General features: G+C 39.6%; 104 protein-coding genes and 2 pseudogenes (2 of these 106 cut by a window edge). 72 read left to right on the top strand and 34 right to left on the bottom strand.

Going from position 1 to position 115,343, the window contains the following annotated elements; translation table 11 throughout:
- The 4 genes in view from H7R46_RS08070 to H7R46_RS08085 are tightly spaced (at most 17 nt apart) and all read left to right on the top strand, a layout consistent with a single transcriptional unit that may run on beyond the window.
- Positions 1-927 carry the 3' portion of an acyl-CoA dehydrogenase family protein gene (locus H7R46_RS08070; RefSeq protein ID WP_005069089.1) on the top strand. It extends 315 nt beyond the left edge of the window, so the window shows 927 of its 1,242 coding nt (coding positions 316-1,242); the start codon falls outside the window, past its left edge; it ends in the stop codon at positions 925-927.
- A gap of 17 nt (positions 928-944) precedes the next feature.
- Positions 945-2,066: a phosphotransferase family protein gene (locus tag H7R46_RS08075; protein ID WP_005069091.1), complete on the top strand. Its 1,122-nt coding sequence runs from the start codon at positions 945-947 to the stop codon at positions 2,064-2,066.
- Entirely contained in the window at positions 2,063-2,761 is a 699-nt protein-coding gene (locus H7R46_RS08080) for a histidine phosphatase family protein (protein ID WP_005069093.1), read from the top strand. Before H7R46_RS08075 ends, H7R46_RS08080 begins: the two co-directional genes overlap by 4 nt.
- A gap of 15 nt (positions 2,762-2,776) precedes the next feature.
- On the top strand, positions 2,777-3,520 hold the full coding sequence (locus H7R46_RS08085; protein ID WP_182924252.1) for an SDR family oxidoreductase: 744 nt from the start codon (positions 2,777-2,779) through the stop codon (positions 3,518-3,520).
- 33 nt (positions 3,521-3,553) lie between these two features.
- Here H7R46_RS08085 and H7R46_RS08090 read toward each other — a convergent pair whose 3' ends face one another.
- The 3 genes from H7R46_RS08090 to H7R46_RS08100 form a co-directional block, all read right to left on the bottom strand.
- Positions 3,554-4,810: an OprD family outer membrane porin gene (locus tag H7R46_RS08090; protein ID WP_086260937.1), complete on the bottom strand. Its 1,257-nt coding sequence runs from the start codon at positions 4,808-4,810 to the stop codon at positions 3,554-3,556.
- Positions 4,811-4,919: 109 nt separating this feature from the next.
- Entirely contained in the window at positions 4,920-6,269 is a 1,350-nt protein-coding gene (locus H7R46_RS08095) for a spinster family MFS transporter (RefSeq protein WP_005069099.1), read from the bottom strand.
- Between the two features lie 399 nt (positions 6,270-6,668).
- The gene (locus tag H7R46_RS08100; protein ID WP_002121038.1) at positions 6,669-7,136 is read right to left on the bottom strand and encodes a MarR family winged helix-turn-helix transcriptional regulator; all 468 of its coding nucleotides are present in this window, start codon (positions 7,134-7,136) and stop codon (positions 6,669-6,671) included.
- Between the two features lie 149 nt (positions 7,137-7,285).
- Here H7R46_RS08100 and H7R46_RS08105 point away from each other — a divergent pair, with 149 nt between their 5' ends.
- The 10 genes and pseudogenes from H7R46_RS08105 to feaR form a co-directional block, all read left to right on the top strand.
- Entirely contained in the window at positions 7,286-8,395 is a 1,110-nt protein-coding gene (locus H7R46_RS08105; RefSeq protein ID WP_005069104.1) for an amidase, read from the top strand.
- A 36-nt stretch (positions 8,396-8,431) separates the two neighbouring features.
- Positions 8,432-9,580, top strand: coding sequence for an acyl-CoA dehydrogenase family protein (locus tag H7R46_RS08110; RefSeq protein WP_080631195.1), 1,149 nt, complete (start codon positions 8,432-8,434; stop codon positions 9,578-9,580).
- 28 nt (positions 9,581-9,608) lie between these two features.
- On the top strand, positions 9,609-9,968 hold the full coding sequence (locus tag H7R46_RS08115; RefSeq protein ID WP_000387554.1) for a hypothetical protein: 360 nt from the start codon (positions 9,609-9,611) through the stop codon (positions 9,966-9,968).
- 4 nt (positions 9,969-9,972) lie between these two features.
- A complete protein-coding gene (locus tag H7R46_RS08120) occupies positions 9,973-10,506 on the top strand; it encodes a nuclear transport factor 2 family protein (protein ID WP_080631087.1) in 534 nt (177 codons plus the stop codon).
- A gap of 29 nt (positions 10,507-10,535) precedes the next feature.
- Positions 10,536-11,813: an aromatic ring-hydroxylating oxygenase subunit alpha gene (locus H7R46_RS08125; protein ID WP_005069110.1), complete on the top strand. Its 1,278-nt coding sequence runs from the start codon at positions 10,536-10,538 to the stop codon at positions 11,811-11,813.
- Positions 11,814-11,823: 10 nt separating this feature from the next.
- Positions 11,824-12,309 (top strand): aromatic-ring-hydroxylating dioxygenase subunit beta, encoded by a 486-nt coding sequence (locus tag H7R46_RS08130; protein ID WP_001056940.1) that lies wholly within the window; start codon positions 11,824-11,826, stop codon positions 12,307-12,309.
- Between the two features lie 10 nt (positions 12,310-12,319).
- A complete protein-coding gene (locus H7R46_RS08135; RefSeq protein ID WP_005069114.1) occupies positions 12,320-13,057 on the top strand; it encodes an SDR family NAD(P)-dependent oxidoreductase in 738 nt (245 codons plus the stop codon).
- 34 nt (positions 13,058-13,091) lie between these two features.
- Entirely contained in the window at positions 13,092-14,045 is a 954-nt protein-coding gene (locus H7R46_RS08140; protein ID WP_005069117.1) for a PDR/VanB family oxidoreductase, read from the top strand.
- Between the two features lie 45 nt (positions 14,046-14,090).
- Positions 14,091-15,047, top strand: a complete 957-nt coding sequence (locus H7R46_RS08145; RefSeq protein WP_080631088.1) for a p-hydroxyphenylacetate 3-hydroxylase reductase component — start codon at positions 14,091-14,093, stop codon at positions 15,045-15,047.
- A gap of 198 nt (positions 15,048-15,245) precedes the next feature.
- Positions 15,246-16,088 (top strand): annotated as a pseudogene (feaR, locus tag H7R46_RS08150) (transcriptional regulator FeaR); the annotation flags it as partial.
- A gap of 63 nt (positions 16,089-16,151) precedes the next feature.
- Here feaR and H7R46_RS08155 read toward each other — a convergent pair.
- A protein-coding gene (locus H7R46_RS08155; RefSeq protein ID WP_085944219.1) for an IS3 family transposase occupies positions 16,152-17,296 on the bottom strand; the annotation gives its coding sequence in 2 pieces (ribosomal slippage) (positions 16,152-17,032 and positions 17,032-17,296; 1,146 coding nt in all).
- Between the two features lie 6 nt (positions 17,297-17,302).
- Here H7R46_RS08155 and H7R46_RS19300 point away from each other — a divergent pair.
- From H7R46_RS19300 to H7R46_RS08175, 4 genes are all read left to right on the top strand, one after another.
- A complete protein-coding gene (locus H7R46_RS19300; protein ID WP_227591716.1) occupies positions 17,303-17,446 on the top strand; it encodes an AraC family transcriptional regulator in 144 nt (47 codons plus the stop codon).
- Positions 17,447-17,654: 208 nt separating this feature from the next.
- The gene (tynA, locus tag H7R46_RS08165; protein ID WP_080631089.1) at positions 17,655-19,970 is read left to right on the top strand and encodes a primary-amine oxidase; all 2,316 of its coding nucleotides are present in this window, start codon (positions 17,655-17,657) and stop codon (positions 19,968-19,970) included.
- Positions 19,971-20,114: 144 nt separating this feature from the next.
- Positions 20,115-21,332, top strand: a complete 1,218-nt coding sequence (locus tag H7R46_RS08170) for a hypothetical protein (RefSeq protein WP_080631196.1) — start codon at positions 20,115-20,117, stop codon at positions 21,330-21,332.
- Between the two features lie 33 nt (positions 21,333-21,365).
- Positions 21,366-22,853: an NAD-dependent phenylacetaldehyde dehydrogenase gene (locus tag H7R46_RS08175; RefSeq protein WP_005069131.1), complete on the top strand. Its 1,488-nt coding sequence runs from the start codon at positions 21,366-21,368 to the stop codon at positions 22,851-22,853.
- A gap of 57 nt (positions 22,854-22,910) precedes the next feature.
- On the opposite strand, the gene pcaD is transcribed toward H7R46_RS08175, so the two are convergent.
- The 7 genes from pcaD to H7R46_RS08210 all read right to left on the bottom strand — a co-directional run bounded on the left by pcaD (position 22,911) and on the right by H7R46_RS08210 (position 29,365).
- The gene (pcaD, locus tag H7R46_RS08180) at positions 22,911-23,690 is read right to left on the bottom strand and encodes a 3-oxoadipate enol-lactonase (RefSeq protein ID WP_002120942.1); all 780 of its coding nucleotides are present in this window, start codon (positions 23,688-23,690) and stop codon (positions 22,911-22,913) included.
- 10 nt (positions 23,691-23,700) lie between these two features.
- Positions 23,701-24,915, bottom strand: a complete 1,215-nt coding sequence (pcaF, locus tag H7R46_RS08185) for a 3-oxoadipyl-CoA thiolase (RefSeq protein WP_086260938.1) — start codon at positions 24,913-24,915, stop codon at positions 23,701-23,703.
- 468 nt (positions 24,916-25,383) lie between these two features.
- A complete protein-coding gene (locus tag H7R46_RS08190) occupies positions 25,384-26,037 on the bottom strand; it encodes a 3-oxoacid CoA-transferase subunit B (RefSeq protein ID WP_000121798.1) in 654 nt (217 codons plus the stop codon).
- An 18-nt stretch (positions 26,038-26,055) separates the two neighbouring features.
- Positions 26,056-26,727: a 3-oxoacid CoA-transferase subunit A gene (locus tag H7R46_RS08195; RefSeq protein WP_005069134.1), complete on the bottom strand. Its 672-nt coding sequence runs from the start codon at positions 26,725-26,727 to the stop codon at positions 26,056-26,058.
- A 135-nt stretch (positions 26,728-26,862) separates the two neighbouring features.
- Positions 26,863-27,783, bottom strand: a complete 921-nt coding sequence (catA, locus tag H7R46_RS08200) for a catechol 1,2-dioxygenase (protein ID WP_005069135.1) — start codon at positions 27,781-27,783, stop codon at positions 26,863-26,865.
- A 161-nt stretch (positions 27,784-27,944) separates the two neighbouring features.
- Positions 27,945-28,235: a muconolactone Delta-isomerase gene (gene catC, locus H7R46_RS08205; protein ID WP_005069136.1), complete on the bottom strand. Its 291-nt coding sequence runs from the start codon at positions 28,233-28,235 to the stop codon at positions 27,945-27,947.
- A gap of 23 nt (positions 28,236-28,258) precedes the next feature.
- On the bottom strand, positions 28,259-29,365 hold the full coding sequence (locus H7R46_RS08210) for a muconate/chloromuconate family cycloisomerase (protein WP_005069137.1): 1,107 nt from the start codon (positions 29,363-29,365) through the stop codon (positions 28,259-28,261).
- A gap of 100 nt (positions 29,366-29,465) precedes the next feature.
- Here H7R46_RS08210 and H7R46_RS08215 point away from each other — a divergent pair, with 100 nt between their 5' ends.
- Both H7R46_RS08215 and H7R46_RS08220 read left to right on the top strand, forming a co-directional pair.
- Positions 29,466-30,380 (top strand): LysR family transcriptional regulator, encoded by a 915-nt coding sequence (locus H7R46_RS08215; protein WP_005069138.1) that lies wholly within the window; start codon positions 29,466-29,468, stop codon positions 30,378-30,380.
- An 80-nt stretch (positions 30,381-30,460) separates the two neighbouring features.
- A pseudogene (locus tag H7R46_RS08220) lies at positions 30,461-31,255 on the top strand (TorF family putative porin).
- 68 nt (positions 31,256-31,323) lie between these two features.
- Here the strand turns inward: H7R46_RS08220 and H7R46_RS08225 are convergent.
- Together H7R46_RS08225 and H7R46_RS08230 are read right to left on the bottom strand one after the other, a co-directional pair.
- A complete protein-coding gene (locus tag H7R46_RS08225) occupies positions 31,324-32,040 on the bottom strand; it encodes a FadR/GntR family transcriptional regulator (protein WP_005069141.1) in 717 nt (238 codons plus the stop codon).
- 83 nt (positions 32,041-32,123) lie between these two features.
- Positions 32,124-33,857: an IlvD/Edd family dehydratase gene (locus H7R46_RS08230; RefSeq protein ID WP_005069142.1), complete on the bottom strand. Its 1,734-nt coding sequence runs from the start codon at positions 33,855-33,857 to the stop codon at positions 32,124-32,126.
- A gap of 169 nt (positions 33,858-34,026) precedes the next feature.
- Here H7R46_RS08230 and abaQ point away from each other — a divergent pair, with 169 nt between their 5' ends.
- The 6 genes from abaQ (at position 34,027) to H7R46_RS08260 (ending at position 41,553) form a co-directional block, all read left to right on the top strand.
- A complete protein-coding gene (gene abaQ / locus H7R46_RS08235; RefSeq protein WP_005069144.1) occupies positions 34,027-35,331 on the top strand; it encodes a multidrug efflux MFS transporter AbaQ in 1,305 nt (434 codons plus the stop codon).
- 10 nt (positions 35,332-35,341) lie between these two features.
- Positions 35,342-36,340 carry an AraD1 family protein gene (araD1, locus tag H7R46_RS08240; protein ID WP_182924254.1) on the top strand — a complete coding sequence of 333 codons (999 nt, stop codon included), beginning with the start codon at positions 35,342-35,344 and terminating at the stop codon, positions 36,338-36,340.
- 11 nt (positions 36,341-36,351) lie between these two features.
- Complete coding sequence (locus H7R46_RS08245; protein ID WP_032012639.1) at positions 36,352-37,926, top strand: aldehyde dehydrogenase (NADP(+)); 1,575 nt, start codon at positions 36,352-36,354, stop codon at positions 37,924-37,926.
- 395 nt (positions 37,927-38,321) lie between these two features.
- Complete coding sequence (gene uraH / locus H7R46_RS08250; RefSeq protein WP_002113914.1) at positions 38,322-38,657, top strand: hydroxyisourate hydrolase; 336 nt, start codon at positions 38,322-38,324, stop codon at positions 38,655-38,657.
- A gap of 50 nt (positions 38,658-38,707) precedes the next feature.
- A complete protein-coding gene (locus tag H7R46_RS08255) occupies positions 38,708-40,081 on the top strand; it encodes a nucleobase:cation symporter-2 family protein (RefSeq protein ID WP_005069150.1) in 1,374 nt (457 codons plus the stop codon).
- Between the two features lie 176 nt (positions 40,082-40,257).
- Positions 40,258-41,553 carry a hypothetical protein gene (locus H7R46_RS08260; RefSeq protein WP_005069151.1) on the top strand — a complete coding sequence of 432 codons (1,296 nt, stop codon included), beginning with the start codon at positions 40,258-40,260 and terminating at the stop codon, positions 41,551-41,553.
- Between the two features lie 99 nt (positions 41,554-41,652).
- Here H7R46_RS08260 and hpxO read toward each other — a convergent pair whose 3' ends face one another.
- The 3 genes from hpxO to H7R46_RS08275 all read right to left on the bottom strand — a co-directional run bounded on the left by hpxO (position 41,653) and on the right by H7R46_RS08275 (position 44,968).
- A complete protein-coding gene (hpxO, locus tag H7R46_RS08265) occupies positions 41,653-42,810 on the bottom strand; it encodes an FAD-dependent urate hydroxylase HpxO (protein WP_005069152.1) in 1,158 nt (385 codons plus the stop codon).
- Positions 42,811-43,004: 194 nt separating this feature from the next.
- Positions 43,005-43,721: a FadR/GntR family transcriptional regulator gene (locus H7R46_RS08270; protein ID WP_002113694.1), complete on the bottom strand. Its 717-nt coding sequence runs from the start codon at positions 43,719-43,721 to the stop codon at positions 43,005-43,007.
- Between the two features lie 233 nt (positions 43,722-43,954).
- Complete coding sequence (locus H7R46_RS08275) at positions 43,955-44,968, bottom strand: isopenicillin N synthase family dioxygenase (protein WP_005069155.1); 1,014 nt, start codon at positions 44,966-44,968, stop codon at positions 43,955-43,957.
- Positions 44,969-45,627: 659 nt separating this feature from the next.
- On the opposite strand from H7R46_RS08275, the gene H7R46_RS08280 reads away from it, so the two are divergent.
- From H7R46_RS08280 to H7R46_RS08295, 4 genes are read left to right on the top strand one after another with little or no spacing between them, the layout of a single operon-like run.
- Positions 45,628-46,620: an ABC transporter substrate-binding protein gene (locus tag H7R46_RS08280; RefSeq protein WP_182924255.1), complete on the top strand. Its 993-nt coding sequence runs from the start codon at positions 45,628-45,630 to the stop codon at positions 46,618-46,620.
- Between the two features lie 50 nt (positions 46,621-46,670).
- Positions 46,671-47,492 (top strand): ABC transporter ATP-binding protein, encoded by an 822-nt coding sequence (locus tag H7R46_RS08285; RefSeq protein ID WP_005069158.1) that lies wholly within the window; start codon positions 46,671-46,673, stop codon positions 47,490-47,492.
- On the top strand, positions 47,485-48,279 hold the full coding sequence (locus tag H7R46_RS08290; RefSeq protein WP_005069159.1) for an ABC transporter permease: 795 nt from the start codon (positions 47,485-47,487) through the stop codon (positions 48,277-48,279). The genes H7R46_RS08285 and H7R46_RS08290 overlap by 8 nt, the downstream gene beginning before the upstream one ends.
- On the top strand, positions 48,276-49,745 hold the full coding sequence (locus H7R46_RS08295; protein WP_032012638.1) for an amidohydrolase family protein: 1,470 nt from the start codon (positions 48,276-48,278) through the stop codon (positions 49,743-49,745). Before H7R46_RS08290 ends, H7R46_RS08295 begins: the two co-directional genes overlap by 4 nt.
- Before the next feature lie 84 nt (positions 49,746-49,829).
- Here H7R46_RS08295 and H7R46_RS08300 read toward each other — a convergent pair whose 3' ends face one another.
- Complete coding sequence (locus H7R46_RS08300; protein WP_005069162.1) at positions 49,830-50,729, bottom strand: acetoacetate decarboxylase family protein; 900 nt, start codon at positions 50,727-50,729, stop codon at positions 49,830-49,832.
- Positions 50,730-51,057: 328 nt separating this feature from the next.
- On the opposite strand from H7R46_RS08300, the gene H7R46_RS08305 reads away from it, so the two are divergent.
- The 3 genes from H7R46_RS08305 to H7R46_RS08315 all read left to right on the top strand — a co-directional run bounded on the left by H7R46_RS08305 (position 51,058) and on the right by H7R46_RS08315 (position 54,370).
- Positions 51,058-51,888 carry an alpha/beta fold hydrolase gene (locus H7R46_RS08305; RefSeq protein ID WP_005069165.1) on the top strand — a complete coding sequence of 277 codons (831 nt, stop codon included), beginning with the start codon at positions 51,058-51,060 and terminating at the stop codon, positions 51,886-51,888.
- A 160-nt stretch (positions 51,889-52,048) separates the two neighbouring features.
- The gene (locus H7R46_RS08310) at positions 52,049-53,287 is read left to right on the top strand and encodes an NADH:flavin oxidoreductase/NADH oxidase family protein (protein WP_005069166.1); all 1,239 of its coding nucleotides are present in this window, start codon (positions 52,049-52,051) and stop codon (positions 53,285-53,287) included.
- Positions 53,288-53,302: 15 nt separating this feature from the next.
- Positions 53,303-54,370 carry a saccharopine dehydrogenase family protein gene (locus H7R46_RS08315; RefSeq protein WP_005069168.1) on the top strand — a complete coding sequence of 356 codons (1,068 nt, stop codon included), beginning with the start codon at positions 53,303-53,305 and terminating at the stop codon, positions 54,368-54,370.
- A 226-nt stretch (positions 54,371-54,596) separates the two neighbouring features.
- On the opposite strand, the gene H7R46_RS08320 is transcribed toward H7R46_RS08315, so the two are convergent.
- Positions 54,597-55,013 carry a MerR family transcriptional regulator gene (locus H7R46_RS08320; protein ID WP_005069170.1) on the bottom strand — a complete coding sequence of 139 codons (417 nt, stop codon included), beginning with the start codon at positions 55,011-55,013 and terminating at the stop codon, positions 54,597-54,599.
- Positions 55,014-55,169: 156 nt separating this feature from the next.
- Here H7R46_RS08320 and H7R46_RS08325 point away from each other — a divergent pair, with 156 nt between their 5' ends.
- The gene (locus tag H7R46_RS08325; RefSeq protein WP_005069171.1) at positions 55,170-55,862 is read left to right on the top strand and encodes a type 1 glutamine amidotransferase domain-containing protein; all 693 of its coding nucleotides are present in this window, start codon (positions 55,170-55,172) and stop codon (positions 55,860-55,862) included.
- 94 nt (positions 55,863-55,956) lie between these two features.
- On the opposite strand, the gene H7R46_RS08330 is transcribed toward H7R46_RS08325, so the two are convergent.
- On the bottom strand, positions 55,957-57,162 hold the full coding sequence (locus tag H7R46_RS08330) for an NAD(P)/FAD-dependent oxidoreductase (RefSeq protein WP_005069172.1): 1,206 nt from the start codon (positions 57,160-57,162) through the stop codon (positions 55,957-55,959).
- A gap of 158 nt (positions 57,163-57,320) precedes the next feature.
- Entirely contained in the window at positions 57,321-57,869 is a 549-nt protein-coding gene (locus H7R46_RS08335; RefSeq protein ID WP_005069174.1) for an RrF2 family transcriptional regulator, read from the bottom strand.
- Positions 57,870-58,275: 406 nt separating this feature from the next.
- Between H7R46_RS08335 and H7R46_RS08340 the strand changes: the two genes are divergently transcribed.
- Complete coding sequence (locus H7R46_RS08340) at positions 58,276-58,644, top strand: hypothetical protein (protein WP_005069175.1); 369 nt, start codon at positions 58,276-58,278, stop codon at positions 58,642-58,644.
- A gap of 57 nt (positions 58,645-58,701) precedes the next feature.
- Here the strand turns inward: H7R46_RS08340 and H7R46_RS08345 are convergent, their stop codons facing one another.
- The 3 genes from H7R46_RS08345 to H7R46_RS08355 form a co-directional block, all read right to left on the bottom strand.
- Positions 58,702-59,721 (bottom strand): MBL fold metallo-hydrolase, encoded by a 1,020-nt coding sequence (locus H7R46_RS08345; protein WP_032012636.1) that lies wholly within the window; start codon positions 59,719-59,721, stop codon positions 58,702-58,704.
- Between the two features lie 139 nt (positions 59,722-59,860).
- Complete coding sequence (locus H7R46_RS08350; RefSeq protein ID WP_000113716.1) at positions 59,861-60,430, bottom strand: TetR/AcrR family transcriptional regulator; 570 nt, start codon at positions 60,428-60,430, stop codon at positions 59,861-59,863.
- A gap of 93 nt (positions 60,431-60,523) precedes the next feature.
- Entirely contained in the window at positions 60,524-61,459 is a 936-nt protein-coding gene (locus H7R46_RS08355) for a LysR family transcriptional regulator (RefSeq protein WP_032012634.1), read from the bottom strand.
- A gap of 179 nt (positions 61,460-61,638) precedes the next feature.
- On the opposite strand from H7R46_RS08355, the gene H7R46_RS08360 reads away from it, so the two are divergent.
- From H7R46_RS08360 to H7R46_RS08410, 11 genes are all read left to right on the top strand, one after another.
- A complete protein-coding gene (locus H7R46_RS08360) occupies positions 61,639-62,403 on the top strand; it encodes an SDR family oxidoreductase (protein ID WP_042783361.1) in 765 nt (254 codons plus the stop codon).
- A gap of 12 nt (positions 62,404-62,415) precedes the next feature.
- Positions 62,416-63,171 (top strand): SDR family NAD(P)-dependent oxidoreductase, encoded by a 756-nt coding sequence (locus H7R46_RS08365; RefSeq protein ID WP_032012632.1) that lies wholly within the window; start codon positions 62,416-62,418, stop codon positions 63,169-63,171.
- 44 nt (positions 63,172-63,215) lie between these two features.
- The gene (locus H7R46_RS08370; protein ID WP_000154577.1) at positions 63,216-64,127 is read left to right on the top strand and encodes an SDR family NAD(P)-dependent oxidoreductase; all 912 of its coding nucleotides are present in this window, start codon (positions 63,216-63,218) and stop codon (positions 64,125-64,127) included.
- A gap of 2 nt (positions 64,128-64,129) precedes the next feature.
- Positions 64,130-64,591, top strand: a complete 462-nt coding sequence (locus H7R46_RS08375; RefSeq protein WP_032003720.1) for a MaoC family dehydratase — start codon at positions 64,130-64,132, stop codon at positions 64,589-64,591.
- Between the two features lie 9 nt (positions 64,592-64,600).
- Positions 64,601-66,424: an acyl-CoA dehydrogenase gene (locus H7R46_RS08380; protein ID WP_032012631.1), complete on the top strand. Its 1,824-nt coding sequence runs from the start codon at positions 64,601-64,603 to the stop codon at positions 66,422-66,424.
- Positions 66,425-66,581: 157 nt separating this feature from the next.
- Entirely contained in the window at positions 66,582-67,955 is a 1,374-nt protein-coding gene (locus H7R46_RS08385) for a long-chain fatty acid transporter (protein ID WP_032012630.1), read from the top strand.
- Between the two features lie 137 nt (positions 67,956-68,092).
- The gene (locus H7R46_RS08390; RefSeq protein ID WP_086260939.1) at positions 68,093-69,733 is read left to right on the top strand and encodes an AMP-binding protein; all 1,641 of its coding nucleotides are present in this window, start codon (positions 68,093-68,095) and stop codon (positions 69,731-69,733) included.
- Positions 69,734-69,806: 73 nt separating this feature from the next.
- Positions 69,807-70,709 (top strand): bile acid:sodium symporter family protein, encoded by a 903-nt coding sequence (locus H7R46_RS08395; protein ID WP_000534580.1) that lies wholly within the window; start codon positions 69,807-69,809, stop codon positions 70,707-70,709.
- Positions 70,710-71,477: 768 nt separating this feature from the next.
- On the top strand, positions 71,478-72,047 hold the full coding sequence (locus tag H7R46_RS08400) for a TetR/AcrR family transcriptional regulator (RefSeq protein ID WP_042783360.1): 570 nt from the start codon (positions 71,478-71,480) through the stop codon (positions 72,045-72,047).
- Positions 72,048-73,336: 1,289 nt separating this feature from the next.
- The gene (locus H7R46_RS08405; RefSeq protein ID WP_032013290.1) at positions 73,337-73,477 is read left to right on the top strand and encodes a hypothetical protein; all 141 of its coding nucleotides are present in this window, start codon (positions 73,337-73,339) and stop codon (positions 73,475-73,477) included.
- A 128-nt stretch (positions 73,478-73,605) separates the two neighbouring features.
- A complete protein-coding gene (locus tag H7R46_RS08410; protein ID WP_032013293.1) occupies positions 73,606-74,049 on the top strand; it encodes a hypothetical protein in 444 nt (147 codons plus the stop codon).
- A gap of 136 nt (positions 74,050-74,185) precedes the next feature.
- On the opposite strand, the gene H7R46_RS08415 is transcribed toward H7R46_RS08410, so the two are convergent.
- Positions 74,186-75,118, bottom strand: a complete 933-nt coding sequence (locus H7R46_RS08415) for a LysR family transcriptional regulator (protein ID WP_032012942.1) — start codon at positions 75,116-75,118, stop codon at positions 74,186-74,188.
- Between the two features lie 99 nt (positions 75,119-75,217).
- On the opposite strand from H7R46_RS08415, the gene H7R46_RS08420 reads away from it, so the two are divergent.
- From H7R46_RS08420 to H7R46_RS08430, 3 genes are all read left to right on the top strand, one after another.
- Positions 75,218-75,652, top strand: a complete 435-nt coding sequence (locus H7R46_RS08420) for a DMT family transporter (protein WP_017386104.1) — start codon at positions 75,218-75,220, stop codon at positions 75,650-75,652.
- Between the two features lie 9 nt (positions 75,653-75,661).
- Complete coding sequence (locus H7R46_RS08425) at positions 75,662-76,120, top strand: DMT family transporter (RefSeq protein ID WP_042783358.1); 459 nt, start codon at positions 75,662-75,664, stop codon at positions 76,118-76,120.
- Positions 76,121-76,323: 203 nt separating this feature from the next.
- Entirely contained in the window at positions 76,324-77,022 is a 699-nt protein-coding gene (locus tag H7R46_RS08430) for an IclR family transcriptional regulator (RefSeq protein ID WP_002113797.1), read from the top strand.
- Between the two features lie 61 nt (positions 77,023-77,083).
- Here the strand turns inward: H7R46_RS08430 and H7R46_RS08435 are convergent, their stop codons facing one another.
- Positions 77,084-78,403, bottom strand: coding sequence for an MFS transporter (locus tag H7R46_RS08435; RefSeq protein WP_014206856.1), 1,320 nt, complete (start codon positions 78,401-78,403; stop codon positions 77,084-77,086).
- Between the two features lie 75 nt (positions 78,404-78,478).
- Positions 78,479-79,456, bottom strand: a complete 978-nt coding sequence (locus tag H7R46_RS08440) for a hydroxyacid dehydrogenase (protein ID WP_032012940.1) — start codon at positions 79,454-79,456, stop codon at positions 78,479-78,481.
- Positions 79,457-79,667: 211 nt separating this feature from the next.
- On the opposite strand from H7R46_RS08440, the gene H7R46_RS08445 reads away from it, so the two are divergent.
- From H7R46_RS08445 to H7R46_RS08455, 3 genes are all read left to right on the top strand, one after another.
- Entirely contained in the window at positions 79,668-80,345 is a 678-nt protein-coding gene (locus tag H7R46_RS08445) for an RraA family protein (RefSeq protein WP_032012939.1), read from the top strand.
- 156 nt (positions 80,346-80,501) lie between these two features.
- Positions 80,502-81,770: a DcaP family trimeric outer membrane transporter gene (locus H7R46_RS08450; protein ID WP_032012937.1), complete on the top strand. Its 1,269-nt coding sequence runs from the start codon at positions 80,502-80,504 to the stop codon at positions 81,768-81,770.
- 28 nt (positions 81,771-81,798) lie between these two features.
- Positions 81,799-82,020 carry a type II toxin-antitoxin system Phd/YefM family antitoxin gene (locus tag H7R46_RS08455; RefSeq protein ID WP_032012936.1) on the top strand — a complete coding sequence of 74 codons (222 nt, stop codon included), beginning with the start codon at positions 81,799-81,801 and terminating at the stop codon, positions 82,018-82,020.
- Here H7R46_RS08455 and H7R46_RS08460 read toward each other — a convergent pair.
- A complete protein-coding gene (locus H7R46_RS08460; protein WP_032012934.1) occupies positions 82,017-82,934 on the bottom strand; it encodes a LysR family transcriptional regulator in 918 nt (305 codons plus the stop codon). The two genes, H7R46_RS08455 and H7R46_RS08460, sit on opposite strands and share 4 nt — an antisense overlap.
- Before the next feature lie 97 nt (positions 82,935-83,031).
- Here H7R46_RS08460 and H7R46_RS08465 point away from each other — a divergent pair, with 97 nt between their 5' ends.
- From H7R46_RS08465 to H7R46_RS08475, 3 genes are all read left to right on the top strand, one after another.
- On the top strand, positions 83,032-84,411 hold the full coding sequence (locus tag H7R46_RS08465) for an aspartate aminotransferase family protein (RefSeq protein ID WP_081405399.1): 1,380 nt from the start codon (positions 83,032-83,034) through the stop codon (positions 84,409-84,411).
- A 110-nt stretch (positions 84,412-84,521) separates the two neighbouring features.
- Positions 84,522-86,090 carry a CoA-acylating methylmalonate-semialdehyde dehydrogenase gene (locus H7R46_RS08470; RefSeq protein WP_042783357.1) on the top strand — a complete coding sequence of 523 codons (1,569 nt, stop codon included), beginning with the start codon at positions 84,522-84,524 and terminating at the stop codon, positions 86,088-86,090.
- Positions 86,091-86,194: 104 nt separating this feature from the next.
- Complete coding sequence (locus H7R46_RS08475; RefSeq protein WP_005075928.1) at positions 86,195-87,586, top strand: amino acid permease; 1,392 nt, start codon at positions 86,195-86,197, stop codon at positions 87,584-87,586.
- A gap of 58 nt (positions 87,587-87,644) precedes the next feature.
- On the opposite strand, the gene H7R46_RS08480 is transcribed toward H7R46_RS08475, so the two are convergent.
- Both H7R46_RS08480 and H7R46_RS08485 read right to left on the bottom strand, forming a co-directional pair.
- A complete protein-coding gene (locus tag H7R46_RS08480) occupies positions 87,645-88,730 on the bottom strand; it encodes an HlyD family secretion protein (RefSeq protein WP_032012930.1) in 1,086 nt (361 codons plus the stop codon).
- Positions 88,727-90,304 (bottom strand): MFS transporter, encoded by a 1,578-nt coding sequence (locus H7R46_RS08485; protein ID WP_032012929.1) that lies wholly within the window; start codon positions 90,302-90,304, stop codon positions 88,727-88,729. The genes H7R46_RS08480 and H7R46_RS08485 overlap by 4 nt, the downstream gene beginning before the upstream one ends.
- A 166-nt stretch (positions 90,305-90,470) precedes the next feature.
- Between H7R46_RS08485 and H7R46_RS08490 the strand changes: the two genes are divergently transcribed.
- On the top strand, positions 90,471-91,091 hold the full coding sequence (locus tag H7R46_RS08490) for a TetR/AcrR family transcriptional regulator (RefSeq protein ID WP_032012928.1): 621 nt from the start codon (positions 90,471-90,473) through the stop codon (positions 91,089-91,091).
- A gap of 81 nt (positions 91,092-91,172) precedes the next feature.
- On the opposite strand, the gene H7R46_RS08495 is transcribed toward H7R46_RS08490, so the two are convergent.
- The 3 genes from H7R46_RS08495 to H7R46_RS08505 all read right to left on the bottom strand — a co-directional run bounded on the left by H7R46_RS08495 (position 91,173) and on the right by H7R46_RS08505 (position 95,817).
- Positions 91,173-92,750, bottom strand: coding sequence for an aldehyde dehydrogenase (NADP(+)) (locus H7R46_RS08495; protein ID WP_042783356.1), 1,578 nt, complete (start codon positions 92,748-92,750; stop codon positions 91,173-91,175).
- A 16-nt stretch (positions 92,751-92,766) separates the two neighbouring features.
- Positions 92,767-94,554, bottom strand: coding sequence for an IlvD/Edd family dehydratase (locus H7R46_RS08500; RefSeq protein WP_032012923.1), 1,788 nt, complete (start codon positions 94,552-94,554; stop codon positions 92,767-92,769).
- Between the two features lie 87 nt (positions 94,555-94,641).
- Positions 94,642-95,817 (bottom strand): fumarylacetoacetate hydrolase family protein, encoded by a 1,176-nt coding sequence (locus H7R46_RS08505; RefSeq protein ID WP_032012922.1) that lies wholly within the window; start codon positions 95,815-95,817, stop codon positions 94,642-94,644.
- Positions 95,818-95,928: 111 nt separating this feature from the next.
- On the opposite strand from H7R46_RS08505, the gene H7R46_RS08510 reads away from it, so the two are divergent.
- The 4 genes from H7R46_RS08510 (at position 95,929) to H7R46_RS08525 (ending at position 100,331) form a co-directional block, all read left to right on the top strand.
- Positions 95,929-96,864, top strand: a complete 936-nt coding sequence (locus H7R46_RS08510) for a LysR family transcriptional regulator (RefSeq protein WP_017481093.1) — start codon at positions 95,929-95,931, stop codon at positions 96,862-96,864.
- A 213-nt stretch (positions 96,865-97,077) separates the two neighbouring features.
- A complete protein-coding gene (gene denD / locus H7R46_RS08515) occupies positions 97,078-98,049 on the top strand; it encodes a D-erythronate dehydrogenase (RefSeq protein WP_032012920.1) in 972 nt (323 codons plus the stop codon).
- Between the two features lie 33 nt (positions 98,050-98,082).
- The gene (locus H7R46_RS08520) at positions 98,083-99,459 is read left to right on the top strand and encodes an MFS transporter (protein ID WP_032012919.1); all 1,377 of its coding nucleotides are present in this window, start codon (positions 98,083-98,085) and stop codon (positions 99,457-99,459) included.
- Complete coding sequence (locus H7R46_RS08525) at positions 99,459-100,331, top strand: NAD(P)-dependent oxidoreductase (protein WP_032012918.1); 873 nt, start codon at positions 99,459-99,461, stop codon at positions 100,329-100,331. Before H7R46_RS08520 ends, H7R46_RS08525 begins: the two co-directional genes overlap by 1 nt.
- Positions 100,332-100,447: 116 nt before the next feature.
- On the opposite strand, the gene H7R46_RS08530 is transcribed toward H7R46_RS08525, so the two are convergent.
- Entirely contained in the window at positions 100,448-101,791 is a 1,344-nt protein-coding gene (locus H7R46_RS08530) for a PepSY-associated TM helix domain-containing protein (protein WP_042783355.1), read from the bottom strand.
- Positions 101,792-102,114: 323 nt separating this feature from the next.
- Here H7R46_RS08530 and H7R46_RS08535 point away from each other — a divergent pair, with 323 nt between their 5' ends.
- Genes H7R46_RS08535 through H7R46_RS08550 form a run of 4 tightly spaced genes read left to right on the top strand, consistent with a single transcriptional unit; the run spans position 102,115 to position 105,396 of the window.
- The gene (locus tag H7R46_RS08535; RefSeq protein WP_032012916.1) at positions 102,115-103,134 is read left to right on the top strand and encodes an ABC transporter substrate-binding protein; all 1,020 of its coding nucleotides are present in this window, start codon (positions 102,115-102,117) and stop codon (positions 103,132-103,134) included.
- A gap of 2 nt (positions 103,135-103,136) precedes the next feature.
- Complete coding sequence (locus tag H7R46_RS08540) at positions 103,137-104,147, top strand: FecCD family ABC transporter permease (protein ID WP_082247748.1); 1,011 nt, start codon at positions 103,137-103,139, stop codon at positions 104,145-104,147.
- Positions 104,144-104,908, top strand: a complete 765-nt coding sequence (locus tag H7R46_RS08545; RefSeq protein WP_017481100.1) for an ABC transporter ATP-binding protein — start codon at positions 104,144-104,146, stop codon at positions 104,906-104,908. The genes H7R46_RS08540 and H7R46_RS08545 overlap by 4 nt, the downstream gene beginning before the upstream one ends.
- Positions 104,905-105,396 carry a GNAT family N-acetyltransferase gene (locus H7R46_RS08550; protein WP_032012914.1) on the top strand — a complete coding sequence of 164 codons (492 nt, stop codon included), beginning with the start codon at positions 104,905-104,907 and terminating at the stop codon, positions 105,394-105,396. Before H7R46_RS08545 ends, H7R46_RS08550 begins: the two co-directional genes overlap by 4 nt.
- On the opposite strand, the gene H7R46_RS08555 is transcribed toward H7R46_RS08550, so the two are convergent.
- Complete coding sequence (locus tag H7R46_RS08555) at positions 105,391-106,179, bottom strand: AraC family transcriptional regulator (protein ID WP_032012913.1); 789 nt, start codon at positions 106,177-106,179, stop codon at positions 105,391-105,393. The two genes, H7R46_RS08550 and H7R46_RS08555, sit on opposite strands and share 6 nt — an antisense overlap.
- 98 nt (positions 106,180-106,277) lie before the next feature.
- Here H7R46_RS08555 and H7R46_RS08560 point away from each other — a divergent pair, with 98 nt between their 5' ends.
- From H7R46_RS08560 to H7R46_RS08590, 8 genes are all read left to right on the top strand, one after another.
- Positions 106,278-107,087: a sulfite exporter TauE/SafE family protein gene (locus tag H7R46_RS08560; RefSeq protein ID WP_032012912.1), complete on the top strand. Its 810-nt coding sequence runs from the start codon at positions 106,278-106,280 to the stop codon at positions 107,085-107,087.
- A 182-nt stretch (positions 107,088-107,269) separates the two neighbouring features.
- Positions 107,270-108,154 (top strand): phosphoribosyltransferase family protein, encoded by an 885-nt coding sequence (locus H7R46_RS08565; RefSeq protein WP_032012911.1) that lies wholly within the window; start codon positions 107,270-107,272, stop codon positions 108,152-108,154.
- Between the two features lie 11 nt (positions 108,155-108,165).
- Positions 108,166-109,659 (top strand): nicotinate phosphoribosyltransferase, encoded by a 1,494-nt coding sequence (locus tag H7R46_RS08570; RefSeq protein WP_032012910.1) that lies wholly within the window; start codon positions 108,166-108,168, stop codon positions 109,657-109,659.
- A 60-nt stretch (positions 109,660-109,719) separates the two neighbouring features.
- Positions 109,720-110,487 carry an NUDIX domain-containing protein gene (locus H7R46_RS08575; protein ID WP_032012909.1) on the top strand — a complete coding sequence of 256 codons (768 nt, stop codon included), beginning with the start codon at positions 109,720-109,722 and terminating at the stop codon, positions 110,485-110,487.
- 73 nt (positions 110,488-110,560) lie between these two features.
- Complete coding sequence (locus H7R46_RS08580) at positions 110,561-111,955, top strand: methylenetetrahydrofolate reductase C-terminal domain-containing protein (RefSeq protein WP_032012908.1); 1,395 nt, start codon at positions 110,561-110,563, stop codon at positions 111,953-111,955.
- A 168-nt stretch (positions 111,956-112,123) separates the two neighbouring features.
- Complete coding sequence (locus tag H7R46_RS19410; RefSeq protein WP_000737387.1) at positions 112,124-112,246, top strand: hypothetical protein; 123 nt, start codon at positions 112,124-112,126, stop codon at positions 112,244-112,246.
- 730 nt (positions 112,247-112,976) lie between these two features.
- Complete coding sequence (locus tag H7R46_RS08585) at positions 112,977-114,038, top strand: HlyD family secretion protein (RefSeq protein ID WP_032013131.1); 1,062 nt, start codon at positions 112,977-112,979, stop codon at positions 114,036-114,038.
- A gap of 24 nt (positions 114,039-114,062) precedes the next feature.
- A protein-coding gene (locus tag H7R46_RS08590) for a DHA2 family efflux MFS transporter permease subunit (protein WP_032013130.1) crosses the window boundary here: on the top strand, positions 114,063-115,343 show its 5' portion. The gene runs 267 nt beyond the window's last position; 1,281 of the gene's 1,548 nt are visible here — the first part of the coding sequence; the start codon lies at positions 114,063-114,065; the stop codon falls past the right edge of the window.

Below are 115,343 nucleotides of genomic sequence, written 5' to 3' on the forward strand. Positions count from 1 at the left end.
GATACAGGAAATATGGAATTGTTATGGCGCTATGGCAGTGAGCAGCAAAAACAGCAATGGTTAGAGCCTTTATTGGACGGAAAAATTCGCTCTGTTTTTTGTATGACTGAACCAGATGTTGCGTCAAGTGATGCAACCAATATGCAAGCGACTGCACTCATCGACGGTAATGAAATTGTTTTAAATGGCAAAAAATGGTGGTCGTCTGGTTTAGGTGACCCAAATGCTAAAGTCATTATTTTTATGGCACATACTCCAGATGAAACAAAAGACCGCCATCATCAACACTCTATGGTTTTAGTACCGATTGACACGGCTGGTGTTGAAATTCAACGGATGTTACCTGTGTTTGGTGACTACGATGCACCACATGGACATGGTGAGGTTCACTTTAATAATGTTCGAGTACCTATTGAAAACTTTATTGGTGGAGCGGGTCAAGGTTTTGAAATTGCACAAGGTCGTTTAGGTCCAGGGCGTATTCACCATTGCATGCGCTGTATTGGGGCTGCTGAAAAAGCTTTAGAGCTTATGATTGATAGAGGTATGTCTAGAACGGCGTTTGGTAAAGAAATTTTAAAACTCGGTGGAAACCTTGAACGTGTAGCCGATGCGCGAGTCGCCATAGATCAAGCCAGACTTTTAACCTTGTATGCTGCTTATAAAATGGATACTTTAGGAAATATGGCCGCTTTAACAGAAATATCTGCAATTAAAGTGGTCGCTCCGAGTGTTTTAGAAAAAGTAGTCGATATGGCGATTCAGCTACATGGCGGTGCGGGCGTTTCAAGAGATACACCATTAACGGGTTTCTTTGCCCAAGCACGCAGTTTACGTTTAGCTGATGGTCCAGATGAAGTACATAAAGGCATGATTGCCAAATTAGAGTTGGCCAAACGTGGTTATGGTCGTCATAAGAAAGTATAAGTTTAAAGGAAGTGAATATGTCGGTAATTGATGTAGGCGGTGAAGTACGTGAAGGTGAAGAACTTGATATTGGGGCAGTTGAAAACTGGTTAAAGAACCAAGGGGTTGAGCTGGTTGGCCCAGCAGTTGTTACTCAATATACGGGCGGGGCGTCGAACTGGACTTATCGTTTAAAGTATGAAAATACCGATTTAATTTTGCGTCGTCCTCCAAAAGGAACTAAAGCGAAGTCGGCCCACGATATGGCCCGTGAATATATGGTGCAGAAAAATCTTTCGCCTTATTATCCAGTGCTTCCTAAAATGGTTGCACTTTGTCAGGATGAATCGGTCATTGGCTGTGATTTTTATGTCATGGAACGCATTGAAGGTATTATTCCTCGTGCAAAATTACCGCCTGAGCTTGGCTTTAATGAAGAAGATGTTCATGAGCTTTGTGTAAATGTTATTGATAAGCTGATTGAGCTACATCAAGTACCTTATGAGAACACGCTTTTAGCTGAATTAGGCAAAGGTGCGGGATATTGTCGTAGACAAGTTGAAGGTTGGGATAAACGCTATGAAAAAGTCCGCACAATCAACGTTCCTTCATTTAAATATGTCCGAAAATGGCTAAACGATAATATCCCTCAAGACTCGACGACTTGTATTATTCACAATGATTGGCGTTTTGATAATGTGATTTTAGATCCAGAGCATCCAACAGATGTGATTGGGGTGTTGGATTGGGAAATGGCGACCTTGGGTGATCCATTAATGGATTTAGGTAGCGCTTTGGCTTATTGGGTTGAGCCAACGGATAATATGATTTTTAGATCAACACGTCGTCAGCCTACTCACTTAAAGGGAATGTTCTCTCGCAAAGAAGTTGTTGACTATTATTTGCAAAAAACTGGTCTGGAGCCTCAAAACTGGACTTTTTATGAAGTCTTCGGTGTATTCCGTTTAGCAGTAATCGCCCAGCAAATCTATTACCGTTATTACCATAAACAAACCCGAAACCCTGCTTTTAAAGATTTCTGGATAGTGATCCATGCACTACATATCAGAGCTTTAAAACTTATCGCCCAGCAAAAACTGCAAGAATCTGAATTTGCTCAGCAATCTCTACAGAAAATACAGGGTATTTTAAGAAAATGACCACAATTTATCTGGTAAGACATGGGCAGGCATCATTTGGTAAAAGTAACTATGATGAGTTGTCTGAAAATGGTGAAGCTCAAGCGACTTTATTAGGCCAATATTTTAAGCAAATATTGAAAGAAAAACCTTATGTGGTTGCAGGAACTATGCAGCGCCACGAGCAAACTGCAAAGCTCGCACTCAATGAATGCTTTCCAGATGCGATGATTCATCATAATAATTTATGGAATGAGTTTAATCATCAGCAGGTTTTTGCCCGCTATGAACCGCGTTTTGAACAACCTGAACTTTTAAAAGCTGATGTTGCACAAGAACAAAACCCGCGTACTTATCTTGCCAAAATATTTGAAGGCGCAATTGGACGATGGACAGATGGCGATTTTCATCATGAGTATGATGAGTCTTGGCCACACTTTAAAGAAAGAGTCGAAACAGCATTGCAGCAACTTTGTGATGAGTTAGCAAAAACCAAACCTCGCTATGCAGTCGTTTTTACCTCTGGTGGTGTGATTTCTGTAGCAATTGGAAAATTGCTTGAACTGAGCCCTAATCGAACTTTTGCCTTGAATTGGGCAATCGCGAATACAAGTCTCACGACTTTGCGTTTGGTTGGAAATGAAGCTCAGGTTTTAAGTTTAAATGAACATCATTTTATAAAAGCTGAACGTCCAGATTTACTGACATGGATTTAAAATAAGGATAAAAGCATGGCAAAGACAATTTTAATTACAGGTGCAAGTTCTGGATTGGGCGCGGGTATGGCGCATGAATTTGCAACCAAAGGCTATAACTTGGCGATTTGTGCACGCCGTTTAGACCGATTAGAGACTTTAAAAACCGAACTTGAAAATGAGTACGGTATTAAAGTCATTGTAAAAAGTCTGGACGTAACTAATTACGATCAGGTTTTTGAAGTATTTCGCGCCTTTAAAAAAGAGTTTGGCTATTTAGACCGAATTATTGTAAATGCGGGAGTCGGCAATGGCCGCCGTATTGGTAAAGGTAATTTTGAAATTAACAGAGCCACAGCTGAAACAAACTTTATTTCTGCTTTAGCGCAGTGTGAAGCAGCAGTTGAAATTTTTAGAGAGCAAAACGCCGGTCATTTGGTGGTGATGTCATCCATGAGTGCGATGCGCGGATTGCCAAAACATTTATCGACTTATGCAGCGAGTAAAGCTGCGGTCGCTCACTTGGCAGAAGGTATTCGTGCTGAATTACTGGATACACCGATTAAAATCTCAACCATTTTCCCAGGCTATATTCGCACTGAAATGAATGAAGGTGCTAAACATTTACCTTTTGAAGTAGATGCAAAAACAGGATGTAAAGCTTTGGTCAAAGCGATTGAAAAACAACCTGTAAAAGCTTATGTGCCACAGTGGCCGTGGTTACCCATGAGTATTGCTATGAAGGTTTTACCATTAAAGTTGGTCAATAAATTAGGATAAAAAATACCCCCAATTTTAGGGGGTATTTTTTATTTAGAATTTTTTAGTGTAATTGACAAACAAGCGATCTTCACCAAAGTCATTACCGTGCTTAACATTGTAATCAATACGAATATATTGCAGGGCCACGCCTTTTAGGAACGGTTGCTGAAATGCGTAGTTTAAAATCACATTTGACTCGGTTTCGTGGTTTTTTTCACCATTGGCTGCTTTAAAGTCATGTCCGTAAACATATTTCACCATCGCATTTAGGCCCGGTACATAATCTTTAAAATCGTAGCCATACATGACGTGGTAAGACTTTTCATCCTCTTTAAAAAAGCCTGTAGCGTTCCAGTTAATGAAATACGTCTCTGGTAAAAAACCATCTGGTAATGGGTAAGCCGATTCACCAATAATCTGTTGGTAACCTAAACCAAAGGTATGGTTTTTTACTTTAACCGTTTCAAGTAATCCAATGTTCTGCGCATCAATATCAAAGGTGTTGCCATCATCTTTTGCATTGAAGTATTTAAACTTAGAGGTCAGAGCAAAACTTGGCTGTTTCCACGTATGTTCAAGTCCTATATAGTGTTTGTTATACAGATCTTCTAAATTACCGAAGTAATATTCACCCTTTAAAGACGGCGTGAATTGATAGCGCAGGTCAATGTAGTTCAAACCATCAGATTCTTTAGTAATTCCATTTGATGTGAAAGAAAACTTTTTAAAGTCTTCTTCATTTCGTGGAGATACTTTTTCAACCCGACCAATTTCTGCGTAGAGTTGGTCTGAAAGTTGTGACTTTAAATTGGTTCCCCAATATGAAGTGAGTAACTGACGACTAGCATCTACAGCCGTTACAGGTAAATCTAGCCAGAGTTCACCGACACTCAAAAGAGTTTTGTCATAACCCAGTTTTAAAGTTGCACCATATTTTAAATAATCTGAAGCTTGAGATTGCGTTTCTTTATTAAAATGCAAAACTGTATCCGCAACATGTTTGTCTGAACTTAAGCGCACGGCGTATTGAACGGAAGCATCAGCCCCAATCGTAATTGGTTTGTTTGCTATGACTAATGGAGTGTCATGCATTTTCGATTTATAAAATAAAGATGCTGCCTGAGACCAACTGCCAGTATCTTTAAGTGCATCATTATCAAAATCACGGTTGATATAGGCATTTTTTAAAGTGAATTTCCATTCATCTTCAGTTTGTTGATTTGGATTTGCAGCCCATGAGTTGCTGCACATCAGTAATAAAGTGGCAACAGCTAAAGTGTGTGGTTGAAAGCGGTGAAATAATTCCATAATCCATTTCCCAAGTGTAAGCCAGTCCTCGGCACTACGTAATTTTGAATATTTCGGTACTCTCTAAGCGTTTAGTTAGAGAGTACATTTTTGCAATTGGTGAGACCTATTAATTTAATTTTTCAAGCTTCATGCTTTCACTAAAGAATTTGCAGCCTTTAAAAAGTAGAATTAAAGCCAGTACACAAGACAAACCACCCACAATAGATAAAGAAGAACCAACCATTAATGGGCTACCAAAAACTTTATCTGTAATAATGGCTACCAGTGTTGTGCCAATACCGAGTCCAATTAAGTTACTCACCAAAAGGAAGAGGGCAGAAAGGCGTGCTCTAAACTGGTTTGGGGCTAACATTTGCAAAGCAGTTGCTGAAATCACTAGAGGGAAAGATGCAAAGAACATTGCAGGAATCAGTAAGCTAACTGAAAGCCAAAGCTGATCTGTTTGGGTAAAAAATGCAATTGGAATAATCAGGCCAACAATACCAATTACACCCGTGAACATCGGCGCATCTTGACGGCCTTTTTTGATAAACCAGTCATTTAGCCAGCCTGCACAAAATACGCCTAAGGTATTTGCAATTAACAGAATTGTGCCGAGCATGTAACCTGTGTCAGTCGGCGCGAGTTGAAACTTACGAATATAAAATGCAGGTGTCCAGCTAGTTAGGCTATAGAGTGCCATTGCATAAAAGGTAAAACCTAAATAATGACAAGCAAATGTTTTCGAATGTTTTTTAATAAACTGAAGACATTGTGTGAATTTAACTTGGTCAACTTGTCCATTTTGGTTGAGTTGTTGGCCTTTACGTGCAGGATCTTTAACGGTCAAAATAAACAGCAAACCAATAATGATGCCGGGTAAACCCACCACTAAAAAGGCAATTTGCCATGCTTTAAGCGCCCCTAATAATGGAACTTCAATGAGTGTCACACCTTTAAGCAGGTTAATCACATAACCGCCAACTAAGAAGGCAATACCTCCACCTAAAAAAGCGCCAATTGAATAGATCCCGACAGCACGCCCTAGTTTGTCTTTACTAAACATGTCGCTAAACATTGAATAAGCCGCTGGAGATAAAGCCGCTTCACCGACACCTACTGCCATACGGCTTAAGAACAGTTGAATAAAGTTTTTACTTAAACCGCAAGTTGCTGTTGCCAGACTCCAAACAATAATCCCGATTGAAATTAGTTTTGGTCGTGAAAAATGATCGGCAATATAGGCTAAGGGTAAACCCATAACCGCATAAAACAGTGAGAAGGCGAGGCCATGTAATAAGCTAAATTGTGTATCTGAAAGTTGGAGATCTGCTTTGATGGGTTCAATCATCAGCGCCAGAATTTGGCGGTCAATAAATGAAAATATATATGCCAACATACAAAGTATGACCACATACCATGCATATGCATTGCTTTTCTTCTGTGTCCTTTCAACAGCGATATTACTTTGGTTCATACACTTAATCCTTATGTATAAAACGCTTAAAGAAATTGATATCTAACTTTTATTATTCCTCTAAAGTTTTAAATATTTCCCCCTTTTAGATAAGAATAATAAATAGGCTAGAAATGAGTAATTTGGTCTCGTACAGACCGGAAGAGTGCGTCTAAACCCAATTAGGAGTTAATGGGATTTTAAGATCATGGAATTATTATTTTCTTTTTATATGTAAAATTCCATTACTTATTGAGTATGTTAGAATACCTAAAAAGTATGTTAAGTAATTATATATAGATAAATTTATGATATAAGAATTTGATTTTATTAATTTTTATTGTTTTAACGAAAGAGCAGCTAAAGAAAAGGAAATTTTTAACTGCTCTAAGAGAGCTAATTTATCATAATGAGAAATATTTAGCTGGATGGCATCAGGTCAAATAATTTCTTTAACTGGGTATTTAAATTATGTAGCTCGTCTTCTGAAAAAGCATTCAGGATGCCTGCCAAGGTGACCACACTAATTTGATTAATCTGTTCAACCAGTTCAATACCTTTGGCCGTTAATTTCACCATCGAGATCCGTTCATCAGAAGTAGAAGAGTAGACCTCGACAATTCCATCTTCTACCAAGCGATATACAGCTTTTGTTGCCGTCGTTAACTTTAAAGTAGAAAGATTGGCAATGTCGGTAATACTGGCTTCCCCAAGGGCATTAGTGCTTAAAATAATTTTACGGCGTGTATTATCAATACCTAGCTTTTTTATTGATTTTTCAATCAGTTGTGAATACTTTCCATTCACTTGGGAAACCCAAAAAAAAGGAAAATTTTGAATACTCGACGGTTCTTTATTAGGAAGAAATTGTTCTAAATGATCAAGCATAGCTAAGCAATAACTTAGTGAAAAAAGGGTAATCCTATTATAAATAAAATTTTGCATATTTCCTTAAGAACAAATTATAAAAAATACTTGACAATTCCAGTAAATTTTCCGATATTTTAATTAATCAATAAAAATACATGGAAAAGTGAATGAATATTGTTAGCCAAAGCGTGCACAAAGGAAGTGGCAAGCTCAAGGTCATGGTCAAGGACACAATTGATATTCAAGGCCTAAAAACCATTGCTGGCAGTCGAGCTTTATTAAATGTTGAACCTGCTCAAGATGATGCTGAAGTAGTTAAAAACATTCTAAAAGCAGATTGTGAAATTATTGCGAAAACAAATTTGCACGAATTGGCTTTTGGTATTACAGGCATTAATCACACTTTTGGTACACCCATCAATCCTAAATATCCTGAACTTATTCCAGGTGGATCTTCGAGTGGCTCAGCCGCAGCCGTCGCTGCAAAACAAGCTGATTTTACTTTAGGCACAGACACTGGCGGCTCTATTCGTATGCCCGCTGCGTGCTGCGGAGTTTTTGGTTTAAAACCGACTTTTGGCCGTGTTAGCAGAAAAGGCGTATATCCGCCGTCAAGTTCTCTGGATTGCGTTGGTCCTTTTGCAAATTCAGTCGAGATGATTGAAAAGGCCATGCAAATTATTGATCCAACTTTTAAACCTACTGAATTTACTAGTGCACCAAAAATTGCTGTTCTCGATGTAAGCGCAGATGAGGTTGTCTGGAACTGTATTTATCAAGCACTTCAAAAAGCGAATTTACAGACCGTTTTAGAAAAAGTTGAGCATTTTGAAGCGGCTTTTGATGCAGGCATGCAAATTATTAATTATGAAAATTGGCAAGCTTTTGGTGAGTTAACTCAAACTGGCTTAATTGGTTCTGATGTAAATGGTCGTTTATTAAAAGCTGCCGCAACAACTCTAGAGCAAGTGAAACAAGCAGAAGTTGTGAGAGCACAGCTGACCCAAGAACTCGATGCTTTATTAGAAAAATATGATGCATTGGTTCTACCGACACTTCCACAAATTCCACCAAAAGTTTCTGAAGCTGAAAACACGGTCGCTTTTTTGAATCTTACAGCTTTAGTTCGACCATTTAATTTATCAGGACATCCTGTCATTTCAGTGCCACTTGAAACCAGTGAAGGTTTACCTGTGGGCTTACAGATCGTATCGAAGCATCAAAAAGATGAGCAATTATGCGCTATAGCTAAATTTTGTATTGATGCAATGCAATAAATTACAAGGAGTTAGATGATGAATAAGTTGTCTAAAATGGAGTTTGTTTCTCAAGACAAAGCAGTTGACTTAGACGCTTTGTGTCAAGAAATTCGTGAGCGTGCCTGTACAGGTGAATTTGATAATCAAGCGTATGTGAGCCAAGACATTATCGAAAAGCTTAAGCAAATCGGTGTTTACCGTGCATTGGTTCCGAAACGTTTTGGCGGTGACGAATGCTCACCACGACAGTTTTGTGAGTTGATCGAAACATTATCTAAAGCTGATGGTTCAGTTGGTTGGGTGGCAAGTTTCGGTATGAGTCCTGCGTATTTAGGAAGTTTGCCTGAAGATACACTGAAAGAATTATACCAAAACGGACCAGATGTCGTATTTGCCGGAGGTATTTTTCCACCGCAACCAGCTGAAATTACCGATGAAGGTGTAGTGGTTCGTGGGCGGTGGAAATTCTCAAGCGGTTGTATGGGAGCGGACATTGTTGGCGTGGGGATTTCACCGCTTAAAAACAATGAAATGCAAGGCTTACCACGCATGGCAGTGATGCCTGCCAAAAAAGCCAAAATTGAAATGACTTGGGACACCGTTGGCCTAAAAGGTACAGGAAGCCATGACTTAGTCGTCGAAGATGTATTGGTCGAAAAGAAATGGACCTTTGTACGTGGTGAACCTTCGAAACTCAGCGAGCCATTTTTTAAATATCCATCACTGTCTTTAGCGACCCAAGTCTTAACCGTTGTGGGTATTGGGGTTGCAGCTGCCGCATTAGAAGAATTTGAAAAACTGGCGCCGGGTAAAGCATCCATTACAGGCGGTTCAGAAATTGCCAACCGACCAGTGACTCAATATGAGTTTGCTCAGGCTGATGCAGAGTTTCAGGCTGCAAAATCTTGGTTTTATCAAACCATGGATATTGTCTGGAATGAAATTATTGCTGGTCGTGAAGCAACTGCTGAACAAATTAGCGATATGCGTCTGGCATGTACCCATGCAGCGCGAGTTTGTGCCAAAGTCACCCGAAAAATGCAAATGCTTGCGGGCATGACAGCGATTTATACCAACAATCCATTTAGCCGTTTTGTGAATGACACCAACGTGGTGACTCAGCATGCCTTTATGGGTGATGCAACTTTACAAAATGCAGGCTCAATCAGTTTCGGGTTAAAACCAACCCCAGGTTATTTATAAGTTTTAATTTTTTAAAAAGGATATTGAAATGGAAGCTAAAAAATCATTACGCGTTTTGTTCTGCATGGGTATTAACCAAAACTTTTTTGATGCAGAACCTGCTGAAGCAAAAGCAGTTTGGGCAGCGTTTGGTGAAATGTGGAATGGCATTCATGACTTACCGGGCGTGCATGTTTTTGGAAATCTTGATGATGACCAAAGCATGGTTGGCCCAAGTGCAGGTTGGCCTTGGACAACTTATTTGCTTGCTGATGTTCCGGATATTGAAACCGTACATGCCGCTTGTAACTTGTTTAGAACGACCGTGGTGGGTGAAGGGCCATACAAACTTTGGAAATATTGCAAAGTTGAAGCTCGTGTTGGGCGTGAATTGATTATCCAACGTTAAGGCGATGGCAATGAATGACAAAGTGAATATGGCAGAAATCATAGAGCGGCTAGAACAGTTAGAAGCGCACAATGCAATTCGTAACTGCCTGAATCGCTATATGGAAATCTGCGACGAGCTTAATGCAAATACAGACCTTGATGAGCTAATGAATCTTTTTGATCAGGACTGTATTTGGGAAGGTATTGGCGAGAAATATGCCAAATCTTTTGGCCGTTATGATTCTTGGCAGTCGATTTACGACATGTTTAAAAGCTATACCCAAAAAGAATCTCACTTTGTTATGAATGCACACTTTGTAAATTCAGAACAAATTTATGTAAATCAAAATGATGCAAATGCTTCATGGCTCATGTTGCAAACTTCAACCTTTAAAGATGGCCGTAGTCATCTGAATACAGCAAAGCTCAATGTGAAGTTTCAAAAGCAAGCAGATGGAACATGGAAAATTAAACATTTCCAAACACAGAATATTTTCAGTCGTCCGGTATCGCATTGGCACAGTGAAGCTGAATTGCCGGTACCTTCCCAGGAATGACCCAGGACATATTTAAAAGGACTATTGATATGAACAGTATTATCCCAACGCATAACATTGGCATTGATTACGATGCTTTGGTTCAAAGTGACCGTGCCCATACTTCTCTTTATAAAGATGAACGCATTTTTGATGAAGAGATGGAAAAAATCTTTTATAGCACTTGGGTGTGGGTTGCGCATGCCAGCGAAATTCCGGAAGGCGGAAGCTATAAAACCATTAATATCGGTAAACAGCCTGTGGTTGTGGTACGTGACCGTAAAAAGAAAGTCCATGTACTTTTAAACCGTTGTCGTCACCGTGCAGCAACCGTATGTGAACATAAAAAAGGAAAAACCAATAGTTTTGTATGTCCGTACCACGGTTGGAGTTATGCACTTGATGGCAGTTTACGTGGTGTGCCATCTCCGGAAAGTTACGGCGATTGTTTAGATAAGTCAGAATTACCGCTGGTGAGTCTACGGGTAGAAGAATATAACGGCATGATCTTCGCTTCATTTAAAGAAGACATTCAACCGCTTGAAGAGTTCCTTGGGCCTGCAAAAAAATGGATTGACCTGTTTATGAAACAAGGTGCGGGTTATCCAATTAAAGTGTTGGGTGAACACCGTTTCCGTTTTCCGGGTAACTGGAAAATCCAGCTTGAAAATACCACCGATGCATATCACTTTCCATTAGTGCACAAGTCATTCTTAAGTTCTGTTGATGAAAAAACAGAAGAACTCTTTAACTTCGAAAATCAGCCGGGCTTTGTTGAAGACTTAGGTAATGGTCACAGTGTTATGGTGATGATTCCTGAACTGGTTGATCTAGACGAAGAGCTTATGGAGCGACCAATTCAAGAGCGCTTTGAAGACTTGGCTCAAGCTTTGCGCGACGAAGGTCATGAAGAATTAGAAGTACGCCGTATTGTTCGCGCAGTTGGTGGTTCTGGCTTTAACTTAAATTTATTTCCGAATATTGCATGTTCAATGGCGTTCTTCCGTGTGTTACAGCCAATTTCAGTTGCTGAAACAGAAATTCATCACTCGGTGATTACGATGGATGGTGGCCCGCAAATTGCCAACCAATATCGCTTACGTTTGCATGAACATTTCCAAGGCCCATTTGGTTTTGGTACGCCAGATGACTCAGAAGCTTGGGAGCGCGTACAGCACGGCGCCAATGCTGGCAATGATTTATGGATCATGCTCAACCGTGGCTTACCGGGCGAAGTCAAAACCGAAGATGGCTTAAAAAGTGATGTCAGTGCTGAAACAGGTATGCGTGCAGCCTATCAGCAGTGGAAAAAGATGATGACAGCTTAAGGAGAGAGCAATGAATATGAATCTGCAATTATTAAATGAAGTCACTGCTTTCATCTGGGCTGAAGCAGATATGTTAGACCACAGCGAATATCGTGAATGGCTCAATTTATGGAATGAAAAGGGTGTTTATATCATTCCGATTGACCCAAACCTTACTGACTACGAAAACAACTTAAATTATGCCTATGACGATAATCATATGCGTACTTTACGTGTACAGCGTCTTGAAAATGGTGAGGCAATTTCTACGGCACCAAAGGCGAATACGGTACGCAGTATTTCGCGAGTACGAGTCATTCAAGACCAAGATGATGAAATCGTTTTGCGTTGTGCTCAAAACTTACGTGAATTCCGTAAAGAAAACCTCAAGCATTACACCGCAGATATTACTTACCATTTGACTCGTGATGCCGATACTGGTTTTAAGATTAACCGTAAAATCATTAACTTGGTTAACTCAACTGATACCTTAGCTGGTATTAGCTACATTCTTTAGGAGCGGTAACATGAAACAGGTTGTTTTAGTGACAGGTGCTGCTTCTGGACTCGGTAATGTGATTGCTGAATATTTTGCGAGCCAAGGCCATCAAGTGATTTTGTCGGCAAGTACGCTTGAAAAAGCCGAGAATGCCAAGGCACAAAGTCAATATGCACAAAATATGTTTCCCTTGAAATTAGATATTTCAGTTGAGGCAGATTTTCATGCTGCCGTGCAATGGATTGAAGAGAAATTTTCTAAACTTGATGTGCTAATTAACAATGCCACCGTCACCAAAGCAACGCCAGTATTAGAAATTACCGCAGCTGATTTTGATTGGGTGACCCAAGTCAACCAACGCGGCACCTTTCAGGCTTGCCAAATTATTGGCCAATATATGGCGAAAAAAGGCTATGGACGCATCATTAATATGGCGTCTTTAGCGGGACAAAACGGCGGTACTGCAACGGGTGCACACTACGCGGCAACCAAAGGGGCCATTGTGACGTTAACCAAAATTTTTGCCAAAGAGTTTGCGGCAAAGGGGGTGACGGTCAATGCAGTTGCACCGGGACCGATGGAATCACCAATCGTTCATAGTGTAGTGCCAGACGAAAAAATGGAACAGTTCATCCAGAATATTCCGGTTAAATCCTTAGGAAGTATGCACTTTATTGCTGAAACTTGTGGGTTGCTTGCGAGTCCAAATGCGGGGTTTGTGACTGGTGCAACATGGGATATTAACGGTGGTTTATTCATGCGCTAAGCGAATAGGCTACGCGTGAAAAGGGAGTTAAATCATGACTACACTTTATGATGTTGTCGTTAAAAATCGCCATGTGGAAGGTGGAAATATTGCAGTTATGGAGTTTGAATCTGCAACTTCTGCTGCATTACCAAAGGTTGAAGCAGGTGCACATATTGATGTGCACTTACCGAATGGCATGGTGCGCCAATATTCACTTTGCCAAAATCCAAATGACGAAGGTAAGTTTCGCCTTGGAATTTTACGTGACCCTGAATCACGTGGCGGCTCGATTTCTGCATTTGATGAAATTAAAGATGGCATGCAAATTCAGGTCAGTGAGCCAAAAAATTTATTTCCACTTTTAAAAGCCAAACACAGTGTCTTGATTGGCGGTGGAATCGGGATTACGCCGTTAATCACGATGGCATATCAACTTGCACATGAAGGCGAATCATTTGAGCTTCACTACTGCGGCGCTAGCCCAGAAAACTGTGCTTTTGTTGATGAAATTAAAAATGGTGAGTTAGCACAATACACAACTTTCCATTTTAAATCCGAAGGTGCAAGCCACAGAGCCTTTTTTGAATCTGCCATTAAAGATATTGATCCTGAAAGTCATATTTATACCTGTGGTCCAATCGGTTTCATGGACTGGGTGATTAACCTTGCCACGACTCACGATTTTCCTGAGCAGCAAATCCACAAAGAATATTTCCAAGTTGAAACTGACACCTCGGGAGATTCATTTGAGGTGGTGGCTGAGCGTAGTGGAAAAATCATTATGGTTGAAGCTGGCGAAACCATTTTGCAGGCTTTGGCTAAAGAAGGCATCGAGATTGAAATGTCTTGCGAGCAAGGTGTATGTGGAACCTGCATGTGCGATGTAATTGAAGGAGAACCTGATCATCGAGATGTTTATTTTACTGATGAAGAAAAAGCCAGCAATGAACAAATATTGGTGTGCTGTTCACGCTCTAAAACACCGAGACTAGTTTTAGATATCTAATGCTCTCGCGATTTATATGGATGTAAGAGAAGGTTTAGGAGAAAGATGATGAATGTATTACAACAAATAGATGAGTTTACGGTCGATCCACTACAGTTTCGACGAGCATTAGGAAATTTTGCAACAGGCGTTACCATTGTTACTGCACAAAATGCACAAGGTGAGAAAGTCGGTGTAACCGCAAATAGTTTTAACTCGGTATCACTCGATCCACCACTTATTTTGTGGAGCATTGATAAAAAATCGTCAAGTTTTTCAGTATTTGAAGAAGCAACACATTTTGCAGTCAATATTTTATCGGGCACGCAAATTGAGCTGTCTAATAAGTTTTCGAGACGCAATATTGATAAATTTGCCGACACAAATTTTCAACTTGGCGCAGGACGCGCACCCATTTTAGAAAATTGTTCTGCGGTGTTTGAGTGCGAACGTTATCAGGTTATTGAAGGTGGGGACCACTGGATTATTATTGGTAAAGTGGTTCGTTTCCATGATCAAGGCCGAAGCCCACTGGTTTACCATCAAGGTGCATATTCTTGTGTCATGCCGCATCCAAGCCTTCAAGTTAAGCAAACTGAACAGAGCGGCGTAGACCAAACACATTATGGGCACTTATATAATAATGTCTGCTACTTGATGAGTCGTGCTTTTAAAGCGTATCAAACCGACTATATCCCTAAGCAAATGGCTTCGGGTTTCCGTACCAGTGAATCACGTCTCTTGCTTGTTTTAGCCAGTGGTACTGCTTCAAGTAAAGAAGATTTACCGCGTGATATTGCTATGCCAATGCAGGAAGTTGAAAGGTCGGCTGAAATTCTAAAATTTGAAGGGTTGCTGGTCGATCACGATAATTTGTATGCACTGACTGAAAAAGGCAAACAAACGGCGCAGTATTTATTTGATATTGCCGATAGCCATCAAAATGAGGTATTTAAAAAGTATTCTGAGGAACAAAAGGATATTTTTATTACCATGCTGCGAGATTTTGCAGGAGTAGCATAAGTCCCATTAAGCTGATAAATTGAATTGATTTATCAGCTTCTTCATATCTAGCTGACTATCATCAAAACAATTCCAAGGATAAGGAATTTTTGGTACACAATTTGTTTATCAATAAAACAAGATTGCAAATAAGCCAAGACAGTGCATCACCACAAACGCAAAATCTTGAACGGTGGCACATGTATAGAGAGGTAAGGGATGAACCAATATGTAAGCGATGCATTACTCACATGGACGCACCATATTAAAAGTGTGTGCGGCAATTTTGAAACCGATTTTGACGGAACCCGTAATTTATTCATTGGTGAAGTTCAGTGCTTTTTATTGGGTGATACCGAAATTGCTTTTATCAAAAACAATGCAAATAAAATTGTCCGAAAAGCCGATGAAATCGATCGAGTGAATAATCGTTTTTGTTTTTTGATTTTGCAGTATTCGGGAAAAATGCTGCTCGAATATAAAAATGAGACAATCAGCCTGAATGAAGGCGATATTGTGTTGGTCGACCCGGTCGAAACAATTTCGATGTATCCGCAAGGTTTGGTAAGCCAGATTTCAGTGCATCTGTCGCGTGAAAAATTACTGAAAGAAAATATTAGTACCGAATATTTTGGAAAACTGATTACTCAAAATATGAGTGGTTTTTTACTCAAAAATATTTTGAAAAATATGTCTGCTGAAAACATTAAACTTTGGTACGCAACCGAAGATGGTAATGCTTTTGAAGATGCGCTGATAGCCTTAATCAAACCCACAATCAATTATAAAAATATAAATAGCTCAAATAACCTCATGGAAAAAGCTGAGCGATATATTATAGAAAACTTAGCAAAACCAGATTTAACACCTAAATTAATTGCAGAGCATATTGGGGTTTCGCTACGTCATCTCTACCGCTTATTTCTTCAAGAAAATTTATCTATTAACAAATATATACAGCTCAAACGCCTAGAAAAAGTCAAAGCAGATTTACTCGATAAAAGAAATAAACAAAGCTCGATTACTCAAGTTGCCTTGAAGTGGGGTTTTTGGGACGGTGCTCAAGAGGTGGTCCCACATGTTTGAACAACTAAAAGCTTATTTATAAGTGATACTCTGCTCTAGTTAAGCTACCTTATTTTGTTGTGGTAGCTGGTCATAGTAAAACTCATCTGGAGTCATTTTGTCCAGACTCGAATGAGGTCGTTTCAAATTATAAAATTCAAAATATGCGTTTAATTGCTTCTTCGCATCCAAAACATTGCTGTAGGCTTTGAGATACACCTCTTCATATTTAACGCTCCGCCATAATCGTTCAACCATCACATTATCAACCCATCGACCTTTACCATCCATGCTGATTTGGATGTCATTTGATTTCAATACATCAATAAATGCATCACTGGTAAACTGACTGCCTTGGTCTGTATTAAATATTTCAGGTCGACCATATTTTTCAATAGCTTCATTTAATGTTTCTATGCAAAATGTAACCTCCATACTAATCGATACTCTATGCGCAAGTACCTTGCGGCTATGCCAATCAATCACAGCACATAAATAAACAAAGCCTTTTGCCATAGGGATATACGTTATATCCGTAGACCACACTTGATTACTGCGCTGAATAGCCAATCCTTTGAGCAGATATGGATATTTGCGGTGAGCTTGATTAGCCTGGCTTAAATTTGGTTTGCAATATAACGCATTAATGCCCATTTTCTTCATTAAAGTACGTGTATGACGTCGTCCTATATGATGTCCTTGACGATTCAACAAATCACGCATCATACGGCTACCTGCAAAAGGGTATTGCATATGTAACTCATCCATACACCGCATCAGCTTCAGATCTGATGCACTCACAGGTTTTGGGCGATAGTAATAACAACCACGGGAGACTTTCAGCAGCTGAGCTTGCTTAGATACTGAAATCTGAAGTGAGTCATCGATTAACTTTTGTGGTTGAAGCGGCCCAGTTTCTTCAACACACCTTCTAAAAAATCAATTTCTAATGCCTGCTCACCGATTTTTGCATGTAGTTTTTTTAGATCGATGGGTGGTTCTGTTGGAGCTTTTGATTGATCGAAAGCTTGCGAGGAAGCTGAAATCAGTTGATTTTTCCAGTCGATAATTTGGTTTTGATGAACATCAAATTCAGCACTCAATTCAGCAAGTGTTTTTTCTGCTTTAATCGCAGCAAGTGCTACCTTAGCTTTAAAATCATTTGAATGATTTCTTCTTGGTCTACGTGCCATAAAATACTCCATATATTGATGTTTATAACATCATTTGGGGAGCAAAATATCACTTATAAGTGTTGTTCAAATTTCCTGATCCACCTCTCTCATTTTTCAAAAATCTTTAAAAAGACTTATGGCATTTCTCCTAAAGAATTTAGAGAGGGTATGTCGGTTTAAATCTTTCATCTCTCAATGTCATTTTTAGACAAATCCGACGTCATTCTTGAACAAGCTAGCCCTATGTAACTGTGTTGAAATTAAATTCATTAGAGCAGGTTAGATAAGCTTAATAACCACAAAACTATTAAGTTGGTCTAATAAATTTCACTCACAGGAAGTGCATTTTAACTGTCTGATTCAGATAGTTCAGGGATAGATGAAAAGGATGAAACCAATGCGTAAACAACGATTATTGAATGACATACAAAAAATACTGGCACTTAACTTATCAATCGCTGCAAGCTTTTGGGGACTCAATACTCAAGCGTTTGCGCATGGTGGCAAGGCCGAAATGGTCTCACTTTATCAAAACATGAGTGAGCAAGGTGCTAAAGTTGTCAAAGACGATTTTACCAATACTTATATGATTACCAAAGGCTCTATCGTGGTAAGAGCCAAACCCAATTCAGATCAGGTTTTGATAAATGGCAAACCTTTCAAGCTCAGCGTGCCTTTATTAATTAAAGAGGGTAAACCTGTTATTGGAAAAGATTTTTTTAATGAAGTATTCCAGTCTGGGTTAGATCAAACCTTTAAAGTTGAAAATACTTTTCATCCGCTCAACAGTTTAAATTCTGACGAAATTAAAAAAACATTTGATGTGATTAACCGCTCGAAATATGCCTATAAAAATATGCGTTTTGCCGAGTTAAAGCTTAAAGAGCCTGAAAAAGCAAAAGTTTGGGATTACTTTATTAATCACAAAGAATTTAAAGAAGATCGTATTGCCTCATTTATTTTATTAAAGGGTAGTCAAGCGATTGAAGGTGAAGTTAATCTTAACACTCAACAAGTCACCAAATGGAATGTACTTAAAGACACTCATGGAATGGTGTTGCTCGATAATTTTGAAGCCGTACAGCGTGTAATTGAGACAAGTAAAGAATATCAGGAGGCTTTACGGAAACGTGGCATTACTGATGTGAAGAAAGTGATTGCTACACCACTAACTGTTGGATATTTTGGCGGCAAAGATGGTTTAGATAAACAACTCAATATATTAAAAGTCGTCGCTTATCTCGATGTAGGCGATGGTAACTACTGGGCGCATCCTATTGAAAATTTAGTTGCTGTAGTCGATTTAGATAAAGAAAAAATTATCAAGATTGAAGAAGGTGCGATTATTCCTGTGCCAATGGCAAATCGACCTTATATGTCGAATAAGCCCGTAGCAGGTAAGCTAAAACCACTCAATATTACTGAACCTGAGGGCAAAAACTTTAGCATTACAGGTCAAACCATACATTGGGGCAACTGGTGTTTGCATGTGGCGTTAGATTCTCGTGTTGGCTTACAGCTTTCAACCGTGACTTACAAAGATAAGGGCGTAAAGCGTAAAGTCATGTATGAAGGTAACTTGGGTGGAATGGTGGTTCCATATGGTGACCCTGATATCGGTTGGTACTTCAAATCTTATTTAGACTCTGGCGAATATGGGATGGGAACACTTACCTCATCTATTATTCCGGGAACAGATGCACCCGACAACGCTGTTTTACTTGATGCCGTGATTGCTGACTATAAAGGCCAGCCACAAGTGATTCCAAATGCCATTGCCGTGTTTGAACGTTATGCTGGACCTGAATATAAACATCACGAAATTTTTGGTAACCAAGATGCCAGTGAAGCCCGCCGTGAACTTGTGGTGCGCTGGATTAGTACGGTTGGAAACTATGATTACATGTTTGACTGGGTATTTGCCCAAAATGGTGTAATTGGGATTAATGCTGGTGCAACAGGTATTGAAGCTGTTAAAGGCGTTAAATCACGCACCATGCATGACAGTACCGCAAAAGAAGACACCAAATATGGAACTTTAATTGACCATAATATTGTGGGTACAACGCATCAGCACATCTATAACTTCCGCTTAGATATGGACGTCGATGGTGAAAATAATAGCTTTATGCATATGGACCCTGTGGTGAAAGCCAATGACAAAGGCGGTGTTCGTACTAGCACGATGCAAATCGACAGTAAAGTCATTACGAATGAGCAAAATGCGGCTGAAAAATTTGATCCATCCACTATTCGCTTACTGACGAATTTCAACAAGGGAAATAAATTAGGCAATCCTGTTTCTTACCAATTGATTCCGTTTGCAGGTGGAACACACCCTGTGGCGAAAGGAGCCAATTTTTCTAAAGATGAATGGTTATTTAAACGTTTGAACTTTATGGATAAGCAAATTTGGGTGACTCAATACAATCCAGACGAACGCTATCCTGAAGGGAAATATTCAAACCGTTCGACTCATGACACAGGTTTAGGACAGTTCATTAGCAACAATGAAAATATTGAAAATAAAGACCTTGTGGTGTGGATGACAACAGGTACAACGCATGTGGCACGTGCTGAAGAGTGGCCAATCATGCCGACAGAGTGGGTGAATACACTCATTAAACCTTGGAACTTCTTTGACAACACCCCGACTTTAAACTTGGGTGAAGAAGAGCAAAACACGCAGCACGACCATCACTAAAAATGTGAATAAGCCAGAATGGGTAACGAGTTAGTTACCCATAGCTGAGCGTGGGTAAGTCGTTCGCAAAAAAGGAATTTATCAATGAAAAATTTATTTTCTCAGGTTATGAGAGGGACTCTCTTTGTCTCATTTTTTTCAACTGTGCATGCTGGTGAGCTTGAAATTAAACCGACTTTTGAAGCAACTTTTGGGGCTTTTAGTAGCGGTAAAAGCTATAACGGCGAAAACCTAGAGGATGAAAGAGTCAATTGGCAAGAAGGTCATCTTAAATATGGTGCAAAAGGACAATACACCTTTAAAAACAATCAGCTCTATGCAAGCTTGAGCGGCATTAGCTCGGCAACATTTGGTGATGGTGACGCAGGCCAAAATAGTAATGGCAAAGAACGTAAAACGGATGTGAATGAATGGATCATTGGTTTTAAAGACGGTACCAATAAAGATGAGTTAACGACCTATGATTTAAGTATCGGTCGACAAAATATCATGATTGGTGATGGGTTCTTTATTGCGGGTGATGCATTAAATCTCGGTAAAGCGCCTGCGGACGGCACACTAGATCGGGGCGGAGCATATTATCTGGCAGCTCGTCGAAGCTTTGATTTTACAAGTTTGCTTCAATACAAACCGCAAGAGAATACAACGCTAAAGCTGGCTTATTTAAAGTCCGACAATAAAGCACAATTTTCCCCAGAACTCTTTGTGACTGATCTGATGTATCAGCTTAAAGATAAGGGTGTTGGGTTTACCTATTTAAACGTATTAGATCTTAAAGATGCTGAACAGGTTTCAGGACGACAAGACCTTAAAAATTATGCTTTACGCTTGAATTATCAACCTTTACCAGAGCTGCAAGTTAAAACTGAGTTTGTTGTACAAGATAAAAAAGATAGCCACGAAAATGCTGGCTACTTAGCGCTGAACTATAACTTTTTATCTTCAAAATATACGCCTTCATTAGGCTACCGTTTTAGTCATTTTTCAGACCAATACGACCCTATGTTTTATGGAAATACAGTCGGGTTTGGTACATGGTTTCAGGGCGAAGTTGCCGGAAACTATGCGGGTCCATTTAATAAAAATGCAGATATTCATCAAGTCTCTTACATGATGAATTTGAAAGAAAATTTTATGTTGGGTGCTTTGGCCTATAAGTTCAAAACAGTAAATAAATCTTTAACTAATGTAGATGGACATGAGCTAGATATCTTTTCGGTCTGGTCAGTTAATAAAAAATTCAACGTGATTCCTTTAGTGGGACTTTATAAACCGAAACACGATATCCATAGTGGCGGTACACAAAACTACGATGATAAGACCAATGTCTATGCACAGTTAATTTTGCAATACATCTATTAATAGATCCTTTTTAATGAATTGAGAGAAATAAAAATGAGTGAAGTTCAGATTTTACAAAGCGTAAAGCAATTTATGGCACGTCAACATGGACATTTTATTGATGGAAAATTAGTTGCTGCCGAGCTTTTAGATAAAGTGGATATTGTGAATCCATCGACTGAAGAAGTGGTTGCTCAAATTAGTATTGGTAGTCAACAAGATGTAGATAGTGCGGTAAAAAGTGCTGAACATGCTTTTCAAAATGCTTGGGCTGAAACAACGCCGTATGAGCGTGGTGTTAAACTGAATAAGCTAGCAGACTTAATTGAGCAATATGGTGAAGAACTTGCACAGCTTGAAACTTTGTCTACCGGAAAACTTATCAATATTTCCCGTCATCTTGAGGTCGCACAATCCGTTATTTTCTTAAGATATTTTGCGGGTTGGGCAACTAAAATTAATGGTCAAACCATGCAACCTTCTATTCCTTCTATGCAAGGAGAAAAATATACGGCCTTTACTTTAAGGCAACCAGTAGGTGTGGTTGCAGGGATTGTGCCTTGGAATTTCTCACTCATGATTGGCGTTTGGAAAATCGGTTCAGCTTTGACAACTGGCTGTACCATTGTGCTTAAACCAAGTGAGTTTGCCAGTTTATCTTTATTGCGTTTAGCTGAACTTGCCATCGAAGCAGGTATTCCAGCCGGTGTAATTAATGTGGTTACGGGTAAGGGGGAGACAGGACAATATTTAATTGAATCGCCGCTCGTGAAGAAAGTTTCGTTTACAGGTTCAGTACCAACAGGCATAGCGATTGGTAAGCTCGCGATGAGCAGTGATTTAACCCGTGTAAGTCTAGAGCTGGGTGGTAAAAATGCCATAGCCATCTTGGCTGATGCAAATATCGATGAGATATTACCTACTTTATTACAAGCAACTTTTGTACATCAAGGTCAAGTTTGTGCATCTCCAGAGCGTTTTTTTGTCCACCGTACAAAACATGATGAACTGGTTGAGAAACTATCTAAAGCACTCTCTAGTTTCAAAATTGGATCGGCTATGGATGAGGGAAGTATGTTTGGTCCACTCTCTAATCAGCCACATTTTAATAAAGTAAAACATTATTTAGATATGGCTAAAGCCAACGACCAGATTATTGCAGGGGGTGAGGCTCTAGATCAGACAGGATATTTTGTACAGCCGACTTTAATTTCCTTTAAAAATACAGATGATCCTTTATTTTCTGAGGAAACCTTTGGTCCGGTAGTTGGTGTAATGCCGTTCGACACTGACGAAGAACTTATTCAGCTTATGAATCAGTCGCGCTTTGGTTTAACCGCAAGTATTTGGACAAATGATTTATCTAAAGCATTGCGTTTAATTCCTAAGATTGAAGCAGGGACCTTGTGGGTCAATATGCATACTTTCTTAGATCCATCTGTTCCATTTGGTGGTGTGAAAGCTTCAGGAATTGGTAGAGAGTTTTCAGATGCATTTATTGAAGATTACACCGAATTAAAATCGGTGATGATTCGGTATTAAGTTTCTACGAGATATAAAAAAATGGCCTTTATAGGCCATTTTTTTTGAATCATTAAATTAACCTAATAAAAAATCCTTTAGGATTTTATTAAAAGCTTCTGGTTGCTCTACATTGGAAATATGAGAGGCATCTATTTCTGCAAGTTTTGATTGTGGAATGCGTTGCTGAATAAACTCACCATCTGCAACAGTCGTTACAGGGTCTTGAGTTCCAGCGATCACCAATACAGAAATTTTAATGTCTTTTAACTGCTCACGGACATCCGCTTTAGCCAAAGCCTCACAACAATTGGCATAACCCATTGCGCTGCCAGCACTTAAGTCGTTACATAGGTTGTTGACGATTGAAGCATGACTTTGGATAAAGGGATCTGTAAACCATCGCGAGGCTGCTGTAGCTGCGATCGGTTGTAAACCTTGCTCACGTACTAATTTTGCACGGTCAAGCCATGCTTGTTCTTGTCCAATTTTAGCGGCAGTATTTGCCACAACCACATGACTAAACCGGTCAGGGTAGTGAATTGCCAGCCATTGACCGGTTAAACCACCCATAGAAATTCCACAAAAAGCAGCTTTGCTAATATTTAGATGATCCAGTAAACGGACAACATCTTCACCTAATTGCTCTACAGTATATGGACCGTCAGGCGTAGATGATGAACCGTGACCACGTGTGTCATAGCAGATCACAAAAAATTGATCTTTTAACTCATTAAACTGTTTTTGCCACATGCCATAGTTGGTGCCCAAAGAATTGGAAAATACCAGAGCAGGGAAAGATGGCTCGCCAAAAGTTTGATAGTTAATTTGTGCATCGGCAGATTGAAAAGATGGCATTTGTTTCTCCTTAAAGTGCTTCAACACGTTCAATAATCAAAGCAATGCCTTGTCCCACACCAATACACATTGAACACAAGGCATAACGGCCACCTGTTTGTTCAAGCTGGTTTAAGGCTGTAGTGACTAAGCGTGCACCTGATGCACCAAGTGGATGACCTAAAGCAATGGCACCACCGTTTGGATTTACCTTGTCAGAATCATCTGGCAAACCTAAATCACGGGTCACGGCCAAAGCCTGTGCAGCAAAGGCTTCATTGAGCTCAATCACATCCATCTGCTCTAAAGTCAGGTTGGCTTGTTTCAGTAATTTTTTAATGGCTGGTGCAGGAGCAAAGCCCATAATACGTGGTTCTACACCCACTGCTGTTGAAGCAATGATCTTGGCACGCGGTTTTAAGTTGTAAGCTTGGACTGCCTCATCAGAAGCAATCAATAGAGCCGCTGCACCATCATTAATACCTGAAGCATTGCCTGCTGTTACTGTGCCATCTGCTTTAACCACAGGTTTAAGTTTGCTTAAAGCTTCAAGTGTGGTCGATGCACGAGGATGTTCATCGGTATCAATCACAACAGCATCACCCTTACGCTGAGGGATTTCAACTGCCACGATTTCTTTAGAAAAAAAGCCTTTGGCTTGCGCGCTTGCGGTGCGTTGTTGGCTCACCAAGGCAAACTGGTCCTGATCTGCACGATTAACGTTGAACTGTTCAGCGACGTTTTCGGCAGTCTGGGGCATGGTGTCTACACCATACAATTCTTTAAGTTTTGGGTTAATGAAGCGCCACCCCATGGTAGTGTCTTCAATCTTCTGGCTACGGCCAAAGGCACTGTCTGACTTACCGATCACATAGGGTGCACGGCTCATACTTTCCACACCACCTGCAATCACCAAATTCGCTTCACCTGCTTTAATGGCGCGGGCAGCAATGGCAATCGCATCGAGTGAAGAACCGCACAAACGGTTAATGGTCGTTGCCGGTACTTGATACGGTAAACCTGCAAGCAGTGCTGACATACGGCCGACATTACGGTTGTCTTCACCGGCTTGGTTGGCACAGCCATAGATCACATCATCGACCTGTTCCCAATCTACACTTGGGTTACGCTGCATGAGGGCTTTAATCGGCACAGCACCAAGGTCATCGGCACGGACAGGTGCAAGGCCACCGGCATAACGGCCGAATGGAGTACGGATGGCATCGATGATATAAGCGTTTTTCATTCTTACATTTCCATTTTGAAATCTATTGCTGTCATTGCCACATCGTTAGACTTTTCCAGAGTTTGCTGGCGATCATCATGGTTACTAAGTTAAAAGTAAACATGACAGAGTCTTATCGTGTTGAGTCAAATGCCAGTAGCTAATTCTTGTCACTTTTTTAAAAAAGTAACCAAAAACCTTTGTTGAACAGAGGAGGCTTCCATGCCTCCCTGTCCAACGGGCGACATCCATGTCGCCTGTCACAATAGCGAATTACGGTAAAAACCAAATTAATAAGCAAGAACCGTATTCAATGAGTTCCATTCTGTGTTTCGCGATGGCGACATGGATGTCGCCTCGTTGCTCAGCACAACAGGGATGTTGTGTCTGAGTAACAAAGGATTTTTGTTACTTTTTATCCTTAAAAAGTAAGGCATTACTTATACAAAAAACTTTTGCTTTCACTAGTAATTGGGGGCTGTATAAACCTTACCCTTGAGTTGCATCAATCAAAGTTGCACCCGTTAAAGCCTGTAACTCATCAAAGCTAAGACCTTCAACTTTCTCAATCACCTTTAAACCATCTTTGGTCACGTCAATCACACAAAGATCCGTGTAAATACGGTCAACACATTTTTTACCTGTTACTGGATAAGTTAGCTCAGCCACAATCTTCGGCTCACCTTGCTTGGTCACATGATCTGTGGTGATAAATACTTTCTTGGCACCAACCGCTAAATCCATCGCACCACCCACAGCAGGAATCGCATCGGGTGCACCTGTATGCCAGTTGGCCAAGTCACCATTCGCAGCAACCTGAAATGCCCCAAGTACAGCAATATCTAGGTGTCCACCACGCATCATGGCAAATGAGTCGCCATGGTGGAAAAAGCTGCCGCCTTCAAGCATGGTCACAAACTCTTTACCCGCATTAATCAGTTCAGGGTCTTCTTCACCTGCCGCTGGCGGTGGGCCAAAAGCCAATAGGCCATTTTCAGAGTGAAGAAAAATATCTTTATCGTTAGGTAAGTAGCTTGCAATCTTGGTTGGTAAGCCAATGCCTAGGTTCACATAGGCACCATCGGGAATATCTTGCGCCACACGTTGTGCAATCTGGTCACGGCTGAGTTTCTGGTAGCTCATGTTATTTCTCCTTATTGCTTACTGTGCTGGCGCTACTTGTACAACATGCTGTACAAAGATACCTGGGGTGATGATGTGTTCCGGGTCTAAACCACCTAGCTCAACCACTTCAGAAACCTGAGCAATAGTGACATCCGCAGCCATCGCCATGATTGGGCCAAAGTTACGTGCAGATTTACGGTAAACCAGATTGCCCCAGCGGTCACCCTTGTAGGCTTTAATCAAGGCAAAGTCCGCCTTGATCGGATACTCAAGTACGTAATCTTTCCCATCAATCTCACGGGTTTCTTTGCCTTCAGCCAAAAGTGTTCCAAAGCCTGTTGGGGTAAACACAGCGCCTAGGCCCATACCAGCTGCCTGAATACGACACGCCAGATTACCTTGCGGTACCACTTCAAGTTCAACCTTCCCGGCACGATACAATTCATCAAATACATAAGAATCTGACTGACGTGGGAAAGAACAGATGACTTTTTTAACTGAACCTACTTTAAGCAGTTTCGCCAGACCATAGTCACCATTACCGGCATTGTTGCTGACAATGGTTAAGCCTTTAACACCGAGTTCAATAAGACCATCAATGAGTTCAGCGGGTTGTCCTGCGGTACCGAAACCACCAATCAGAATGGTTGCACCATCTTTAATCTGCGATAGAACCTCGCTTAGTGAGGACTTACTTTTGTCAATCATGTGAGAAACCTTAGAGCATGAGGTAACGTGATGTTATTACTACCGCTAAAAATTTATTTAAATTCTTAATGGTAGTAATAAATGGAATAAATTTTGTGAGTCAAAAGCGAACTTTTAACTCACATATACTTTCAATTAAGCACTAGCACGACGACGTTCAACTTCAGTTGAAGGAGCAGCAGCGGCATCTTTAACAAGTTCGATGTTAAATGTGATGTGTTTGAAAGCGTGATCTAAACCACGGCGTTGAATTTCAGCTGGGTCAGTTACATCAACTGCTGTTGCAACTAAGCCATCACGGGTTGCGAAAGCAAAGTCATCCCATAAGTACTCATCACCCTCAATGTTGAATTGAGTAGTCAGCTTGCGGTAACCCGGTGCAGAAACGAAGTAATGAACGTGAGATGGACGGTTACCATGACGGCCTAATTTGTTAAGAAGGGCCTGAGTTGTACCTTCTGGCGGGCAACCATAACCTACAGGCATAGTTGTTAATGCAACATACTTACCATCAGCATCAGTTAAGATGGTACGACGTAAGTTGAAGTCAGATTGAGACTTATCAAAGAACGAATAGTTACCCAAACTGTTGGCATGCCATACTTCAACTTTGGCATTTTCAATGATATTGCCATCCGTGTCGGTTACTTTACCTTCAATAATTAAGGTATCGATTTTGCCAGATTCTGTACCATCATCCATACGCGCAAAACCAACAGATTCAGGCGCGCCAGCTACATAAAGTGGGCCTTCGATGGTACGTGGTGTGCCACCCGTAATACCAGCTTTGGCATCAGCTTCATCTGCACGTAAATCAAGATAATGCTCTAAACCTAAGCCAGCTGCCAAAAGACCAAGTTCGTTTGCTTGACCAGCATCTGTGAAATATTCCAAACCTTTCCATACTTCTGAAGGTTGAATATCTAAATCTTCAATGGCTTGAAATAAATCCCCGAGAAGGCGCACTACAATTTGTTGAACACGTGCATCAACTTCGCCTTTTGCAGTGTCGACATTCATTTGTTTTACAAGCGCATCAATTTGTTGACGGTTCATACTAAAACTCCTTAAGTATGCAATACGGTTTTGGGTGGCAGCGTTGCGGGCATTTTGTTTTGCTAGCGAATAAGTGCCGCCACGTTCCTTGTTACCTTCTGAATAATCTGCTTGGTTTTTAAATGGACTTCAGAGATCACATTTAAAAAAATGCTTTTGGTTTACGAATCATCATCACGAACAGAAGAAGGGTGGCGATTCATTGCCATAACTTCGATGTTCATGTAGGGATAGAGAGGTAAACCCTGTAAAATATTGTGCAATTCTTCATTACTCTCGACATCAAAAATGCTGATGTTTGAGTACTGGCCTGTAATACGCCAGATGTGACGCCATTTACCTTGACGCTGTAAGTCTTGCGAATAGGCTTTTTCAACAGCCTTAATTTCATTTGCTTTGTCGGCTGGCATATCAAGTGGAATATGCACATCCATACGTACATGAAATAACATTGGAAACTCCTTATCCTGTTGCCTTAACGACGTAATTTCTCGACTTTATCTTCATCAATTTCAATGCCTAAGCCTGGAGCCGTTGGCAAGTGCAATTCAAAGTTTTCGTAACGTAGCGGTTCTTTCAAAATTTCTTCGGTAAGCAATAACGGACCAAATAATTCAGTACCAAACGCTAATGTTTCAAAGGTGGCAAATGCATGAGCAGAAGCCATACTACCTACAGGACCTTCAAGCATAGTGCCGCCATAAAGATCAATTCCAGCCAAACCTGCAACCTTGGCAACTTCACACGCTTCGATCAGACCACCAGATTGTTCAATTTTTACTGCAAATACATCAGCACCATGGCTTTTTGCAATACGGTATGCGCTGTCGGGACCAGTTAAAGCTTCATCTGCCATAATTGCGACATCAAAACGATGGGTGAGGCGAGCAAGTGCTTCTGTGTTTTGAATAGCACAAGGCTGTTCAATTAAATCAATCCCGCCATCTTGTAGCTGTTGAATACCTTGAATACATTCCAGCTCTGACCATGCACGATTTACGTCAACGCGTACACTAATATCTGCACCGAGTGCTTTTTTAATTGCAATCACATGATCAACATCGTGTTGCAAAGGGCGTGAACCAATTTTGAGTTTGAACGTGTTATGACGTTTTAACTCAATCATTTTTCGAGCTTCAGCAATATCTTTTTCTGTGTCACCAGACGCGAGCGTCCAAAGTACAGGTAAACTATTACGCAGACGGCCACCTAAAACTTCACTTAATGGCACGCCTAAACGTTTTGCCTGAATATCAAGTAGAGCAGTCTGAATGGCACATTTCGCGAAACGGTTACCATTAATATTCTTACGAATCAGTTTTAGTGTTTGAGCAACATTTAAATCTTTAACTGATACGAGTAATGGTGCAAAGTAAGTATCAATATTGGCTTTGACACTTTCAGGACTTTCTTCACCATAGTTCAGTCCACCAATGGTGGTCGCTTCACCCCAACCTACAATACCATCCGTGGTCGTAATTTTAACGAGCACCAAAGTCTGAGTACGCATGGTAGTCACAGACAACTGGTGAGGACGGATAGTTGGAATATCCACAAGTATGGTTTCTATGGTTCTATACATGAAGTTTCAACTATTTCAAACTTATTTACATACCATAGAAGAATGTAATAGCCTAAAATAGATATAGAACGGTATTTTAAGATACTAAAAAGGTATATTAATGGAATTAAGACATCTACGTTATTTTGTTACCGTTGTTGAAGAACAAAGTCTGACTAAAGCCGCTGAGAAGCTTTTTATTGCTCAGCCACCACTCACGCGTCAAATCAAGAAATTAGAGGAAGAGTTAGGAATTGATCTGTTTGTGAAAGGCTCACGTCCATTAAAAGTGACAGAAGCTGGGCTGTTTTTTTACCAACATGCAGTACAAATTCTAACGCATACGGCTCAAGCAGCTTCTATGGCTAAAAAAATGAAGCTGGTCGAGAATGTTGTTAAAGTTGGCTATGTGAGTTCGCTTCTTTATGGGCGATTACCGCAGGTCATTTATCTATTTAGACAAAAAAACCCTGACATTCATGTCGAGCTTATTGAATGTGGTACACGAGATCAGGTCGAAGCTTTAAAGTTAGGCAAAATCGATTTAGGTTTTGGTCGATTGCCGATTAGCGATCCTGCCATTAAGCGACTTCTACTTAGAAAAGAAAAATTAAAACTCGCGATTCATAAAAAACATCCTTTAAGTGAGTTCCAAGAATCAGGAATCTATTTATCTCAAATTATCAATGAGACAATTTTTTCTTATCCCACAACACCTAAACCGAATTTTTCGACTACTATTCAAGCTTTATTTACCGAATTAGGTCTTGTTCCTGCCAAACTGACTGAAGTCCGCGAAATTCATATGGCACTTGGCTTGGTGGCATCTGGGGAGGGTATTTGTATTATTCCGGAAAGCGCCTGTGATATTGGAATGAAGAATCTAACTTATTTAAATATCTTAGACTTAGAAGCCTATAGTCCCATTTCTCTATCGATGCGCAATATGGACCAAAGTTCATATATTCCTAAAATCTTAGATTGTATTGAAGAGATCTATAGCGAAGAAGAAGTGTCTAGAAATTTGAATTTATAACTTTTTAATACGTTTTAAATTGAATTATCATGTTATTTTAAAACTTTAAACCTATAGGTAATATTTAAAAGGATTATTAGATGAGAAAAATTTTAGGGATAGCTTCTCTTATTATGTCTAGTGGTTTTGTACATGCTGAGCAAGTAAATGAACAAGAACAAATTTCTCCATACAGTGCTAATGTAACCTTCGCAAGTCAATATATCTCACGTGGTTTTCAACAAACTTGAGGTAAGCCTGCTTTACAAATTGGTCTAGATTATGCAAATCCGAATGGATTATTTGTAGGGACTTGGGCTTCAAATGTAAGTTCTAACTATCTTCGTGATGCTTCAGTTGAGTGGGATTTTTATACAGGTTATATAAAAACTTTTGATAAGTTTTCGGCTGGAATGACGGTTTTTTATTACTACTATCCGGGAGCTAAAAGTACGCCTGAAACGGGAAGTACCAGTTATAACTATGGCGAAATTGTGCCTCAAATTGGTTATGGGCCTTTGACTCTTAAATATTTCATTACCTACACTCCAGATTATGCAGGCTATAACTCAGATACGATGGGTGGCCCAGCAGGTAAACGTTCACGAGGAACAACTTATCTAGATCTAACTTTTACTCAGCCTATCAATGAGTCTTGGACTTTTGGTGCTCACTATGGCTATGAAAGAATTAAAAATTTCTCGGAAGCTAACTTTCAAGATATGAAAATCGAGCTGATTAAGGATTTAGGGGATGGCTGGACTACTGGTTTAGCGTATGCCAAAGCTTGGGACAAAGATGGTTTCTATAAAAAGTATAGTAATGGTGAACCTGATGCGCCAATTTCAAATCCGATTGATTCGACATTTACTGTCTCAGTTAAAAAGGTATTCTAATTTATAAATAAAAAAGCCTGATGACTTTATTTTGAGTGATCAGGCTTTAAATAGTGAATATATAAAGATTATTTTTTAATTAAATCGTAAGCCATTTTGGTGTCGTCTAGCTGAACAAGTGAAGCATGGCGAGCCGAGAGCGGATCTTTATTTTCAATTGCGGTTAAAATCGCTTTATGTCTAGGTAGTGAATGGCCTTGTAAATTTGGGCGCAGACTAGTGACTTGAATGGATTGCTGCAAAGGTAAAACCAACATTTTTGACATATAAGCCAACAAGTCATTATGAGTTGCTTTGGCAATTGCCAAATGAAATTGAATATCTGGCTCTATAAATTCTTCAACTGTTGTCGCTTTTTCCATCCCTTCATAGGCATGTTTAATACGTTCAATATCTTCTTCGTTTGCCGTACTTGCTGCAATATAAGCAAGCTCTGGTTCCAAAACGCGTCGTACGGTAGAAAGTGTTTTAAAAAATTCGTGTTCAGGCGTCGTTTGAATCAACCAAAACAGTACATCCGGGTCGAGTAAATGCCATTCTTCTTTTGGTCTCACCACAGTTCCGATTTTTGGTCTTGAGTAAGTTAAGCCTTTCGCGTTTAAAACACGGATTGCTTCTCGAAAGACAGGGCGGCTGACTTTATATTCCTCACATAAATCAACTTCACTTGGGAGTTTCTCATTTTCTGAAATTTCTCCAGAAACAATTTTTAATCCCAATTGTTGAACAATTAATGCATGTTGGCTTTTGCTTGGAATAGGATTTTTATAGTCAGCTTTACTCATATTTCACTATTACGACATGTTGAATATCCTATGGTATAGATGACCTTGTGTTTTAACAAGATCATCTTTTTCAAGAATAAATATTAATGAGAATGGCGTGGAACTTCCGAGCCACGGCAACCGACCAAGAAATCAAAATCACAACCTTCGTCGGCTTGTAAAACATGTTCTACATAGAGCTTACGGTAACCGCCAATAAAACTTGGTGGAGCTGGTGGTGCTAAATTTTCAAGACGTTGCTTAAGTTCTTCATCACTCACTTCTAGGTGAAGTTTTCCAGCATAGGCATCAAGCTCAATGAAGTCACCATTTTGAACTACAGCCAAAGGCCCACCCGCCATAGCTTCAGGGGCAACATGTAAAACTACCGTGCCATACGCTGTTCCACTCATTCGTGCGTCGGAAATACGAACCATGTCGGTAATGCCTTTGGCTAAAATTTTTGGCGGTAGCCCCATATTTCCAACTTCAGCCATGCCTGGGTAACCTTTAGGACCAGCATTTTTCATGACTAGAATACAAGTTTCATCGACATCAAGGTCTGGGTCATTAATACGGGTTTTATAATCATCAAAGTTTTCAAATACGACTGCACGACCACGGTGTTTCATCAGTTCAGGTGTGGCAGCAGATGGTTTAAGCACCGCACCTTTAGGCGCTAAATTACCGCGCAAAATACACATACCGCCATCTTGTCGAATTGGATTATCTATTTTCCGAATCACTTCATCGTTATAAATAGGTGATTGTTGGCAGTTTTCCCAAATGGTTTGACCGTTTACGGTTAAAGCTTGAGGATGTGGTAAGAGATTGGCTTCACCCATGCGACGAATCACGGCTGGCAAGCCGCCGCTATAATAGAACTCTTCCATTAAAAAACGACCCGAAGGCTGTAAGTCGACAATGGTTGGCATGCCGCGGCCAACACGGTTCCAGTCATCAAGTTGTAAATCAACCCCAATACGTCCGGCAATTGCTTTTAGGTGAATCACGGCGTTGGTTGAACCACCAATAGCTGCATTGACTTTAATCGCATTTTCAAAGGCTTCTTTGGTTAAGATTTTAGAAAGGCGTAAATCTTCATGAACCATGTCAACAATGCGCATACCTGAAAGATGAGCCAACACATAACGGCGAGAATCTACCGCTGGAATGGCCGCATTGTGGGGTAAAGAAGTGCCTAGGGCTTCAGCCATACAAGCCATTGTAGAAGCCGTGCCCATGGTATTACATGTACCAGCCGAGCGTGACATACCAGACTCGGCAGATAGAAATTCATTTAAATCAATTTTGCCTGCTTTTAACTCTTCATGCATTTGCCAAACGATAGTACCTGCACCAATGTCTTTACCTTTGTGCTTACCATTCAGCATTGGTCCACCAGTCACTACAATGGCAGGAATATCACAACTTGCAGCTCCCATTAATAATGCAGGGGTGGTTTTGTCACAACCTGTCAGTAACACCACACCGTCAATAGGGTTACCACGAATCGCTTCTTCAACATCCATACTGGCTAAGTTACGGGTAAACATGGCGGTAGGACGTAAATTCGACTCACCATTTGAAAATACAGGAAACTCAACAGGGTAGCCGCCTGCTTCTAAAATCCCTTTTTTTACGTGTTCGGCAATTTTTCGAAAATGCGCATTACATGGGGTGAGTTCAGACCACGTATTACAAATCCCAATGATAGGCTTGCCTTGAAACTCATGATCTGGAATTCCTTGGTTCTTCATCCAGCTACGATACATAAAGCCATTTTTATCCGTTGTACCAAACCAGGCAGCCGAACGAAGAACTTGTTTGTTATTCATACAAATTTCCCTATATAGTATTACTATTAGAATTAATTAATTTAAAAATACACCATAAATTTCATTTTTAAAAGGTTTGAAATTTAAATAGTATTACTATATTTTAAATTGAAAGGATAATTTACGAGCAAGATGCTCTATAAGTAAATAATAGGAAATGGAGTCGAAGATGGATTTCGAAAAGGATGTAATACGGACGGTCACGTTTAAGCTGATACCTGCATTAGTCATACTATATCTGGTGGCATACATTGATCGGGCCGCTGTCGGGTTCGCTCATTTGCATATGGGTGCCGATGTAGGAATTGGTGATGCTGCCTATGGTCTAGGAGCTGGCTTATTTTTTATTGGATATTTTCTTTTTGAAGTTCCAAGTAATTTGCTTTTAGACAAATTTGGTGCTCGTAAATGGTTTACCCGCATTTTATTAACATGGGGCCTCATCACCATGGCCATGGCGCTTATTCAAGGCCCTAAAAGTTTTTATCTCTTACGGTTTTTACTCGGTGTAGCAGAGGCGGGTTTTTTCCCTGGTGTTTTATACCTAATTACGCAGTGGTATCCGGTGCGGCATCGCGGAAAAATCATGGGAATGTTTGTGCTTGCACAACCGATTGCCATGATGATTGCAGGGCCTTTAGCTGGTCTATTACTTGGAATGGATGGCATTGCAAATTTACACGGCTGGCAATGGTTGTTTGTTGCAGTTGGCTTGCCCGCGGTTTTATTGGCTTTACCTACATTTTTGTGGCTGCCTGATAACATTGATAAAGTAAAATGGTTAAGCATTGAACAAAAACAATGGCTTAAAAATGAACTCGTTAAAGATGAAGCCGAATATGACCAAACCCGACATGCCAATCCACTACATGCTTTAAAAGACAAACGCGTACTTTTATTAGCACTTTACTACTTACCGGTAACTTTAAGTATTTATGGTTTAAATCTCTGGCTTCCTACCATTATTAAGCAATTTGGCGGAGGTAGTGATATTCAAATTGGGTTCTTATCTAGCATTCCCTATATTTTTGGAATTATTGGACTTCTCATTATTCCGCGTAGTACTGACCGCCTGAACGATCGTTACGGACACTTAAGTTTTCTGTATGCACTAGGTGCTTGTGCAATGTTTTTAAGTGGTTGGCTAAATTCTCCAGTTATGCAGTTGGCAGCTTTGGCTGTAGTTGCGTTCTGTCTATTTTCATCGACTGCCGTGTTTTGGACATTACCGGGTCGTTTCTTAACGGGTGCAAGTGCAGCGGCTGGTATCGCCTTAATTAACTCTGTTGGAAATTTAGGTGGCTATGTCGGTCCATTTGGGATCGGACTGTTAAAAGAATACACGGGAAATATGGCTGCTGGTTTGTATTTCTTATCTATCGTCATGCTTTTTGGCTTGATTCTGACTTACATCGTCTATGCCAAGCTCGAACGTCAAAAAACACAAACAGTGAATATTCAAAAGCCTTTGTAAGGAATAAAACATGCAAATTATTCAATTTGAAAATCGTGCAAATCAACGTGCCGTCGCGAAAGTAGAAGGCAACATGGCATATCCGGTTAAAGATATTCAATCGGTTCGTGATTTAGCACTTTTAGCAATCCGCAATAAAGTTTCACTGGAACAACAAGTTGAGGCGTTAGGGTTTGAGTCCGAAACTTATGATTATTCATCTTTATTAGCAGACTTAAAGGTATTGCCGCCTTTAGATCATCCAGATCCAACACATTGTTTAATTTCCGGTACAGGTTTAACCCATTTAGGTTCTGCATCTGCACGCGACAAAATGCATCAACAAAATTTAAGTGATGACAGCTCGGTAACCGACACCATGCGAATATTTCAATGGGGCCTACAAAAGGGCCGTCCAGCAGAAGGTCAGATCGGTGCGCAACCGGAATGGTTTTATAAAGGCGATGGTTCAATTGTGGTAAGACCGGGAGCTGAATTACCTTTACCACCATTTGCCGAAGATGGCGGCGAAGAACCTGAAATCGCAGGCCTCTATGTTATTGGCGAAGACTTAAGGCCTTACCGAATCGGGTTTGCGCTAGGCAATGAATATTCTGATCACGTAATGGAGCGTCGTAACTATTTATATCTGGCTCATTCAAAATTACGTTTTTGTAGTTTTGGTCCAGCTTTACGGACAGGTGAATTACCAAAACATTTAGTTGGAACCAGCCGCTTGCGTCGTGATGGACAAATCATTTGGGAAAAAGAGTTTTTGTCGGGTGAGGACAATATGTGCCATAGCTTGGCAAATCTGGAATATCACCACTTTAAATATCGACAATTCTTAAAAGCAGGGGATGTATATATCCATTATTTCGGTACAGCGACTCTATCTTTTGCCGATGGTATTCAAGCACAGGTCAACGATGAGTTTGAAATAGAAATGAAAGAGTTCGGTCATCCACTCAAAAATAAGCTCGCCCATACACAACCAGAGCTACCGATCGGTTCAGTTATTACTCTCTAAGGAATATAAAAATGGTCATTGGACACAACTTTATTGGCGGTTCACGCAGCGCACAAGGTACAACCTTATTAAAAAGTATTCATGCTACGACTGGTGAAGCTTTGCCTTATGAGTTTCACCATGCAACTGAGCAAGAGATTAATCAGGCCTGTGAAGCAGCCAGTCAAGCGTTTAAGACTTACCGCCATACGTCTCCTGAACAGCGTGCTGTTTTTTTAGAAAATATTGCCGATGAGCTCGATGCTTTGGGTATAGATTTTCTTGAAATCGTCTCACAGGAAACCGCTTTGCCACTTGCACGTTTACAAGGTGAACGTGCCCGTACCAGTGGACAAATGCGTTTATTTGCCAAAGTGCTGCGCCGTGGTGATTTTTTAGGTGCCCGTATTGATACTGCTTTGCCTGAGCGTCAGCCTTTACCTCGCCCAGACTTACGTCAGATTAAAATCGGTGTTGGCCCTGTGGCAGTCTTTGGGGCAAGTAACTTTCCTTTAGCATTCTCAACTGCGGGTGGTGACACTGCTTCGGCACTGGCGGCTGGATGTTCGGTGGTAGTAAAAGCCCATAGTGGGCATATGGCGACAGCAGACTTTGTAGCGCAGGCAATTGAGCGTGCCGTAGAAAAATCAAATATGCCAAAAGGTGTATTTAACATGATCTACGGTAATGGCGTGGGTGAACGTTTAGTGAAACACCCTTTAATTCAAGCAGTTGGTTTTACGGGGTCACTTCGTGGTGGTCGTGCTTTATGTGATATGGCAGCAGCCCGTCCACAGCCAATTCCGGTCTTTGCTGAAATGAGCAGCATTAACCCGATGTTATTATTGCCAGAAGCCCTGAAAACCCGTGGTGAAAAAATTGCACAGGACTTGGCAGGTTCAGTGGTTTTAGGCTGTGGTCAGTTCTGTACCAATCCAGGTTTAATTTTGGGAATTAAATCAGCCGAGTTTAGTCAGCTCATTAGTAACCTAACCGAAATTATGGGTGGCAAACCTGCACAGACTATGCTGAATGCCGGCACCTTGAAAAGTTATACCGCTGGTCTTGAGCACTTAACCCAGCATCAAGGTATTAAGCACTTGGCAGGTCAAACCCAGCAAGGCAATCAGGCACAGCCACAACTCTTTAAAGCCGATGTTGAGCTGTTACTGGCGGGTGACCAGCTTCTGCAAGAAGAAATCTTTGGGCCAACTACGGTCATCATTGAAGTAGCAGATAAAGCCCAACTCATTCAGGCCTTACAAAGCATGAATGGTCAGCTGACTGCGACTTTAATTGCCGACGAAGCAGACTTAACCGAGTTTGCAGATGTGGTTTCGGTGTTAGAAGAGAAAGCTGGACGATTACTCATAAATGGCTACCCAACGGGTGTTGAAGTGTGTGATGCCATGGTGCACGGCGGGCCATACCCAGCCACTTCAGATGCCCGAGGAACTTCTGTTGGAACCTTGGCAATTGACCGTTACTTAAGACCTGTGTGTTACCAAAACTATCCACAGAGTTTATTGCCAGAAGCTTTAAAAGACAGCAATCCATTGCAGATTTTAAGGCTAGTGAATGGTGAAATGACTAAAGAAGCTATCTAATCAATTAAAAAAAGAGACCACAAACTGGTCTCTTTTTTATTCTTGTTTTCTATCCCTAAGGATACTGTTCAAAAGTCTACATAAAGTTATTTTGAAAGAATTTTATTTCTTTTATTCGCATTTAAATAAGCCTGAAGTAGTTTTAAACCGATTGTATGTATAACTATTAGAAAGCCTATCTTATTTAAACTGGCATATTTGTTGCTTAATTTAATGCATCTGGTCAGACCAGTCAGACAATGCATTAAATTGGAGCGGATATGCAACTCGAAACTTTTAATCAACTAGCTTCTAGTCAGGCTCGGCTGGTATTACAAGCTTGTGTGCATATCCCAACTTGGATTTCTGAATTAATTCAGAAACGTCCTTCTTCGCTCAAATCAGGAGATTCAATAATGGCGGGTATCAGCACACATATTTTAAGTGCATCACTCGGCGAGCCAGTAACTCAAGTATTGGTGAAATTATTCGAGGAAACGAGCCATGGATATATTTTAATCGATGAACAGTTCACTGATGCAGATGGACGTATTCAAGCATTTAATGTCGACTCATTTATTCGTGGTCATTATCAATTGGTTGTTGAAGTAGGGGATTATTTTCAGGCCCTAAATACCAATAGCTTTTATCCGAGAGTCTGTATTGATTTTAAAGTCAATGATATTCACCAGCACTTTCACGTGCCTCTATTGATCAGTCCTTTCTCATATTCAACGTATCGTGGCAGCTAAATCAACCCAAGCAATATGGACATCATGAATTTAATTTGAGGAATTAACCCATGCATCAAGACAATATAAATCCAGAGAGAGATCCGCATATCTCGGCAGAACATCAATATTTAGGGATGAATAAAAACATCTTATATGGTTTGCAGCATGTGTTGACCATGTACGGTGGGATTATTGCACCGCCATTGATTATTGGTGCAGCTGCAGGTCTAGATGCTTCAGAGATTGGCTTATTGGTGGCTGCCGCCTTATTTGTGGGAGGCCTCGCCACAGTTATACAAACCATTGGCTTTAAATATTTCGGTGCAAAATTACCAATTGTGCAAGGCGTATCTTTCGCAGGGGTTGCCACTATTTTGGCAATTGTGAGTACCGGTGGGGGTTTGCCATCTGCATTTGGTGCTGTGATTGTCGCATCTCTAATTGGTTTGTTGATTACACCATTCTTTGCAAAAATTATCCGCTTCTTTCCACCTGTGGTCACAGGATGCGTCATTACCATGATTGGTATTTCGCTCACACCTGTTGCGATCCGCTGGATTATGGGAGGAAACCCGAAAGCTGAAAACTGGGGAGATCCGACTAATACTGGTTTGGCTGTAATTACGCTAGCGATTGTGATTATTTTTAGTATGTTGCAAAATCAGATTCTGCGCCGCCTTGCGATTCTTGCAGCAATCGTTTTGGGTACAGTAATTGCTTATATTGCAGGCTTTACTGACTTCTCAAGAGTAAGTACGGGTCCTATTTTTGCTTTTCCAAGTTTCTTCCATTTTGGTTCTCCTGTATTTGAATTTTCTGCCATTCTTTCCATGGTAATTGTTACTTTGGTAATCATGACTGAAACCACGGCCGATATTATTGCGATTGGTGAAATCGTTGGAACTAAAGTTGATTCAAAACGAATTGGTGATGGTCTACGTGCAGATATGCTATCGAGTACAATTTCCCCAATCTTTGGTTCATTCATGCAAACCGCCTTTGCTCAAAATGTAGGTCTGGTTGCAATTACAGGTATTAAAAGCCGTTTTGTGGTGGCAACGGCTGGTGGAATTTTAATTATCTTGGGCTTATTACCTGTTATTGGCCGCTTTGTTGCATCAATTCCGATGCCAGTTTTAGGTGGAGCAGGCATTGTATTATTCGGTACAGTTGCTGCCAGTGGAATACGAACTCTAGCCAAAGTAGATTATAACGATCATAAAAATCTGATTATTGTCGCTACTTCACTCACAATCGGCATGATTCCAATTGTAAACCAAGAGTTTTATGCCCAATTTCCGACATGGGTAAAAACCCTATTACATTCAGGTATTAGTTCTGCCTGTATCACTGCCATTTTGCTCAATATTATTTTTAACCACTTACCGTTTAGCAAAAAGTCCGTTGACGTTGCAACTACGCCCATAAATTCAGGGCATTGATCGACACCGGTTAGGGATTAGACATTCTAATTTAACCGCATTTTCATTCGCAAAAATTCAAAGGTCGCTTATTCAATGATGAATAGGTTAGGGGGATTTTGACTTTAAAAAGGTCAAAAACAGGTCTTTTGAAAGACCATAAGCGACTTTCAAATCAAATCTTATAGGGGAATTTTATGAGAAATTTAAAATTAAAATCGGCATTACTTATGCTGAGCATGGCTGCTACTGTGCCGGTATGGGCTGCTGATACCAGTCTGAATGGCCTATTTAATCTAAAGCAGGATTGTCAGACGAGTAATGATTCAATTGACCGTATAGGTGCAGCATTTGCATGCGGCAGTATTCATGGGGTAGTTAAATCTGCATATTACTCACTTAATAATGGCTATTTTGTGAATAATTTAAATCAGGATACCACTGTCATTGGAGGGTATATTAAATATGAAACAGCTCCTTTTCATGGCATACAGGTAGCTGTGGGATATGACATACAACGCCGTCTGGATGATAAAAATGAAAATGATGAAGTGCCAGAATTAAAAGAAGATAGGGATGGTCTAGCAGAAGCTTATGTAAGCTGGAAAAACGATTTGGCTAGAGTGACGATTGGTAACCAGCGGCTAAATTTACCTTTTATGGGCGATTATGCTGATCGTCGTGTATTGATGTTTTTATATCAAGCCGCTGATGTACAGATCGGGAATAATTATGATTTCTTACGACTCACTAAAGTAAATAAATATAAAAGTTATGGCGAAGATGAGTTCAATAAAACTTCTCGTCAAAATTCAAATGTGGAAACCAATGGGGTTTGGTCGGTTGGTGCAGGGAAGCGCTTTAATTTAGCCAATGATAAAAGTTTAAAAACGCAATTTTGGTATCAAAATTATGATGACTATACTCGTCTAATCTATACCCAAGCTGATTTAGCAATTCCAAAGTTTAATTATAGTCCTGAATTTTCAATCCAGTATATTTCAGGTAAAGATCAGGGCAAAGCACTTGCTGGAGAGGTTAATAGCCAAATTTTCGGTGTACAGGCTGCGTTTAAAGTAATGCCTACCGCCAGTCTAAAAGTCGCGTATAACTATATAAAACCAGATCAGGGCAGTTATTTGAATGGGGCATTATTAACACCCTATGCAGCTAAAACTTCTTCAGGTGAACTCTTTGCCCAGCCATTTTTCACCAGCTCTCAAGATTTAGGTGCGGGTAATGCATTGATGTTGTCTTTAGAAGGTAAATTGACAGATCAGTTGATAGCTGGCGCGCGTTATTCATTTATGGACTTAAAAGAGTCGGAAAATGTCGCGAGTCGAAATCAATCTGAATACATGTTGTTTGGTATTTATAATTTTACGGGAGCTTTAAAAGGTTTTAGTGTCAGCAATTTTGTAGGTATCCAAACATCACCACGCTATGACAAAAATTTCTTACAAAACCGTTTTGCACTGTCTTATAAGTTTTAACTGTGTTTTATAGCATAGAGTGCATATTTAAATCGAAATATGCACTTTTTTTATAGGTTAAAAAAAATCCCCCTATAGAGGGGGAAAGTATTTAAATTTTTAGTCGAGAGGATTGCCGATAATATTACTGATGATCCCTTGCATGATGTGAGTACCTTGTTCCTGATATAAAGATTCATACCACTCTTGGGTGATTTTCGGGTCTTTCATGTGTGTCACATCGCAACGTTTTCGGGCTCTTAACACCATTTCCTTAGTACGATCATTGCGTTTGTTTTGATAGCGGTTTAAAGCATCTTCCAATCCAAAAGTATTGATTTGTAATGCACGAGCAAGATAAATCGCATCTTCCATGGCTTGGCAGCCACCTTGTCCAATATCTGGAGTAGTGCTATGAGCGGCGTCACCTAAGAGCACTACACGTCCTTTATAGAAATTCATAAAAGGCTCGATATCATGAATCTCGACACGATTGGTTTTTTTCTCATCTAAACGCTCAATGAGTTTTTGTACTGGTTCACACCAACCACTAAAATGCATTTTAAGGTCTTGCTTATAATATTCACGCTGATTTGACAGTCCCGCTTCAAGCGGCACATCAAAGAAGAAATAGAAACGATTTTGTGCAACGGGCATGAGTGATACACGTTTACCTTCACCAATATATGTGGTCCATTGCACGGCTGGTGCAATCTGCTCATCAATATCAACCAAGCCATTCCAATTTACATAGCCAGCATAGCGACGTTCAACTTGATGGCCCAATACAAACTGCCGCGTAAGTGAATGTGTACCATCTGCACCAATCAATAGATCGGCTGTAATCTGCGAATCATCCTGAAAATGTATGGTGACATCATTTTGATGAGCTTCAATTGCAGTCATTTTCATACCGAGTTTGATATCTTCCAGACCAAATTGCTGCATTAATAATTGTTGTAGATCAGCTCGAGCGACAGGATAGGCACGTTGTCCTACTTCTTTATATAAAGGTAACAAACTAAATTGGGTCATGGTTTGTTGGTTAAGACCATCAAGATATGCCAAAGACTCCATTTGTCCACCTAGTTTCTGGATTTGATCCGTTAAACCAAGATAGTTGAGACATTTAACACCATTTGACCAAAGTGAGATGGCAGCACCAACAGGCAATATTTCGGATGCTTGCTCATAGATTGTGACTTGATGACCAAATTTTTTTAAAGCGATACCAGCAGTTAAACCGCCCATACCTGCACCTACAATCGCGATATTCATTGTTCAGATCCTAAGTATTTAAATAAGTTTCTAAACCGTTCTAAGCGAGAAGTGTGCCAATTTTATTAACTGGTTTTACTGGTCATACCAGTAATATTGCTCCATTAAAAAGCAATCTTAAAAAGGTGGTATTGATGTGGTTCAAAGTATGGACAAAAAAGTAGTGCATAGCACTAAAAATTTGGAATTTATGATTATATTGCGCTGTTATGTCTGGAAAAATACACACCAGCACGCTGTGCGGCACCAATAATATGTGCTTGCATAGCTTTTTCAGCTGCTGCTGAGTCCTGATTAAATAAAGCTTGCAGAATTAATTCATGTTCATGAATGGTTTTAAATGCCAGATTGGGTTGAACAAAGGGCAGGATCTGACTCTTTTTAATCCAGTCGGTATGTATTTTAAGTGTTTGAATAATTGATTGATTATGACTAAGTTCAATAATATGTTGATGAAATGCATAATCAAATTCAGAGGCTGCTTGCCAGTTTTGTTCTTTGATTGCACTCGCTAATGATTGGTAATGTTGCTGTAAGATGGACTTATCGTCTTCAGTTAAATACTCACATGCGAGAAGTGCGCAAAAACTTTCTAGTACATAGCGTAATTGATAGAAATCTTTAAGTGATACACGATGTTCACCATCCCATTGTTCTGCCGCTTGGCTATGCTGTGAAATAACGTAAACACCTTTGCCTGCTTTGATTTCTAATAGACCTAAAGCGGCGAGGCGGGTTAATGCTTCACGTAAAGAAGCACGGCTGATTCCTAATTGAATGGCAAGCTCACGTTGTGAGGGTAAAGCAGACCCGACTGCATAAGTATTTTGTTGAATGCGTTGATAAATGATTTCCACCGCTTGCTCAGTCACCTGAGATGATTTTCCGTTGAGCATAGCTTGTGGGCTCATAAGCAACACACCATAAATATATAAATAAATAATTTGATTCTACACAAAATTTATCTATTTGTTGGTGCACGTGCTTAAAATTAGCCGTATTTTTAATAACAGATCAGACCAGTTGAACTGGATATTACGTTATTGAATAAGGATAAAAAGTTTAAGAATGATTAATGACAATATGTATTGCTGAAACTTCAGAACGGTCAGAGACTATTTATCTCTGACCGTACACAGTAATTTTAATACTTTCCGTTGAAGTTTGCGCTAATTCTTTGTTTTAAATATTCTTTAGCTGTAATGGCCGGATATTTCTTTTGTGGTCCTTCAATGATCATATCTTCATTGGCTTGGCAGAAGAACGCCAAACTATAACGTGCTCCTTGATATTCATTTGTTTCAGGATTTTTAACACGATGAAAATTAGAAGGCAGTTGATCATCGCTCCAACGCGTGAGCATATCACCGATATTACAGGTAATTACATCATCACGTGGCTCAATGCTGGTCCATTGCTGTTGTTCCATATCTTTACCCGGACAAACTTGCAGGCCACCTTGTCCTTTACGTTGGAACAGTAGCGTTAAACAGTCAAAATCTGTATGCGCTCCTGCACGCCATAGACCTAATTGATCTTTAAGAGCAGGATCAATTGCATAGTAGTGCAGCATTCTTAAGGTACTTTGGTAGCTTTCTTGATCAGGGTCATGAGCAAGAGTAAAGAAGTTATCGGCAAAGCCTAGTTTATAAGCAAAGCAAGATAAAATTTTCATGCCGACTTGCCAGCATGCATGTTCAAACTCCAACATGGTATCTTTAAAATTAGGTAATTCCTGTTGACTAGGATAAAGACCTTCCATACGTGGGCGGGTAATTTGATAAGACTCTTTTTGGTCTGGTGTGCTGGTCGATGGACGAACCTGTGCCTTACTTTCCCAACCTGCATTGCGATTGAGTGGGTAGCGAGCTTTAATCGATTCTGGCAGATTAAAAAACTGTTGTGTCATTTCAAATGCAGTTTGAATCTGCTCAAGTGGAATGCCATGATTCGATACTTGAAAGAAACCAATATCGGTAGCTGCTGACCAGAGTTGGTCCGCAATTTCATATTTACGTTGTTCAAAATTTGATAAGTCAATGACCCGCACTTCCCGTTCAAAGGTCTCTTGACCAAAAGCTCCCATACGAGCTTCTTTTTGCAGTTCTTCTAAGCTGTAGTCATTTTTAGCTACTGGAGTCATATTGGCGCTATTCATATTTCAACCTCATATTTTGGATAATCGTGACCCAATCAAATAGATTGATATAGATGGGTCACATTCAAAAAAGAGCCACACGTTCTTAATAAAAGATAACTTTATGTAAAGAACATGAGCTGTTTTCTGAGCAATGACCCACATAGCAATTGATATTACTACTATGCTGAACGCTTCTACTCTGACATAGAGCATGTAGCACTTTTTGTGCCAATTTCTAAGGATAGGTTATGAAGTTGGGATGGGGAGAGCAATATTACATTTATAGAGGAATCAGCGATGAATAATCAAAAAGCTTTTATTCTAGAAAAGCACCTGTGAAGTGCATGAATGATGACCTAGTGCACCACTAAGCCGCATATAAAACAAATTAATTAACGCAGTTTATTCATCTAGGCATGTTTAAAAATAAGCCCAAATTAGATTATTACTATGAAAAAACAAAATGAAATCAAAATTGGCACAGAGCTTGCTAATTCATTCCTGAGTATAAGCGGTCAGTGTGTAGTAAACATGCGGGACATTGCTCTACAGCGTTTGCTGTTCCTCTTTTGGGGACAAAACCATCTTGGTTTTGAGAGAAATGTGCATTTGATACATTGATTGCCCCCCTAAAAAGAATAGCAAGATAAATCAATACAGATTTAGGGGGCTTATTTATGAATATTCAGCACTATGTAAGCAAAGGGCGACGTACTGTTATTGTGAGTGCATTATTGGGGTTAGGAACAATTTTCAGTTCAACCAGTTATGCTGCCGATAAACTTGTTCTACAAACCACGTGGTATGCACAAGCCGAGCAAGGTGGATATTATCAGGCACTTGCACAAGGGATTTATAAAAAATACGGACTCGATGTCGATATTAAAATTGGTGGGCCACAGGTCAATAATATGACCTTACTATTGTCCAAACGTGCCGACATTATAATTAATTATGATTTACAGGTCTTAAAGGGTATTGAAAGTAATTTTCCAATCAAAGCAGTTGCGGCACCATTTCAGTTTGACCCACAAGGTGTATTAACTCATAGCGATGTAAAGTCGTTGGCGGATTTAAAAGGCAAAACAATTCTTGTTTCAACCAGTGGGCAAGCAAGCTGGTGGCCATGGTTAAAGGGGAAATATAAATTAAATGCAGCGCAGGCTCGCCCTTATACCTTCAATATGCAGCCATTTTTAGCTGGGAAAAATGTGGCACAGCAAGCCTATGCAACCTCTGAAGTCTTTCAGGCAAAAAAAGCAGAACCTTCAAGTAATTTCTTTCTATTTGCTGATGCTGGCTATCCAGCTTATGGCGGTATTTTAGTTACACGTAATGATGTGATTCAAAACAAACCAGATGTTGTGCGTCGTTTTGTTCAGGCATCGATGGAAGGATGGAAAAACTATTTAGCTGATCCTCGATTAGGGAATAGTTTGATTAAAAAAGAAAATCCAAATATGAAAGATGATCTGCTGGCCTTTGCAGTAGGTCAAATGCGCAAACTCAAACTGATTGATGGAGGAGATGCCAAAACTCAAGGAATCGGGGTCATGACCGATGCGCGTTGGAAAGCCACACGAGATTTTATGGTGAACGCTGGTTTGTTAAAAGCTCAAACCAACTTGAAAACTGCTTATACCACACAGTTTGTTAAAACTGCCAAGTAGTCAGGGTTATAGGGTTAAGAAATAAGGCATTCGCGCGGAGGGGAAACTATATGAATTCTGCATTAACAATTGATACTTCTATACATGAATCTCCAAATTTTATTACGCCAATGATTATGGTCAGAGGAGTAGAAAAGACCTATCCAAATGGCACTAATGCTTTACAACGTTTGGATTTAAATATTGCACGTGGTGAGATTGTTTCATTACTTGGACCGTCAGGTTGCGGGAAAAGTACTTTACTGAAAATGTTTGCTGATCTGGAGCAACCTTCTGCGGGACTAGTGCGTTGGAATGGCAAGGCCGAGATCCAATCACAATGCAAAATGGCAATGGTCTTTCAAGAAGCAACCCTGATGCCTTGGGCTAATATTGCAGAAAATGTACGCTTACCTTTGGATTTGCAGCATATTTCGAAATCAACTAGTACACCAAAAGTTACGGCCGTGTTAAAGGCCGTTGGTTTAGAAAACTTTAGTCGGGCTTATCCACGCGAACTTTCGGGAGGTATGCAAATGCGTGCCTCTTTGGCTCGTGCATTAGTGACTGAACCAGATTTACTGTTAATGGATGAACCCTTCGGAGCTTTAGATGAATTTACTCGTCATAAACTTGACAGTGATATTCGTCAATTATGGTCTGAGCGAGATTTAACGGTGGTTTTTGTCACTCATAGCATCTATGAGGCAGTGTATTTATCTTCTCGGGTCATTGTGATGGGGGCACGACCAGGACGTGTGGTGGCTGATCTAGAAATTGAGGGGCCTTATGTGCGTGATGAAGCTTTTCGTAGTTCTGAAGTCTTTATTCAACAATGTTCACATCTATCCCAAGTATTAGCTGAGGCAAGCGGAGGGCATAGTCATGATTAAACCATTAATGGAACATCCAAAGGTACAACGTATTGCAGCTCCACTAGGGTTAGGTCTGATTTTCCTACTAGTTTGGCAGTTGAGTTTTCAACAGCTTGAAGTACCTGTATATGTCGTACCAAAACCCAGCGATATTGTTATGGCAATGATTAAAGAGTCCAGTGTGTTATTTGGAAGCTTGTTGATCACACTAAAAATTACCTTATTGGCTTTTGTCTGTGCTGTAGTCATTGGCACCTTGATCGCTTTCGTCTTTGTACAAAGCCGTGTAGTAGAAGCCTGTTTCATGCCTTATGCCATTTTATTTCAGGTGACTCCAATTGTCGCTATTGCCCCTCTGGTGATTATCTGGATTCAAAATACAACATTAGCATTAGTCGTTTGTGCCATGTTAGTTGCAGTATTTCCAATATTGACTAACACCACTTTAGGTTTACGTAGCGTCAACAAAGGTTTACTTAATCTTTTTCAGATCAATAAAGCCAGTCGTTGGCAAATTTTAATGCGCTTACGTGTGCCGAATGCTTTGCCTTATTTCTTTGGTGGGTTGCGTATTTCTTCTGGTTTGGCACTTATTGGCGCCGTGGTTTCCGAGTTTGTGGCTGGAGCTGGTGGGACTAGTGCAGGTTTGGCTTACCAAATTTTGCAAGCAGGTTTTCAGCTCGATTTACCATTAATGTTTGCCGCACTATTTCTTATCACGTGCACAGGCTTGGGTTTATTTGTGCTGATGTCTTTATTAAGTCATTTCTTTTTAAATAAATGGCATGAGAGTGAACAAGTATGAGTCATGATCTTTCAAATAATGGTTCTTTAAATCATCGCTATTTAATCAAAAATGCTTATGCCATTCTGACAGGGTTATCGGGGGATGCAGCACGTTCTTCATTTACTGATATCCGTATTCAAGACGGTAAAATTATTGAATTGGGACAACTGACCGCTCAATCGAATGAACAAATTATCGATGCGAAAGACTGTGTAATTTATCCAGCTTGGATAAATACTCATCATCATTTATTTCAATCTTTATTGAAGGGCGAACCACAAGGTTTAAATCAAAACCTAACCTCATGGCTTGCCAGTACGCCATACCGATTTCGTGGTGCATTCGATGAAGCTACATTTCGGGTGGCAGTACGTATCGGATTAATTGAATTATTACGGTCAGGTTGTGCAACAGTAGCGGATCATCATTATCTTTACTGGCCACAAATGCCGTTCGATGGGGCTGCGATTTTATTTGATGAAGCTGAAAAGTTAGGCATGCGTTTTGTGTTATGCCGAGGTGGCGCAACTCTAACGCGTGGCTTAGAAAGCGAATTACCGCAAGCATTACGTCCTGAGAAATTTGAAGACTATATGGAGGATATAGAACTCCTAGTACAGCGATATCATCAACCAAGTTCCGATGCATTCCGGAAAATTGTGATGGCACCCACCACAGCTTTGCATTCGACCACTGCACAGCAATTAAGAGAAAGCGCCAAGATTGCTAGACAATTCGGTATCCGCATGCATAGCCATTTATCTGAAACAGTAGATTATCTGGATGCGGCTAGAGCTAAATTTGGTATGACACCTGTACAGTTTTGTGCAGAGCAGGATTGGGTTGGAAGCGATGTCTGGTTTGCCCATTTGGTTAAGCTATTACCTGAAGAAATACAGCTGTTGGGTCAAACACAAACAGGGATTGCACATTGTCCTCAGAGTAATGCACGTTTGGGGAGTGGTATTGCCGATCTTGTCAGTTTAGAACAAGCGGGTATGACCATTTCGATTGGAGTAGATGGTGCGGGCTCGAATGAAGCCGCAGATATGTTATCTGAAACCCATGCTGCATGGTTGTTACAACGGGCCAGAAAGGGCATGTCGGCTCTACCTCAATATGAGGGTGGGTTATTTGAAGGAGGAGCAGATGCTGCAAGTATTGAGGATATCATTCGTTGGGGAACTTTAGGTGGAGCTAAGATTTTAGGTTTAGATCAAGTGGGTTCAATTGAGGTTGGACAACAGGCAGATTTAGTGGCTTATCAATTAGATGATCCGCGTTATTTCGGCTTACATGATATGGCGATTGGCCCTGTGGCAAGTGGTGGGAGAGCACATATTAAAGCCATGTTTGTGGCTGGAAAAATGGTGGTGGAAAATGATCAAATTCCTGATGTTGATATGATGGAATTAGCTTGGCAAGCGAAGCAATCGGTGAAACTGTTGCAGCAGCGTAGTGTCGAAATGGCGAAAATAGCCTAACTTAGATATGTGATTAGACTATGATATTAATAGCTTTAAGTTTATTTTAAATTAAAGGGAGGCGGTAATCATACCGCCAAAATATCAAAGAAGTTTAATCGGCAAATTAAGTATCACCTGAGCATCTTCAACAACATCTAGACGTAAAATTTTTGAAGCACCTAATTCATTTAGCAATGTAGTTAAAGGCCCCTCATTTTTCTCGAGTTGAACATTCTTTGGAAAAAGCTTTTGCGCAAAAGAAAGAATGTTGGACTGAACCTCTGTCTGGTGCCATTTCCCATCAACTACATGGAGCATAGTTGCTTTATTAATATGTGTTTCAGAATCAACATGTTTTAAAGTCGGTACAGCGGTCTTTAAGCTTAAATCCAATTTGCCATTAACATCAAAAATATCGGCTTGCACTTCTTTTGAGTTAATGTTGACGTCAATTTTAGTTAACCATTTTGGTAGCTGGTAACCATATACACCACGCACTCTGGCGATTTCAGTATCAACAGGCAAAGCTAAAACATGAGCATAAAAATGACGTTGACGCATCGATTTCATTAACTCTGCAATATGTGAACCACGAGCATTAGGCTTACGGACAACAATCGCAATCGACACTTCGTTATAAGGGTCATTGTCACAAACAGAATAGGTAAAAAACGTAACAGCAACCAACCCGTAACCCGGAAATGGTTGTAATGGCGTTAAGTCAGCAGGAAGTTTTGCTTTAATTCGCTTAATAGGTGCAAGCATGAGCAGTTGTACATTTGCACTACGATAATAAAAGTTGGGTGCCCAAACAGGACCTACTCGGGATTCCACAATTTTTTTAGGTATATGACGGAAAAAATCGATGTTGCCAACAGCAGGATCTTGCGCGACTTCATCTAAATCGGGGGTCATTCTGAAACGGTCATAATAACCGCCTTTGGGTACTTTGACTTTTTGTTGCCCAAATTCAACTTCAGTAAACTGTTGTTTTGTATTCATGAAAGTTCACCTTTACATTAATTGACCGAGTAGCTAATGCTGTATATTTCAAGACGTGTTAATTTAGAATCAATACAGAAATTATAAGATTAAAGCTAACTTTAAGGTCAAGTCTTTAATTTTGAGGTGTAAAGTCTTTGACATTTAACAGAAATAAAATAAAAACAATTAAAGATTAAAAAGATACAATGTCGCCTAGCGTCTTCATATAAATTTTATTTTTAAAAGACGATTAAGATAGTTGACCTTAAAGTTAACTTTAAACTTAGTATAAATATTCAATCCTTTATAACGAATCAACAAGCAGTTTTTCACCAGGAGAACAAAGATGGGATATGTAACCACAAAAGACGGCGTAGAAATTTTCTATAAAGATTGGGGACCACGTGATGCCCAAGTTTTATTTTTTCATCATGGATGGCCTTTAAGTTCAGATGATTGGGACACACAGTTGCTTTTTTTCCTTAAAGAAGGTTTTCGTGTAGTTGCTCATGATAGACGGGGACATGGACGTTCAAGTCAGGTGTGGGATGGTCACGATATGGACCACTACGCAGATGACGTTGCAGAAGTGGTTAAACATCTGAATATTAAAAATGCAATTCACATTGGCCACTCAACGGGCGGTGGTGAAGTAGCTCATTATATTGCACGTCATGGCCAAGACAATGTTAAGAAAGCTGTTCTTGTCAGTGCAGTTCCGCCACTGATGGTTAAAACTGAAAATAATCCTGAAGGTTTACCAAAAGAAGTTTTTGATGATCTGCAAAATCAGGTTCTCACCAACCGTGCGCAATTTTTCCGAGATCTTCCATCTGGTCCGTTCTATGGTTTTAACCGACCAGATGCGAAACCATCTGAAGGCATCATCTCTAACTGGTGGCGTCAGGGCATGACGGGTAGTGCCAAAGCACATTACGATGGTATTGTGGCGTTCTCACAAACTGACTTTACCGAAGATTTAAAGAAAATCACCATTCCTGTTTTAGTGTTGCATGGTGATGACGATCAGATCGTGCCTTATAAAACGTCTGGCGTAAAATCTGCTGAGTTACTTCAAAATAGCCAACTCAAGATCTATCCGGGTTTTTCTCACGGTATGTTAACTGTAAACCATGAAGTGATTAATGCTGACTTGTTGACGTTTATTCGCGAATAATTTAAAGCTTTAAAGTTTAAAAAAGAGGCCTATTAAGTGCCTCTTTTTTTATTTATAAGTAAATGAAATTGAAAGTAATAAATATAGAAATGCTAAAAGGTGTTGACATTAAAGTTGGCTTTAATCTTAAAGTAAAGCCATACTGAATGAGGTCATTCCAATGAAAGTGTTCGAAAAATTAGTATTCCCAAATGGCTCGTATGTTCCGAACCGTATTGCTAAAGCGGCAATGGAAGAAAACATGGCTGATTTAAACCACGCACCATCAGAAGAATTAATGCGTTTATATCAAGCTTGGGCAAATGGTGGTGTCGGTCTAATCATTACTGGAAATGTGATGGTAGACCGCCGAGCGATGACTGGACCGGGCGGCGTAGTGCTTGAAGATGAAAAGCATCTGGATACTTTTAAAAAATGGGCACAAATTGGTCGTTCAAAAGGCGCTCAGATTTGGCTTCAAATTAACCATCCGGGGCGTCAAATGCAAGCGAACCTTGGTCAGCAGACTTGGGCGCCATCTGCTATTTCACTTGATCTTGGCAAAATGTCAAATCGCTTTAATACGCCAATTGAAATGACTGAATCTATGATTGCCGAGGTGATTCAGCGTTTTGCAAACACGGCGCGTTTAAGTGAAAAAGCAGGGTTTACTGGTGTAGAAATTCATGCAGCACATGGTTACTTATTAAGCCAGTTTCTTTCACCGCTCAGCAATAAACGCCAAGATCAGTGGGGTGGTTCTTTAGAAAATCGCGCTCGTATTTTAATTGAGATTGTGGAAGCAGTTCGTAAAGTCGTTTCGCCTACGTTTACTGTTGCAGTAAAACTGAACTCAGCCGATTTCCAACGCGGTGGATTTAGCGCTGAAGATGCTCAACAAGTAGTTAAAATGCTAAATGAACACGCTGTAGATTTGGTTGAACTTTCAGGCGGTAGCTATGAAGCACCTGCCATGCAAGGTCAAGCACGTGATGGCCGTACTCTTGCTCGTGAAGCTTATTTTTTAGAATTTGCGCAAGAGATTCGTAAAGTTGCCAAAATGCCTGTTATGGTGACAGGTGGTATACGCCGTAAACAAGTGGCAGAAAAAGTAGTTGAAAGCGGTGTAGATATGGTCGGTATTGCCACAGCTCTAGCGATTGAACCTAATTTGCCAAATGCTTGGAAACAAGGCCAGAATCTTACTCCTGAATTAAAACCGATTACTTGGAAGAACAAAACACTTGCTTCACTTGCCAATATGGCAGTGGTTAAATTCCAGTTACGTAATTTAAGCTCTGGTAAAAAAACAAAACCAAATGTTTCACCAGCTTGGGCTTTAATTTTGCAACAATCAGCAATATCATGCCGTACCCGCCAATACAAAAAAGGCATGCGTGACTATTCATTTGCTTCTTAATAAGTGAGTTGTGTTATGACAAATCCTAACGATTCAAACTGGATAATTTATGGAGCAAATGGCTACACGGGCGAGTTAATCGCTCGTGAAGCTGTACGCCAAGGTCTAAAACCAACTCTGGCTGGTCGTAACAAAGCTAAGGTTGAAACATTAGCTCAGGAGCTAGGACTCGACTATAAAGCTTTTGGGCTTGATAACGTAGATGCAGTAAGTGAACAACTCCAAGGCTTTAAATTGATGATGCACTGTGCAGGGCCATTTTCAGCAACATCAAAACCCATGATGGAAGCTTGTATAAAGGCTGGTGCTCACTATCTAGATATTACTGGTGAAATCGCTGTATTTGAATTGGCACAGTCACTTAACAGCCAAGCTGAAAAAGCCGATATAGTGCTTTGTCCGGGTGTCGGTTTCGATGTGATCCCGACAGATTGTGTCGCTGCCGCGCTCAAAGAAGCATTGCCAGATGCGACACATTTAGCGCTTGGTTTTGACTCTAGAACAGGGTTTTCACCGGGTACTGCTAAAACAAGTACAGAAGGCATGGCCGAAGGTGGAAAAATTCGTAAAAACGGAAAAATTATCACCGTTCCATTAGCCCATTATGTGCGTACCATTGATTTTGGTGATGGTAAAAAAAGTGCCATGAGTGTTCCGTGGGGAGACGTATCTACAGCTTTCTATACAACAGGTATTCCAAACATTGAAGTATTTGTACCTGCATTTCCCAAAATGATTATGGGCGCGAAAATGATGAACTATTTACGCCCAGTATTAAAAATTAATGCTGTGCAGAAGTTTATTAAGTCGCGTATTGAAAAGACAGTTGTTGGGCCAAATGAGGAACTTCGCGCAAAAGTACCCACCTATGTTTGGGGTGAAGCAAGAAATATGCGTGGGGAAATCAAAACCGCCCGTATCCAAACGGAAAACGCTTATAGCCTTACCGTAAATGGTTCACTGACTGTAGTGAATTATTTGCTCAAAAATACCGTTAAGGGTGGTACATACACACCTGCAAAATTGATGGGTTATAAGCTAGTGACCGAACTACCGGGTTCTGGTCCACTGGTCATTAATTAATAAAGTCTTTATTAAAACAGCACATTTATTGATGGTCCCGAGTAAGGTTTTCACTATCAAAAGATTGGCTGATTTTTTTCTATAGTATTTGCATGAAAAAACGAATTACAGCGTTGGTCCGTAATTTGTTTTTTTAGATTTATAGATTGATGCTTAAACGCTTTGGTTACTTAGTTGATACCAGTACCCATCTATACAACGCGAGAGTGATTAACTCTAATTGAAATTATGGTGTTTTTGCGTTGTCAAAATAGAGATTCATCAGACGTTCTGCATTTTGCTCACATGTAATTTCATCTGGTTTGTTATTAATAGCTTCAATCATGGTATGTAAGTTTTGCTTACTGACTTTTAGCTTCTGTTCTAAAAGTTCTATTTCCTGAATTTTGGTTTCAATCGTTTGAATGAGAGCATCATGGTCCCAAGCGACAACTTTCGATGGCAAAAATGCTTTAATTTCTGCTAAAGAAAAACCGACTTGTTGAGCTTGCTGGATTAAAGAAAGTTGTTTCAAATCGTTATCGGAATATTCACGATAGCCATTCGATTTTCTTTTGGCTTTAGGCAAGAGTTTAATTTGCTCGTAATAACGAATAGTAGGGGTACTTAAACCACTTAATTTCGATAACTCGCTAATATTCATAGCTACATACTCTCTTGACATTCAAGCTAACTTTAGACTTATAGTAACACAAAAGCAAGGTTCATAACTTTACCAAGCACACACTTTCAGTAACAACTTTCTATGCTTTGATAGACGAAAGAATAGAATTATAAATATGAAAAATGAGGTGAGAAAATGTCTAAACGCATATTACACGTCGTGACCAATGTTTCACGTTATAAGGATGTAGATCAACAAACAGGACTGTGGTTAGGTGAGCTCACCCATGCCTATGATGAGTTTGAAAAACAAGGTTATGTGCAAGATATTGTGAGTCCAAATGGCGGAAAAACTCCAATTGAACCAAAATCGCTTGTGCCTTTAGTGGCAGATAAATCTGTTAAAGACCGAGAAAAAGATCAGGCTTTTATTACGCTGCTGGCAAATACCTTTAAGCCTTCCGATATTAATTGGCAAGACTATGACGTGATCTATTACACAGGTGGTCATGGTGTGATGTGGGATTTTTTAGATAATCCTGAACTTCAAGAAATCACCAAAAATATTTATGAAAAAGGCGGCATTGTTTCGAGTGTTTGTCATGGCTATTGTGGCTTGCTCAATGTCAGACTTTCAAATGGTGAACGACTTATAAAAGATAAAAAGTTAACAGGCTTTGCATGGAGTGAAGAGGTTTTGGCAGGGGTGGCAAAAAAAGTGCCGTACAATGCCGAAGAGTTAGCGAAAGAATATGGCGCTCGTTATGAAAAGGCTTTTATTCCTTTTGCACCATACGTCGTTCAAGACGGCAAATTAATTACAGGTCAAAACCCTTTTTCAGCTAAAAAGACGGCTTTAGCGATAATAGAAGAGCTAGAAAAGTCATAATTTAATAATTCAAATATAAACCCTAAAAGTAAGACCAGCGATGGGCTTGCTTTTAGGGTTTTTAAATAAATGGATTGATCCTACGAAGTTAAATTTAAGGAACAATCACAAAATCAGGGTTTGCTATTGCAAAAACTGCTTCACGGTCTGCAACTGGTGGATAAATCCAGACAGTATTAATTTCCTGTTTAATTTTTTTCGCTTCTTCACGCACAAATTGAACTTGTCGATCCCAACCTTCGGTATAAAGTGCACCCCAAGGACCTAAGTCAACACAAGTTACATATTTTGGTTGGCTGTATGGATGAAGGGGTAAATCAACCAATTCTGCCGCAGCGTTATAACCCGCTACACGGCCTAAGCTCATAGCATGCTGACACGACATCACGTTAAAATTACCTAAATCATCGGTTGGAACTTTTACAGTGTCGCCAGTCACAAAAATGTTTTTTGCTTCAGGTGCATGTAAATAAGCATCCCCAATCAAACGGCACAAATTATCTTTTTCACCAGCAATTTGAGAGGCAAGTGGGTTGGCCCGCATGCCCGCAGTCCAGATCACGGTTTCTGCTTCAATTTTTTCGCCATTAGAAAGTGTCACACCAGTTGCATCAAGTGCAGTCACGCGCAGTCCAGCTTTACCTTCAACACCCAGCTCGTTAAGGGCTTCTCGAATAACTGTAGCGGCTTGGTCACCCATTGCTGCACCAATTTCTGTTGAGGAATCCACTAAAACCACACGGACATCAATTTCACCTAAAATACTACGCAGACGCTCAGGCATTTCGGTCACAGTTTCTAAGCCAGTCAGTCCACCACCAGCAACAACTACAGTATTACGTGCCGCATTTGCAGGTTTATGGGCTAAGTTTTTAAGATGTTGATCTAATTTTTCTGCATCTTCTAGGGTGCTTACGCTAAATCCATATTCGGTAAGACCTGATATCGGGGGCATAAAAGTGGTACTTCCCGTTGCCAGAATAAAACGGTCATAGCTTAAGGATTGTTTGTTGCCATCGATGGTTGAAACTTCGATGGTCTGTTGGGTTGAGTCAATTTTATTTACCCAACCTGCCAGAAATTTAACTCCCACCACACTTAATAACTCTGAAATATCAGGGTTCATGTTTTCAAGCACAGCTTCATAAAGACGAGGACGAATCCCAACATTCGGGCTAGGGGAAACCATCAGCACCTCAATGTTTTGTTCTTGCGACGCTAAGTGAATTGCTCTTTGGGCAGCGAGTGCAGCCCATAAGCCAGCAAAGCCAGAACCTGCAATAATAATACGCTTACTCATTTGATTATCCTTTTGATAGATTTTCGGACATCACATTCCAACTCATCACAAAATTTTGGGTGAGCGAATCCATTCTCTGATTGTCCGAAAAAATCTGAGAAGACATTTAAAAAGGATTAAGGGTGTTTTATGTTAGGGTGCGAACCCCTACCAACTTATTAGTCGGGGACATCCCGCGATATTTTACTTTTACGCATTTTTGCTGTTCTTCCTTCAATGCGTTCATTGATCCAGCCATTTACATTACTAAAAAACACGTCAGGTGCATAACGGCCAAAACGGTCTGCAATATCGCCAAGTGTATGAGCACCTAAAGCATCTCGCATGGCTTTTTCGGCTTGTAGCATGACTGCATGTACTGCGCACACACCACTGGTTGCCCAATCGGGTGGGGCATTGTTAAAAACTGCACATTTTCCACGAACTTCTTGGCACTCAAAAAGTGGTTTTTCACCCTCAATTGCATTCACGATATCTAAAAAACTGATTTCGTGAGCAGATCGAGCCAGTAAATATCCACCACGAACACCTTCTTGAGCAATAACGAGACCTGCCTTTTCAAGTTTAGGAAAAATTTTGGCCATAAAACTCGGAGAGACTCCTTGTAATTCGGCAAGATCCTTACTACTTAAAGGTTTATCTTCATTGTTCACAAGAAAAAGAAGACAGTGAATCGCATACTCGACGCTACTAGTGATATAAGCCATTTAATTTCATAATTGATCAATTACAAACACAGACTAATGTAGTCTGTGTTTTAAGTCAACAATAAAACTAAGACAAAGTTAGTCCTAGTTTAAAGAAGGCTATTTAAAAGTGTTAACTATGAATGTATCTGATTGAATAATTTAAATTTTATTAAATAAAAAGATTTTAATAATTTATAAAAAATATTTTATTAAGTTCTCTTAATCCTAAGAATGTCTAACAGGTGTTTAATCAAATAGTTCACCACTTATAAGTAAGATAGATGAAACGGGATAGGCATTTATCATTTATTTATAGAGTTATTTAAATTATATTTACGTAGATTGTTTTACTTAAAATATTAAATAGCTTTATCTGAATAAAAATATTTTTTATATAGCATGATGAATGAATAAGAGAGTTGTTTTGAAAAGTGAATTTATTATTAGATGTATTTATGCACTTTGCCTTATCGGTGCAGGGTTCAACCATTTACAAACAGTTTTGATGCATGGTTTGTTTTGGGACTATAACAATGCGCCTTTATTTACTTGTATTTATTGGACATCTTTAACGTTTATTGATCTACTTGCTGCAATTCTTCTATTTTATAGACCTCGTATCGGCTTAATTCTAACTTTTCTTATTATATTTAGTGATGTCATTCACAATACTTGGATTACATTAAAGGTAGGGCGAGACTTGTTCAATTATATGTATATTTCCCAATTTTTATTTCTGGTTTTTGTTGTGTGCACAATTAAGTTTCCTTGGAAGGCATATAAGAAAAGTTAAAATTTAAATATTGGAGAGAAAAAGCATTCTTTTACTCTCCAAATAATTTCTTCAAACTTACGAACGCCACCAATAATTTTCGACATTCGGTTCATTAAGATTCAAGAGTTCACCCATTTGCGGTGTGCTAATCGCTAAATTATTTTTTTGAGCCAAAGCGACAATACGTTCAAATGGATCGTCCCAAGCATGAAGTGCCAAATCAAAAGTCCCATTGTGCACAGGCAACAAATGACGACCTTTTAAATCGATATGCGCTTGTAAAGTTTGCTCTGGTTGCATATGAACATCGGGCCATTCGGAGTCGTAAGCACCCGTTTCTAACATGGTGAGATCGAAAGGACCATAACGATGTCCAATCTCTTTAAATCCATCAAAATAGCCTGTGTCACCACTAAAAAATACACGTAAGTCATTATCAATAATTACCCACGAAGCCCAAAGTGTCGCATTGCTATCACCCATACCACGGCCTGAAAAATGATGAGCAGGGGCAGCCACCAATTTTAGCCCATCCACATGGGTAGTATCCCACCAATCAAGTTGTTGAACTTTTTCTGCTGGAATTCCCCATTTAATGAGCGTATCACCCACACCAAGCGGTGTTAAGAAATGCTCAACTTTATCGTTAAGTTGCATGACTGCATGGTAGTCGAGGTGGTCGTAGTGATTATGCGACAAAATCACGCCTTTAATGGGTGGTAATTCGGCAATGCTAATCGGCGGCTGATGGAAACGTTTTGGTCCAAGCCATTGAAAAGGTGATGCACGCTCTGAAAAAACTGGGTCGGTTAACCAAAATTCATTTTGCAGTTTTAACAAAATGGTTGAGTGGCCCAAACGAAATAGAGAGCGGTCAGGCGCACTTAAAAGCTGTTCTTTTGACAAACTTAAAACAGGAATTGCTTTGTTTGGAACGGTATCTTTTGGTTTGTTAAATAGAAACTTCCACATGAGTTGAAGCGTTTTGCCAAAAGAAGGTTTGTGTTGGTTCGGACGCGTATTTCTAAATTTGCCATTGTGTTGCTGAGATGGCATTAAGGGAGCAGGCAAGTCTGTTGTGTTTGAAATAGTCATTTTGTTTTTCCTTATAGGAACAAACCTATATGTACAAATAAGAACTTGGGCTAAGTGCTTATTTAGATTTATTTAAATGAGTATTTACTCACTCATTAATTCATTCAAAAATAAGGACGCCGTGCATCCTTACTTTTATCTATATTGAAACTGCATGCCAAAAGGCTTCAAAACCTGATTTGCGATAACGCTCGGCTTGAGAAGGGTCTTGGGCAATAAAATTGAGTGTAACTTCAGCAAGCGCACCTAAAATTGAAGCAATAAATAACGGTGGATAGTCTCTTAATTTTCCATCATTAATACGCTCTTGAATGTTTTGAGTCAGGTCACAAAAGGTTTGCATGCCAATTTGTTTGCTTTGCTCAGTAATTTGTTCCGAAGTTGAAAGCTGCGCCATCACTTTCCGTTTAAGAGGGGCTTCTAAACTCCAGTCCAAATAGCTTTGCCAAATATGTGACATTTGTGTTTGTAGGTCAGCGTTAGTCGGGTAACTAAGCATCATCACCTGACGTAACTCAGCCTTTAGTGAAAGATATAACTGGTTAAGCAGCTCTTCTTTATTACTAAAATAGGTAAATAAAGTACCTTCTGCCACGCCAGCAACTTTGGCAATTTTTGAGGTAGACGCACGTTCGCCAAGCTCTGCCAATGTTTCGATAGCAGCACTTAAAATTGCATTACGTTTATCTTCACTACGAGGACGAGCCATATACAAAAATATTAATTGAGTGATTACTCAATCATACATAAAAATATGAGCAGTGCAAGCGAAATAGAATTTTACTGTCATAAATTTACTATTTTATAAACTATTCATAAGCTGCAATATTTGGCTCTTACACCATACGATTTGGTGTTCATGGGACTTTTGCTGATCCCAATATAAATTCATCTGATATCCAACAATATCTATCGGTAGCGGATGCACCTTAATTTGAGGGTAAGTATCTTTAAAATGAGCAATTTGACATTGAGGAATCGTGAGTAAATGGTCCATTTGTGTAATTAATCGGATTGCCGTTTCATATTGTTGGCAGCGGAAACTAATCGTTCTTTTAATACCTTGTTTAGATAAGAAAAAATCTTCAAAAACACGACCTGTGGGACGAGAAGACACTGTAATGTGCTTAGCTTCTAAATAAATTTCTTTGGTTAGGTTTGTTGTGGATAATAAAGGATGCTGCTTGCGACTTATTACTACAAATTGATCTTTAGTAAGGCATTCATAACCAATGCTATCTTCAACCGAATGTTGCACATCAATCGCAAAATCGATTTTCCCCGTAGAAAGCTCATGTCTTAAGTTTTTACGATCAATGCGTACGCTATTTAACTGCAAATTAGGATTAAATTGAGTTAAGTGCTGAATAATAGAGGGTAAAAAAATTCCTTCATACTCATCATTCATAGCAATTGTGAGATGCTTTAAATCTCGTGCTGGCACAAAGTCATGCGTGCTTTGTATTGCTTGATGCATAAGTTGTAATGACTGTTCAATTTTAGGCCATAAACGTTTGGCTAAAGGTGATGGAACAACACCGTGTCCATCTCGAATAAATAATGGATCATTAAAATGATCACGTAAACGTGCCAAAGCATGGCTAACAGCAGGTTGACTTAGAAAAAGTTGTTCACTGGCTCGTGTTAGATTTTTTTCTTTATAAATTGCCACAAATACACGAAATAAATTCAGGTCAATACGAGCAAGAGAGGCAATATTATTATTCATTTCATTCATAGTTTGCTATTCAAACAATTCATTTTATTCATTGTAACAAGTTAGATATGGTCAGGAAATAGCATAAGAAATAGAGTGATTAATACTGTGAATTTTGAATGTAGCGCTTGTGGTAACAGCATTTAGAAAGCGTTGATTACCACTAATTTTTATAAAACCTATGAACATAAGGAAATGATATGGCAACACATTTATTTGATTTGACTGGAAAAATAGCCTTAGTTACAGGTGCAAGCCGTGGTATTGGTGAGGAAATTGCCAAACTTTTAGCACAACAAGGCGCACATGTAATTGTATCTAGTCGCAAGATTGAAGATTGCCAACGCGTTGCTAATGAAATTATTGCAGCAAATGGTAAAGCGGAGGCAGCCGCTTGTCATGTGGGTAAACTCGAAGATATTGCAGCAATTTTTGAATATATTCGTAAAGAGCACGGTCGTTTAGATATTTTAGTCAATAATGCAGCTGCCAACCCTTATTTTGGGCATATTCTTGATACAGATATTGGGGCCTATAACAAAACGGTTGAAGTCAACATTCGTGGATATTTCTTCATGTCTGTTGAGGCAGGTAAATTAATGAAAGAACAGGGTGGCGGTGCAATTGTTAATACCGCATCTGTAAATGCCCTGCAACCCGGAGACCGACAAGGTATTTATTCTATTACCAAAGCTGCGGTAGTGAATATGTCCAAAGCCTTTGCAAAAGAATGTGGACCATTGGGCATTCGAGTGAATGCTTTATTGCCTGGTCTTACCAAGACTAAATTTGCTTCGGCACTATTTGAAAATGAAGATATTTATAAAAGCTGGATGGACACAATTCCATTACGCCGTCATGCAGAACCACGTGAAATGGCAGGTACGGTATTGTATCTAGTGTCCGATGCTGCGAGTTACACCAATGGTGAATGTATTGTGGTTGATGGCGGTTTAACTATTTAAGGAGGAATAGCAATGTACGATCATTATTCAGGTCAAGTGGTCTTAATCACAGGTGCGGCGAGTGGATTTGGTGCATTGCTGGCAGAGCAACTGGCAAAGTATGGTGCAAAATTAGTGTTGGGTGACTTGAATATTGAAGGGTTAAATACTGTAGTTGAACCGCTACGCCAAGCAGGAGTAGAGGTGGTTGCGCAAGTGTGTGATGTCAGCTGTGAAGCAGATGTACAGGCTTTGGTGCAAAGTGCAGTTACTCAGTTTGGTAGAGTCGATGTCGGGATCAATAATGCAGGTATGAGTCCGCCTATGAAAAGCTTTATTGATACCGATGAAGCAGATCTGGATTTGAGTTTTGCCGTCAATGCCAAAGGTGTGTTCTTTGGAATGAAGCATCAAATTCGTCAGATGTTGCAACAAGGTGGGGGCATTATTCTGAATGTTGCTTCTGTTGCAGGTTTAGGCGCTGCTCCCAAATTGGCTGCCTATGCTGCGGCAAAGCATGCTGTGGTGGGATTAACCAAAACAGCAGCGGTTGAATATGCAAATAAAGGCATTCGAGTTAATGCAATTTGTCCATTTTATACAACCACCCCGATGGTGGTCGACAGTGAACTCAAAGAGAAACAAGACTTTTTAGCGCAGGCCTCGCCAATGAAGCGTCTTGGCCATCCAAGTGAAGTGGTGGCAATGATGCTGATGATGTGTGCCAAAGAAAACTCATATCTCACAGGTCAAGCCATTGCAATTGATGGCGGCGTGACAGCTTATTAAAACATTTATTAAATACATCTTATTCATATCTTTAGGAAAAAATCATGACAATTAATTTAAGCAATCGAGTGGCTATTGTTACAGGTGCAGGCGCAGGTCTAGGGCGGGAACATGCATTGTTACTGGCTCGTTTGGGTGCAAAAGTGGTCGTGAATGATCTTGGTAGCGATGTGAACGGAAAAGGTGGCTCAACCATGGCGGCCCAAAAAGTCGTGGATGAAATTATTGCGGCTGGTGGCGAGGCGATGGCAAATGGTGCTTCAGTCACTGATATTGAACAAGTTCAACAGATGGTAGATGAAACAATTGCCCGTTGGGGACGTGTAGATATTTTAATTAATAACGCTGGAATTCTTCGAGATAAAACTTTTAGTAAAATGTCCTTAGATGACTTCCGTACCGTGATTGATGTCCACTTAATGGGGGCAGTAAATTGTACTAAAGCGGTATGGGATATCATGCGCGAGCAAAAATATGGTCGTATTGTTATGACGACTTCATCCTCTGGTCTATATGGCAACTTTGGGCAGTCCAACTACAGTGCTGCAAAAATGGCATTAGTTGGACTCATGCAGACACTGGCTTTAGAGGGTGAAAAATCTAATGTTCGGGTGAACTGTCTAGCACCAACAGCTGCAACTCGTATGCTTGAAGGATTATTACCCGAAGAAGCCCTTAAAGCTCTTGCTCCAAGTGCGGTCAGTCCTGCAATCGCGACTTTGGTTAGCGAAGATGCACCTACCCGTATGATTCTTTGTGCTGGCGCAGGTAGTTTTGAAGCTGCCCACATTACCCTTACGCAAGGAATTTATTTAGGTACGGATGAACAAGTTCCGCATGTTTTAGCACAACGTTTAGCTGATGTTTCAGACCGAACAGATGAGTTTGTTCCTGTCAGAGGAGGCGCTCAGGGTGAGCTTGAGCTGAAAAAAGCTTCATTAATGGCAGGAGAATAATTTTGACAAAAAATACATTAAGCATCGACCAACTGGTTGAGTTGCAAGGCCAAGCATTAGGTAGCTCGCAATGGATGACCATTGATCAAAGCATGATTAATACCTTTGCAGATGTCACACAAGATCATCAATTTATTCATGTGGATGAAGAAGCTGCTCGTCAGACACCTTTTGGTGGCACGATTGCCCATGGTTTTTTAACACTTTCTTTACTTTCAGCGATGGCCGCTCAGGTGTTGCCGACTGTTCAGGGGCAGAAATCTGGCGTGAATTATGGCATCAATAATTTGCGTTTTATGAGTCCTGTACATAGCGGTAAGCGGGTGCGGGGAAATTTTCACTTAAAAAATGTTTCCCAAAAAAATAAGGGAAGTTATCAGTTGATCATGGAAGTCACGATTGAAATCGAAGATCAGGCAAAACCGGCACTTGTGACAGAGTGGCTTACACTTGTAAATGTATAGGAATAAACCATGAGCAATGAATTAATTCTCTCTCGCCGTGATGTCGATTTTTTGCTATTCGATTGGCTAAAAGTCGAAGAACTCAGCCAACGCAATTCTTTTGCAGGACAGGACCGTTTTGAATATACGTCTGTTTTAAACGTTTACGAGGCTTTGGCAACCGATTTATTTGCTCCTCATAATAAAAAAAATGACAGTAACGAACCTGTTTTTGATGGTGAACGTGTAACTGTCAATCCTGAAGTGGGGGTAGCGCTAAAGGCCTTTGCTGACGCAGGTTTGATGAGTGCAGCATTTCCATCAGATTGGAATGGGATGAACTTACCTAATACCATCGAGCGTGCAGGTATGGCATATCTTCTCGGTGCCAATTCGGGAACAGCGGGCTACGCCTTTTTAACCATTGGTAATGCAAATTTATTAATGGCTCATGGTGAACCTGAAAAAGTTAAACCCTATGTCAACGCCATGATAGAAGGCAAATGCTTCGGAACGATGTGTTTATCGGAGCCGCAAGCAGGTTCAAGTCTGGCTGATATTCGTACACGTGCGATTAAAACAAAAGATGGTCGTTATCGTTTGTTTGGAAACAAAATGTGGATTTCAGGTGGCGAGCACGATATCTCTGACAATATTGTTCATTTGGTTTTGGCAAAAATTCCAGATGAAAATGGACAATTACCAGCAGGTGTGCAAGGCATTTCTCTGTTTACCGTACCGCGCAAATTACTCGATGAAAATGGACAGCCAAGTGAACGTAATGATGTGGTATTAGCTGGAATTAACCACAAAATGGGTTATCGCGGAACAGTGAATTGTGTGCTGAATTTTGGGGAAGGTCGTTTCACACCCGAAGGAGAAGCAGGCGCAATTGGTGAGCTAGTCGGCGAAGCTGGTAAAGGGCTGGCCTATATGTTCCATATGATGAATGAAGCCCGAATTTCGGTTGGACTTGGGGCAGCAGCATTGGGATATACAGGTTATCTTCATGCTTTAGATTATGCAAAAACTCGAGTACAAGGTCGTTCTCGTAGTGAACGCAATCCAAGTTCCCCACAAATTCCGCTCATTCAACATGCGGATGTTCGCCGTATGCTCTTGGCGCAAAAAGCATATGTCTCAGGCGCATTAGCACTGTGCCTATATGCAGCCCGATTAACCGATGATATTCACTCGCTTGAAGATGCCGAGCAACGCGATCAAGCCCATCAATTACTTGATCTATTAACACCAGTAGTGAAAAGCTGGTCTTCTGAATGGGGACTTGTCGCAAATGATTTAGCCATTCAAGTTCATGGCGGCTATGGTTATACCCGTGAATATAATGTTGAACAGTTTTATCGGGACAATCGACTTAACCCGATTCATGAAGGAACATTTGGCATTCAGGCGCTCGATTTATTAGGACGAAAAACACGTCTTAATCAGGGGCTGTCGATGAAGCTATTACATGAAAAAATCATGTATACGATTGAACAAGCCAAAGCAGAGCCTTCTTTAAAAGATCATGCAGATCAATTAGACCAAAAGTGGCAACTCATCCGAAATGTAACGGAGAAATTGCATGCTTTAACTGATGTAGAACTTCAACTGGCAAATGCCGCTAATTATCTGGAGGCTTTTGGACATCTTGTGGTGGGATGGTTATGGCTTGATCAAGCGGTAGTCATTCATAAACTCATGCCGAACTCAACAGATCCTGATTTTCTGCGTGGGAAGCTTGCCGCGTGTGATTATTTCTTTGGCTGGGAAATGCCGAAAATTATAAGTTGGTTAGCGGTACTCGATCCGGTAGAGACGACTCCACTCAATATGTCAGAAGAATGGTTCTAGTAAGAACCATTCCTTAACCGCGCCGTTTGACAGAAAAGGAGAACAACCTGATTTTATAGAAAATGCCTAATAAGAATCACTATGTAAAAACAAATATCAGGCGTTCAGAAAAGAGCGCCCTAATAAGTAAAAATAAAAATCTAGGACGGATTAAAAGATGAAAAAGAAAACATTAGTCATAGTCATGGCTTCATTTTGTACGAGCTCACTCTATGCAGCAGCATTTGATCGAACAGGACAATCAATTTCTGCATTTCTACAACCCGGTAATTATTTTGAGGCAAGTTTATCTGTTTCAGACACTTCGTTAGAAGGACAAGAAGCAGGTACAAACCCAACACGTAATAGTATTTCTGATATTGCAAACTCTGATTATCGTCCCAGTGCAGCTTTGAAATTACAGTTAGCACCTCAGTTCTCATTTGGTTTTCTTTACGATCAGCCATTTACCTCCGACTCAGAATATTATGGAAATAACAGCTTTGTTGCTAAGCCGAGCGATACGATTTTAGTACCGGGCATTGATTCAGCAACACTTGCCCAAAAGACTGGTGGAGAAGTCGTAACAGGGAACACCAAATCGAATTTTGTTATGCAAAATTTTAGTCTGATATTTGGTTATCAACCGGATAAAAACTGGAATTTTTATGCAGGTCCTGTTTATCAGACATTTAAAAGTAACGTCAATTTAAGAGGTCAAGTTTTCAGTTTATATAATGGCTATGACTTTAATGCAAAAGAAGTTGGAGATTGGGGATGGTTGGCAGGATTTGGTTATCAAATTCCCGAAAAAGCCATTAAAGCCTCATTGACCTATCGTTCAGAAATTATGCATGAAGTGACTGCCAATGAAAATGCGCCACTGGTTGATATGTTAAGTACACAGCAAGGCCGTGATTTTCTTGATCAGCATTTGGCATATATGGTTTCTATAGGACAACTCACTGAATCGCGGAAGGAGGCACTCAATCGTATTGTTGCCGGCTTACCTGAAGCAGGCACATCAGGATCAACTAAGTTTAGAGCGCCAGAGTCAGTAAATTTGGAATTTCAGACCGGATTACGCAAAGGTACTTTATTGTTCGGTAACGTGCGCTGGGTTCACTGGAACGATTTTGAGTTTAAACCGTATCGTTTTGGTGAAATCTCAGAAGTTGTTGGGGTTCTATCAACGCCAAGTCGTCCAAACGGTTTTAATCTGGTTCGTTATTATGATGATCAATGGTCTGCCAACTTTGGAATTGGGCAACGCCTAAGTGATAAATGGTCGGGTTCAGTTTCTGTAGGTTGGGACTCGGGAGCAGGTGAGCGCGTGTCCACAGGTGGGCCAGCTAAAGGTTATTACAGTGTTGGTCTTGGTGCGCAATATAGTCCAACTTCAAAATACTTTATTTCAGGTGGGATGAAGTATCTATGGCTCGGTGATGCCAAAGGACAGCTTGGTGCTCAGGCAGGCAGTGAATATTATGTGGGTGAATATAAAAATAACTATTCAATCGGTTACGGTTTGAAAATTGGTTATAAATTTTAATTCAACTATTTGATGGATCGCTTAGTTATATAAACAGTTTATTTCTGCACGAGAGTAAGCAGATTAAGAGATTAAAGAAAATATAAAAAGTGGAGTAGGAACAGTTCCATTTCTCCCTCTCATAAAAGGACAATAAGATGACAAAACAGATCTGGTTAGACGAATATAAGCAATGGAATATAGAAAGTACGATTATATTGCCAGATGAACAAACTTCACTTCTCGATTTATGGGACAACAGTTTTAATAAGTTCCAGCAAAGAAAGGCTTTTATATTTGCAGATCAATCTTTTTCTTATGCTGAAATTGATTTATATAGTCGACAAGTAGCAACATTTTTGCAAAGTTTAGGGCTAGAAAAAGGTACACGTGTTGCCGTGATGATGCCCAATATTATTCAGTACCCAATTATTTCACTTGCCGTGATTCGTGCAGGTTATATTTTGGTCAATATTAACCCTCTCTATACAGCACGTGAGTTAAAGCATCAGTTAAATGATGCAGGTGCAAAAGTCTTATTTATATTAGAGCAATTTTTACCTGTTTATGAGGCGATTAAAGAGCAAGTGTCGGTTGAGCAGATTATTACCACCACCATGACTGAAATGTTAGTCGATCAACCTACTGAATTAGACACCTTAGATTCTAAAAAATACGCTTTTAAGCAAATCTTATTGAAGGCAAATGCCCAAGACTATATACGTCCTAAGCTTATTCTTGAAGATACTGTGCTTTTGCAATATACGGGTGGAACAACAGGCGTATCGAAGGGCGCAGAATTAACCCATAAAAATATTGTCGCCAACTTATTACAAAATAATGTGGTTTTTAAAAGCTACTTTGGTGACCGAGATGCTTTTGAAGATGAAATAGCGATCTGTGCCTTACCGCTTTATCATATTTTTGGTTTTACTGTCTGTTTATTGCACAGTGCAATGAATAAAGGTTATGCCACTGTTTTAGTTCCAAATCCGCGTGATTTAGATGCTCTCGTACATTGTTTTGAAAAATATCGTCCTACGGTTTTTCCTGCTGTAAATACTTTATTTAATGCACTGCTTCATCATGAAGGCTTTAATAAATTGGACCACAGCCGTTTAGAAATTACCACTGGCGGCGGTATGGCAATTTTGAAATCCACTGCCGATGGATGGGAAAAACTGACAGGACGTATTATTCGTGAAGGGTATGGCTTATCAGAAACATCGCCTGTTGCAACCTTTAACCCACCAATCTCTAATACTTTTAGTGGCACAATCGGTATTCCTGTACCGAGCACGGATATTGCAATTTTGGATGATGAAGGTCTCCAATTAGCGCCCGGTGAAACTGGAGAAATTGCAATTCGTGGCCCGCAGGTCATGAAAGGTTATTGGAATTTGCCTGAAGAAACGAAAGCGGTCATGACTGCTGATGGTTTCTTTAGAACGGGTGATATTGGCTTTATGAATGAAAAAGGCTATACCAAAATTATTGACCGTAAAAAAGACATGATTTTAGTTTCAGGCTTTAATGTTTTTCCGAACGAAATTGAAGAAGTTTTAGCCCAACATCCAAAAATTTTAGAAGTCGCCGTGGTTGGCATTGCAGATGAAAAATCGGGTGAAGTGCCTAAAGCCTTTATTGTCAAAAAGGATGACTCTTTATCGGTTGAAGAAATCCAAATCTATGCAAAAGAAAACCTGACTGGCTACAAACAACCACGCTATATTCAATTTATCAATGAATTACCCAAGTCGAATGTGGGTAAAATTTTAAGAAAAGAACTAAAGGTTTAATAAAAACTTTTAATTAAAAACATAAGCGTATGGGACTAGAAGGTCCATAAATAAATGAAAAAGGAATGAGATTATGGGTTCAGGATTAATTACCGTATTTTTACCAATTGCACTCGCAATTATTATGGCTGGTTTGGGCCTAGAGTTGACCATAAATGACTTTAAACGCGTGCGACAACACCCCAAAGCCGTCTTTATCGCATTATTTTGCCAACTGGTTATTTTAGTCGGTATTGCATTTATTATTTGTAAGGTTCTTGCTTTACCACCAATGCTTGCTGTTGGATTAATGCTCCTTTCTGCATCACCGGGCGGGCCAACAGCTAACTTATTTAGTTATCTCTATAAAGGAGATATCGCTTTAAATATTACTTTAACGGCTATAAATTCGGTCATTGCTGCCTTTACACTTCCGTTAATTGTGAATTTTGCAATACAGCACTTTATGGAAAATGGACAAAATGTAGGTTTGCAATTCTCTAAAATCATACAGGTTTTTCTCATTATTCTAGTGCCCGTTGGGATCGGGATGTTAGTTCGTCATTTTGCGCCGCATACGGCTGAAAAGCTCAATAAACCTGTGCGTATCTTTGCTATCGTTTTTCTCGTATCGATCATCATATTGGCAGTTGCACGAGATTACCAAAATCTGATGACGTATATTGGGCAAATTGGATTGGCAACTTTGCTGTTCTGCGTATGTAGTTTAATGGTTGGCTACTTTGTTCCACGATTATTAGGTGTAAATAGCTTTCAGGCAAAAGCTTGCGCATTTGAAATTGGAATTCATAACAGTACCTTAGCCATGACCATTGCTTTTACAGTAATGGCAAGCAGTATGGCCGCTATGCCAGCAGCCGTTTATTCATTATTTATGTACATTGTTGCAGCTATCTTTGGCACTTTGCTAAATCGTCTAGAAAAGAAAGAGATCACACAAATATCAACTAAAACGTACTCAAAGAATCTTCAGTAATATCTAGTAGATAAAGGTATTTAATTACCACCAGATGTTGAGAGTTTGAAATAAAAGAGGAGGCTAATACCTCCTTTTTTAGTCTCAAAATTTAAAATATTTATGGCCGAGTAAGCGCAGTCACAATAAAAAGAAAGCGTTAGAGTGCTGTTATAAAAGCAAATTGTTAAGCCAATATTTAAGGTTTTCCTTAATTATGTAATTAAATGAAAAACAATAATTTAATTAAATAATTTCTAGCCAATTTTACATTGACAGCTCAAATATTGAAGATTACCATTTGCGGGCTGGCCTACATTGCCAGTCGGTTTTGACGGACCGAGTTTGTAAGACCACATCAGAGCTACTCCTTCTGAGGGATACTCATATGTGCACACCCCGTTCCCTCCCGTAGCGGTAGGACGGGAGTGGGACACCTTCGGGTGTGCTGGAGTCTTACCCAGTCCGTCAACCTGCTTCCGTTCTGCCACCATAATTTATAATGCTTTGGCAGAACTCCCAAAAGAAGGAGTTGGCTATGCACATTCATAAATTATTGGCAGTCACTGTCAAAATCTATCTCGACACAACTTAAATCAATTTAAAGCAGTTTGATGAGCTTATAGGCTTTTCAGGCTTTAAATCATTACGTCTAAAACTTAGCAACAATAAAACTTGAGATGTGCCAAGCACAGTCTTTACGGCTTTGCTGTGCCTTTTTTTCTCCCAGAAAAGGCACAGGCTTTTTAATCTCTTTTAGCAACAACAAGAATTTATAACGGTAAAACGATGCCAACTTTAGAAAGATCTTCCAAAAAATTACAGGTTCTTCATACAGCAATTGAGCTGTTCAATCTCTATGGATTTCACAATGCGGGCGTGGACTTAATCATCAAAAAATCCAAAGTTCCTAAAGCCACTTTTTATAACTACTTTCACTCAAAACAGCGACTTATTGAAATGTGTGTATCCTTTCAAAAAAGCAAACTCAAAGAAGAAGTGCTGGCAATTATCTACTCAAGCCGTTACCGAACCTCAAGCGATAAACTCAAAGAGATTATCGTTTTACATGTCAATTTTAATAGCCTGTACTATCTATTACTTAAAGCCATTTTTGAAACTAAACAGATTTACCCGCAAGCCTACCGTATAACACTTGAATATAGAAAATGGCTACTTAAAGAACTTTTTGATTTGATTTTTAGTTTGGAAACTCACGCGTTAAAACCAAGTGCTGACATGGTTTTAAACCTAATTGATGGATTGATGTTCCAGATTTTAAGCTCAAAGCGTTTGGAGGAAAGGGATGTGGTGGTGGAGAGGTTTTTTTGGGGGTTGGGGTTAGCTTTTAAGATATAAAAGATTTTGAGCAGTTTTGCCCTAAAATATAAGATAACTTTGTTGTAAATTAATTATAAATAACTAGTCTCAAATAAATACTATTGTTTATTTTTTTAGAGTATTTTTTGAAAATTGAGGATGAAAATTATGAAAATATAGTGCATGAAATAGTCAAATGTAAAATTTGTAAATAAGTTTTTGTTAGTTATAATTATATATTTTTAAATAAGGAATAATATGAGTAATTTTGATCCTGATAATAAAAGAAACTATCTTAAAGATATCTATTTTCATTTAAAAGATTTAAATTATAAAGATATAAATCATAATGATCCTACTGAAATGAATTATTTATTCTCATTTCTAGGAGTAATTTTTTAATTACTGGTTTCTTAAGTAGTGGTTATACAGAAAAAGATAGTTTGAACTTCTTTTTATTAGTTTCTGGGCAAGTAATTCTTTTTATTCTTATTTCCCATAATTTGTTCGAGTTAATACCTTCTGTGAAGCGTTTTTTAGAATTAAAATCTACAAAATTCTTTTTTATTTTTTCAGTAAGTTCTTATTTTTTCTACTCAAGATCACAAGTTTCCATAATACTTAATAATATTTTGAAGTATCAGGTGATAGTTTTACTTATAGTTTGTTTTTTGGTTCTATTATTTATTTTTTAAATCATTTTTTTAGTTATTATATCTGGTTGCTTTTATCTATTTCTCTTATTCTAATATTTAATTATGTGGAGTTTTGTTATAATGAAAAACATAAATATAGTATAGTTGAGCTTATATTTAATCGAAAGATATATATATTATCATTGTCTATATTTCTCACTTATATAACTTATTCAATAAGTAAGGATGATATTAGTCATGAAGCATTACCTTATAAAATATATGTAATTGCTAAAAAGCTAGATTTTGATTCTAAAAGTAAATGCGATAATTTGTATGCAAGTCAAAGTGTTATTTATCAGGGTTCAAATAAGGAGAGGATACTGATAAGTAATTACTCCCCTTATTTTGAAAGCGAGGATATGACTATTTATAGTTTTATGAGAGATAAAGAGAAAAAATATTTAAAATTTAATGATGCCTTAAATAATAATTTAATTCAATTTGAGGATAGAAAGTGTTATTTGGATAAATATTAAAAAACTATTGAAATTAGAAAAAGCTCATAAAGAAGGGGCTTTTTTTATTACACATTGCTTAAAAAATATACAGAAAACTCTCTGAAACGAGTTGGAAAGCTACAAACGCGAATGATACGTTAAGTTTCACTCTTCCCAATAAGTGAGGTGAGCAATGAAATTGTTAGCTTTGATTGGTATGGGAGTTGCAGCGAGTTATTGGTATAAAACTATAAAAGATAGCAAGCCAACTCTTCTGAAACCTAATTTTGATGAAATAGTAAAAAACTTTGTAGTAGCAGAATTTAAAGCCTAATGCATTTGATACTCTTAATTAAATAAAAAGCTCATCGGAAGATGGGCTTTTTTATTGTAGTGGTGTTTATTGAGTTTAGAGCTAGTCGGTATTTATAATTGCACCAAATTTTTAAATACTAATGGCAAATGACAACTACAGTAAGACTTAATCACACATTATCTTCTGGAACTAAAGGAGATGGACGTGATCAGAAAGAAAAATTTATAGATTATTGTGAATATAAGTATTTTCTACCTGATAGTCAGAAATGGGGTGTTTCAGTGAAAACTGAATTAACTCAAGCAGAAATAATAGAAAAGCAAAAATGCAATGACGCTATCAATAATCCTTTCACATCAGAATACTATCTTTTGCTTTGTTTCATAATTATTACGATTATATTTTTCACTTTTTGGAATATGAAAGGTTATCTTTCTATAAAAAGAAGAGAGCAAGAGACAGGAATTAAAGCGAATATATCATTTGAAATGAAAATCATATGTTTAGTTTCATTCTTTCTTACTCTCATTGTCGCGGGAGTATTGTATGCTCTCTATTTTCTATATCTTAATTATAAGTATCAGTACTGAAGTATCTAAGTTAGTCGAACATGTTTCGCTATAGAAATCCCACTAAATATTGATTATTAGTGGGATTTTTATTTTGAATCATTTTCTAAATGTAGTTTTTCATTTTTATTCTATAAACCATTATTAAAAGGAAAAACTAACTCTGCCAATACGGTGTGTCTCCATAGATTTCAGCAAAATAATCGATCACTACTCGAATATTTAAAGGCGGATGGCGGACATTTGGATAAATGGCTGCAATATGCTGGGGCTGTGATTTAATCGCGACTTCATATTCAGGTAAAAGCTTGATTAAGTCGCCTTGTTTTAAAGCCTCGCCAATCAACCAGTCAGGAAATAAAACAATCCCCATACCATGAAGCGCAGCTGTCATTAAACTCTCGGCATTGTTTGAAGAAAGTAAGGGGGTAATTGGATAATGTATCCATTCTTCATTGGGCTTTCTCACTAACCAACGGTTAGGACCTTCAAAACCTTTATAGACTAAGCATTTGTGTTGATTAAGTTCTGTTGGCTGATCAAGCGTACCGTATTTGGCAACATACTGAGGAGAGGCGGCCAAATAATACTTTTGTGTAGCAAAAATACGTGCATGAAATGATGAATCAGTTAGCGTTCCAATGCGAAATATTAAATCGGTGCTTTCGCGTAATGGATCTATAAATTCGTCGGTTTGAATTAGCTCTATTAAAAGTCTTGGATAACGTTCTGATAAACCCGCCAACCACGGCGCGATATGCCGTTGACCAAAAAATACAGGAGCATTGATGCGGACGAGTCCCGATGGCTCTATGGTTTTATCTTGTAAAGCCTTTTGAGCTTCATCAAATTGTTCAGTAATTCTTTTTGCATATTCAAAAAATAATTTGCCCGATTCGGTCGGTGTAATTGCTCGCGTATTTCGGTAGAAAAGTTGCTGTCCCAACGCATCTTCAAGCTGTTGGATGGTTCGAGAAATCATAGATGCAGATACGTCTTCTTTACGTGCTACATTCGAGAAGTTTTGAGCATTATAAACACTAATAAAGAAGCGAAGCGTGCGGATATCAATCGAATTTGTTAAATTCATTTGTGCAATTTTTGCAAAAGTGATTCATGAATTATGCTGTTTTTCTGATGAATTGGCTACCTTAGTATTCGTTGCCTAGATACAGATGAGGCAATGTAGATGCAAATTCTATTACTACTCCTAACCATTTTAGGGGGAATGGGGCTATCGGTCGAAGCAGGGCTTTTAGGACCGTTAGGAAAGGAAGTAGGTGAGTTATGGGCCACCTTTAGTATTTTTGGTGTGGGTGCAGCACTTACCTTTTTACTCATGCTGTTTTTTAGTCCACGTAATAGTCCTTCATTTTTTACACTTCCATCTTGGCAATTACTGGGTGGTGTTTTAGGGCCTGCTTACGTCATTATTTTGACCATTACCACTCCAATTATCGGTATAGCCATGACGATGATTGGAATTTTAGCGGGTCAGGTGTCTAAAAGTCTGATCATCGACCACTATGGTTTGTTGGGGACTCCGCGTCGAAAGGTTGACCGTAAACGAATATTGGCACTCATCTTTATTGTTGCTGCACTTGTACTTGTCGCAAAAGCATAGGAGACCCGCATGACAATTTTAATGATTCTTCTCGCTATCATTGGTGGTGCTTTACTGAGTGTGCAAGCCGCAATTAATGGTCAACTTGGAGCAAAAGTTGGTGTATTTCGTAGTGCTTTTTTGACTTTCTCCGTCGGTGCTCTAATTACTGCACTCCTTATTTTTTACTTTGAACCAAAACAAACCTTAACCTTGTTAGATGTTCCCAAATGGCAGTTGTTGGGTGCTATGTGTGGAGTGCCTTATATTGTCATTATGGTAATGGCCGTGCAAAGAATCGGGGCTGCGGTTGCTACGGTAGCTGTAATTTTTGGGCAACTTTTGATGAGTATCTTGATTGATAACTTTGGCTGGTTTGGTAATGAAATGCTCCATTTTTCACTATATAGATTAGGAGCGCTAATCTGCCTAGGGATTGCTTTATATTTTATCTATTCAAGTAGTAAAGACAAAAAGCTGGAAGCGTAATACAAGCTTAAAATTGAAATTAATATAGGTCTCATTGTTAGTCGTAAAGCATACTAATAATGAGGCTATGCTTCATATTTTAACTACTTTGATAAATGAAAGAAGTTGCTGTCGAGAGATAGAATTAAAATATAAGAAATATGGTAAAGTTAAAAACCTAATTCAATACATTAAAATTGATATCAAGCTATTGTAGGAAAAACATGGTTAAAATTAAACCTCACCCAGCAACAAGCGGAAATGCATCGGCTGATCGCCTTTTAACTTTGTTAACTGCTTTTAGAATAGGTGATAAATCTTTAACCCTAGCAGAACTCGCAGAACGAACAGAATTAAATAAAGCAACCATCATGCGCTTAATCGTTTCGCTAGAAGATTTTGGTTTTGTTAACCGTCTTTCGGATGGCAGATATACGCTTGCCAGCGAAGTTATGCGTTTAAACACAATTTATCAAGATGCTTTAGATCTAGAAAGACATGTGGTGCCGTGTTTACAGCAACTTGTTGATGAAACTGGTGAAACTGCTTCATTTTACGTTAAACATGGGGCATATCGTCTTTGCCAATATAGAGTGAACTCTACCCATCGACTGCGTGTTCATATTCAGCCGGGCGAAGTTCGACCAATGGATGGAGCAGCAGGCGCTCAAGCATTGCGATCAACACACGAACAGGTTTTAGCAAGAACTGAACCTTTTTATTCAACGGGTGTAACGGAACCGCATGCTGCTTCAATGGCATTGCCAGTATTTGATGCTCAAAATGATGTAGTTGGAGCATTAGTCGTTTCGGGGCCATCAAGCCGTTTTACTGCGGAAATTGCAAAATCTGTGGGGGATTTTTTCTTCAAAATTGCAGATGATTTAACGAAAAGTTTAGGTGGTAAGAGTATTCGTAATTAATTTAATATTTTAAATGTAAAAAAGGGGCTCACGATTTAGCCCCCTTTTTTATATATGCTGTTTATGAAGTACTTTGTGGTTGGCTAAACAAAACAGCTTTCTTTCTAGACATAATGAAAACCATGATAGCCGACACGAGATTTAAGGCTGCAAGTGGAAGTAAGGCAATAGCGTGGCTTCCTGTTGCATCATGAATTGCGCCATAGATATTCACCATCATGCCGCCACCAATCAGGTTAGCGCATGCGCCAATTGCTGCTAGTCCTGCCGCCGTTGTAGTCGGTGACATCCATGATGATGCTAAAGCCCAGAAAGGACCTTTCATAGAATAAGCACCAATTAATACGACACTGAGTAAAAAGATTGTGCCAATAAGTGAAGACGTGAACAAAGCAATTAATAAACCAAATGAGATCATCAATAGTGTGATTGCTGTATGCCAACGGCGTTCATTTTTACGATCTGAACTACGACCCCAAAAAATCATTGCAATAGAAGCTAGGCCATAAGGAATTGCATTTACTAAACCGATTTCTAAATTACTCAAACCAAATGATTTAATTAATTGTGGTGCCCAAACACTCATTGTACTTCCAGCAGCAGAAGCACCAGAATAAATAATGATCATAGACCAAATATATTTATTCCTTAAAAGTTGCCATAGTGAAATATGGCCAATTGGGGTTTTTTGTTGGCGTTCAAACTGTAATCTTTCAACTAACCAAGCTTTTTGTTCGCTATTAAGCCATTTTGCTTGTTCTGGTCGATCAGTGAGAACAAATAGGCAAGCGATACCCAGTAAAACAGCAGGAATGCCTTCTAAAATAAATAGCCAATGCCAGCCCCGCATGCCTAACCAACCATCTAGGGATAATAAAAGCCCAGATAGTGGTGAACCGATAAAGTTGGCACCCGGAATCGCCACCATAAATATTGCGACCATTCTGGCTCTATAATTAGCAGGCAACCAATAGGTTAAATATAAAATTACACCAGGGAAAAAGCCTGCTTCGGCAGCGCCGAGTAAGAACCGCATAATATATAATGATGTGGAGCTTTCAACGAATGCAGTTGCGGATGATATTACCCCCCACGTCACCATAATTCGGGCAATCCATACTTTTGCTCCAAATTTTTGCATGGCGAGGTTGCTGGGTACTTCAAATAGAAAATATGCAAAGAAAAATAAGCTACTGGCAAAACCAAAAGCAGTAGCTGTTAATCCAAGGTCTTCATTCATTTGTAATGAAGCCATACCAATATTGCCACGATCAATAATAGCGATGACATAACAAATTGTTAAAAAAGGCAATAATCGCCACGCCACCTTGCGCATCGTTTCGCGTTCAATCGCACTCGGTTGAGAGTATTCTGTAGACATAAAAAAATCCTTTTTTATATTCAGTATTTTAATTGTTCTCGCATCTAAAAGCTTAGAAACAATTGAGTTCCATGATTAGCTATTAAGTAACTTCCAGTTAGCGATAGCTCGTGGGTTTAGTAATTGGCCATTCCAAATACTCACAATCTGTTCAAGTGCTAAAAGACCGACGCGATTACGTGAATCTGTTGTGTTTGCTCCTATGTGAGGAGTCACAACCAAGTTAGGTAATTCCCATAGTGGATTATCTTTTTCTGGTGGTTCTGAAGAAAAGGTATCTAAACCTGCACCAGCAATTTTATTATTTTTTAGTGCATCAACTAATGCAGCCTGATCAATTAATTCACCACGTGCTGTATTGATTAAGATGCTTGAGCGTTTCATCTTTTCAAATTGGGCATGAGAAAATAAGTGTCTATTCTCTGCTGTAAGTGGGCAATGTAGGCTAATAATGTCACTGGTTTCTAAAAGTTTTTCAAAGTCGTGTTCCTGTTCTACATAATCGAGCTCTGGCAGATTTTGTAAAAACGGATCATATACTTTTACTTTCATGTTTAAGGGAGCCACTAACTTCATGAGTATGCTACCGATTGCCCCTAAACCAATTAAGCCCAACGTTTTGCCATAAAGCTCCACACCATTTGCACTTGCTTTGTCCCAATGACCTTCCCGAATACGTTGGTCTAACCATGTGACTTGTCGCGCAACATTAAACATGAGTGCAAAAGCGTGTTCGGCAACAGATTGTGCATTTGCGCCTACTGCAATAGTGACAGGAATTTTTCGTTCAGCAGCAGCTTGAGTGTCGATTGTGTCAAACCCAACACCATGTTTTGCAATCACTTTTAAATTATCAGAAGCAAAAATCATATCTCTAGAAAGTTTGCCTGTTCGAACAATGATTGCATCAGGTTGTTCATCATGGATGAGTTTTTCCATTTCATCTTTTGCCATGTAGGGTTCAGTTGGAATCAACTGAATATCATGGGATTGAGCATACAGTAACGCATCTGAAGTTAATGTTGGCCCCGTGATAAGAACTTTACGTTTCATTTTGACTTACACTCCATTTAAGTATTTTGAGCAAAATACGTCCTTAATAATCCACATTATTAAAACGTCATTTCAAAAAAATAGTCAATAGTAAAAACTAAATTTAAAAATTGAGTAGAATTTAGTTTAATTTTAATTAAAAATGAAATGACATTTCAAAAAAATACTGTCATATTAATTTGCACAAGAAAACTGATCTAAGGGAAAAGTTATGGTAATTGGTTTTAGAGTGCTAAAAAACGACAGAAAAGTTGAGCAAAAATGGATTGAGCAATATCGAGATCTACCAGTCGCTAATGTCAGTGACTCAATGAATCGAATGACTTCAGGTGGGGCTCAATTAAGACCAATGCATAAAAAGGGATATCTTTGTGGGCCTGCCATTACAGTTAAGGCACGCCCGGGTGACAACTTGATGTTGCACTATGCTATTGATATCGCCCAACCAGGAGATGTCATTGTGGTTGATGCTGGTGGCGATCTAACTAATGCATTAATTGGAGAGATGATGGTTGCTTATGCCATTAAGAAAGGTATAGCCGGCATCGTTATTAATGGCGCTATTCGTGATGCAGCAGTAATTGGAGAGGGAGATTTTCCACTTTTTGCGGCAGGAATTTCACATCGAGGACCTTATAAAGACGGACCTGGGGAAATTAATGTTCCTATCGCAATTAATGGAATGGTAATTGAACCGGGAGACTTGATTTTAGGGGATGAGGATGGGCTTTTAAGCGTGCCGTATGCAGAAGTTGAAGAAGTTTATCTGAAAGCAAGCGCCAAACATGCCGCTGAACAAAAGCAATTAGAGCAAATCGCCGTAGGTGAAAATGACCGTAGTTGGGTGATTAACAGCTTAAAACAAAAAGGATGTGAATTACCGGAATAAGGTTATTCAAAACCATTCAAACACAAAGGGAACTAGCGAAGTCAATGATTGAGCTTCGTTAGCCTATCTAAAGTTAATTCAATAATCATTATTTTACTGATTGAAAAATAGGAAATTTCAATTCGGTCTATGTGATTTCGTCTAAAGGAAAAGGACATGAAATATAAAGGGATAATTTCTTTATCATTATTAATGAGTATTACTTTGCAGCAAGCCAAAGCTGAAAGCGAAGATAACTCGGCGCTAAATGAAAAAATAATTAAATTACAACAGCAAATAGACTATCTCATGGAGAGGCAGAATTTAAATCAAAATAACGGATTGAATAAAGCTCCTGAATTGAGCCAAAGCAAAACATTAAACACTGACAAGCCTATTTCGACTGATCAGACTAAAATTAAATTTTATGGAAATATACGTGTTGATGCTGCATATGATTTTGAAGGTTCAACGCGTTCAATTGCGAATAAGACAGGATCAATACCATTAGATAATTCAAACTCAACAAGCAAATCATTAAATGTTTCTGCCGCGACTTCACGTGTAGGGGTGGATATTGTTAAGCCCACCTCGAAAGGAGATTTGGTTGGAAAGCTAGAAGCCGACTTCATGGGAAGTGGTGGAGATAACGGTAATGGTTCGGTTCGGGTTAGACACGCTTATATTTCACTAGGAAATTGGTTAATTGGTCAGACGACTTCACCTTTTGTGAATAGTGATACAGCTCCAAGTTTGGTTGATTTTACAGGTGCAATGGGCACAGGAACTCAGCGTAATATCCAAATCCGTTATCAGCACATTGTTGATGCCAAACAAAAATTATTATTCGCTTTGGAAGGCGGTGATGTTGAAAATAAAAATGTAGAAGGTGGAAGCCGTTTTCCTGCATTAACCATGCGATATGAATTTAAAAATCCAGATTTTTTGGTTCAATTGCATGGCATGCTTCATGAAAATCGAGCAGTTTCTGACACGAATGAAGAGCAAACTAAACTTGCTTGGGGGGCTGGATTAGGTACAAAGTATAAGCTTTCTGAAAATGACTCAGTTGTGTTTAATTACTATCACATAGCTGGCGATAACCGTTACATGCTTTATTCAAAAGATAATGATGCCTTCTATTTTGATCAAAATCGGATGTATTTAAGTGAATTTGATTCTATTGAGTTAGGGTATCTGCGCAAATGGAATGAAAATTTACGCTCGTCTTTATCTGCTGGTAGCCTTATCTATAAAGATTCAAATTTTTCAGAAAATAACCCTGATCAGAATAAAAGGCTAATCAATGCAAGCGTCAATTTATTTTGGACGCCTGTTGAAAAAGTCGATCTTGGTGTTGAATACACCTATGGTAAGAGAGAAACATTCTCAGATTTAGAAGGGAAACTATCTCGAATCAACTTATTAGGTCGATACAATTTTTAATGTAATCACAGCCACTTTAATATCAGAAGTGGCTTTCTTTTATTCGAGAAGGACTAATAGTGTTGAACAAATTAATTATGCCAATGCAAGATCACAATTTTCAAAGGTCATGGAAAGAGTGCTGTTAGGTTACGCCGTAAAAATTACACGAAAAGAGAAAGATGCTGTGGTTCTAATCAGTGAAAAGGCATACCTTGAATATAAAAATGCAATGTTTGAGCTCAATAAATTAAAAAACAAAGATTTTTAACCCCCAACAATCCGCTTCTCAAGCATTTCCATAAAGGTTTTTAAAATAATATTGTGGTTTTTGCCCTTGTGAGTAATTAAACAAATGGGTGTGCTGTAATGCATTTTTTCCTTTGAAACAGTTTGCATAAAACCATCTTCAACCCATTTTTTTGCGTAATGGTCGGGTAAAAAACCCAAGAATTTTCCAGTTAAAATCAGAAATGCGATGCCTTCACGGTCACTTGCTGTCGCCTTACAGTCTAAAAGCTGATGCAACTTTGCCGCTTCTGGTGTGATGGCATAATTAGGAAGGATTGCTTGCCATGTTTTTAACTCATCTAAATTCATGTTGCTGCACTGGCTAAACAAGGGATGATTTTTGCCGCAGTACAAAAATGAACTTTCACTATATAAATCAAAATAGTCTAGACCAGACAAAGGCGTAACAAGTGGAATAACACCTGCATGTAAACGGTTATCGAGCACACGGCATTCAATATCTGAAAGGGTGCTCATACTAATGTTAATAATAACTTCGGCATGTTCCTCTGCAAGTTGGGTCAACGTATTGGTGATATTGCCTCTAGGCATAGTCACAAGATTGTTAATAATACCGATATTAAACTCACCCTTAAGACGATTATGCATTTGGTTAACTTTGGAGCGGAAGTCTTCAATCGCTGCCGTAAGTACTTCGATATATTCTAAAATTTCTCGTCCTTCATCGGTCAGGGCAAATCCGGCACGGCCTCGCTGACATAGCCGAATGCCTAAACGATTTTCTAAATCACTCATATGCAAACTGATTGCAGAACGGCTAATGCCAAGAATGCTTTCTGCAGATGTAAAACTATGACAGTCGCAAACCGTTTTAAATATTTTAAGTAATTTAATATCAAAATCAGTGACTTGATTTAATTTTTTAGGTTTCATTTAGTTTTGTTTTTTTAAATCTAAACTCAAGATAATTTGAATTTATCAAACTTATCACGCTATGTACACTCAAACCATAATTTGAAAATAAACAGGAATGGTTATGTTTGATACGGATAAATTTAGCGACTCAGAGCATACTTCGGATGCGGTTCAACCTAATAATATGCATATAAATTATCAAGCACATTGGATGCCTTTCTCTGCAAATCGGAACTTTGCGAAAGATCCGCGCATGATTGTGGGCGCAAAAGGATCATACCTAATTGATGATTCTGGTCGTGAAATTTATGACTCACTCTCAGGTCTATGGACCTGTGGTGCAGGTCATACGCTTCCTGAAATTCAACAAGCGGTAAGTGCACAATTAGGTCAGCTCGACTACTCACCAGCTTTTCAGTTTGGTCATCCATTGTCTTTTAAGCTGGCAGATAAAATTGTTCAGCACATGCCTGAAAAATTACAACATGTTTTTTTTACCAACTCGGGTTCAGAGTCAGCAGATACTGCCATCAAAATGGCACGTGCGTATTGGCGTATTAAAGGTAAACCAAGCAAGACTAAATTGATTGGTCGTGCCCGTGGCTATCATGGGGTAAACGTTGCGGGAACAAGCTTAGGCGGTATTGGTGGCAACCGTAAAATGTTTGGTCAGCTTATGGATGTAGATCATTTACCGCATACCTTGCAGCCGAATTTAACTTTTACCAAAGGCTGTGCAGAAACAGGTGGGGTAGAGCTTGCCAATGAAATGCTTAAGTTAATTGAGCTACATGATGCTTCAAATATTGCAGCTGTCATTGTAGAGCCTATTTCCGGTTCGGCAGGTTGTATTGTACCGCCAACGGGCTATTTACAACGTTTAAGAGAGATCTGTGATCAGCATGACATCTTGTTAATTTTTGATGAGGTGATTACAGGTTTTGGGCGTTTAGGAACGTGGACAGGGGCAGAATACTTTGGGGTAACACCAGATATTTTGAACTTTGCGAAACAAGTAACCAATGGTGCCATTCCTTTAGGTGGTGTGGTGGCGAGCCATGAAATTTACTCAGCCTTTATGCAGCAAGACTTACCTGAACATGCCATTGAATTTACCCACGGCTATACCTATTCGGCGCATCCAGTCGCTTGTGCGGCTGCTTTAGCTACGCTTGAAGTTTTAGAGAAGAAAAACTTATTAGCTCAATCTGCGGCATTAGCGCCAACTTTTGAAAAAATGCTGCATGGTTTAAAAGGCGCACCGCATATTTTAGATATTCGTAATTGTGGTTTGATAGGTGCTTTGCAGTTAGCACCACGTGATGGCGATGCCACAATCCGAGGCTTCGAGCTTGGTATGAAACTTTGGAAAGAAGGGTTCTATGTTCGCTTTGGAGGCGACACGCTTCAGTTCGGCCCAATGTTTAACAGTACAGAAGCAGATATTGACCGCTTATTGAATGCTGTTGGCGATGCACTTTATCAAGTGAATTAAGGTTTATTAGGCATTTTACCGAGGTCTGTAATGCCAACAGACCCATCTTCAAAATCTAAATGAAAAATACAGTTTGATCTGAAAATTAATTGTAGTAAGGAGTAACAACAATGACAAATGGCCTAGAAGATTTTAGCTATGAAGAAGTTTCAACTGAAAATAGTACGCATAGTGAACAAGCCAAAAAAGTGCTAGGGCATTTCATTCAAGGAAGAATTGTATCTAAAACGGCAAGAAAACAGCCAGTTTACAATCCTGCGACGGGTGAAATTAGTAAAGAAGTCGAAATTGCAGATGCTCAAACGGTAAATGAAGCAGTTCAGGTAGCCGAACAAGCATTTCCTGCATGGCGAGATACACCAGTCATTAAACGTGCGCGTGTCATGTTTAAGTTCAAACAATTATTAGAACAAAATGCTGAAAAGATTTGCGCTTTGATTGGACAAGAGCACGGTAAAATTTCTCATGATGCTCAAGGCGAATTACAACGTGGTATTGAAAATGTTGAATACGCTTGCGGTGCACCAGAGCTTTTAAAAGGGGAATATTCAAAAAATGTCGGTCCAGATATCGACTCATGGAGCGAGTTCCAACCTTTAGGTGTTGTGGCTGGGATCACACCGTTTAACTTCCCGGCCATGGTGGCTTTGTGGATGTTCCCAATGGCACTGGTTTGCGGTAACTGCTTTATTTTAAAACCTTCTGAAAAAGCGCCTTCTGTGGTTTTATACCTTGCAGAATTATTAAAGCAGGCGGGTTTACCTGACGGCGTGTTTAACGTGGTGAATGGTGATAAAGAAGCGGTAGATGCCTTATTGCATCATCCTCGTATTCAGGCGGTTAGCTTTGTGGGTTCAACACCAATTGCTGAATATATTTACCGTACTGCAACATCCACGGGCAAACGTTGCCAAGCATTAGGTGGGGCAAAAAACCACGCGATTATTATGCCGGATGCCGATATTGATAACGTGGTAACTTCATTGCTAGGCGCAGCTTTTGGTTCTTCAGGTGAACGTTGTATGGCACTCTCGGTAGCAGTTGCTATTGGTGACGAAGTTGCTGATGTCGTGATTGATAAGCTGACTCAAGAAATGAAAAAATTGAAGTTCGGCAACTATGCAGATGCAAGCAACGACTTTGGGCCACTGATTACCCAAGCACATAAAGACAAGGTACAAGCCTATATTCAAAGTGCAGAACAACAAGGCGCAAAAATTGTGGTTGATGGTCGTGATGCAAAACCAACAGGCTATGAAAAAGGTTTCTTCGTTGGACCGACTTTAATTGATCAAGTCACACCAAATATGACTAGTTACCAACAAGAGATTTTTGGTCCTGTGTTGCAAGTTATGCGTGTGAATACTATGCAAGAAGCCATGCAACTCATTAACGACCATGAATATGGTAACGGTACTTGTATCTATACCCGCGATGGGGAAGCAGCACGTTATTTTAGCAGTCATATTCAAGTTGGTATGGTCGGTATTAATGTGCCTTTACCGGTACCTGTTGCTTATCATAGTTTTGGTGGTTGGAAGCGTTCATTATTTGGTGATTTACATGCTTATGGTCCAGATGGTGTCCGTTTCTACACACGCCGTAAAACTATTACGCAACGTTGGCCGTCTGCTCAGGTCCGTGAAGCAAAACAATTTTCAATGCCAACTTTAAATTAATTATTGCAACAAGGGGAAAACAATAAGTTTTCCCTTTTTCATTACCGTAGGATTTTAAACATGTAATAGATTGTTTTTATAGATATATTTTTAAGGATTGAAATATGAATAATGATACAACAAAAAAATTAGGCGAAGGACTTTCAAATCGCCATATCACAATGATTAGTATTGGCGGTGTTATTGGCGCAGGTTTATTTGTCGGTTCATCTTCTGCAATTGCCAAGGCAGGCCCAGCTGTAATTCTTGCATACTTGATTACCAGTATTATGGTATTTCTGGTGATGCGAATGTTGGGTGAAATGGCCGTTTTAGAGCCGGACACTGGTTCATTTTCTACATATGCCCGTAAAGCGATTGGCCCTTGGGCAGGCTTTACCATTGGTTGGTTATATTGGTGGTTTTGGGTGCTTGCGATTCCTGTAGAAGCGATTGCAGGTGCTGAAATTTTACATTCGTGGTTTCCGAACGTTTCAGTTTCTATTTACGCATTTTGTTTTATTGTGTTCTTAAGCTTAGCCAACTTTTTTAGTACCAAAAGTTTTGGTGAGTTCGAGTTCTGGTTTTCCTTAGTTAAAGTGGTTGCCATTATCGGTTTCATTATTATTGGTATTTTGGCAATTTCAGGTATTTGGCCTTTAGCTAAAAATGTTAGCGGTGTTGCCAATTTATACAATAATGCTGGTTTTATGCCGCACGGTATGGGAGGCATTTTATCGGCAATTTTAATTACGGCATTTTCATTCTTTGGAGTAGAAATTGTCTCAATTGCCGCAGCAGAATCATCAAACCCTAAACAGAAAATTAGACGTGCAACGAACCTCGTGTTGTACCGCATTATTCTTTTCTTCGTGGTCTCAATGTTTATTGCCGTTTCACTTGTCGATTGGCGTTCACCGGACTTACAGAAATACGGGACATTCCAATACGTTTTAATGAGCTTAAACGTACCGGGCACTAAACTCATCATTGATACGGTCGTGTTTATCGCCGTTGCGAGTTGTATGAATGCTGCAATTTATACGTCTTCTCGTATGTTATTTCGTTTGGGTACTCGTAGTGAAGCGCCTCAGGCCGTAACTAAAATCAATTATGCGGGCGTACCTGCAATTGCAGTATTTTCTTCAACTTTTATTGGTTTAGTGTGTTGTGTTATTAACTATGTATTCCCTGGAAAAGTATTTGGCTTATTACTTTCAAGCACAGGGTCAATTGCTTTACTGGTGTACTTGGTTATTGCATTCTCACAACTACGTTTAAGACATAAGTTAGAAGCAGCTGGAGCGGAAATACCATTTAAAATGTGGTTATTTCCATGGTTAACTTGGTTTGTCATTATCATTATTTTAAGTGTATTGGCTTATATGTTCTTCTCACCAGCCTATAGTTATGAAACCACTTTATCTTTAGGTGTAACTTCGCTTGTGGTTGTTTGTGGGTTGTTCGTCACGCGAAAGCGTAAAGCAACCAGAGCGGTTGCCATGAATTTGGATTAATTAAAAAAGAGACCATAAAAGGTCTCTTTTTTCTCTCATATTCCAAGATTTAGATGAACTATTTAGTCGTATCAATAGAGACTAAAACCGATAAACCTGGGCGTAATAATTTAACGTCTTTTTGATTTTCAATAAGCTTAATTCGTAAAGGAAGGCGCTGAACAATCTTGGTAAAGTTACCAGTCGCGTTAGTCGCCGAGATGGGAGAGAAAAATGCGCCAGTAGATGGAGAGAAGCTGTCTACCACACCTTTTAGCTCAACGTTATAAGCATCTACATAGACATTAACAGGTTGTCCGATCTTGATCTTTTTTAACTCAATTTCACGGAAGTTGGCTTCTACATAAACCTGATCTAAAGGAACAACCACCATGAGTGGATTACCAGCGCTCACAAAGTTACCTACGTTAGCTGACTTTTGACCAATCATTCCATCAATAGGCGCACGAACTTCTGTATAGCTCAAATTCAGTTTTGCTTTATCAAGCGCCGCTTGTGCTTGTTTAAGAGCCGCTTGTTTGGCTTGTACCTGAATCTTGTATTGGTTGAGCTGATACTGTGCATCAATCACTTTTTCTTTACTGCTGTCTAAGTCAGCATATTGTTCAGTCAATGTAGTCTTAGATTGCTGTGTAATTAATCTAGACTCGGCCCCAAGTGCCTGTAGTTGCTCATAACGCGCCGTATTATCTTTTGTGAGTTTAATTCCAGCTTCTACTTTTCTCAGCTGTGCTTCAGTTTCTCGAATAACAGTGGGTTGTCTATCCACTGCGAGCACTGCTTCACTTAAATCTGCTTGTGCTTTGGCATAATTAGATTCAGCTTCAGCCAAAGTAGCTTGATAATCGCGTGCATCAATTCTTGCTAAAAGTTGGCCTTTTTTTACGGTCTGATGATCTTTAATATAAATTTCCTCAATATTGCCAGATACCTTAGGGGCAATAGTTGAGTACTCTACATCTACACGTGCATCGTCTGTTTCAACAATTGAAGAGGGTAAAAATATAAGTTTTAAAACCCATAAAATGGATGCTAAAACAATAATAAATGCGATAACCATAACCCAATGCTTTTTGAGATATTGCACCTTTGTTAACTTGGGTGGCTCGGTGTTGGTGGTATCTTGGGCTTCGAGAGTACTCATAAAGATTTTCCTGAGTTATGACTATTCATTAACTTAATGAGAGCAATACGTGGCGGATAAGTTCGAACTGGCAAAATCAACATCACGATGAACAAAATAGCGGTAAGGCCAGCTAAGATGAGATATTGATCGCTAATAACTAAAACTGATTGTTGCGCTTGAATCGCAGAATTTAGGGCAGATAAACCACCTGAAACACGATCTGCACCATTTGCGGTGAGCACAGGTGGAGTAAGTGGGTTAATAACAGGGCCTTGAATATTTTGGAAAACATGTTGAGCAGTATTTTCAATCAGTCGTGTTGAATGGTATTCACCGCGAACTCGATTGACCCAGTCCAAAATACACACACCTAGTACACCGCTAATAGCACGCGGGGTATTAATCATAGGGGATGCATAAATTGCCATGGTTGGGTGAACACTGTTTGTACCCATCATTAAGAGCGAGAGCACGACACAGGTTTGCCCCAGACATGAGATTGCATGCCAAAAATAAAATTGGTCTTGATTCCATGTGGTATCAAGTTGACTTGCACCTAGGCAACCCGCAATGACCAGAAGTAAACCAAATCCGTGTACATATCGGCTATCCACCCAAGCTTGATTTAAAAGCTTCACAACAATAGGAATATAGATAAATTGCAATGCCGCAATTTGTAAGCCAATCCACATGGTCTGAGTGGGTTTATAGCCATGCACTGCACTTAAGTAATTCAGTGGTAATGTGCTAGTGGACATACCAATAATGACAAAGCAAAAGAGTGCGAAAACAGCATAAGCAAAATTTCGAATTTCGAGCATTTGCGGTTTAATGAGTGGTGACGGATAACGCCATTCATGTATAAAAAACCAAGGTAAAGTAATCGCACTGATTAAGGCCAATACACAAATTAATTGGGAATGGAACCAGTCCAAATGATTGCCATGCAATAACATGGTGCTCAGGCTCGCTAGGCTAATAATCGCTAAAATGGCACCTATCCAATCGTAAGTTTTTATTCTTGAATAATTCAATGGATCTTGAGGAATACCAAAATACACCAGAGCAGCACTTAGCGCACAAAAAGGAATGGTTTGGAAAAATATCATTTTCCAGCCAATTACATCTAAATAAAACGCAGAGAGTGCAGCACTTAAGTTGGGAAAGAACGTCGCAGTTAATGCATAGCAGGCGAGACCCCATAGCCGAATGTCAGGTCCTAAAAATCTAAGCGCACAGGCCATGAGCAAAGGAATAGTTAAACCATTGGCGAGCCCTTGTAAGCCACGCAATAAATAAAAGATTTCGATATTTGGACTAAAAGGAATTAAAACGCTAGAAAAGAGACAAAGTCCTATAGCAAAAAGCAGAACTCTGCGCATAGAAAAAATGACTGCCCAACTGGTAGACAGAATCATGCCAATAATCATGGCACTTGCGTAAATACTGTTGACCCAATAGCCAGAGTCAACACTAATTCCCATCGCGCCACGAATGTCGACTAAGGTAATGCTGGTGATTCGGTTATTAAATTCAACAGTCATTGCAGCAAATATTGCACCTGCTAAACCGATGAGTGGCTTTGTATTCATTTTTTACCTTAAATCTTAAACATCCATTTATTGCATGGAGCAGATATTTACTGTACTGTACCGATCGGTACTCTACTCTTTAATTAAATTTCCGTCAATTCTCGATTTTGAACTTTTCGATGAGTTACACTTAGAATGAAATCGCTAAAATTTTTATAAGGTCAATATGTCAGTTTCAACTAAAGCTCATGAAAAAGATCAAAAAATTCTGGATGCGGCAACCAAGTTTTTTTTGATTCACGGTTTTAGTGGAACAACGACAGACATGATTCAAAAGGAAGCGGGTGTTTCAAAAGCAACGATGTATGGGTGCTATAAAAATAAAGAAGCGATGTTTGCAGCGGTGATTGAACGTCAATGTACCAACATGCAAAAACAAATTATTTTAGTTGAAACAAAAGCCGACAATTTACGCTCAGCACTAACTGAAATCGGGAAGACCTATCTGTGTTTTATATTATCGCATTCAGGTTTGGCTTTTTTTAGGGTCTGTATTGCAGAAGCGGTAAGATTCCCAGAGTTATCTGAAAAATTCTTTGAATTGGGTCCACAGCGTCTAGCAAATATCATTGCAGGATATCTAGAAAAATCCGTTAAACAGGGCGAAATTGAATTAAGCTCTTCTTCAGAAGTTGCTGCGAATATATTTTTATCGTTATTAAGAAGTGATGCTCATCTAAAATGTTTGACGCATCCTGATTATTTAATATCAGAGAATGAAATTAGTACTTGGGTTGAATACGCTGTTGATTTGTTTTTAAAAAATATCAATTACAAATCAAATTAATTTAGGAAATTTTATTCTATCTATAAGCTCTGGATGTAGCAAATAAAAAAAGAGACCAGTTTGTGGTCTCTTTTTTATTTATTAGATCGCTTCTCTAGTCATCTCACCATTGACCAATCTTAAAATCTGCAACGGGTTGCTATCTTTTAAAGCCTCTGGCAACAAACTTTGTGGGTAGTTTTGATAACACACAGGACGCAAATAACGATCAATTGCCAAGGTTCCAACTGAGGTGCCTCTTGCATCTGAAGTGGCTGGGTATGGCCCGCCGTGCACCATCGCATCACATACTTCTACACCTGTTGGGTAACCGTTTATAAGTAATCGACCTGCTTTTTCCTCTAGCACAGGGACCACATCTGCAAACTCGCTTAAGTCAGCTTCATCGGCAATTAAAGTCGCAGTCAGTTGTCCATTCATGCTTTGTAGTGCCTGAATGAGTTGGGCTTTATCTTCAACTTCAATGATGACTGTAGTTGGCCCAAAGATTTCTTCTTGCAGAAGTTGGTCGCCTGCCAGTAATAATTCAACATCCGCTTTAAACAGTTGCGGCTGCGCTTGATTGCCTTTTTGAGTATTGCCTGCCAAGTGTTCAATACCTTGATGCTCAGTTAAATGCTCAAGACCAGCGGTATAACTTTTTAAGGTGCCGGCATTCAGCATAGTCTGCGCAGGCTTAGCGCCCATAATTTCAGTCAGGTTGCTAATGAGCTGAGTAAATTCGGCTGATTTAATCCCTAAAATTAAACCCGGATTGGTACAGAACTGACCACAGCCTAAAACCACTGAATCTGCCAAGTCCTGTGCAATCTTTTCACCACGGTTTTTTAAGGCTTCTGGCAACATCAGCATCGGGTTAATGCTGCTCATTTCAGCAAATACGGGAATCGGTTGTGGGCGGGCTGCGGCCATGTCACATAAAGCTCGACCACCACGAAGTGAACCTGTAAAACCTACAGCCTGTATTAAAGGGTGCTTCACTAAAGGTTCACCCACGCCATTACCATAGATCATGTTAAATACGCCTTTAGGCATATTTAATTTTTCTACTGCACGTTCGATTGCCTGCGCTACAAAATCTGCTGTCGCCATATGTCCACTATGGGCTTTTACCACCACAGAACAACCTGCGGCGAGTGCCGAAGCAGTGTCACCACCTGCGGTTGAAAATGCTAAGGGGAAGTTACTTGCCCCAAAGACTGCCACAGGGCCAACACCGATTTTAATCTGGCGTAGGTCTGGACGAGGTAAAGGCTGACGCTCAGGTAAAGCAGTATCAATACGGGCACCTAAAAAATCACCACGGAGCAACACTTTGGCAAACAAACGCATTTGCCCACTGGTACGGGCACGCTCACCTTGCAAACGTGCAAGTGGCAAAGCAGTTTCCTGTGAGACGATTTCAAGAAAATCTGTGCCCAAGGCATCGAGCTCATCGGCAATATTTTCTAAAAAAGTAGCACGCTGTTCAGGTGATGTATGGCGGTAAGTCTTAAACGCTTGACTTGCAGCTTCACAGGCTTGATTCACCTCTTGCTCGGTTGCATGGTGAAAATCATAAGGCAAAGTTTCACCAGTCGTAGCATGAATGCTTTTTAATAAGGTTGTACCTTGTGCGCTGCGTGAACCGCCAATAAAATTGTGTCCGATAATGGTCATAACAAATATCCTGAAATTAATGAGAGTGTCTTGGAAGGTTGTCTTGATTTACGACTCGCATATATAAAGTTGCAGGTTCCAAACAACCGCCAGTAGATAATTGCCCCACCATGTTGCGATACATTTCTTGCCAAGGTGTTTGAGAGGCTGAGACCGTCGGTTTCCATTCACGGCGCCGTTGTTCTAACTCTTCGTCAGAAATAAGCACGTTGACAGAACGTTTATTTAAATCAATACGTAAACGGTCATTGGTTTTTAATAAAGCAATTCCACCGCCTACCGCCGCTTCGGGTGACATATTTAAAATTGAAGGGCTGGCAGACGTACCGCTTTGACGGCCATCTCCTAGGCAAGGCAGTGAATCGATACCTTTTTTAATTAACTCTGCGGGTGGGGCCATATTTACAACTTCCGCACTGCCCGGATAACCTACCGTACCTGCGCCACGAATGACTAAAATACAATGTTCATCAATGTTTAAAGCAGGGTCATTAATTCGTGCGTGGTAGTCTTCGGGACCTTCAAAAACGATTGCACGTGCTTCAAAGCTATTTTCACTATTTGGGTCAGATAAATAGGTTTTCTTAAATGCTTCGCCCACTACAGACATTTTCATAATGGCGCTGTCAAAGAAATTACCACTGAGCACAATAAAACCAGCACCATGTTTCAAAGGTTGTTCATAAGGGAAGATGACATCTGCATTTGAGGTTTTTGCATTTTTAGCAATTTCCCCAATTGTTTTACCGCTGACTGATGCACAGTCTTCATGTAAAACGCCCGCTTTTTGTAATTCATGTAAAACAGCAGGAACACCGCCAGCACGGTGAAAACCTTCACCCAAATATTTACCCGCAGGCATGCAATTCACAATGAGCGGAATGTTTTCTCCAACGTTTTGCCAGTCTTCTAAACTCAGCTCAATACCCATATGACGAGCAATTGCAATTAAATGAGGAGGGCAGTTACTTGATGCGCCTAATGCTGAGGCTACAGCAATGGCATTTTCAAATGATTGTTTGTTCATGACTTTAGATGGACGTAAATCTTCTAAAACCATTTCACATATCCTTTTTCCAGTCATATAGGCCATTTGCCCACGTTCGCGATAAGGCGCCGGAATACTTGCACATGTCGGTAAAGACATACCCAACGCTTCTGCCAAAGCATTCATAGAAAGTGCAGTGCCCATGGTGTTGCAATGCCCGACCGAAGGCGATGCTGAAGTGGTCATTTCCATGAAGCCTTCATAGTCGATTTCACCTGTGGCAAGTAAATTTCTTGCATGCCAAAGTACCGTGCCTGAGCCAATTAACTCACCTTTAAAATGACCATCTAACATTGGCCCACCAGATAACACGATTGCCGGTATATCTGTTGTTGCGGCTGCCATTAAACATGCAGGTGTCGTTTTATCGCAGCCCGTTGTTAGTACCACACCATCAAGTGGATAGCCATGTAAGATTTCAACTAGACCTAAGTAAGCTAAATTTCTATCGAGTGCAGCAGTAGGGCGTCGAGACTGTTCAGCAATTGGGTGAACGGGAAATTCCATAGGAATACCGCCCGCATCTCGAATGCCTGCTTTCACACGTTCAGCAAGCTCTTTGTGATGACGATTACATGGAGTTAAATCACTACCTGTTTGTGCGATACCAATAATAGGGCGGCCTGATTGTAGCTCGGCACGGGTCAGGCCATAATTCATGTAACGCTCGACATAGAGTGCTGTCATGTCGGCATGTTCAGGATCATCAAACCATTCTTGGCTACGTAAAAAAATCCGTTTATCTTGATCATTCATTTTTAGATCCTTCTACTGATCTCGCTCAGCAATTTAATTTTTTAAGTGATGAATATTACGATTGAACCAGTCGATAATACTTGAAAATTATAGTAATTCGCGTTGTTTTAAATTGTGCATCAAAGCATTTATGCCAAAATTCCACGGCATCGCTTTATCACTGGTCATGACCGTGTTGTATAGAGTGCCGAGCTTTGGTGAATGGATACGAACTATATCTCCCACTTTATGGGTAAAGCCTGCACCAGCTTGTTCACGGTCTTGAGTAGGCGCAAATAAAGTACCCAAAAACAAAACAAAACCGTCTGGATATTGGTGATTTTCATTCAGCGTTTGTTGTATTAAATCTTCGGGATCACGGCTAATTTGAGACATAGAGCTAATCCCATTGAGCACAAAGTTATCTGTACCTTGAATTTGCAGTTCAACATCACAAGCGCGAATATCATTTAAAGTAAAAGTATGATCAAAAAGGCGAATAAACGGGCCGATTGCACAAGATGCATTATTATCTTTTGCTTTGCTTAACAAGAGGGCACTACGACCTTCAAAGTCCCTTAAATTCACATCGTTACCTAAAGTCGCACCTAAAATCTTACCTTGGCTATTGGCAACTAATACGACTTCTGGTTCTGGATTATTCCACTCAGACTTTGGGTGAATACCAATATTTTGACCCGTTCCTACGGCTGCTAAGACAGGTGCTTTAGTAAAAATTTCAGCATCGGTACCAATACCCACCTCAAGATATTGAGACCACATTTTTTGTTCAATTAAATATTCTTTGAGTTGCAGCGCTTTTTCAGAACCGGGTTCAATTGTTTTTAAATTATCGCCGATTACCCCTTGTACAATTTCACGGATGGATTGGGCTTTTTGTGCATCGCCACCTGCTTGCTCTTCAATCACGCGTTCTAACATGCTTGCGGCAAAAGTAACACCAGCTGCTTTAATCACTTGCAGATCAATAGGGGCTAAAAAATATGCCTTGTTTGTATCTGGCTCGGCGACTGTATTGGCAAACAACTCATCAATTGAGCCAACTAATTTTCCTTCAATTTCAGCTAAAGCTTTTAAAGGATCTGAACTCTCAAGTAACTTGGAAATAGTGTGGAACTTTTCAGAAATATCAAAAACCTGATCACCTTTTAAAAGAATCGGAGATGGACCGGAAATTTGGTTGGGAATCCATGCGCGACCAATTAAACATCCTTGAGTAGCATCGTCTGGTAATGAGTTCTGGGAATTTAACGTAAAGTTCATTTAAAGCATCCTTCTTTTATTTGAAATCATGATATGTTTCTTATTTAATAAACACCAATCGTAATAATTTAATTATTAATAACGAAAAGTTATCGAAAAGGATTTTTGAAAATGGCGGATTTAACTTACGCAAGTTTAAATAATTGGTTGAAATTCAAACATCTGGTGTTGTTAGAAACTTTGGCGAGGACCAATAACATGCATTTGGCAGCCGAGCAGATGAACCTAAGTCAGCCCGCGGTGAGTAAAATGCTAAAGGAAATAGAAGGTTTACTGGGCTTTCCTGTTTTTGAACGATTACCTCGAAATATGCCAGTAACGGCTTTAGGCGAACATGTAATTCGATATGCCCAGCGTGTATTAAACGATGCAAAGCATTTTGTCGAAGATATTGAAATTTTACGGTTAGGCGGTCACGGGTTTTTAAAAGTAGGTGGTATCTTTGCAGCAACCGCTGTGGTGATTCCAAACTCAATTATTGAGATTAAGAAACAATGGCCGCTACTTTCTATTGATGTTGTTGAGCAGACCAGTGACCATTTAATGGAAATGCTAAGTGAACACACTTTAGATTTAGCTATTGGCCGTTTTACCGATGTGACGCAAAGTCAGTTTTTTGATTTTCAACCTTTAGGCCCAGAGCCGTTTTGCATTGTTGTTAATAATGCTCATCCATGTGCCAAGAAAAAGTTTTGTACATTAGAAGAATTATTAAATTGGCCGTGGGTACTTTATCCTAAAGGCACGCCAATTCGACAACGTATGGAAGGCGCATTTGCCCGAGCTAAAGTCAAAATTCCTTTAAATACAGTCAATACCATGTCGATGCAGACCTTTTTGCAGATATTAAAAGGTGCGCCTATGGTAGGAATGTTGCCCGAAGCCATGGTGATCGATCAGGTAAAAGAAGGGCAATTGCAGATTTTAGAAACGGATTTGATTTTAGATGCGCAGGATTATGGAATTTTGACGCGTAAAGATGAACCAGTTTCTGATATTGCAGCAGCATTTATTAATATCTTACTTAAAAATGCGAAACGTAAATAAAGTATTCAGCCTCAAGCCATGGAGTGGTTTGAGGTTTTCAAGTTGAAAGACAACTTGCTTTATTGAGTAAATTTATAAACATAAAACTGATATTAAAAAGTTATCAATATTTAGAAATTATTCATTGGAAATTATTGCAGGGACTCCTTATCGTTTAATTCACGACAATTACAAAAGTTTTTAAGTGAATAAAAACTAGGAAAGGACCTCTGTATGAATGTGCTAATCACTGGTGGAACAGGTTTTATTGGAAAACAAATTGCTAAAGAGATTTTAAAAGCTGGCAGTTTGACTTTAGAGGACAATAAACCTGAGCCCATCGATAAAATTATTCTGTTTGATGCATTTGCTGGCGATGATGTGCCACAAGATCCTAGAATTGAAGTGATTGTCGGCGATATTACCGATAAAACTACAGTTGCTCATATTACAGAAAATATTGATGTCGTTTGGCATTTGGCTGCTGTAGTGAGCTCGGCAGCCGAGGCTGATTTTGATTTAGGTATGGATGTTAATCTGTATGGACTCTTAAATTTATTAGAAGAATTAAGAAAGAAACAAACCACGCCTCGAGTCATTTTTGCCAGTGGCTGTGCTGTATTTGGCGGACAGTTGCCAGAGATTGTGACAGATGAGACAGTGGTTACACCAAAGTCCTCTTATGGCATGCAAAAAGCCGTAGGAGAATTGCTGGTCTCGGATTACTCAAGAAAAGGCTTTATTGATGGCCGTATTTTAAGACTACCGACTATTGTGGTTCGTCCTGGTAAACCCAATAAAGCGGCATCGACATTTTTTAGTTCCATCATCCGAGAACCATTAAAAGGCGAAACGGCCATTTGCCCAGTACCGTCAGATACTCCAGTCTTTGTTACTTCACCGCGACGTTGTGTTGAGTCGATGATTAAAGCGGCGTCAATTTCTTCAGATGTACTTCAAGATAACCGAATCATTCCGTTACCCGGATTAACAGTTACGGTTAAAGAAATGCTGGAAGCGCTTGAAAAAGTTGCGGGGAAACAAGCAACTGATTTGGTGCAATGGCAAGAAGACAAAACCATTCAACGTATTGTTCAAAGTTGGCCTGTTCAGGTGAAAGCTGAATATGCCGAATCTTTAGGTTTCCAAGCAGATAAAAATTTTGAAAGCGTGATTCAGGCACATATAGAAGATACCCAAAATTAATGGCAGTGATCGCCAGTTGATGTGAGATTTATTATGGAAGATATCAAGAATGTAACTGCTCTCGAAGAGCAGACGATCAAACGTATTTCGAACCGAATTATCCCGTTTCTCATTATTCTATTCATTATGGCATTCCTAGACAGAACCAATATTGGTTTTGCTGCGTTACATATGAATGATGCACTTGGAATTACTCAAACCATTTTTGGTTTAGGTGCAGGTGTATTTTTTCTAGGCTATTTTATTGCAGAAGTACCGAGTAATATCTTGCTTCATCGGTTTGGAGCGCGAATCTGGATTGCCCGAATCATGATTACTTGGGGCATTATTGCAGCACTCATGGGTTTTATTCATAGCGGTACGCAGTTTATTGTTTTACGGTTTTTACTCGGTATTGCTGAAGCAGGTTTCTTTCCGGGCGTTATCTTTTATTTAACCTTATGGTTTCCTGCAAAATATCGTGCCCGTGTTTTTGCCACATTTTATCTTGGATTGCCAATTGCTCAAATTATTGGAGCACCAATTTCAGTCGGCCTTATGCAATGGGGTAATACCATTGGCTATGAAGGTTGGCGTTTGATGTATGTGCTAGAAGGGATTCCTTCCATTATTTTAGGACTAATTTGTCTTAAATATTTAACCAATAACCCAAAAGAAGCAGAGTGGTTAACAGCTGAGCAGCGTCAATGGCTTATGAATACGCTTGAACGTGAAGAAAGAGAAAAAGAGCAGTCGAGTGAAGCTGCTTTAACTAAAGGTGAACTCATTAAACAAGTATTTAAAAATCCTTTAGTTTGGGTTATGGCGGTTGTTTATTTTGGAATTACTTCCGGTTCAAATGCAATGTTCTTCTTCTTACCAAGTGTTTTAGAGTCATTCCGTAACACATTTGGTATGCAGATTAGCCTTATTCAAAATGGTTTACTTACCGCAATTCCATATGCATTTGCAGCTGTTGGGATGGTTTTATGGAGCCGCCGTTCTGACCGTAAACAAGAACGTTATAAACACGGTGCTTGTGCTGCACTTATGGCGGCGTTAGCTATTGCGATTGCACTTATTGTGAATCAGCCTTGGGCCATTATTGTCGGCTTTATTCTTCTTGCGATTGGTGTATTTAGCGCAATTAACATTTTCTGGACCATTCCTGGTCAAACTCTAACAGGTGTGGGTGCCGCAGCAGGAATTGGATTAATTAACTCGGTAGGTAATTTAAGTGGTTTTACTGGTCCATATTTAACTGGATATTTATATACCACCACAGGCACCTATACAGTGGCATTTCTTGCGATTGCTGGCTTTGTAGCGATGGGTGGTTTGGGCTTGTTGTTATTAGCAAAGTTAAAATCGAATAGCTTAAAAGTAGAACAGCAGCAACTTAAAGTTCGAACTGCTACGGAGATGAAATAATGGCGACCATCGGATTTGTGGGTACAGGCATTATGGGAATGCCGATGGCTATGAATTTACTCAAGGCAGGTCATCAGCTAAAAGTGTGGAATAGAACTTCATCTAAAGCAGATAGTTTAAAAAAAACTGGTGCCCAAGTTTGCTCTGACCTTGAACAAGTCGGAAAAGATGTAGAGTTTCTGATTTGTATGCTCAGCGATGGAAAAACCTGTGATGAAATCCTGTTTAAAGAACAGGGGGCAATCTCTCAGTTAAAACCTGAAAGTACGGTTATTGTCATGAGTTCGATACCCGTTGAAGTTGCAAAAGTACAAGGTGACAAATGTAGAGAACGAGGACTTAGATATTTAGATGCTCCTGTTTCTGGCGGAGAAAAAGGCGCCCAAAATGCAAGTCTTGCTATTATGGTGGGCGGTGACGCTAAAACATTTTCACAGGCTGAAACTATTTTAAGTGCAATGGGCCGACCAATTTTAGTGGGTGGGGTTGGCTGCGGAATGCTTGCAAAACTTGTGAATCAAATGATAGTAGCGACCACTATTGCAACCGTGAGTGAAGGTTTATTGCTTGCCAGTAAAGCAGGAGCAGACCCGATAAAACTAAAACAAGCATTAACAGGCGGTTTTGCAGATTCTCCAATTTTACAGCAACATGGCGAGCGTATGCTAAGTAGAAATTTTAAACCAGGAGGCACTGCTCGAAACCAGCATAAAGATATTCATACAGCCGTTAGCTATGCTAAATCACTAGAATTGAATTTACCTGTTGCCCAACAAGTCAGCCAATTATTTGAAAATATGCTTGCTGCCGGAGACGGTGAACTTGACCATTCTGGTTTAATTCGTGAACTTGAGCGAATGAACCCAGTGTGAAATTGCTTTAAATTTAGCGGTACTTGATGAATAGACATAATCAAGTACCGCTTTTTTTATGATTGATGCTTAGATTTTGTAATAAGAAAAATAATTAGTGGTTATTGAAATTTTATTTACGATTTAGACGGAATATATTTACGCATAGCAAAGATAAACAGCGTAAATAAAATACTAAAACCAAAAACAGGTAAGCTGAGACCTAACACGATCCCCACCAATATTAACCATATTTTTTGTGAGCTAGTTGCACGATTCCAAATGAATAAGCTTTGACCAACAAAATGGGTTGTCATGAGTTTTAAATTCGAGTTTTTAAACGCAGCTTTATATGCATAAATAATCATAATACACAGTGCGAAAGCATAAAGTGCCAGTACCAATTGATTTATCCAGCCAAATAAAACCCCAATATGCGCATCAACTCCCCAACGAGTGAGTTTTGCCACTAGTGAATAATCTTTAAAAGCAAGTTGATCGATGACTTTGTGTTGTTCCATATCAATCGCGATACTGTCTGCTTGAGTTGGCCATTTACGCTGAATTTCGGCTATAGTCCAAGCTTGATTTCCACTAGTCGGTGGTTTGATTTGTATCTGTGCTGCATCAATGCCATGTGCTCTGGCGATTGAAAGAGCAGTATCGTACTCAGTCGAAACAATATTTAAATTAAGATTTTCACTATGAGGCATCTCGTGATGTTCATGGTGCATCACTGTAGGTAAATTATCTGTTTGAAGAGAAATTGCTAAAGTTGGGGTTTGCCAGTTAAGCCACTGACGAGCAACTCGAATATTATCTCCAGCCCACTCAGACCATGTAAGACCCGTAATGGCAATTAATAATAAAAGTGGAAATAAAGTTAAACCAAGTGTGCTATGCCATCTTAGTAATTTATTTTTTTGTGTCTGCCTGATTTTAAGATTTTGACGCCGTTTCCACCAATTATATAGCCCGGTTAAAGTCAAAATGGCTAACCAGCTTGCCGCCAGTTCACTATAAAAGCGGCCCCATTTTCCTAGCAATAAATTACTATGCAGTTGATCAAGCGTAGTTCGAAACGGTAGCACTCCACTCGTACCATAAACCGCTAGATGGCCTTGAACTTTAAGTGTAAAAGGATCAATAAAAACGGCTTCACTTGTAAAATCGTGGATAGGGTCTGAAAAAATTACACGTGTTGTCTGATCAGAGCTTGGGGCTGGTCTAACTTCAATTACTTGTGCAGACTTAGGCATTACTTGCTTTGCGGCTTCAATTTGCTGGCTCAGCTTATGTGGTGTTTGATTCAGTGGCTCAACATATAGAACATCTTTATAAATGGCTTGTTCAAATTGTGGTGTAATTGCATAGAGTAAACCAGTGATTGCTGCGAACAAGATAAATGGTGCAATAAAAATACCGGCATAAATATGAATTAAACGGTAAAGACTACGCCAGAAAGATGATTGGGTCAGCATCGGAAGATAATGTCTATCAGATTTTGGGCTGGATTATAACGAGTTATTTATTTTAATGTTGATTGAGTGGTAACCACTATTAAATTATTTGATTAGCCACCTTGTAAACTTTTGGCCTAATAATTAAATAGTTTTTATTACTTGGTAAATTTGGCGTTTTTTTTGCTTACTCTTTAATATCTTAGCTATTACGTTTAATTTGACCGCTGTATTAACCATGATTCAAACCGTCTTGCTCACTTATGGTGTTTTTTTCATATGAAAAATGCACCAAATAGGCACGTCTTTTTATTTTGCACTGTATTTGTGCAAGGCATGCCGTAATGAAGTTATTAGCTTCATTACTCACTTTATTCATCTTATATGGATGTTCTTCATCTGAACAAAGTGGTAAAGCGCAAGAAAAGTTAGCGGCCCATTCGATATGTGTCTTTGATAGTACAAATACAAAAGTCTGTGTAGCCAAACCCGCCCAAAGAATTGTTTCTTTGTTTGAGTCGGGTTTAGATGGCCTCTATATGTTAGGGCAAGGCCACAAAGTGATTGGCATCCCGGCCGAAGTATACATCCAACCTTTATTGTTTAATGCCTATTCAAAAATAGATAAGCGTATTGCCAATAAGCAGCTTGCGACGCCTTCACAAGGGGCAAATGCAACCAATATTGAAAGTCTTATGTTGTTAAAACCTGATCTAGTAATTGTAGGGAGCGGGCAGACTCAAACAATTGAGCTGTTACGGCAGTTTGGCATTGCTGTATATGTCATGGAGTCTGGTACTTACCAGCAAGTGAAAGAAGAACTTTCTGAAATTGCTATTCTGAGCGGTGCCCAAAAGCGTGCTCAAGAAATTTTAAGTTTTTCTGATGAAATTGTGGCGGAGGTTGCAGCCAAAACGGCACGTCAGCCAAATAAACAATCGATTTACTATGCTTGGTCTGGTGGACGAATTTTTTCTACCTCGGGACGTCAGTCGATTACCAATGATTTTATTGAGCTAGCGGGTGCTTACAATATTGTTCAGACCGCTGCTAATCAACCCAATGTAAACCCCGAGACTTTAATTGAATGGAATCCTGACAATATTGTGCTTTGGAATACAAACCCAAAACTGATTTATGAACGAAAAGAATTACAAGGCTTAAGTGCCGTACAAAACCGAAAGGTATTTAATTTGAGTCCTGCATTTATATATAACCCACACACCATCAAAATCATTATTACGGCGATTTATTTGAATCATAGTATTTATCCTGAACAGTCTGATTTACCAGTAAGTGCTTTACAACAGCGTATTTTAACTAAGTTGTATGGTGAGCACCTTGCCAAAGCATTGGTGCAATGAATATGGAAAAGCTGAAATATTATTGGTTTTACCCGTTACCGTTCGTGATGATTTTTATCTCGTTGCTCATAGGGCCAACTCAAACATTGAGTGCATGGGATTATATGCTGTGGGGTGTGCAAGCGGTGTTTGGTACGCCATATTTTGATGCTGAGCAATTTAGTCTGATGCAAAACATTTTAGTAAATGTCAGGCTGCCCAGAATTTTACTGACCTTTATGGTGGGAGCCGCATTAGCAACCGCGGGAAATGGTTTACAGGCCTTGTTTCGTAATCCCTTGGTTGATTCTTATGTACTTGGTATTTCATCTGGCGCTGCGTTCGGTGCAGCCTTGGCACTTTCTTTAAGTTGGCTTTCACCAAACCTATCAGCCTTTATTTTTGGTGTTTGTGCTGTTGGCTTAACATATTTGTTTGCGCATCAAAAACATGAAAGCCAGACGTCTTTAGTCATGGTAATTTTATCGGGCATGATTGTTTCGGGGCTGTTTTTAGCAGGTCTCACGATTATTCAATATTTAAGTGATCCATTTAAATTACAAGCGATCGTGCAATGGACGATGGGCAACTTACATCAGGCGTCTTGGCAAAAGGTTCAATATGCCGTGCTGCCTATTTGTATTGGCCTTGCCGGATTATTTGCGATGCGTTGGCGCTTAAACTTAATGGCACTTGGTGCTGAAGAAGCGCAGGCAGTGGGTGTTAACCCAAGGTGGGAACAGCTTCTTTTAATTGTACTAGTGACTGTATGTACCTCAACTTCTGTGGCTGCGGCAGGCATTATTAGTTTATATGGGCTGTTTATGCCGCATATTGTGAGAATGTTGGTTGGGCCAGATCACCGCTACAGTATTCCTGCCAATATGATTTTGGGCGGTAGTTTTCTACTCATGATTGATAACTTTTCTCGGGTTTTACTGACGTTTGAAATACCGATTGGTATTTTTACCATGCTACTTGGCGCACCATTTTTCTTATTATTAATGAAAACACAGAGGACTCATTGGGCATGATTCAAATTGATCAGTTAAATTATGCCTATGGGCACAAACAGGTTCTCAAAAACATTCATCTGGAGTTTCCTGAAAATCAGTTTTCCGTCATTTTAGGGCGTAATGGTTGCGGAAAATCGACACTTTTTAAATTGATGGCTGGCCTAGAACCTGTAAAAGATGGCTTGATTCGTTACTCTGGAAAACTACTATCGGACTTTAAAGGGAAAGATCGGGCTGCATTGCTCGGCTTTTTACCGCAGTTTCATAAAACCGTATTCCCATTTTTGGTTAAAGATGTAGTGATTACCGGACGTGCTGCTTTTAGCCGATATCGTCCTTCAAAATCAGACTGGGAACGTGTAGACCAAGCTTTGCTTGATTTAGACATTGAACATTTACGCGATCGTCCTTATACCGAGCTATCGGGTGGCGAAAGACAATTGGTCATGATTGCCCGTATTTTAGTGCAAGCCCCAAAAGTTATTTTGCTCGATGAACCAACCAACCATCTCGATGTTTATTATCAGTCTTATTTAATGAAAAAATTGCGTCAGTTGTCGCGGCAAAATTTTACGGTGATTGCGATTATGCATGATCCCAATTTGGCTTTTTTATTTGCAGACCATTTGTTTTTTATGCGCCAACATGAAGTGGTTAAGCCTGAGTCTAAAACACGAATCACCGATCCGAAGTTTTTAAAAAGTGTCTACGATGTTGAGTTTCATGAAGCCATGATTCAAGACAAAACTATTGTTATTCCTGATCATTCGTGGCTATGAATATGTTGAATTATCAGGTGGTTGGAAAAACAGACTATGAGCCTGCGGTAGAGTTTGCGCTTTATACAAGGCAGCTCTTATTTCCAAAAATTTATTATGGGCACATTCCCAGAGATTTAAAAAATTTTGAACAATTTTATGTCCATGACCGATTGGGTTGTTTCATTACAGTAAAAGACCAAAACCGCATTATTGGCACGATTGCTTATCGGGCTTATGACCATCGTTTTGATTTAAATTTGCCATCTAAGACAGTGGAAGTGGTTAAGTTGTTTGTATTGCCTGAATACCGCCGCAATGGCATCGCAACCATGCTATGTAAAATGTTGTTTAGCTATGCGCAAAAGAATGAAATTACTACTTTGTATTTGCATACTCATCCTTTTTTGCCGGCGGCTGAAGAGTTTTGGAATCTACAAGGTTTTGAGGTTATTCAACGGGAATGGATCGATACCTATGACACCATTCACATGAGTAAATCTTTATAGCGCTTTATCATGCATATGAAATCTTTTTTGAAAATGGGTAGGCGGATAACCCATAATTTTACTGAACATTGCGGTAAAAGCTGCCGAGTGTTCATAGCCCAAACTAAAAGCAATTTCAGTAATCGAGATATTTTCTTTTAAGGCATTTAAAGCATAGATGATGCAGACCCGATTACGCCAAGCCTGAAAGGACATGCCAGTTTCAGACTTAAACCAACGATGAAAAGTCCGTTCACTTTTATTGTGGTCATGTGCCCAATTTTTAGGGCTGCTATGAATATCGGGATGCTGCATAAACTCAGCACAGTGTTTAGATAACAATGTGTTGTGAGGCAGAGGAATAAACAGAGGTAGGGCTGGTGCAGCTTCTAATTCATATAACAATAAATCGATAAGAGCGCCTTCTCGGCCTGCACGTTGGTAGTCAATAGGTAGCTGATTTGCCTGAATGAGCAGTTGATGTAACAAAGGCGAGACTTGGATAACCTCGCAATATGTTGCCTGTCTTGGCGCATGGCCCGCTTCTATATACAAACTATAAGTACTGACTTTAGATAGCCATACCCGATGTGGTTTGCCTGCGGGTATCCATACACCGCTGTATGGTAAAACGAGCCATTGACCATCTTCAGTTTCAACTTTCATGAGTCCTTCGGGTGCATATAAGAACTGAGCACGACGATGGCTATGCGTATCTAACAAAGTATCAGCAGGATAGTCTGACCCTAACGCTAGAACCACTTGCGGTAGATGATCTACATCGATAATTGGAATATTACGCATATATTTTTAGCTGAAATAAATAAAAAGATGGCTTTTCTACGTTAGTTTGCCATAAGGCTATTTTATATCATGCCTCTATAAATATGAGGAAGATAACGATGCTATATGAGCTATTTTTATTTGGACTACTGTCAGGCATAACCACTTGGTTATTTGGCTTTGGCGGCGGATTTGTTGCTGTGCCTTTGCTTTATACAGTCATTATTCAAAAGTGGAGCAGTGAAAGTAGTGTCGGCATACATGCCATGCAAATCGCCGTAGCTACATCAGCTTTTGTCATGCTGTGCTCGGCAAGTTTTGCAACCTTTCGGCACTATCGTTCTGGATATATAGATTGGCAAAAGATCCGCTTTTTATGGGGTGGTATCGCATTTGGCGGAATTGTCGGTGCGGTAATGGCCTCATTGTTTAATGGCAGCTGGCTTCGCTGGATATTTATGGGTTATGTGTTCGTAACGATTATTGATTGTTATTACCGACCAGGGTTTATTGTGACATCAAGTCAACAGCAAAATTATGGGCAGAACAGCGAACTCATTAAAGGCGGAGTTATCGGCTGGGTTGCAGCACTTCTAGGTGTTGGAGGAAGCGTAATGACGGTTCCTTTATTACGGCGGCGGGGTAGTTCTATGGCAGAGGCCGCGGCTATTGCAAATATTCTCACGTTGCCTTTATCTTTAACTGCAACGCTGACCTATTGTGTATTGTCAATTTGGCAATCTGAATGGGCACCCAACGGATTTATCGGTCTAATCTGGTTTGAAGCTGCTTTATTCTTGGTTGCTGGAACATGGATCGGGCTATATTTTTCAGAAAAATTTATTTCAAAACTACCTGATTTATGGCGGGCAAAGTTATATCCGCTACTTTTAATAATAGTTCTACTCGTCATGCTTTTCGTAAATTAATTTTTTATTTCAATTAATTGAAGAATAGTTTTTCTTAAATAACAAATCTCTAAATGCTCTAAAACTGTAAATTTTATGTCTTAAATGGCTTTGAAAAAAAGTTTGAAAAATAGACTTGAAATATATAGTGGCTTTATGCCACTATATATTCATCGAAGGTCATCAGACAAAAAGAGGATGATATGGCTATCCAGCTTTTAGATGCGGCAAGAAATGAAATTCCAGTGAAATTCACGCAGTTTTCTGGTGGCGAGCGTCATGTTCAAATTGATGAGAAAACATTGAATTCACTATCTGGCAACGTATTGGTTCGCGCCAAAATGACCTCAAGTCATGATGTGATGGACTATTTGTTACTTGAAAATATATTGCTGAATCAGGGTTTAACCGTTGACTTAGAAATTCCGTATTTTCCATATGCGCGTCAGGACCGTATTTGTGCAGTAGGCCAAGCATTTTCACTCGATGTGATGACGAAGCTACTTAACATCAACGCAGACAAAAAAGCAGGCAAACAAAGCAAAGTAACTGTTTGGGACTGCCATAGTGAAGTAACAACAGCATTACTCGCTGCCAATAGTTCTTTTGAAGAAGTTGTAAATATCAGTTCAGTCGACATCATTGCTAAGAGTGAAGCGCTGAGCACATTGTTAAAAGATGAAAAAACAGTACTGATTTGCCCAGACAAAGGTGCAAAAGCACGCACACAAATGGTTGCAGATGCTTTCAATCTTGAGCGTAAACAACCAATCACTATTGTTCAGTGTGATAAAAAACGTGATCCAGTGACTGGCAAAATTTTAGGTACACATGTACATGCGACTGATTTATCAGGCCTCACAGCGGTCATTACCGATGACATTTGTGATGGCGGTGCGACTTTTATTGGTATTGCCAAAGAACTCCGTCGTCTTAATTGCCATAAGGTCGTTCTATACGTGACCCACGGTATTTTCAGTAAAGGAATAGAGGTTTTTGATGGATTGCTTGACCAACTATTTACCTCGGACAGCTTTCCACAACAACCATCAGACAAAATTTCAGTAATTGCTTTTGCAGCAAAATAAAGAGAATAAAGATGACTATTAAACTTAATCCATTAAATGCTATCGATTTTTATAAAGCTGATCACAGACGTCAGTATCCAGCAGGTACAGAGTACGTGTATGCAAACTTTACGCCGCGTTCATCTCGACTCGCTAAAATGTTGCCTGACTTCGACGATAAAGTTGTGTTCTTTGGTCTTCAGGGTTTTATCAAACACTTTTTAATCGATACGTGGAATGAAGGCTTTTTTAAGCAACCTAAAGACAAAGTGGTAGCTGCATATAAACGCCGTATGGATAGTTCATTAGGTGAAGGCGCAGTACCGGTTGATCACATTGAAGCGTTACACGACTTGGGGTATTTACCATTGCGGATTAAAGCATTGCCAGAAGGTAGCCGCGTCAATATGCGTGTACCTGTGCTCACCGTAATTAATACCGACCCACGTTTCTTTTGGTTAACTAACTATATTGAAACGGTTTTAAGTGCTGAGCTTTGGAAAAGTTGTACTACGGCCACAATTGCCTATGAGTACAAACGTTTATTAACTCAATATGCCGTAAAAACTGGTGCACCGCTTGATTTTGTGCCTGTGCAAGGACACGATTTTAGTAGCCGTGGCATGAGTGGAATTTATGATGCTGCACAATCGGGTGTGGGTCACTTAACTAGTTTTATTGGAACAGACTCGGTCGCTTCAATCGACTACGCAGAAGAATATTACAATGCCACAGGTGTGATTGGGGTTTCTGTGCCAGCAACCGAACACAGTGTGATGTGTATGGGTACAGAAAACAGTGAGCTAGACACATTTAAGCGTTTAATCTGCGAGCTATATCCGTCTGGTGTGGTTAGTGTTGTGTCTGACACTTGGGATTTTTGGCGAGTGATTACTGAGTTTACGGTGGTTTTAAAACCTGAAATTTTGGCAAGACAACCGAATGCTTTAGGCTTAGCTAAATTGGTTTTCCGTCCAGACTCTGGTGACCCTGTAAAAATTATTTGTGGTGACCCAGATGCTGAAGTCGGCAGCCCAGCGTACAAAGGTACAGTTGAATGTTTATGGGACGTGTTTGACGGTACAACCACAGACCAAGGCTATAAAGTGCTTAATGAACGTGTCGGTTTAATTTACGGTGACTCAATTACCTTAGACCGCGCACAGCGTATTTTAGAAGGGCTAGAAGCCAAAGGTTTTGCTTCAAACAACTTGGTGTTTGGTATAGGCAGCTTTACCTATAACTATTTAACACGGGATACCTTTGGGTTTGCTGTGAAAGCAACTTGGGGTCAGGTAAATGGAGTAGGCCGAGAGTTGTTTAAAGACCCGATTACTGACTCAGGTGTGAAAAAATCTGCGAAAGGTCTATTACGCATTGAAGAAAGTGAAAATGGTTTTACCTTGTTTGATGAGCAAACAGCCGAACAAGAACAAGGTGGAGCACTTAAAACAGTCTTTGAAAATGGTAAACTTCAATATGAGTGTACTTTGGATCAAATACGTGAGCGTTTATCCATCGCTTAACTGAGTTTAGATGAGCCGTTGCATGTGTATCGGCTCATCATTTTTATTGAGAGGCTGAACGTGACTATTCAAACTGAACAAGAGTTCCTTGCCAGTTATGATCGCCGAGATTATGACGCACCTTTACTCACGGTCGATATGGCTATTTTCTCGGTATTTAATGGTCAGTTGCGGGTACTACTCATTAAGCGACCCAAATTTCCAGCCAAAGATCAATGGGCTTTACCAGGCGGTTTTGCCGATTTAATCCATGATCAAGACTTGATGGCCACGGCTTATCGTAAGCTGGTCGAAAAAACAGGAATTAGTTCACCTTACTTAGAACAAGTTGCTTCTGTCGGCAATGCCAAACGTGACCCGCGTGGTTGGGCCGTGACTATTTTGTATTTTGCATTAATTGATTTTAATGCCTATCAACATCAAGCATTGGCTGAATACAGTGAATGGGTGCCTGTAGCAAAAGCTCAGGATTTAGCATTGGCGTTTGATCATAATGAATTGCTCAGCTTAGCTTTAGAGCGTTTAACCAGTAAAACTCGCTATACCGCTTTGCCAGCTAGTCTCATGCCCGAGTTATTTACACTGACCGAGCTACAGACTATTTATGAAATTATTCTTGGGCAATCTTTAGATAAAAAAGCGTTTAGGCGCCGTATGATAGAAGCGGGTGCAGTTGAAGAAACCAGTGAAAGTAAAATTGTAGGTAAACGGCCGGCTCAGCTTTACCGCTATGCACTCGATTCTTTTGATTTTATCTTTCCTCGCTCACTCGAATTACCTAGAAATAAAGAGGGTGAAGATAAGCAAAACAATGAGCTTTCTGACTAGCGCATCTTGATGCACTTTTGATTTATAATGCCGCGCTTATGATTGATGTCATGTTTTAATCAGCGCTTTGCCTATGTCACACCTTTCTCCCTGCTTCCAGCAAAACCAGTTTTTTGTGTTGGTGGAGTACCTCACTTCACTACATGAAATTTATCCTGTAAGACGTGAGTTTGCAGGGTATCCGGCTGCAATGACATTGGCAGATCGTGTACATTCAGATCATGATATCGCGCCGCTAGAAGCCAGCAAAAGTTACCCTGACTCAATAGAGAAAGTCTTACACTTTTCAGGTAAAGCGAGAGACATACAAGACTTCGAGTTCTTTTTAGAACAAGCCAAGTCTGCCAATGTTCAAAACTTGTTATTGCTTACAGGCGACAAACTTAAAGAGCATCATAATGGTCGAGACGGACAGCTTCGTAGCCGATACCTAGAGTCTGTAAACGCCGTAATGGCTGCCAAGCAGCATGGTGGTTTTCGTATTGGCGTTGCCTTTAATCCATTTAAATATGTCGAAGCTGAGCGTGATGCACAGTATTTAAAACTGCATAAGAAGATTAAAGCAGGTGCTGACTTTATCATTACCCAATTGGGCTATGACATTGAAGCCTTAAAACAAGCCAAATCATTTTTAACCAAGCATGATTATTCGCAGCAAATACTGGCTTGTGTGATGCCTCTGACTTTAGGCCGAGCCAATTTTATGGTGAAGCATAAAGTCGCAGGTATTGTGATTACCCCGCACATGTTAAAAGTCTTGGCAGATGAAAAACAGGCAGGGCATACAGACCGTGTTTATTTGCGCTGTGCTTTACAGATTTTAATATGTAAACATGTAGGATTTTCAGGAATTCACTTATCTGCCTGCCATAAGCCAGAAGAGCAAATGTTGCTTGAAAGCTACATTGAGCAATACAGACATTTGGAGCTTAAAGCTTTAGAAGAGCTTTGGAATTCACTTTGGCAAGTCACGTCAGGCAAAGAGTTTTCACCTGAAATTACGTATTTTTCACGTCAGCCAACCTCTAAACAATTAATTAAATATCGTCAACTGCATGTTATGCATGAAGCAATGTTTGGATCAAAAATTGCCAAGGGGCTTGGACGTTTTATTTTCAAAGCATCTTTTTGGGAAAACGCTTTGATCGCCAAACTCTTACTTAAAACAGAAGTGCTGAGTAAACATAGCCTAGTGGGTTGTGAAAGCTGTGGTCAGTGCCGCCTAAGCGATACTTTATATATTTGCCCTGAAACCTGTCCCAAGGGTTTAGCCAACGGCCCTTGTGGCGGTACAACTTTAGACCGCTGCGAATTTGGTGACCGTGAATGTATTCACTCAGTCAAAGCAAGACTTGCAAAAGCTGTTGCACAAACTGAAATATTAAAAGAGAAATTGATTCCAACTGTGCCTCTTGAAACTAGAGGAACCAGTTCTTGGAAAAACTGGTATTTAGCGACTGAGGCTTAAGTTTTGTATTAACCGTTGATTTGATCTTGCTAAAAAAATCAAATGATATGCTAAAGCACGGCGATAATTTAAAAATAACAATTGTTTGCCTTAATTATGTCCAATCAAAATGGCTATCGAGGAGTATACTTAAAGCAAATCTTTTGCGTTAAAGGAAAGGCTGTCTCAATGAAAAAATTGGTTGCTGTACTTACTGTAATTGTTGTTTTAACTGGATGCGTTTACGACCCTGTTAATTACAACAAAATACACGACCAAGAGTTCCAAGATCACCTCAGGCAAAACGGTTAGTAATAAAAAGCCCACTCAATGAGTGGGTTTTCATTTGAAATAACTTTAGAAGAAATTTTTAAGGGTTTATATAAGTAAAAGATCACTTAAACCACTATTTTTAAAGGTTTGTTCGACTTTTAAATAAAGAGTTTGAAATTATTTTTATCTGGAAAATATAAGTTATTTTAGTTATCAGGATGGCTTATTTATCAAAAATATCGTTTATTTGTTTTATGGATATTGTTATTTTTGAAAAATATAATATTTATAACTTATATATATTTTATATTTATAAGTATAAAAACTTTAATTGTTAACTCATTTTTAAATTAAATATTGTTTTAATTAATAATACTTAATGATTACATAATAAAACTTATTCTTAATGTTAGTGAAATAAATCACTCTATTCAAACATATATCTCTATTTGTTACTATTCTTATAAATTATTTATTAACAAATACTTATCTTTGTTTTTTTGAGATTTTTTTAACCAAAAATCTCCACAAATTAGAATTACATAATTTTTTAATATAGTTTATATAATATGTTTTATTGACATAAATAGAAAAAATATCTGGCAAATAGGTCAATGATATTTAATTCACTTAAGAACCATAATTTGCACCAAATTTTACGCTGTCACGATTCATTGAATAAAACCAAGTGAAAAGTTACGTAAAAAAGAAACCAATAATTTTATTGGCTTAAATAAAAAATCGAATATTACAAATAAGCGGAATGAATATGGATAACGTAGCTCAGCTAGAAACTGATACTAATTTCCAAAGCCGAAAGAAAATAACCTGGGGTGTTTTTAGTGTCCTACTGTTATTTTTATTTGCTGGCATATTATATTATTTTTTTGTATATCGTTTCTATCAATCTACAGATAATGCTTATGTGCAAGCCGATGTCACTTGGGTGATGCCAAAGATTTCGGGCGAAGTAATGGAGTTATTAATTAACGATAATCAGGTGGTAAAAAAAGGGGAAACTTTAGCGGTATTAGATCACCGCGATTATCAAGCTCGTTATGACCAAGCCCGCTCAGTAGTCAGCTTAAAAGAGGCAGCGCTGGGTGTACAACAACAAAATGAAAAGTCTGCACGCTCTTCAATTACTGAAGCTCATAGTGGCGTAGTGGCAGCACAAGCTGATTTAACTCGTTTAAGAAAAGAGTTTGAGCGTTATCAAGATTTACTAAAAGATGGCGTGATTACCCGTCAAAACTTTGAAGGCATTCAGTCTCAATATTTAACGGCCCAAGCTCAACTCAGCAAAGCGCAAGCCGCCGTAAATGCGGCAGAAGCTCAGTTGGGGAGTTTACAAGCGAGTCGAGCGCAGCTTCTAGCAGATATTCAAAGTGCAAATGCAAACTTAAACCTGTATCAGGTCGATTTGGCTTCATCAAAAGTGGTCAGTCCTGTAAACGGTAAAATCGGTAGCCTTGCAATCCAGAAAGGCTCACGTGTTTCTCCGCAAACCCGCTTAATGGCGATCATTCCTGAAAACAGTTTGTATGTACAAGCGAATTTCAAAGAAACCCAAATTGAAAAAATGCATATTGGTCAGAAAGTTGAACTCAAACTTGATGCCTATCCAAGCCTGACCTATAGCGGAAAAATTGAAAGTTTTTCACCAGCTTCAGGCGCAACTTTTTCACTCATGCCACCAGATAATGCCACAGGAAACTTTAACAAAGTTGTTCAGCGTATTCCTGTGCGTATTGCCATAGATTCAAGCCCGCATATCGATTTGATAAAACCTGGTATGTCGGTCAGTGCCACCGTTGACCTAAGAACTTAATAAAAAAATTTTAGGTAATAACAAATGAATAAGCACCTTGAGCCCGAGTGGAGATTCCCAGCAAAAACTGCATGGGCAATTTTTGCAGCCATGATTTTTGGCAACTTCATGGCGATTCTTGATATTCAAATTGTGGCGAGTTCTTTAAACGAAGTTCAAGCTGGTATGAGTGCAAGTCGTTACGAAGTCACTTGGGTGCAAACGGTTTATTTAATTGCCGAGATTATTGCAATTCCAATGTCGAGTATTGTCTCGCGGGTGCTTTCAACACGGGTTTATTACACCATCTGTGCAATTGGGTTTACGGTGAGTTCTTTACTTTGTGCCTTGGCATGGAACTTAGAAAGTTTATTGGTTTTCCGTGGCATTCAAGGCTTTATGGGCGGCGGCATGATTCCGACTTCAATGACCGCCTTGTACTTACTTTTTCCAGAACCAAAACGTTCATTGCCTTTAGTCATGTTTGGAATGATCAGTACTTTGGGGCCGGCCATTGGTCCAACCATTGGCGGCTGGCTCACCAATAATTTCTCATGGCACTGGATGTTCCTGATCAATATTATTCCGGGCATTGTCATTGCTACAGTCATCTACTCAGGCCCAAATATCGACCGTGCGAACTATTCACTCATCAAAAGTATGGACTGGTTTAGCCTCGTTGGTATGGCGATGTTTTTGGGTGGGCTTGAATATTTCCTTGATGAAGGCGCACGACATGACTGGCTTGCAGACACAGGCGTTCGGATTGCGTTTATGATCTGCGTTGTGGGCGGCATGATTTTCTTCTCTAGAAGTTTTACCCAGCCTAAGCCTTTGCTCGATTTGTCTGTATTTAAAAACAAAAATTTTACCTTAAGTGCCATCACAACTTTTGTGATTGGCATGGCGCTCTATGGCTTGGGTTACATGATTCCTGTGTTTCTTGGGCAAGTCCGTGAAATGAACAGTAGCCAAATTGGTCACGTCATGATGGTGACAGGCATTGTCATGTTCTGCTTTGCGCCATTCCTTGCATGGCTTATTCCCAATTTTGATACCCGAAAAACCGTATTTGTTGGAATGATTTTGGCTGGCTTTGGTGTTTGGCTCAATTCGCACCTCAGCATTCATAGTGATTACGGCTTTATGTTTTGGCCGCAAATTTACCGTGGTATCGGTCTCATGATATGCCTGATTGTGGTTTCGCATTTAGCCATGAGCACTTTGCCACTCAGTAAAGTAGCCGATGCCAGTGGCATTTATAACCTGATGCGTAATATTGGCGGCGCGGTTGGACTGGCACTGATTAACTCATCCTTGGATTGG

This window comes from Acinetobacter sp. BEC1-S18-ESBL-01 (genome assembly GCF_014169935.1).
Taxonomy (GTDB): domain Bacteria; phylum Pseudomonadota; class Gammaproteobacteria; order Pseudomonadales; family Moraxellaceae; genus Acinetobacter; species Acinetobacter pittii.

Bases quoted from the DNA above. Each gene is read 5' to 3' on its own strand.
- H7R46_RS08075 (WP_005069091.1), top strand. From the start codon at position 945: ATGTCGGTAATTGATGTAGGCGGTGAAGTACGTGAAGGTGAAGAACTT.
- H7R46_RS08080 (WP_005069093.1), top strand. From the start codon at position 2,063: ATGACCACAATTTATCTGGTAAGACATGGGCAGGCATCATTTGGTAAA.
- H7R46_RS08085 (WP_182924252.1), top strand. From the start codon at position 2,777: ATGGCAAAGACAATTTTAATTACAGGTGCAAGTTCTGGATTGGGCGCG.
- H7R46_RS08090 (WP_086260937.1), bottom strand. From the start codon at position 4,810: ATGGAATTATTTCACCGCTTTCAACCACACACTTTAGCTGTTGCCACT.
- H7R46_RS08095 (WP_005069099.1), bottom strand. From the start codon at position 6,269: ATGAACCAAAGTAATATCGCTGTTGAAAGGACACAGAAGAAAAGCAAT.
- H7R46_RS08100 (WP_002121038.1), bottom strand. From the start codon at position 7,136: ATGCTTGATCATTTAGAACAATTTCTTCCTAATAAAGAACCGTCGAGT.
- H7R46_RS08105 (WP_005069104.1), top strand. From the start codon at position 7,286: ATGAATATTGTTAGCCAAAGCGTGCACAAAGGAAGTGGCAAGCTCAAG.
- H7R46_RS08110 (WP_080631195.1), top strand. From the start codon at position 8,432: ATGGAGTTTGTTTCTCAAGACAAAGCAGTTGACTTAGACGCTTTGTGT.
- H7R46_RS08115 (WP_000387554.1), top strand. From the start codon at position 9,609: ATGGAAGCTAAAAAATCATTACGCGTTTTGTTCTGCATGGGTATTAAC.
- H7R46_RS08120 (WP_080631087.1), top strand. From the start codon at position 9,973: ATGGCAATGAATGACAAAGTGAATATGGCAGAAATCATAGAGCGGCTA.
- H7R46_RS08125 (WP_005069110.1), top strand. From the start codon at position 10,536: ATGAACAGTATTATCCCAACGCATAACATTGGCATTGATTACGATGCT.
- H7R46_RS08130 (WP_001056940.1), top strand. From the start codon at position 11,824: ATGAATATGAATCTGCAATTATTAAATGAAGTCACTGCTTTCATCTGG.
- H7R46_RS08135 (WP_005069114.1), top strand. From the start codon at position 12,320: ATGAAACAGGTTGTTTTAGTGACAGGTGCTGCTTCTGGACTCGGTAAT.
- H7R46_RS08140 (WP_005069117.1), top strand. From the start codon at position 13,092: ATGACTACACTTTATGATGTTGTCGTTAAAAATCGCCATGTGGAAGGT.
- H7R46_RS08145 (WP_080631088.1), top strand. From the start codon at position 14,091: ATGATGAATGTATTACAACAAATAGATGAGTTTACGGTCGATCCACTA.
- H7R46_RS19300 (WP_227591716.1), top strand. From the start codon at position 17,303: ATGTTTATAACATCATTTGGGGAGCAAAATATCACTTATAAGTGTTGT.
- tynA (WP_080631089.1), top strand. From the start codon at position 17,655: ATGAAACCAATGCGTAAACAACGATTATTGAATGACATACAAAAAATA.
- H7R46_RS08175 (WP_005069131.1), top strand. From the start codon at position 21,366: ATGAGTGAAGTTCAGATTTTACAAAGCGTAAAGCAATTTATGGCACGT.
- pcaD (WP_002120942.1), bottom strand. From the start codon at position 23,690: ATGCCATCTTTTCAATCTGCCGATGCACAAATTAACTATCAAACTTTT.
- pcaF (WP_086260938.1), bottom strand. From the start codon at position 24,915: ATGAAAAACGCTTATATCATCGATGCCATCCGTACTCCATTCGGCCGT.
- H7R46_RS08190 (WP_000121798.1), bottom strand. From the start codon at position 26,037: ATGAGCTACCAGAAACTCAGCCGTGACCAGATTGCACAACGTGTGGCG.
- H7R46_RS08195 (WP_005069134.1), bottom strand. From the start codon at position 26,727: ATGATTGACAAAAGTAAGTCCTCACTAAGCGAGGTTCTATCGCAGATT.
- catA (WP_005069135.1), bottom strand. From the start codon at position 27,783: ATGAACCGTCAACAAATTGATGCGCTTGTAAAACAAATGAATGTCGAC.
- catC (WP_005069136.1), bottom strand. From the start codon at position 28,235: ATGTTATTTCATGTACGTATGGATGTGCATATTCCACTTGATATGCCA.
- H7R46_RS08210 (WP_005069137.1), bottom strand. From the start codon at position 29,365: ATGTATAGAACCATAGAAACCATACTTGTGGATATTCCAACTATCCGT.
- H7R46_RS08215 (WP_005069138.1), top strand. From the start codon at position 29,466: ATGGAATTAAGACATCTACGTTATTTTGTTACCGTTGTTGAAGAACAA.
- H7R46_RS08225 (WP_005069141.1), bottom strand. From the start codon at position 32,040: ATGAGTAAAGCTGACTATAAAAATCCTATTCCAAGCAAAAGCCAACAT.
- H7R46_RS08230 (WP_005069142.1), bottom strand. From the start codon at position 33,857: ATGAATAACAAACAAGTTCTTCGTTCGGCTGCCTGGTTTGGTACAACG.
- abaQ (WP_005069144.1), top strand. From the start codon at position 34,027: ATGGATTTCGAAAAGGATGTAATACGGACGGTCACGTTTAAGCTGATA.
- araD1 (WP_182924254.1), top strand. From the start codon at position 35,342: ATGCAAATTATTCAATTTGAAAATCGTGCAAATCAACGTGCCGTCGCG.
- H7R46_RS08245 (WP_032012639.1), top strand. From the start codon at position 36,352: ATGGTCATTGGACACAACTTTATTGGCGGTTCACGCAGCGCACAAGGT.
- uraH (WP_002113914.1), top strand. From the start codon at position 38,322: ATGGCGGGTATCAGCACACATATTTTAAGTGCATCACTCGGCGAGCCA.
- H7R46_RS08255 (WP_005069150.1), top strand. From the start codon at position 38,708: ATGCATCAAGACAATATAAATCCAGAGAGAGATCCGCATATCTCGGCA.
- H7R46_RS08260 (WP_005069151.1), top strand. From the start codon at position 40,258: ATGAGAAATTTAAAATTAAAATCGGCATTACTTATGCTGAGCATGGCT.
- hpxO (WP_005069152.1), bottom strand. From the start codon at position 42,810: ATGAATATCGCGATTGTAGGTGCAGGTATGGGCGGTTTAACTGCTGGT.
- H7R46_RS08270 (WP_002113694.1), bottom strand. From the start codon at position 43,721: ATGAGCCCACAAGCTATGCTCAACGGAAAATCATCTCAGGTGACTGAG.
- H7R46_RS08275 (WP_005069155.1), bottom strand. From the start codon at position 44,968: ATGAATAGCGCCAATATGACTCCAGTAGCTAAAAATGACTACAGCTTA.
- H7R46_RS08280 (WP_182924255.1), top strand. From the start codon at position 45,628: ATGAATATTCAGCACTATGTAAGCAAAGGGCGACGTACTGTTATTGTG.
- H7R46_RS08285 (WP_005069158.1), top strand. From the start codon at position 46,671: ATGAATTCTGCATTAACAATTGATACTTCTATACATGAATCTCCAAAT.
- H7R46_RS08290 (WP_005069159.1), top strand. From the start codon at position 47,485: ATGATTAAACCATTAATGGAACATCCAAAGGTACAACGTATTGCAGCT.
- H7R46_RS08295 (WP_032012638.1), top strand. From the start codon at position 48,276: ATGAGTCATGATCTTTCAAATAATGGTTCTTTAAATCATCGCTATTTA.
- H7R46_RS08300 (WP_005069162.1), bottom strand. From the start codon at position 50,729: ATGAATACAAAACAACAGTTTACTGAAGTTGAATTTGGGCAACAAAAA.
- H7R46_RS08305 (WP_005069165.1), top strand. From the start codon at position 51,058: ATGGGATATGTAACCACAAAAGACGGCGTAGAAATTTTCTATAAAGAT.
- H7R46_RS08310 (WP_005069166.1), top strand. From the start codon at position 52,049: ATGAAAGTGTTCGAAAAATTAGTATTCCCAAATGGCTCGTATGTTCCG.
- H7R46_RS08315 (WP_005069168.1), top strand. From the start codon at position 53,303: ATGACAAATCCTAACGATTCAAACTGGATAATTTATGGAGCAAATGGC.
- H7R46_RS08320 (WP_005069170.1), bottom strand. From the start codon at position 55,013: ATGAATATTAGCGAGTTATCGAAATTAAGTGGTTTAAGTACCCCTACT.
- H7R46_RS08325 (WP_005069171.1), top strand. From the start codon at position 55,170: ATGTCTAAACGCATATTACACGTCGTGACCAATGTTTCACGTTATAAG.
- H7R46_RS08330 (WP_005069172.1), bottom strand. From the start codon at position 57,162: ATGAGTAAGCGTATTATTATTGCAGGTTCTGGCTTTGCTGGCTTATGG.
- H7R46_RS08335 (WP_005069174.1), bottom strand. From the start codon at position 57,869: ATGGCTTATATCACTAGTAGCGTCGAGTATGCGATTCACTGTCTTCTT.
- H7R46_RS08345 (WP_032012636.1), bottom strand. From the start codon at position 59,721: ATGACTATTTCAAACACAACAGACTTGCCTGCTCCCTTAATGCCATCT.
- H7R46_RS08350 (WP_000113716.1), bottom strand. From the start codon at position 60,430: ATGGCTCGTCCTCGTAGTGAAGATAAACGTAATGCAATTTTAAGTGCT.
- H7R46_RS08355 (WP_032012634.1), bottom strand. From the start codon at position 61,459: ATGAATGAAATGAATAATAATATTGCCTCTCTTGCTCGTATTGACCTG.
- H7R46_RS08360 (WP_042783361.1), top strand. From the start codon at position 61,639: ATGGCAACACATTTATTTGATTTGACTGGAAAAATAGCCTTAGTTACA.
- H7R46_RS08365 (WP_032012632.1), top strand. From the start codon at position 62,416: ATGTACGATCATTATTCAGGTCAAGTGGTCTTAATCACAGGTGCGGCG.
- H7R46_RS08370 (WP_000154577.1), top strand. From the start codon at position 63,216: ATGACAATTAATTTAAGCAATCGAGTGGCTATTGTTACAGGTGCAGGC.
- H7R46_RS08380 (WP_032012631.1), top strand. From the start codon at position 64,601: ATGAGCAATGAATTAATTCTCTCTCGCCGTGATGTCGATTTTTTGCTA.
- H7R46_RS08385 (WP_032012630.1), top strand. From the start codon at position 66,582: ATGAAAAAGAAAACATTAGTCATAGTCATGGCTTCATTTTGTACGAGC.
- H7R46_RS08390 (WP_086260939.1), top strand. From the start codon at position 68,093: ATGACAAAACAGATCTGGTTAGACGAATATAAGCAATGGAATATAGAA.
- H7R46_RS08395 (WP_000534580.1), top strand. From the start codon at position 69,807: ATGGGTTCAGGATTAATTACCGTATTTTTACCAATTGCACTCGCAATT.
- H7R46_RS08400 (WP_042783360.1), top strand. From the start codon at position 71,478: ATGCCAACTTTAGAAAGATCTTCCAAAAAATTACAGGTTCTTCATACA.
- H7R46_RS08405 (WP_032013290.1), top strand. From the start codon at position 73,337: ATGAAATTGTTAGCTTTGATTGGTATGGGAGTTGCAGCGAGTTATTGG.
- H7R46_RS08410 (WP_032013293.1), top strand. From the start codon at position 73,606: ATGACAACTACAGTAAGACTTAATCACACATTATCTTCTGGAACTAAA.
- H7R46_RS08415 (WP_032012942.1), bottom strand. From the start codon at position 75,118: ATGAATTTAACAAATTCGATTGATATCCGCACGCTTCGCTTCTTTATT.
- H7R46_RS08420 (WP_017386104.1), top strand. From the start codon at position 75,218: ATGCAAATTCTATTACTACTCCTAACCATTTTAGGGGGAATGGGGCTA.
- H7R46_RS08425 (WP_042783358.1), top strand. From the start codon at position 75,662: ATGACAATTTTAATGATTCTTCTCGCTATCATTGGTGGTGCTTTACTG.
- H7R46_RS08430 (WP_002113797.1), top strand. From the start codon at position 76,324: ATGGTTAAAATTAAACCTCACCCAGCAACAAGCGGAAATGCATCGGCT.
- H7R46_RS08435 (WP_014206856.1), bottom strand. From the start codon at position 78,403: ATGTCTACAGAATACTCTCAACCGAGTGCGATTGAACGCGAAACGATG.
- H7R46_RS08440 (WP_032012940.1), bottom strand. From the start codon at position 79,456: ATGAAACGTAAAGTTCTTATCACGGGGCCAACATTAACTTCAGATGCG.
- H7R46_RS08445 (WP_032012939.1), top strand. From the start codon at position 79,668: ATGGTAATTGGTTTTAGAGTGCTAAAAAACGACAGAAAAGTTGAGCAA.
- H7R46_RS08450 (WP_032012937.1), top strand. From the start codon at position 80,502: ATGAAATATAAAGGGATAATTTCTTTATCATTATTAATGAGTATTACT.
- H7R46_RS08460 (WP_032012934.1), bottom strand. From the start codon at position 82,934: ATGAAACCTAAAAAATTAAATCAAGTCACTGATTTTGATATTAAATTA.
- H7R46_RS08465 (WP_081405399.1), top strand. From the start codon at position 83,032: ATGGTTATGTTTGATACGGATAAATTTAGCGACTCAGAGCATACTTCG.
- H7R46_RS08470 (WP_042783357.1), top strand. From the start codon at position 84,522: ATGACAAATGGCCTAGAAGATTTTAGCTATGAAGAAGTTTCAACTGAA.
- H7R46_RS08475 (WP_005075928.1), top strand. From the start codon at position 86,195: ATGAATAATGATACAACAAAAAAATTAGGCGAAGGACTTTCAAATCGC.
- H7R46_RS08480 (WP_032012930.1), bottom strand. From the start codon at position 88,730: ATGAGTACTCTCGAAGCCCAAGATACCACCAACACCGAGCCACCCAAG.
- H7R46_RS08485 (WP_032012929.1), bottom strand. From the start codon at position 90,304: ATGAATACAAAGCCACTCATCGGTTTAGCAGGTGCAATATTTGCTGCA.
- H7R46_RS08490 (WP_032012928.1), top strand. From the start codon at position 90,471: ATGTCAGTTTCAACTAAAGCTCATGAAAAAGATCAAAAAATTCTGGAT.
- H7R46_RS08495 (WP_042783356.1), bottom strand. From the start codon at position 92,750: ATGACCATTATCGGACACAATTTTATTGGCGGTTCACGCAGCGCACAA.
- H7R46_RS08500 (WP_032012923.1), bottom strand. From the start codon at position 94,554: ATGAATGATCAAGATAAACGGATTTTTTTACGTAGCCAAGAATGGTTT.
- H7R46_RS08505 (WP_032012922.1), bottom strand. From the start codon at position 95,817: ATGAACTTTACGTTAAATTCCCAGAACTCATTACCAGACGATGCTACT.
- H7R46_RS08510 (WP_017481093.1), top strand. From the start codon at position 95,929: ATGGCGGATTTAACTTACGCAAGTTTAAATAATTGGTTGAAATTCAAA.
- denD (WP_032012920.1), top strand. From the start codon at position 97,078: ATGAATGTGCTAATCACTGGTGGAACAGGTTTTATTGGAAAACAAATT.
- H7R46_RS08520 (WP_032012919.1), top strand. From the start codon at position 98,083: ATGGAAGATATCAAGAATGTAACTGCTCTCGAAGAGCAGACGATCAAA.
- H7R46_RS08525 (WP_032012918.1), top strand. From the start codon at position 99,459: ATGGCGACCATCGGATTTGTGGGTACAGGCATTATGGGAATGCCGATG.
- H7R46_RS08530 (WP_042783355.1), bottom strand. From the start codon at position 101,791: ATGCTGACCCAATCATCTTTCTGGCGTAGTCTTTACCGTTTAATTCAT.
- H7R46_RS08535 (WP_032012916.1), top strand. From the start codon at position 102,115: ATGAAGTTATTAGCTTCATTACTCACTTTATTCATCTTATATGGATGT.
- H7R46_RS08540 (WP_082247748.1), top strand. From the start codon at position 103,137: ATGGAAAAGCTGAAATATTATTGGTTTTACCCGTTACCGTTCGTGATG.
- H7R46_RS08545 (WP_017481100.1), top strand. From the start codon at position 104,144: ATGATTCAAATTGATCAGTTAAATTATGCCTATGGGCACAAACAGGTT.
- H7R46_RS08550 (WP_032012914.1), top strand. From the start codon at position 104,905: ATGAATATGTTGAATTATCAGGTGGTTGGAAAAACAGACTATGAGCCT.
- H7R46_RS08555 (WP_032012913.1), bottom strand. From the start codon at position 106,179: ATGCGTAATATTCCAATTATCGATGTAGATCATCTACCGCAAGTGGTT.
- H7R46_RS08560 (WP_032012912.1), top strand. From the start codon at position 106,278: ATGCTATATGAGCTATTTTTATTTGGACTACTGTCAGGCATAACCACT.
- H7R46_RS08565 (WP_032012911.1), top strand. From the start codon at position 107,270: ATGGCTATCCAGCTTTTAGATGCGGCAAGAAATGAAATTCCAGTGAAA.
- H7R46_RS08570 (WP_032012910.1), top strand. From the start codon at position 108,166: ATGACTATTAAACTTAATCCATTAAATGCTATCGATTTTTATAAAGCT.
- H7R46_RS08580 (WP_032012908.1), top strand. From the start codon at position 110,561: ATGTCACACCTTTCTCCCTGCTTCCAGCAAAACCAGTTTTTTGTGTTG.
- H7R46_RS19410 (WP_000737387.1), top strand. From the start codon at position 112,124: ATGAAAAAATTGGTTGCTGTACTTACTGTAATTGTTGTTTTAACTGGA.
- H7R46_RS08585 (WP_032013131.1), top strand. From the start codon at position 112,977: ATGGATAACGTAGCTCAGCTAGAAACTGATACTAATTTCCAAAGCCGA.